Source organism: Sphingopyxis lindanitolerans, assembly GCF_002993885.1.
In the GTDB taxonomy this organism is placed as follows: Bacteria; Pseudomonadota; Alphaproteobacteria; order Sphingomonadales; family Sphingomonadaceae; genus Sphingopyxis; species Sphingopyxis lindanitolerans.
The window spans coordinates 313251-427558 of record NZ_CM009578.1 but is presented as its reverse complement, the minus strand read 5'-3'; the positions used below and the strand labels follow the sequence as shown (position 1 = coordinate 427558).

The 114308-nt window shown below is 65.3% G+C and carries 104 protein-coding genes and 1 tRNA gene (1 of these 105 only partly in view); 58 read left to right on the top strand and 47 right to left on the bottom strand.

What is annotated here, in order from left to right:
- The 8 genes from cyoB to CVO77_RS02055 all read left to right on the top strand — a co-directional run.
- On the top strand, nt 1-659 hold the 3' end of the coding sequence (gene cyoB, locus CVO77_RS02090; protein WP_105997674.1) for a cytochrome o ubiquinol oxidase subunit I. It extends 1348 nt beyond the left edge of the window; only the last 659 of its 2007 coding nucleotides appear in the window; its start codon lies beyond the left edge, outside the window; its stop codon occupies nt 657-659.
- A 4-nt stretch (nt 660-663) separates the two neighbouring features.
- Entirely contained in the window at nt 664-1290 is a 627-nt protein-coding gene (cyoC, locus tag CVO77_RS02085; RefSeq protein WP_105997673.1) for a cytochrome o ubiquinol oxidase subunit III, read from the top strand.
- Nucleotides 1287-1649: a cytochrome o ubiquinol oxidase subunit IV gene (gene cyoD / locus CVO77_RS02080; RefSeq protein WP_105997672.1), complete on the top strand. Its 363-nt coding sequence runs from the start codon at nt 1287-1289 to the stop codon at nt 1647-1649. Before cyoC ends, cyoD begins: the two co-directional genes overlap by 4 nt.
- Complete coding sequence (locus CVO77_RS02075; RefSeq protein ID WP_105997671.1) at nt 1646-2338, top strand: SURF1 family protein; 693 nt, start codon at nt 1646-1648, stop codon at nt 2336-2338. The genes cyoD and CVO77_RS02075 overlap by 4 nt, the downstream gene beginning before the upstream one ends.
- Nucleotides 2338-3654: an ATP-binding protein gene (locus CVO77_RS02070; RefSeq protein ID WP_105997670.1), complete on the top strand. Its 1317-nt coding sequence runs from the start codon at nt 2338-2340 to the stop codon at nt 3652-3654. The genes CVO77_RS02075 and CVO77_RS02070 overlap by 1 nt, the downstream gene beginning before the upstream one ends.
- Complete coding sequence (locus tag CVO77_RS02065) at nt 3651-4184, top strand: response regulator transcription factor (RefSeq protein ID WP_105997669.1); 534 nt, start codon at nt 3651-3653, stop codon at nt 4182-4184. The genes CVO77_RS02070 and CVO77_RS02065 overlap by 4 nt, the downstream gene beginning before the upstream one ends.
- Nucleotides 4181-5095 carry a LysR family transcriptional regulator gene (locus CVO77_RS02060; RefSeq protein WP_105997668.1) on the top strand — a complete coding sequence of 305 codons (915 nt, stop codon included), beginning with the start codon at nt 4181-4183 and terminating at the stop codon, nt 5093-5095. Before CVO77_RS02065 ends, CVO77_RS02060 begins: the two co-directional genes overlap by 4 nt.
- A 190-nt stretch (nt 5096-5285) precedes the next feature.
- A complete protein-coding gene (locus CVO77_RS02055; protein WP_105997667.1) occupies nt 5286-6530 on the top strand; it encodes an acyl-CoA dehydrogenase family protein in 1245 nt (414 codons plus the stop codon).
- Between the two features lie 101 nt (nt 6531-6631).
- Here the strand turns inward: CVO77_RS02055 and CVO77_RS02050 are convergent, their stop codons facing one another.
- Together CVO77_RS02050 and CVO77_RS02045 are read right to left on the bottom strand one after the other, a co-directional pair.
- Nucleotides 6632-7807, bottom strand: a complete 1176-nt coding sequence (locus tag CVO77_RS02050) for an acyl-CoA dehydrogenase family protein (RefSeq protein WP_105997666.1) — start codon at nt 7805-7807, stop codon at nt 6632-6634.
- Nucleotides 7808-7912: 105 nt separating this feature from the next.
- Nucleotides 7913-10627: a protein kinase domain-containing protein gene (locus CVO77_RS02045; protein ID WP_158257970.1), complete on the bottom strand. Its 2715-nt coding sequence runs from the start codon at nt 10625-10627 to the stop codon at nt 7913-7915.
- A gap of 150 nt (nt 10628-10777) precedes the next feature.
- On the opposite strand from CVO77_RS02045, the gene CVO77_RS02040 reads away from it, so the two are divergent.
- A complete protein-coding gene (locus tag CVO77_RS02040) occupies nt 10778-12118 on the top strand; it encodes a hypothetical protein (RefSeq protein ID WP_146130803.1) in 1341 nt (446 codons plus the stop codon).
- Between the two features lie 131 nt (nt 12119-12249).
- Complete coding sequence (locus CVO77_RS02035) at nt 12250-12423, top strand: DUF1328 domain-containing protein (RefSeq protein WP_105997663.1); 174 nt, start codon at nt 12250-12252, stop codon at nt 12421-12423.
- Nucleotides 12424-12747: 324 nt separating this feature from the next.
- Here CVO77_RS02035 and CVO77_RS02030 read toward each other — a convergent pair whose 3' ends face one another.
- The 8 genes from CVO77_RS02030 to CVO77_RS01995 form a co-directional block, all read right to left on the bottom strand.
- A complete protein-coding gene (locus tag CVO77_RS02030) occupies nt 12748-13518 on the bottom strand; it encodes a hypothetical protein (protein WP_105997662.1) in 771 nt (256 codons plus the stop codon).
- Between the two features lie 59 nt (nt 13519-13577).
- A complete protein-coding gene (gene phoB, locus CVO77_RS02025) occupies nt 13578-14276 on the bottom strand; it encodes a phosphate regulon transcriptional regulator PhoB (RefSeq protein WP_105997661.1) in 699 nt (232 codons plus the stop codon).
- On the bottom strand, nt 14276-14995 hold the full coding sequence (gene phoU / locus CVO77_RS02020; RefSeq protein ID WP_105997660.1) for a phosphate signaling complex protein PhoU: 720 nt from the start codon (nt 14993-14995) through the stop codon (nt 14276-14278). The genes phoB and phoU overlap by 1 nt, the downstream gene beginning before the upstream one ends.
- Before the next feature lie 116 nt (nt 14996-15111).
- A complete protein-coding gene (pstB, locus tag CVO77_RS02015; RefSeq protein WP_420822538.1) occupies nt 15112-15858 on the bottom strand; it encodes a phosphate ABC transporter ATP-binding protein PstB in 747 nt (248 codons plus the stop codon).
- Nucleotides 15859-15911: 53 nt separating this feature from the next.
- On the bottom strand, nt 15912-17168 hold the full coding sequence (pstA, locus tag CVO77_RS02010; protein ID WP_105997658.1) for a phosphate ABC transporter permease PstA: 1257 nt from the start codon (nt 17166-17168) through the stop codon (nt 15912-15914).
- A complete protein-coding gene (pstC, locus tag CVO77_RS02005) occupies nt 17161-18537 on the bottom strand; it encodes a phosphate ABC transporter permease subunit PstC (protein WP_106000573.1) in 1377 nt (458 codons plus the stop codon). Before pstC ends, pstA begins: the two co-directional genes overlap by 8 nt.
- Before the next feature lie 191 nt (nt 18538-18728).
- Nucleotides 18729-19778, bottom strand: a complete 1050-nt coding sequence (locus tag CVO77_RS02000; RefSeq protein ID WP_105997657.1) for a substrate-binding domain-containing protein — start codon at nt 19776-19778, stop codon at nt 18729-18731.
- Nucleotides 19779-20173: 395 nt separating this feature from the next.
- Entirely contained in the window at nt 20174-21031 is an 858-nt protein-coding gene (locus CVO77_RS01995; RefSeq protein WP_105997656.1) for a carbon-nitrogen hydrolase family protein, read from the bottom strand.
- A 103-nt stretch (nt 21032-21134) separates the two neighbouring features.
- Here CVO77_RS01995 and CVO77_RS01990 point away from each other — a divergent pair, with 103 nt between their 5' ends.
- Nucleotides 21135-24071 (top strand): M16 family metallopeptidase, encoded by a 2937-nt coding sequence (locus CVO77_RS01990; protein WP_105997655.1) that lies wholly within the window; start codon nt 21135-21137, stop codon nt 24069-24071.
- Here the strand turns inward: CVO77_RS01990 and CVO77_RS01985 are convergent.
- Nucleotides 24068-25840 carry a cation:proton antiporter domain-containing protein gene (locus CVO77_RS01985; protein ID WP_105997654.1) on the bottom strand — a complete coding sequence of 591 codons (1773 nt, stop codon included), beginning with the start codon at nt 25838-25840 and terminating at the stop codon, nt 24068-24070. The two genes, CVO77_RS01990 and CVO77_RS01985, sit on opposite strands and share 4 nt — an antisense overlap.
- 191 nt (nt 25841-26031) lie before the next feature.
- A complete protein-coding gene (locus CVO77_RS01980) occupies nt 26032-27246 on the bottom strand; it encodes an NADP-dependent isocitrate dehydrogenase (protein ID WP_105997653.1) in 1215 nt (404 codons plus the stop codon).
- A 140-nt stretch (nt 27247-27386) separates the two neighbouring features.
- Between CVO77_RS01980 and CVO77_RS01975 the strand changes: the two genes are divergently transcribed.
- Nucleotides 27387-28121 carry a phosphatidylserine decarboxylase gene (locus CVO77_RS01975; protein ID WP_105997652.1) on the top strand — a complete coding sequence of 245 codons (735 nt, stop codon included), beginning with the start codon at nt 27387-27389 and terminating at the stop codon, nt 28119-28121.
- Nucleotides 28122-28164: 43 nt separating this feature from the next.
- Nucleotides 28165-28908, top strand: coding sequence for a CDP-alcohol phosphatidyltransferase family protein (locus CVO77_RS01970; RefSeq protein WP_106000571.1), 744 nt, complete (start codon nt 28165-28167; stop codon nt 28906-28908).
- Here the strand turns inward: CVO77_RS01970 and CVO77_RS01965 are convergent.
- Nucleotides 28892-29152: a hypothetical protein gene (locus CVO77_RS01965; RefSeq protein WP_106000572.1), complete on the bottom strand. Its 261-nt coding sequence runs from the start codon at nt 29150-29152 to the stop codon at nt 28892-28894. The two genes, CVO77_RS01970 and CVO77_RS01965, sit on opposite strands and share 17 nt — an antisense overlap.
- A gap of 793 nt (nt 29153-29945) precedes the next feature.
- Here CVO77_RS01965 and rpsB point away from each other — a divergent pair.
- The 12 genes from rpsB (at nt 29946) to rpmE (ending at nt 41771) form a co-directional block, all read left to right on the top strand.
- Nucleotides 29946-30851 (top strand): 30S ribosomal protein S2, encoded by a 906-nt coding sequence (gene rpsB, locus CVO77_RS01960; RefSeq protein WP_105997651.1) that lies wholly within the window; start codon nt 29946-29948, stop codon nt 30849-30851.
- 136 nt (nt 30852-30987) lie between these two features.
- The gene (gene tsf, locus CVO77_RS01955; protein ID WP_105997650.1) at nt 30988-31914 is read left to right on the top strand and encodes a translation elongation factor Ts; all 927 of its coding nucleotides are present in this window, start codon (nt 30988-30990) and stop codon (nt 31912-31914) included.
- Between the two features lie 251 nt (nt 31915-32165).
- Nucleotides 32166-32888 (top strand): UMP kinase, encoded by a 723-nt coding sequence (gene pyrH, locus CVO77_RS01950; protein WP_105997649.1) that lies wholly within the window; start codon nt 32166-32168, stop codon nt 32886-32888.
- 47 nt (nt 32889-32935) lie between these two features.
- A complete protein-coding gene (gene frr, locus CVO77_RS01945; protein WP_105997648.1) occupies nt 32936-33490 on the top strand; it encodes a ribosome recycling factor in 555 nt (184 codons plus the stop codon).
- 164 nt (nt 33491-33654) lie between these two features.
- Entirely contained in the window at nt 33655-34341 is a 687-nt protein-coding gene (uppS, locus tag CVO77_RS01940) for a polyprenyl diphosphate synthase (protein ID WP_105997647.1), read from the top strand.
- Between the two features lie 92 nt (nt 34342-34433).
- Nucleotides 34434-35114, top strand: coding sequence for a phosphatidate cytidylyltransferase (locus tag CVO77_RS01935; protein ID WP_105997646.1), 681 nt, complete (start codon nt 34434-34436; stop codon nt 35112-35114).
- Nucleotides 35115-35116: 2 nt separating this feature from the next.
- Nucleotides 35117-36277, top strand: coding sequence for a 1-deoxy-D-xylulose-5-phosphate reductoisomerase (locus tag CVO77_RS01930; protein WP_105997645.1), 1161 nt, complete (start codon nt 35117-35119; stop codon nt 36275-36277).
- An 8-nt stretch (nt 36278-36285) separates the two neighbouring features.
- Nucleotides 36286-37416 (top strand): RIP metalloprotease RseP, encoded by a 1131-nt coding sequence (gene rseP / locus CVO77_RS01925; RefSeq protein WP_106000570.1) that lies wholly within the window; start codon nt 36286-36288, stop codon nt 37414-37416.
- A gap of 71 nt (nt 37417-37487) precedes the next feature.
- Nucleotides 37488-40187 carry an outer membrane protein assembly factor BamA gene (gene bamA / locus CVO77_RS01920; RefSeq protein ID WP_105997644.1) on the top strand — a complete coding sequence of 900 codons (2700 nt, stop codon included), beginning with the start codon at nt 37488-37490 and terminating at the stop codon, nt 40185-40187.
- The gene (locus CVO77_RS01915) at nt 40187-40855 is read left to right on the top strand and encodes an OmpH family outer membrane protein (RefSeq protein ID WP_105997643.1); all 669 of its coding nucleotides are present in this window, start codon (nt 40187-40189) and stop codon (nt 40853-40855) included. Before bamA ends, CVO77_RS01915 begins: the two co-directional genes overlap by 1 nt.
- Nucleotides 40856-40860: 5 nt before the next feature.
- On the top strand, nt 40861-41337 hold the full coding sequence (gene fabZ, locus CVO77_RS01910) for a 3-hydroxyacyl-ACP dehydratase FabZ (protein WP_105997642.1): 477 nt from the start codon (nt 40861-40863) through the stop codon (nt 41335-41337).
- 206 nt (nt 41338-41543) lie between these two features.
- Nucleotides 41544-41771: a 50S ribosomal protein L31 gene (gene rpmE / locus CVO77_RS01900; RefSeq protein WP_105997641.1), complete on the top strand. Its 228-nt coding sequence runs from the start codon at nt 41544-41546 to the stop codon at nt 41769-41771.
- A gap of 32 nt (nt 41772-41803) precedes the next feature.
- On the opposite strand, the gene CVO77_RS01895 is transcribed toward rpmE, so the two are convergent.
- The gene (locus CVO77_RS01895; protein WP_105997640.1) at nt 41804-43276 is read right to left on the bottom strand and encodes a glycerol kinase; all 1473 of its coding nucleotides are present in this window, start codon (nt 43274-43276) and stop codon (nt 41804-41806) included.
- A 421-nt stretch (nt 43277-43697) separates the two neighbouring features.
- Between CVO77_RS01895 and CVO77_RS01890 the strand changes: the two genes are divergently transcribed.
- Both CVO77_RS01890 and CVO77_RS01885 read left to right on the top strand, forming a co-directional pair.
- Nucleotides 43698-45068, top strand: coding sequence for a DEAD/DEAH box helicase (locus tag CVO77_RS01890; protein ID WP_105997639.1), 1371 nt, complete (start codon nt 43698-43700; stop codon nt 45066-45068).
- 77 nt (nt 45069-45145) lie between these two features.
- Nucleotides 45146-46189: an alpha/beta fold hydrolase gene (locus CVO77_RS01885; protein ID WP_105997638.1), complete on the top strand. Its 1044-nt coding sequence runs from the start codon at nt 45146-45148 to the stop codon at nt 46187-46189.
- On the opposite strand, the gene CVO77_RS01880 is transcribed toward CVO77_RS01885, so the two are convergent.
- From CVO77_RS01880 to ectA, 10 genes are all read right to left on the bottom strand, one after another.
- The gene (locus CVO77_RS01880; RefSeq protein WP_105997637.1) at nt 46140-46895 is read right to left on the bottom strand and encodes an alpha/beta fold hydrolase; all 756 of its coding nucleotides are present in this window, start codon (nt 46893-46895) and stop codon (nt 46140-46142) included. The genes CVO77_RS01885 and CVO77_RS01880 overlap by 50 nt on opposite strands.
- Before the next feature lie 58 nt (nt 46896-46953).
- Complete coding sequence (locus CVO77_RS01875; RefSeq protein ID WP_192878854.1) at nt 46954-47196, bottom strand: hypothetical protein; 243 nt, start codon at nt 47194-47196, stop codon at nt 46954-46956.
- A gap of 381 nt (nt 47197-47577) precedes the next feature.
- Nucleotides 47578-48729 carry a mechanosensitive ion channel family protein gene (locus tag CVO77_RS01870; protein ID WP_105997635.1) on the bottom strand — a complete coding sequence of 384 codons (1152 nt, stop codon included), beginning with the start codon at nt 48727-48729 and terminating at the stop codon, nt 47578-47580.
- Nucleotides 48730-48794: 65 nt separating this feature from the next.
- A complete protein-coding gene (locus CVO77_RS01865; protein WP_420822524.1) occupies nt 48795-50138 on the bottom strand; it encodes an MFS transporter in 1344 nt (447 codons plus the stop codon).
- Complete coding sequence (locus tag CVO77_RS21190; protein ID WP_158257969.1) at nt 50135-50311, bottom strand: hypothetical protein; 177 nt, start codon at nt 50309-50311, stop codon at nt 50135-50137. Before CVO77_RS21190 ends, CVO77_RS01865 begins: the two co-directional genes overlap by 4 nt.
- A gap of 21 nt (nt 50312-50332) precedes the next feature.
- Nucleotides 50333-51775, bottom strand: a complete 1443-nt coding sequence (locus tag CVO77_RS01860) for an aspartate kinase (protein ID WP_105997633.1) — start codon at nt 51773-51775, stop codon at nt 50333-50335.
- Nucleotides 51772-52692: an ectoine hydroxylase gene (gene thpD, locus CVO77_RS01855; protein WP_105997632.1), complete on the bottom strand. Its 921-nt coding sequence runs from the start codon at nt 52690-52692 to the stop codon at nt 51772-51774. The genes CVO77_RS01860 and thpD overlap by 4 nt, the downstream gene beginning before the upstream one ends.
- 29 nt (nt 52693-52721) lie before the next feature.
- On the bottom strand, nt 52722-53135 hold the full coding sequence (locus tag CVO77_RS01850; protein ID WP_105997631.1) for an ectoine synthase: 414 nt from the start codon (nt 53133-53135) through the stop codon (nt 52722-52724).
- A gap of 16 nt (nt 53136-53151) precedes the next feature.
- Nucleotides 53152-54456: a diaminobutyrate--2-oxoglutarate transaminase gene (gene ectB, locus CVO77_RS01845; RefSeq protein ID WP_105997630.1), complete on the bottom strand. Its 1305-nt coding sequence runs from the start codon at nt 54454-54456 to the stop codon at nt 53152-53154.
- Between the two features lie 4 nt (nt 54457-54460).
- Entirely contained in the window at nt 54461-55045 is a 585-nt protein-coding gene (gene ectA / locus CVO77_RS01840) for a diaminobutyrate acetyltransferase (protein ID WP_105997629.1), read from the bottom strand.
- 198 nt (nt 55046-55243) lie between these two features.
- On the opposite strand from ectA, the gene CVO77_RS01835 reads away from it, so the two are divergent.
- Nucleotides 55244-55741, top strand: a complete 498-nt coding sequence (locus CVO77_RS01835; RefSeq protein WP_105997628.1) for a MarR family winged helix-turn-helix transcriptional regulator — start codon at nt 55244-55246, stop codon at nt 55739-55741.
- An 817-nt stretch (nt 55742-56558) separates the two neighbouring features.
- Here the strand turns inward: CVO77_RS01835 and CVO77_RS01830 are convergent.
- Nucleotides 56559-57893: an IS5 family transposase gene (locus tag CVO77_RS01830; RefSeq protein ID WP_105997627.1), complete on the bottom strand. Its 1335-nt coding sequence runs from the start codon at nt 57891-57893 to the stop codon at nt 56559-56561.
- A 216-nt stretch (nt 57894-58109) separates the two neighbouring features.
- Here CVO77_RS01830 and CVO77_RS01825 point away from each other — a divergent pair, with 216 nt between their 5' ends.
- The 3 genes from CVO77_RS01825 (at nt 58110) to CVO77_RS01815 (ending at nt 60373) form a co-directional block, all read left to right on the top strand.
- Complete coding sequence (locus CVO77_RS01825) at nt 58110-58316, top strand: hypothetical protein (RefSeq protein ID WP_105997626.1); 207 nt, start codon at nt 58110-58112, stop codon at nt 58314-58316.
- A gap of 100 nt (nt 58317-58416) precedes the next feature.
- Nucleotides 58417-58638 (top strand): hypothetical protein, encoded by a 222-nt coding sequence (locus CVO77_RS01820; RefSeq protein WP_146130802.1) that lies wholly within the window; start codon nt 58417-58419, stop codon nt 58636-58638.
- A 136-nt stretch (nt 58639-58774) separates the two neighbouring features.
- The gene (locus CVO77_RS01815) at nt 58775-60373 is read left to right on the top strand and encodes an FMN-binding glutamate synthase family protein (protein ID WP_242446067.1); all 1599 of its coding nucleotides are present in this window, start codon (nt 58775-58777) and stop codon (nt 60371-60373) included.
- Between the two features lie 243 nt (nt 60374-60616).
- Here the strand turns inward: CVO77_RS01815 and CVO77_RS01810 are convergent.
- Together CVO77_RS01810 and folK are read right to left on the bottom strand one after the other, a co-directional pair.
- A tRNA-Lys gene (locus CVO77_RS01810) sits at nt 60617-60692 on the bottom strand.
- Between the two features lie 42 nt (nt 60693-60734).
- Nucleotides 60735-61256, bottom strand: coding sequence for a 2-amino-4-hydroxy-6-hydroxymethyldihydropteridine diphosphokinase (gene folK / locus CVO77_RS01805; protein WP_105997624.1), 522 nt, complete (start codon nt 61254-61256; stop codon nt 60735-60737).
- A gap of 23 nt (nt 61257-61279) precedes the next feature.
- Between folK and CVO77_RS01800 the strand changes: the two genes are divergently transcribed.
- The gene (locus CVO77_RS01800; RefSeq protein WP_106000568.1) at nt 61280-61969 is read left to right on the top strand and encodes a uracil-DNA glycosylase; all 690 of its coding nucleotides are present in this window, start codon (nt 61280-61282) and stop codon (nt 61967-61969) included.
- Here the strand turns inward: CVO77_RS01800 and CVO77_RS01795 are convergent.
- The gene (locus tag CVO77_RS01795; protein ID WP_105997623.1) at nt 61930-62403 is read right to left on the bottom strand and encodes an RNA pyrophosphohydrolase; all 474 of its coding nucleotides are present in this window, start codon (nt 62401-62403) and stop codon (nt 61930-61932) included. The genes CVO77_RS01800 and CVO77_RS01795 overlap by 40 nt on opposite strands.
- Nucleotides 62400-63341, bottom strand: a complete 942-nt coding sequence (locus CVO77_RS01790) for an alpha/beta hydrolase (protein WP_106000567.1) — start codon at nt 63339-63341, stop codon at nt 62400-62402. Before CVO77_RS01790 ends, CVO77_RS01795 begins: the two co-directional genes overlap by 4 nt.
- Nucleotides 63342-63527: 186 nt before the next feature.
- Between CVO77_RS01790 and CVO77_RS01785 the strand changes: the two genes are divergently transcribed.
- From CVO77_RS01785 to CVO77_RS01770, 4 genes are all read left to right on the top strand, one after another.
- Entirely contained in the window at nt 63528-65390 is a 1863-nt protein-coding gene (locus CVO77_RS01785) for a 2-oxoacid:acceptor oxidoreductase subunit alpha (RefSeq protein WP_105997622.1), read from the top strand.
- A gap of 33 nt (nt 65391-65423) precedes the next feature.
- The gene (locus CVO77_RS01780; protein ID WP_105997621.1) at nt 65424-66461 is read left to right on the top strand and encodes a 2-oxoacid:ferredoxin oxidoreductase subunit beta; all 1038 of its coding nucleotides are present in this window, start codon (nt 65424-65426) and stop codon (nt 66459-66461) included.
- 405 nt (nt 66462-66866) lie between these two features.
- The gene (locus CVO77_RS01775) at nt 66867-68147 is read left to right on the top strand and encodes an SAM-dependent methyltransferase (RefSeq protein WP_105997620.1); all 1281 of its coding nucleotides are present in this window, start codon (nt 66867-66869) and stop codon (nt 68145-68147) included.
- Between the two features lie 17 nt (nt 68148-68164).
- Complete coding sequence (locus CVO77_RS01770) at nt 68165-69349, top strand: serine hydrolase domain-containing protein (protein WP_106000566.1); 1185 nt, start codon at nt 68165-68167, stop codon at nt 69347-69349.
- Nucleotides 69350-69490: 141 nt separating this feature from the next.
- Here the strand turns inward: CVO77_RS01770 and CVO77_RS01765 are convergent, their stop codons facing one another.
- Genes CVO77_RS01765 through purF form a run of 3 tightly spaced genes read right to left on the bottom strand, consistent with a single transcriptional unit; the run spans nt 69491 to nt 72133 of the window.
- Nucleotides 69491-69877: a hypothetical protein gene (locus tag CVO77_RS01765; protein WP_105997619.1), complete on the bottom strand. Its 387-nt coding sequence runs from the start codon at nt 69875-69877 to the stop codon at nt 69491-69493.
- A gap of 59 nt (nt 69878-69936) precedes the next feature.
- Nucleotides 69937-70671, bottom strand: a complete 735-nt coding sequence (locus CVO77_RS01760) for an SDR family NAD(P)-dependent oxidoreductase (protein WP_105997618.1) — start codon at nt 70669-70671, stop codon at nt 69937-69939.
- Nucleotides 70672-70675: 4 nt separating this feature from the next.
- Nucleotides 70676-72133 carry an amidophosphoribosyltransferase gene (gene purF / locus CVO77_RS01755; RefSeq protein WP_105997617.1) on the bottom strand — a complete coding sequence of 486 codons (1458 nt, stop codon included), beginning with the start codon at nt 72131-72133 and terminating at the stop codon, nt 70676-70678.
- 142 nt (nt 72134-72275) lie between these two features.
- Here purF and hisI point away from each other — a divergent pair, with 142 nt between their 5' ends.
- The 5 genes from hisI to CVO77_RS01730 all read left to right on the top strand — a co-directional run bounded on the left by hisI (nt 72276) and on the right by CVO77_RS01730 (nt 77097).
- On the top strand, nt 72276-72650 hold the full coding sequence (hisI, locus tag CVO77_RS01750; RefSeq protein ID WP_105997616.1) for a phosphoribosyl-AMP cyclohydrolase: 375 nt from the start codon (nt 72276-72278) through the stop codon (nt 72648-72650).
- Nucleotides 72637-73182 carry a hypothetical protein gene (locus CVO77_RS01745; protein ID WP_242446066.1) on the top strand — a complete coding sequence of 182 codons (546 nt, stop codon included), beginning with the start codon at nt 72637-72639 and terminating at the stop codon, nt 73180-73182. The genes hisI and CVO77_RS01745 overlap by 14 nt, the downstream gene beginning before the upstream one ends.
- Before the next feature lie 66 nt (nt 73183-73248).
- Nucleotides 73249-73680, top strand: a complete 432-nt coding sequence (locus CVO77_RS01740; protein ID WP_105997614.1) for a MerR family transcriptional regulator — start codon at nt 73249-73251, stop codon at nt 73678-73680.
- Between the two features lie 65 nt (nt 73681-73745).
- Nucleotides 73746-75548, top strand: coding sequence for an acyl-CoA dehydrogenase C-terminal domain-containing protein (locus CVO77_RS01735; protein WP_105997613.1), 1803 nt, complete (start codon nt 73746-73748; stop codon nt 75546-75548).
- A gap of 37 nt (nt 75549-75585) precedes the next feature.
- Nucleotides 75586-77097 carry a phospholipase D-like domain-containing protein gene (locus tag CVO77_RS01730; RefSeq protein WP_242446065.1) on the top strand — a complete coding sequence of 504 codons (1512 nt, stop codon included), beginning with the start codon at nt 75586-75588 and terminating at the stop codon, nt 77095-77097.
- Here the strand turns inward: CVO77_RS01730 and CVO77_RS01725 are convergent.
- The 6 genes from CVO77_RS01725 to CVO77_RS01700 are packed head-to-tail and all read right to left on the bottom strand — an operon-like array spanning nt 77094 to nt 82831.
- Nucleotides 77094-77945, bottom strand: a complete 852-nt coding sequence (locus CVO77_RS01725; protein WP_105997612.1) for an HpcH/HpaI aldolase/citrate lyase family protein — start codon at nt 77943-77945, stop codon at nt 77094-77096. The two genes, CVO77_RS01730 and CVO77_RS01725, sit on opposite strands and share 4 nt — an antisense overlap.
- The gene (locus CVO77_RS01720) at nt 77945-78397 is read right to left on the bottom strand and encodes a MaoC family dehydratase (RefSeq protein WP_105997611.1); all 453 of its coding nucleotides are present in this window, start codon (nt 78395-78397) and stop codon (nt 77945-77947) included. Before CVO77_RS01720 ends, CVO77_RS01725 begins: the two co-directional genes overlap by 1 nt.
- Before the next feature lie 2 nt (nt 78398-78399).
- Nucleotides 78400-78858: a GNAT family N-acetyltransferase gene (locus CVO77_RS01715; protein ID WP_105997610.1), complete on the bottom strand. Its 459-nt coding sequence runs from the start codon at nt 78856-78858 to the stop codon at nt 78400-78402.
- Nucleotides 78855-80693, bottom strand: coding sequence for an acetyl/propionyl/methylcrotonyl-CoA carboxylase subunit alpha (locus CVO77_RS01710; RefSeq protein ID WP_105997609.1), 1839 nt, complete (start codon nt 80691-80693; stop codon nt 78855-78857). The genes CVO77_RS01715 and CVO77_RS01710 overlap by 4 nt, the downstream gene beginning before the upstream one ends.
- A complete protein-coding gene (locus CVO77_RS20955) occupies nt 80690-81214 on the bottom strand; it encodes a hypothetical protein (protein WP_146130801.1) in 525 nt (174 codons plus the stop codon). Before CVO77_RS20955 ends, CVO77_RS01710 begins: the two co-directional genes overlap by 4 nt.
- Before the next feature lie 3 nt (nt 81215-81217).
- Entirely contained in the window at nt 81218-82831 is a 1614-nt protein-coding gene (locus CVO77_RS01700; protein ID WP_105997607.1) for a carboxyl transferase domain-containing protein, read from the bottom strand.
- A 146-nt stretch (nt 82832-82977) separates the two neighbouring features.
- On the opposite strand from CVO77_RS01700, the gene CVO77_RS01695 reads away from it, so the two are divergent.
- Nucleotides 82978-85065 carry a M13 family metallopeptidase gene (locus tag CVO77_RS01695; RefSeq protein ID WP_106000564.1) on the top strand — a complete coding sequence of 696 codons (2088 nt, stop codon included), beginning with the start codon at nt 82978-82980 and terminating at the stop codon, nt 85063-85065.
- Nucleotides 85066-85156: 91 nt separating this feature from the next.
- Here the strand turns inward: CVO77_RS01695 and CVO77_RS01690 are convergent, their stop codons facing one another.
- Genes CVO77_RS01690 through CVO77_RS01680 form a run of 3 tightly spaced genes read right to left on the bottom strand, consistent with a single transcriptional unit; the run spans nt 85157 to nt 86948 of the window.
- A complete protein-coding gene (locus tag CVO77_RS01690; RefSeq protein WP_105997606.1) occupies nt 85157-85435 on the bottom strand; it encodes a hypothetical protein in 279 nt (92 codons plus the stop codon).
- The gene (locus CVO77_RS01685) at nt 85432-85782 is read right to left on the bottom strand and encodes a hypothetical protein (RefSeq protein WP_105997605.1); all 351 of its coding nucleotides are present in this window, start codon (nt 85780-85782) and stop codon (nt 85432-85434) included. The genes CVO77_RS01690 and CVO77_RS01685 overlap by 4 nt, the downstream gene beginning before the upstream one ends.
- Nucleotides 85779-86948: an isovaleryl-CoA dehydrogenase gene (locus tag CVO77_RS01680; RefSeq protein WP_105997604.1), complete on the bottom strand. Its 1170-nt coding sequence runs from the start codon at nt 86946-86948 to the stop codon at nt 85779-85781. Before CVO77_RS01680 ends, CVO77_RS01685 begins: the two co-directional genes overlap by 4 nt.
- A gap of 102 nt (nt 86949-87050) precedes the next feature.
- Between CVO77_RS01680 and CVO77_RS01675 the strand changes: the two genes are divergently transcribed.
- The 5 genes from CVO77_RS01675 to CVO77_RS01655 all read left to right on the top strand — a co-directional run bounded on the left by CVO77_RS01675 (nt 87051) and on the right by CVO77_RS01655 (nt 92834).
- Nucleotides 87051-87953 carry a LysR family transcriptional regulator gene (locus tag CVO77_RS01675; RefSeq protein WP_105997603.1) on the top strand — a complete coding sequence of 301 codons (903 nt, stop codon included), beginning with the start codon at nt 87051-87053 and terminating at the stop codon, nt 87951-87953.
- The gene (cysD, locus tag CVO77_RS01670; RefSeq protein WP_275541962.1) at nt 87940-88941 is read left to right on the top strand and encodes a sulfate adenylyltransferase subunit CysD; all 1002 of its coding nucleotides are present in this window, start codon (nt 87940-87942) and stop codon (nt 88939-88941) included. The genes CVO77_RS01675 and cysD overlap by 14 nt, the downstream gene beginning before the upstream one ends.
- Nucleotides 88941-90842 carry a sulfate adenylyltransferase subunit CysN gene (cysN, locus tag CVO77_RS01665; protein WP_105997601.1) on the top strand — a complete coding sequence of 634 codons (1902 nt, stop codon included), beginning with the start codon at nt 88941-88943 and terminating at the stop codon, nt 90840-90842. Before cysD ends, cysN begins: the two co-directional genes overlap by 1 nt.
- Nucleotide 90843: 1 nt before the next feature.
- Complete coding sequence (locus CVO77_RS01660) at nt 90844-91587, top strand: 3'(2'),5'-bisphosphate nucleotidase CysQ (RefSeq protein WP_105997600.1); 744 nt, start codon at nt 90844-90846, stop codon at nt 91585-91587.
- A 110-nt stretch (nt 91588-91697) separates the two neighbouring features.
- Nucleotides 91698-92834 carry a zinc-binding dehydrogenase gene (locus tag CVO77_RS01655; RefSeq protein ID WP_105997599.1) on the top strand — a complete coding sequence of 379 codons (1137 nt, stop codon included), beginning with the start codon at nt 91698-91700 and terminating at the stop codon, nt 92832-92834.
- Between the two features lie 356 nt (nt 92835-93190).
- On the opposite strand, the gene CVO77_RS01650 is transcribed toward CVO77_RS01655, so the two are convergent.
- Together CVO77_RS01650 and CVO77_RS01645 are read right to left on the bottom strand one after the other, a co-directional pair.
- On the bottom strand, nt 93191-94069 hold the full coding sequence (locus CVO77_RS01650; RefSeq protein WP_242446064.1) for an alpha/beta hydrolase family protein: 879 nt from the start codon (nt 94067-94069) through the stop codon (nt 93191-93193).
- A 2-nt stretch (nt 94070-94071) separates the two neighbouring features.
- A complete protein-coding gene (locus CVO77_RS01645) occupies nt 94072-94839 on the bottom strand; it encodes a crotonase/enoyl-CoA hydratase family protein (protein ID WP_192878853.1) in 768 nt (255 codons plus the stop codon).
- A gap of 263 nt (nt 94840-95102) precedes the next feature.
- Here CVO77_RS01645 and CVO77_RS01640 point away from each other — a divergent pair, with 263 nt between their 5' ends.
- The gene (locus CVO77_RS01640; RefSeq protein ID WP_105997597.1) at nt 95103-95285 is read left to right on the top strand and encodes a DUF465 domain-containing protein; all 183 of its coding nucleotides are present in this window, start codon (nt 95103-95105) and stop codon (nt 95283-95285) included.
- Between the two features lie 37 nt (nt 95286-95322).
- Here the strand turns inward: CVO77_RS01640 and CVO77_RS01635 are convergent, their stop codons facing one another.
- Nucleotides 95323-95622: a WYL domain-containing protein gene (locus CVO77_RS01635; protein WP_105997596.1), complete on the bottom strand. Its 300-nt coding sequence runs from the start codon at nt 95620-95622 to the stop codon at nt 95323-95325.
- Between the two features lie 267 nt (nt 95623-95889).
- Entirely contained in the window at nt 95890-97482 is a 1593-nt protein-coding gene (locus CVO77_RS01630) for an isocitrate lyase (RefSeq protein WP_105997595.1), read from the bottom strand.
- Nucleotides 97483-97622: 140 nt separating this feature from the next.
- Here CVO77_RS01630 and CVO77_RS01625 point away from each other — a divergent pair, with 140 nt between their 5' ends.
- The 6 genes from CVO77_RS01625 (at nt 97623) to CVO77_RS01600 (ending at nt 107507) form a co-directional block, all read left to right on the top strand.
- Nucleotides 97623-99011, top strand: a complete 1389-nt coding sequence (locus tag CVO77_RS01625) for a helix-turn-helix domain-containing protein (RefSeq protein ID WP_105997594.1) — start codon at nt 97623-97625, stop codon at nt 99009-99011.
- A gap of 227 nt (nt 99012-99238) precedes the next feature.
- On the top strand, nt 99239-100057 hold the full coding sequence (locus CVO77_RS01620; RefSeq protein WP_105997593.1) for a hypothetical protein: 819 nt from the start codon (nt 99239-99241) through the stop codon (nt 100055-100057).
- 712 nt (nt 100058-100769) lie between these two features.
- Nucleotides 100770-102158, top strand: a complete 1389-nt coding sequence (locus CVO77_RS01615) for a TIGR03013 family XrtA/PEP-CTERM system glycosyltransferase (protein ID WP_105997592.1) — start codon at nt 100770-100772, stop codon at nt 102156-102158.
- A 2-nt stretch (nt 102159-102160) separates the two neighbouring features.
- The gene (gene prsK, locus CVO77_RS01610; protein WP_242446063.1) at nt 102161-104281 is read left to right on the top strand and encodes an XrtA/PEP-CTERM system histidine kinase PrsK; all 2121 of its coding nucleotides are present in this window, start codon (nt 102161-102163) and stop codon (nt 104279-104281) included.
- A 1-nt stretch (nt 104282) separates the two neighbouring features.
- Entirely contained in the window at nt 104283-105659 is a 1377-nt protein-coding gene (gene prsR, locus CVO77_RS01605; protein ID WP_105997590.1) for a PEP-CTERM-box response regulator transcription factor, read from the top strand.
- Nucleotides 105660-107507 (top strand): tetratricopeptide repeat protein, encoded by a 1848-nt coding sequence (locus CVO77_RS01600; protein WP_105997589.1) that lies wholly within the window; start codon nt 105660-105662, stop codon nt 107505-107507. It abuts the gene before it with no gap.
- Between the two features lie 209 nt (nt 107508-107716).
- Here CVO77_RS01600 and CVO77_RS01595 read toward each other — a convergent pair whose 3' ends face one another.
- Together CVO77_RS01595 and CVO77_RS01590 are read right to left on the bottom strand one after the other, a co-directional pair.
- Nucleotides 107717-108064 carry a GntR family transcriptional regulator gene (locus CVO77_RS01595; RefSeq protein WP_105997588.1) on the bottom strand — a complete coding sequence of 116 codons (348 nt, stop codon included), beginning with the start codon at nt 108062-108064 and terminating at the stop codon, nt 107717-107719.
- 70 nt (nt 108065-108134) lie between these two features.
- Nucleotides 108135-108728, bottom strand: coding sequence for a nitroreductase family protein (locus CVO77_RS01590; RefSeq protein ID WP_105997587.1), 594 nt, complete (start codon nt 108726-108728; stop codon nt 108135-108137).
- 217 nt (nt 108729-108945) lie between these two features.
- On the opposite strand from CVO77_RS01590, the gene CVO77_RS01585 reads away from it, so the two are divergent.
- The 4 genes from CVO77_RS01585 to CVO77_RS01570 are packed head-to-tail and all read left to right on the top strand — an operon-like array spanning nt 108946 to nt 114043.
- Nucleotides 108946-110592 carry a peptide MFS transporter gene (locus tag CVO77_RS01585; protein ID WP_105997586.1) on the top strand — a complete coding sequence of 549 codons (1647 nt, stop codon included), beginning with the start codon at nt 108946-108948 and terminating at the stop codon, nt 110590-110592.
- Nucleotides 110593-110595: 3 nt separating this feature from the next.
- On the top strand, nt 110596-112014 hold the full coding sequence (locus CVO77_RS01580) for an amidohydrolase (RefSeq protein WP_242446062.1): 1419 nt from the start codon (nt 110596-110598) through the stop codon (nt 112012-112014).
- Entirely contained in the window at nt 112011-113312 is a 1302-nt protein-coding gene (locus tag CVO77_RS01575; RefSeq protein ID WP_105997585.1) for an amidohydrolase family protein, read from the top strand. The genes CVO77_RS01580 and CVO77_RS01575 overlap by 4 nt, the downstream gene beginning before the upstream one ends.
- A 29-nt stretch (nt 113313-113341) precedes the next feature.
- Nucleotides 113342-114043 (top strand): NnrU family protein, encoded by a 702-nt coding sequence (locus tag CVO77_RS01570; RefSeq protein ID WP_105997584.1) that lies wholly within the window; start codon nt 113342-113344, stop codon nt 114041-114043.
- Nucleotides 114044-114308 lie beyond the last annotated feature (265 nt).

The window sequence follows — 114308 nt, the reverse complement described above, 5'->3', positions numbered from 1 at the left end:
GGTGGCCCAAGGCGTTCGGTTTCAAGCTCGACGTCTTCTGGGGCAAGATCAGCTTCTGGTGCTGGGTCGTCGGCTTCTGGATGGCTTTCATGCCACTCTATATCCTCGGCCTGATGGGGGTGACGCGGCGGATGCGCGTGTTCGACGACCCGAGCCTGCAAATCTGGTTCGTGATCGCCGCCGTCGGTGCCGCGGTGATCGCGGTGGGCATCGCGGCGATGCTGATCCAGTTCGGCGTCAGCATCTGGCGGCGCGAGGCATTGCGCGACGATAGCGGCGATCCGTGGGGCGGCCGCACGCTCGAATGGGCGACCAGCTCGCCGCCGCCCGACTATAATTTCGCCTTCACGCCCGTGGTCCATTCGCTCGACGCATGGCACGACATGAAGAAGCGCGGGCACGAACGCCCGGTCGGCGATTTTCGCGACATCCATATGCCGAGCAATACGGGCGCCGGTTTCATTCTCGCGGCTTTCTGCCTGGTGATGGGCTTTGCATTGGTCTGGCATATCTGGTGGCTCGTCGCGGTCAGCTTCGTCGCGACCATCGCTTATGCGATCTTCCACACCTTCAACTACAAGCGCGACTTCGACATTCCGGCGGCCAGTGTCGCGGCGGTCGAGGACGTGCGGACCCGCCAACTCGCGGCCGGAGCCTGATGCGATGAGCGCAAAAACCATCACCGCCGACGAGCCCGTCCAGTTCTATAACCTCGACGAGCATGCGCATCCCGAGGGGCACAGCACGATGCTGGGCTTCTGGATCTATCTGATGAGCGACTGCCTCATCTTCGCAATCCTGTTCGCCTGCTTCGCGGTGCTCGGCGGCAATTATGCCGCGGGGCCGGCGCCGAAGGATCTGTTCGAGCTGCCGCTCGTCGCGCTCAACACCGCGATGCTGCTATTCTCGTCGATCACTTATGGCTTCGCGGTGCTCCAGATGCAGCAGGGCAAGGTGAAGGGCACGCAGCTCTGGCTCGCGATCACCGGCCTGTTCGGGCTCGCCTTCCTGGGGATCGAGCTTTACGAGTTCCATCACCTGATCGAGATCGGCGCGACGCCGCAGCGCAGCGCCTTCCTGTCGAGCTTCTTCACGCTCGTCGGGACGCACGGGCTGCACGTCACCTTCGGCACCCTCTGGCTGGTCGTGCTGATGGTCCAACTCGGCAAGCATGGGCTGATCGCCGCCAACAAGCGCCGCGTCATGTGTCTGTCGATGTTCTGGCACTTCCTCGACGTCGTCTGGATCGGCGTCTTCACCATTGTCTATCTGATGGGAGTGCTGCGATGAGCGATCCCCACCAAGCCACCCACGAGATCGAGATGCCGCACGCCTCGATACGCGACTATGTCATCGGCTTCCTCCTGTCGGTGATCCTGACCGCGATCCCCTTTTGGCTGGTGATGGAGCGGCCGCTGTCGGACGGCGCCACCGTCGCGATCATCATGGTCTTCGCCGCGGTGCAGATCGTCGTCCACATGGTCTTCTTCCTCCATATGTCGCCAAAGGCCGAGGGCGGCTGGTCGATCACCGCGCTGACCTTCACGATCATCATCGTCGTGATCATGCTCGCCGGTTCGCTGTGGGTGATGCACCACCTCAACACCAATATGATGCCGATGCCGCATGATGTGAGCCAGCTTCCTTGAGACGCGGTGTCGCCGTCGCGGCGCTGATCGCCGTGGCGGCCGGCTTTGCGGCGCTCGGCGTCTGGCAACTCGAACGGCGCGTCTGGAAGCATGAACTGATCGCCGCGGTCGATGCGCGCATCCATGCCGTGCCGGTCGCGGCGCCGGGGCCGGACGCGTGGTCGCGGATCGATGCGAAGGACGATGCCTATCGCCGCGTCACCGCGCGCGGGCATTTCCGACACGATCGCGAGACGCTGGTGCAGGCGGTGACGGCAGGCGGCCCGGGTTATTGGGTGCTGACCCCGCTTGAAACCCCGCGCTTTACCCTACTCGTCAATCGCGGCTTCGTACCGAAGGATCGGCGCGATCCGGGCACGCGGGCCGCAGGCAATGGCGCGGATGAGGTGGCGGTCACCGGCCTGCTGCGCGTCACCGAGCCGGGAGGTGCCTTCCTGCGCGCGAACGATCCGGCGGCGAACCGCTGGTATTCGCGCGACGTCGCGGCGATCGCGAAGGCGAGGGAGCTCGGCCGGACGGCGCCCTATTTCGTCGATGCCGACGCCGCGCCCAACCCCGGCGGCTATCCGGTTGGCGGGCTGACCGTCGTGCGTTTCCCCGACACGCATATGGTCTATGCGCTGACCTGGTTTGCGCTTTGCGCATTGAGCCTCTTTTTCGCGGGACGGCTGTGGCGTATCCGGGGTTGATGAGCGAACCCGCAATCCTGCCCACCACGCCGGCCGAGGCCCCCGCAGAGGCGAACGCCGGACGCCGCAACATGGCGCTGCTGATCCAACTCCGCTGGCTCGCGGTCGGCGGGCAGCTTGCGACGATCGGAATCGTCAGCGGTCCGATGGGCATTGCAATTTCCCGCGCTCCGCTGCTCGCGGCGATCGCGGTACTGATCGCGATCAATGTCGCAAGCCTCGCGCTGCTGCGGCGTGGGCGCGCGGTGACCAATGCCGAACTGACCGCGGTGCTGCTGTTCGACGTCGCCGCGCTCGGCTGGCAGCTTCATCATAGCGGCGGGCTTGCCAATCCCTTTGCGTCGCTGTTCCTGCTCCAGGTCGTGATCGGCGCGATCCTGCTGACCCCGGCTTCGTCATGGGCGATCGTCGTCGCGGCGCTGGCGGCGGTCGGCGTGCTTGCGGTCGAGCCGACCCCGCTGATCCTGCCGCCGCCCTATGCAGCCGATCCGATGGGGCTGTATCTCAAGGGCAGCCTCGTTTGTTTCCTGCTGATCGCGGTGCTGCTCGTCGCCTTCGTGACGCGGATCAGCCGCAATCTGCGCGATCGCGACGCCGCGCTCGCGGCGAGCCGCCAGCGCGCGGCGGAGGAGGATCATATCGTGCGCATGGGCCTGCTCGCCTCGGGGGCGGCGCATGAGTTGGGGACGCCGCTTTCGACGCTGTCGGTGCTGATCGGCGACTGGCAGGGCGCGCCCGAACTTGCGCGGACAAAGGAGCTTCAGGACGATCTGGCCGACATGGATGCCGCGGTGCGGCGCTGCAAGACGATCGTCAGCGGTATCTTGATGTCGGCGGGCGAGGCGCGCGGCGAGGCGCCGCAGCTCACGACGATGCGCGCCTTCCTGACCGCGCTGGTCGAGGAGTCGCGGGGCGGGCGGACGCCGGGGACGGTCGAATTCAACGACCTGTTCGGCGCCGACGTCGCGATCGTTTCCGACCCGGCGTTGCGGCAGGTGATCGGCAATGTCATGGACAATGCCTCCGAAGTTTCGCCCGACTGGATCGGCGTCACGGCGACGCGCGACGGCGCGATGGCGGTGATCGAAATCTCCGATCGCGGGCCGGGGTTCAGCGCCGAGATGATCACCCGCTTCGGCCAACCCTATAGCTCGACCAAGGGGCGGCCCGGTGGCGGGCTGGGGCTGTTCCTGCTCGTCAACGTCCTTCGCAAATTCGGCGGCAGTGCGAGCGTCGCCAATCGCGATGCGGGCGGCGCGGTGGTGCGGATCATGCTGCCGCTGTCGGCGGTCGTTGCCGAAGGAGAAAAAGCGTGAGCGGGCCGCGTGAGCTTTTGATCGTCGAGGATGACGACGCGTTCGCGCGGACGCTGAAGCGCTCGTTCGAGCGGCGCGATTATGCGGTGCGTGTCGCATCGAGCCCCGACGAGGTTGAAGCGTTGCTCGGCGATTGGCGTCCGGATTATGCGGTGGTCGACCTCAAGCTCGGCAACGCATCGGGGCTCGCGTGCGTCCAGACGCTGCGCGCCGCCGATCCGGCGATGCCGATCGTCGTGCTGACGGGCTTTGCCAGCATCGCGACCGCGGTCGAGGCGATCAAGCTGGGGGCGTCCTATTATCTCGCCAAGCCGTCGAACACCGACGATATCGAAGCGGCGTTCGAGCGCTCCGAAGGCAATGTCGATGCCCCGCTCGACGCGCGGCCGTCGTCGATCAAGACGGTCGAGTGGGAGCATATCCACCAGACGCTGGTCGAGGCCAATTTCAATATTTCGGAGGCCGCGCGGCGGCTGGGCATGCACCGCCGGACGCTGGCACGGAAACTCGAGAAACGGCAGGTGAAATGATGCGGCGGCTCGCGCGCTTCGACCTCAACCTGCTCCAGGTCTTCGACGCGATCCATGCAAAGGGCGGCGTGTCGGCAGCGGCGCGCCACCTCAACCTGTCGCAGCCGGCGATCAGCCATGCGCTCGCCAAGCTGCGCGATGCGCTCGGCGATCCGTTGTTCGTGCGGCAGGGCAACCGGTTGGTGCCGACCTCGGCCGCGCGCGCGATCGCCGGGCCGGTGCGCGAAGCGCTGCGGGGGCTCGACGCCGCGCTCGATGCCGCGACTGCCTTCGACCCGGCCGAGACCGCGCGCGAGTTTCGCATCGGCGTGCGCCTGTCGGGCGAAATGCCGCGCTTCTCCGCGCTCGCGCTCCGCGTGCGGAGCGAGGCGCCGCGGGCGATGCTGGCGAGTGTGACCTTTCGCCGCCGCGATCTGGTGGTGGCGCTCGCGAACGGCGACCTCGATCTCGCGCTCGACGTCGCCTTGCCCGCCGACGATCGCCTCCGCCGCCATTTTCTGGGGACCGAACCGCCCGTCGTCGTGGCGCGCAAGGGGCATCCGCGTGTCGATGGCGCGATCGACCTCGATACCTATCTCGCGCTCGACCATATCGTCGCCACCGCGCGGCCGCACGGGCCGGGGATGGAGGATATGGCGCTCGACCGCCTGGGGCTCGCCCGCCGCGTCGCGGTGCGGTGCCAGCATGCGATCACCGCGTGGCAGATCGTCGCCGCGTCCGACATGCTCTTTTCGCTGCCGCGCTCGCATGCCGAAGTGCTGGATGCGATGTGGCCGATGCAGCTTGTCGACATGCCGCTGCCGGTCGAGCAGGGGGGGAGCTATCTCTATTGGCACCAGGCGGCGGACGCCGACCCCGGCCTGCGCTGGTTGCGGGCGATCATCGCCGACGAGTTGGGGAAGTCCGAATAGGTCCGCTTACATCGTCATCCCGGCGAAGGCCGGGATCTCGCCCTTGCTTTGCAACACCCCGATGAGATCCCGGCCTTCGCCGGGATGATGGAAAGATATTATTAGAACGAATATTGCTTATTCAAACCTATCATTTCTATTGATGGATGATTGTCGCTAGCGTCGCCGCAAATCACAGCGGAGACCTCCTATGACCGAGATCGAACTCGAAGCCGAACTCAACGACCTGCGCATGTCGAAGGCTGCGCAGCCGCTCTTCGACGCGGTGAAGCGCCATATCGCCGAGAATGTCGATCCGATCACCGAGGAATTCTTTCGGCTCGGCGAAGGCCGCGCCGATCGCTGGAGCTGGGCGCCGGGGCAGCTCGACCTGCTCGAAGGCGCGAAGAACAAGGCGAAGGCCGCGGGCCTGTGGAATTTCTTCCTGCCGCACGGCGACACCGGGACGCCGCTCAGCAACCTCGATTACGCCTATATTGCCGCCGAACTGGGCAAATCGCCGCTCGCGTCGGAATCGCTCAATTGCTCGGCGCCCGATACCGGCAATATGGAAGTGCTCGAAATGGTCGGCACGCCTGCGCAGAAGGAGCAATGGCTAAAGCCGCTGCTGAACGGCGAAATCCGCTCGGCCTATGTGATGACTGAACCCGGCGTCGCCTCGTCGGACGCGAGCAATCTGGAAACCAGCGCGGTGCTTGACGGCGACGAATGGGTCATCAACGGCGAGAAATATTTCATTAGCGGCGCGGGCGACCCGCGCTGCAAGATATTGATCTGCATGCTCAAGACCAACCCCAAAGCCGCACGCAAGAGCCAGCATTCGCAGATATTGGTGCCGATGGACACGCCCGGCGTCGAGGTGCTGGGGCCGATGCGGGTGTTCGGCGCCGACCATGCGCCGCAGGGTCATATGCACATGCGTTTCGACAATGTGCGGGTGCCCAAGGAAAATATCCTGCTCGGCGAGGGACGCGGCTTCGAGATTTCGCAGCTGCGCCTCGGGCCGGGGCGCATTCATCACTGCATGCGGACGATCGGCAAGGCCGAACTTGCGCTCGACCTGATGGTCAAGCGCGGCAATTCGCGTACCGCCTTCGGGCGGCCGCTGTCGCAGCTCGGCAAGAATCTGGAAGTGATCGCGCGGGCGCGCTGCGACATCGAGGCGCTGCGGCTGATCGTGCTCAAGGCGGCGAAGGCAATGGACCTGCTCGGCAATCGCCAAGCGCGCGTCTGGGTCAGCATGGCGAAGGCGATGGTGCCCGAGCGCGTCTGCCAGATCATCGACCAGGCGATCCAGATTCACGGCGCGACGGGCATCTCGCACTGGACTCCGCTGGCGGATCTTTATGCCGACGTGCGTCACCTGCGCTTCGCCGACGGTCCCGACGAGGTGCATTATATGGTCGTCGGCCGCGACGAATTGGGGCGGCATTAGTTTAAGAACACCGTGTCCCGCGAAGGCGGGGACCCATCTCCTGCCGTTCAAGATGGCACAGGCAGGAGATGGACCCCCGCCTTCGCGGGGGAGCAGCGTTGTCAGAAACTCTTCGGCAGCTTCAGCACATGCGTCGCGACATGGCTCAATATCAGGTTCGTGCTGATCGGCGCGACCTGATAGAGCCGCGTCTCGCGGAACTTGCGTTCGATGTCATATTCCTCGGCGAAGCCGAAGCCACCGTGGGTCTGGATGCACATATCGGCGGCATACCAACTCGCTTCCGACGCGAGCATTTTCGCCATATTGGCTTCGGTGCCGCACGGCTCGCCCGCCTCGAACAGCGCCGCCGCCTGATCGACCATCGCCGCCGCCGCCGATAGCTGGACATGCGCGCGGGCGATCGGGAACTGAATGCCTTGATTTTCGCCGATCGGCCGCCCGAACACTTCGCGTCCCGAAGCATAGGCGCTGGCGCGATCGATGAAGAAGCGTCCGTCGCCGATACATTCGCTCGCAATCAGGATGCGTTCGGCGTTCATGCCGTCGAGGATATATTTGAAACCCTTGCCTTCCTCGCCGATCAGGTTCGCGGCGGGGACGCGTAAATCGTCGAAGAACAGCTCGGTCGTCGCATGGTTGAGCATCGTGCGCACCGGCCGGATGGTCAGGCCGTTGCCCGCCGCCTCGCGCATGTCGACGAGCAGGACGCTCATGCCGTCGGATGATTTGGCGACCTGGTCGCGCGGGGTGGTGCGGACGAGCAGGACCATCAGGTCGCTATGTTCGGCGCGACTGATCCAGATTTTCTGTCCATTGACGACATAATCGTCGCCCCCCGCCTTCGCGAGGGCAGGCGCGCGGCGCGCGAAGGTCTTGATCCGCGTCGTGTCGGTTCCGCTCGTTGGCTCGGTGACGCCAAAGGCCTGGAGGCGCAGTTCGCCGCTGGCGATGCCGGGCAGATAGCGCTGCTTCTGCTCGGGCGACCCATGCTTCAGGATCGTGCCCATCGTGTACATCTGTGCGTGGCACGCGCCGCCGTTGCAGCCCGAGCGGTGAATCTCCTCGAGGATCGCGGTTGCCGCCGACAGGCCGAGCCCGGCCCCGCCATACTCTTCGGGGACGAGGACCGAGAGGAAGCCCGAGCTGGTCAGCGTGCGGACAAACTCGGTCGGATAGATGCGGTCGCGGTCGAGCGCCTGCCAATAGGAGCCGGGAAAATCGGCGCAGAGGCGGCGGACCGATTCACGGATCTCGGGATGGGAGGGCTCGGGCATTGCGGTGTTTCCTCGCTGGGAATGGAGCCCATGCCCATAACGGTGCTGCGGCAGGCTGCAATCGGCAAAGCGCCGGTCAAATATGACGGGAGCGGCGAGAGACCCTCAAGACGCGAGCGATTGATCGAGCTTTTGAGCGCGTGCGCGCAATATCTCGTCCTTCGTCTTCTCTAGTGCGGGTCGGACCTTGTCGAGCAGCCGCCGCGCCGCGGCCTTGTCGTGGTTGCCGATCGCAATTTCGGCCAGCGCGACGTCGACGGTGGCATCGAGGTCGGGATTGCCGATCAGCTGCGTGACCTTTTCGCGGTCGACGCCGCTCAGCATCTGACCGGCTTCGGCGAAGCGCCGATTGGCGATCAGGCATTCGGCGGTGAAATAGCGGATTGCGTGGGTGAGCGGATAATCGGCGCCGAGCCCCGCGCGGCTGGCGACGAGCGCGTCGCGCGCGATGCCGAGCGCCTTCGCCCGCTGGGACGTCTGGCAGAGCGCGGAAGCGTAGTCGATCTGCCCGACCAGCGCCTGGTGCGAATGCGGTCCGGCCTGCGCGGCGGCGCCCTTCCAGACCCGTTCGGCTTCCGCGGCCGCCTCGGCATAGCGGCCAAGCGCAGCGAAGCTTTCGAAGCGGGTCGAATGGAGCCCAAGGGTAAAGCGATGGTCGGGACCGAAGCGCTTGTTCATCGCGGCGAGCAGCGGCGTGCTGCCCTTCAGCGCCTCTTCATAGCGCCCCGTCATCGACAGGCTGGTGAGCCAGTGCTGGCGGGTGACGAGCGTGTCGGGGTGATCGGCGCCGCGGATGCGCGTCGAATCGGCGATGATCGCCCGCGCGATCGGTTCGGCCTTGTCGGCCTGGCCGAGGCGCATCAGCGTCAGCGCGAGCGACGAGCGCGCCTTGAGGAGTTGCCCTGGCGGAACCTCGCTCGCGCTCGCGGTGCCGATCGCCACCGCGCGGCGAAAGGCGCGCTCGGCCTGCTCGATGTCGGCGAAATAATCATAGGAGCCTTCGGCACGCGCGAAAGCGAAGCCCATGCGGCCGGTCTCGCCGCGCTTGCCGAGCCGCGCGCGTTCCTTTTCGAGCAGGCGTCCCGCCTCCTCCAGCCGGTCGGGCTGGCCCGAGGTCGCTTCCATATTGACGCGGTCGAGGCGGCCGATGATGGCGTCGTCGCTCTGCGCTTCGCTCGCTTTCGTAAACAGCGCGTCGGCGCGCGCATATTCGCCGCGCGCGGTGTCGGGGTCGGAGCGCTGGTGAAAGGCGCGCGCGATGGCGAGGTGCAGCCGCGCGGCGATCCCCGGCTTTCCCGCAAAGCGCTGGTCGATCTGTCCGCTCGCGCGCTTGATCGCGTCGACGACGGTTTCGTCGGCGCTCGATTTCGCGGGGTCGGGGCTGCCGAGCACATCCTCGGCGATGAAGGCATAGCTGGTCTCGGCAAGCTCGCGCGCGGCGAGCGCGGCGTTGCGCTGGTGCCACGCATAGAGGGCGAGCGCGGAGGCCGCGAGCAGGCCGGCGGTCAGGCTGGCGAAGGCAGCGCGGACCCACGGGCGGCGGGCGGCGCGGCGTTCCTCGATCCGCTTTTGCTCGGCGAGCCAGGCGGCGCGTTCGGCGGCGCGCGCGGCGTCGGCACGGCGGGTGTCGAGCTGCTCGATCCGTTCGGCGAGGTCGGCGGCGCTGTCCAGGCGGTCGCCCGGCGCGAGCGCGGCGGCGCGCGCGATGTCGCTCTGTAGCAGCGGATCGGCGACCCGCGCTTCCCAGCCCGGCGCGAGCGCCGCGGTGAAGTCGCCGACGACGAGCTGATAGAGGATCAGCCCGAGCGCATAGATATCGCTCTTCACCGTCGGCATCGCGTCGCCGGTCAATTCGGGCGCGCGATAGGCGAGGGTGCCCGATCGCGGCTCATCCTTGCCGAGATCGGTATCGAGCGAACCCGGATTGGTGATCTGAAAGCTGGCGAGCAGCGCATCGTCGATCAACCGCCCGCTGCCGAAGTCGACGAGGCGCAGCACCCGGCCGCTCTCGCCGTCGTCGATCAGCATGTTGGCGGGCTTCAGATCCTTGTGGAGGACGCCGACGCTGTGGATGCCCGCGACCGCGCGCGCCGCCATCGCCGCTACCGCGAGCCGCTCGCCAAGCGGGATTGCGGACAGGCCGCCCTCGGCCCAGGCGAGCAGATCGCGCCCGCCCCAGGCATATTCGAGGAAGAAGGGCGCGGCGTCGAAATTCCATTCGTGCAGCGCGGGAAGCGGCGATGTCTTTCCGAGCCCGGCGGACACCAGGCGGGACAACGCGGCCTCGCGCTTCAGGGCGCGAAGGCGATCGGGGGCGTCGGCGAATTTGAAGACGCGCTGCTCGCCGGTCTTGGCCTGCCGCGCCAGCCAGACATCCTCGGCGCCGGTATCGCCCAGCGGCCGGTCGAGCTGCCATGCCTTACGCCCCGGAACGCTGTCCCCGGCGGTGAAGGCGAAACGCGGCGCGAGCGGCGTGTCGATGCTCTCGACCTCGACCGGCGCGGTCAGGCGATAGCCGACGCGCGGCACGGTGGCGATAATGCCGTTGCCGGTCTCGCCGAGCGCCTTGCGCAATTTCGAGATGGCGGTGGCGAGCGACCCTTCGACGACGGTCACGCCGGGCCAGACCGCGTCGAGGATTTCATCCTTGGTGACGACCTCACCCGCGCGCAGCAGCAGTTCGTGGAGAAGCTCAAGCGGCTTTCCTTCGAGCGCGACGGGCGCGCCGGCGACGCGCAGCGTCCAGCTCGCTTCGTCGAATTCGGCCCCGGCAAAGCGCCAGATTCGCCTGCGTCGCCGTGACGAATGGGTTCCCGACATGCTTTCCGCCCCCTCTGCATCATCGGCTTTAGAAATTCTTGAGAATGGCATCAAGACTTTGCAGCGCCAAAGAAATTAGTCCTCGTGCCGAGGAAAATGCCAAAATCGAAGGGAGCTTCGATCGCCGGGCATGGTTTGGGAGGTCATGATATGCGCTTTGCCTTTGTCCTGATGTCGCTTGTCGCCTGCTCGACGCAGGCCACCGTCCATGCCCAGACCGCGCCGAAGCCCTGGCCGCGCGAAGTGCAGGCGGTCTATGACCAGCTCAAGCAGGATTGCCGTGCCGAGGGCGGCAAGTTCGTGCCCGACCGCGCGGGCTTCGCGACCCAGGTCGAGGTGACGAACGACGGCAAGCCTGACTGGGTGATCGAATATGCCGCGACCCGCTGCACGACGTCGGGCTATTCGGCGTGGTGCGGGACCGCGGGCTGCGTGATCGGCATTCTGGGATCGACCAAGAACGGCCTGCGCGAGATATACAATGACAATGTCCGCGGCTGGGACGTCATATCCGTCGATGCGAAGCGCAAGGGGTTGATGCTGCTGACCCACGGCAGCGTCTGCGGCGGATATGGCGCGGAAGTTTGCGGACAAACCCTTGTCTGGAATGGCCGGAAATGGGTGCAGACCGGCATGCAGCGCAACGTCGATCCGTCGAAGATGAAGGGCGGCGATGGCCCGATCGAGGACGCGGATGCCGCGCCTCCGCCGCAGCATACGGCACGCTGGCAGTTCGCAGGGACGGGATCGGGCGCCATTGCGGCCGTGACCGGCCACCCCGAGTTCGCGGCGATTGGTATCCGCTGTCAGCCCGGCGGCGGCCTCTATATGACGGCGGTGCCGAAAGCCGGTGTCCCGCTGCCCGCCCCCGGGCAGCCGCTGCTGCTCTCGTTTCGAAGTTCGATGGAGGATCGCGAAGGGACGCAGACGCTTGTGCAGGAACCGGGGAAGAATGATTTCAGCGGGACGATCGATCCGGTCGTCGAAAGCCTGCTCAGCGGCCGCGACACTGACCTGTCGCTGATCGCGAGCAGCGACGGTGGCAAGGAATGGAAGGATTTGAGCTATGTATCGCTCGGCGGCTCGACTGCTGCGATCCGCTCGCTCGTTCCGCAATGCGCCTTGGCCGCGGGGGCGGCGTCGGGCGCGCAGGCCGCAGGGCAAACGCCGGTCGCACCGCTCGGCATCGTCGCGGGCTATTATGTGAACGAGAGCGAGTTCTGCGCGAGCCCCGAATTCGAGGCGCTCTATTATGATGGCAAGCGGCTCGGCCTGATGCGCGGTGGCGGCGCGCCGGGCAGTCTTGAGGAGAATTTCGTCGGGCCGCTCGGCAAGGTCGAAAAATCGCGCGGCACCTTTTTCCTTCCCGATTGGTCGATGGAGATGAAGATCCTGTCGCCGACACGTATCCAGCTCACCATTCAGGACACCGGTCCGCCGATGCGCTGGTGCCCCGCGGAGCAACTCGGCGCGAAGTGGCGGATGCGCTGACCGGCTGCCGGGACACCGGAACTTCCGGCACCGGCGCGCGTTTCTCGATCATCTAAACAGGATGATGTGATGATCCTTTCGCCCGACGCGCGGGCGAGGATGAGGTCGCGCGCCAAATAGGGAGAATAGGCATGTTCAGATGGGCCATCATTTTCGCAGTTGTGGCGCTCATTGCCGCGCTGCTCGGCTTCGGCGGCATCGCGGGCATTTCGGCTGAATTCGCGAAAATTCTGTTGGTGATCGGCGTGGTGCTGTTCGTGGTCGCGTTTCTGTTCGGGCGCGGCGGCCGGACCACGTTGCCCTGACGGGGCGCCCCAAGGCGTATTGATCGGCCCGGTCGCTTGTTGAGCGGCCGGGCTTTTCATTTGGCGATTATGTCGTTTGCAAACACATCGGCTGTCGGCCGATCTCATTCATTCTCCGTCACCCTGAGCCTGTCGAAGGGTTCAGCATGACGAGGGTGGCGAGGGTGTGTTTGCAAGCGCCATAATCGCCTTTCATTTTGCTCAACTGGGCGAAGCGCAGGTGTGTCGCTGGGAAGGCGCGGACTCATCTCCGGCCGGTTAAAATGGTTCCGGCGGGAGATGGGTTCCCGCCTTCGCGGGAACACGCGGCTTTGTTATTCAAGATCAGCGTGCGGGCAGGGGACGGAGCTTGGCGGAGGTGATGTGCCAGCGAAGCTGGTCGGCGCTCGCTCCGTCGACATTATTGACGCGGCGCAGGACATATTCGCCGCCGAAGCGCTGGGCCGTCCCTGAATCGAGCGTCGCATCGACCGCGACGGGAAGCGTCAGATAGATCGAACCGGCGGCACCCTCGGCATCTCCCGGCGTGCCGATGGTCACGCGCGTCGATCGGGTGTGCGCAAAGCCGGCGCGGAACTGTTCCGGGGTCTGCTTCGGAGGCCCTGCTTCGCCCCATTGCAGCCATGCGGTGTCATAATCCCCGGCATCGAGCGCCGAATAGTAAAGCTTCACGACATCGATTGCCGCCGCCTTGCTGTCGGGGTCGGGTCGGCAGGCCGAGGGCAGGGCGCCGCTCTTGCCGAGCAGCGCGCAGCTTCGTGCAATCTCATTCTCGATCATCGCGCAGCTATTGGCGGCATTGCAGGGCGGGTGCGTCGCGGGCGAGACGGTGCGGCATATCGCGGCGCGGCGGTCGGCCGCCTGCTGGCCGATCTCGGCCGCGCAGGATCGCGGTCCAGCGGGCGCGATGTCGGCGCCCGCGGTCGCCGTCGCGGCCGGCGCACTGGATGCCGGGGCTTCAGTTTTCGGAAGTGTCGCGCCGGTGCCTGGCGGTTCGGATGGCGCCGCCTGCTCGTCGCTCGTGCCATTGCAGGCTGCGAGCAGCAGCATCAAGGGCGACAGCAGGGTCGCGCAAATCCGGTTTCGCTTTTTCATGACGCCCTAACGCGCGCGCGATTTACGCGGTTCCCCCGCATCGGGATATCGGCGCCCGCCTAGAGGCTCTTGCCTGCGTCGAGCGCATAGCCCGCCGAGCGGACGGTGCGGATGATATCGACGGTGCCGGGCAGGTTGATGGCCTTGCGCAGGCGGCGGATATGGACGTCGACGGTGCGCAGTTCGATGTCGCTGTCCTGGCCCCAGACGCTGTCGAGCAATTGCCCGCGCGAAAAGACGCGGCCCGGATGCTCCATGAAATGGCGCAGCAGGCGGAATTCGGTCGGCCCCATCGCGACGATCTGGCCGTTGCGGACGACCTTGTGTGCGACCGAATCGAGCTCGATGTCGGCATAGGCGAGCAACTCGCCGGCGAGCGCGGGGCGCAGGCGGCGGAGGACCGCCGAGACGCGCGCGACGAGTTCGCGCGGGCTGAACGGCTTGGTCACATAATCGTCGGCGCCGGTCTCCAAGCCGCGGATGCGGTCCTCCTCCTCGCCGCGCGCGGTGAGCATGATGATCGGGACGTTAGCCGACTTGGGATTGCGGCGCAGGCGGCGGCACACCTCGATGCCGGGCAGGCTCTCGATCATCCAGTCGAGCAGGACGATGTCGGGCACACGTTCCTCGACGAGGATCAACGCCTGTTCGCCGTCGGGCGTCTGGCGGACCGAAAAGCCTTCGCGTGCGAAATGCCAGACGATCAGTTCGGCGATCGCCTCGTCATCCTCGATCAGCAGCAGGTCGGGTTGCGGCATCAGCGCGGCTCCTGCTCCGCGGCGCCATCTTCCGGCTGTTCGCCGCGCTCGCGTTCCTCCATCCGCTCGCCGGTCACGACATAATAGACCATCTCGGCGATGTTGGTCGCATGGTCGCCCATGCGCTCGAGATTCTTGGCGACGAACAGCAGATGCGCGCTTTCGGTGATGTGCTTGGGATTTTCCATCATGAAGGTCACGAGAGTGCGAAAGATGCTGTTGTAGAAATCGTCGACATTCTTGTCGCGGACGGTGACCCGCACCGCAAGGTCGGTATCGCGCGCGGCGAAGCTGTCGAGTGCGTCGTGGATCAGTTCGGCGACGAGCGACGACATCGACGTCAGCACCGGGATCGCCTCGATCGAGCGTGTCTGATCCATCAGCGCGACGCGCTTGGCGATATTTTTCGCATAGTCGCCGATACGCTCGACGACCGAGACGATCTTGAGCGCCGCGATCATTTCGCGCAGGTCATCGGCCATCGGCGCGCGCAGCGCGATCGTCTGCACCGCGAGCTGCTCGACCTCGGTTTCGAGCGCGTCGATCTTCTTGTCACCCTCGACGACCTGCGCCGCCAGCGCGAGGTCGCCGTTGCCGAGCGCGGCCATCGCCTGGAGCAACGCCTGCTCGGCGCGCCCCCCCATCTCGCTGATCAGCCCGCGCAGGCGGTTGAGGTCTTCGTCGAAAGCCTTGACGGTATGATCGTTGACTACTGCCATCACTGTTGTCCTTTAAAGTCCATTCCTACCCCGTTCGCGTCGAGCGAAGTCGAGACGCCGTGCAGGACCGAGGGGCGTCTCGACTTCGCTCGACGCGAACGGAGAAGGGAGGATGATCACCCATAACGCCCGGTGATATAATCCTTGGTGCGGTCCTGCCGCGGATTGGTGAAGATGTCGGTGGTCTTGCCATATTCGACCAGCGTTCCGAGGTGGAAAAAGGCGGTGCGCTGCGACACGCGGGCCGCCTGCTGCATATTGTGGGTGACGATCACGATCGCATATTTACCGCGTAGTTCGTGGATCAGTTCCTCGATCTTCGCGGTCGCGATCGGGTCGAGCGCCGAGCAGGGCTCGTCCATCAGGATGACTTCGGGGTCGACCGCGATCGCGCGCGCGATGCACAGCCGCTGCTGCTGGCCGCCCGACAGTGCGGTGCCGCTTTCGGCGAGCCGGTCCTTGACCTCGTCCCACAGGCCGGCGCGGACGAGCGCGCGCTCGACGATGGCGTCGAGGTCGGCCTTGTTCGCCGCAAGCCCGTGGATGCGCGGGCCATAGCCGACATTGTCGTAGATCGACTTGGGGAAGGGGTTCGGCTTCTGAAACACCATGCCGACGCGCGCACGGAGTTGGACGACGTCCATCGACGGCGCGTAGATATCCTCGCCGTCGAGCGTGATGCGGCCGGTCACCCTCGCGCTCGCGACCGTATCGTTCATCCGGTTGAGCGAGCGCAGGAAGGTCGACTTGCCGCAGCCCGAGGGGCCGATGAAGGCGGTGACCAGATCGGTGCCGACGTCGATCGACACGTCGTTGATCGCCTGCTTCTCGCCATAGAAGACGTCGACGCCTTCGGCCTTCATCTTGGGGTCGGCGAGTGTGAGATCGTCGTGGGTTGTGGTCAGGGGGGTCATGATCACCAGCGTTTTTCGAACTTGTTGCGGAAATAGATGGCGAGCGCGTTCATCGACAGCAGGACGATGAGCAGTACGATGATCGCCGCGGAGGTCTTTTCGACGAAGCCGCGATCGACCTCGTCCGACCACAGGAAGATCTGCATCGGCAGCACGGTCGAGGGCGAACAAACGCCGCCCGGCACGTCGCCGATGAAGGCGCGCATCCCGATCAACAGCAAGGGCGCGGTCTCGCCCAGCGCACGCGCCATGCCGATAATCGTGCCGGTCAATATGCCGGGCAGCGCGAGCGGCAGGACGTGGTGGAACACCACTTGCACCGGGCTGGCGCCGACGCCCAAAGCCGCGTCGCGGATCGACGGCGGCACCGCCTTGATCGCGTTGCGGCTGGCGATGACGATCACCGGCATCGTCATCAGCGCCAGCGTCAGCCCGCCGACGAGCGCGCTCGCCTGGCAAAGACCGAACCAGTTGATGAACACCGCGAGCGCAAGCAGGCCGAAGATGATCGACGGCACCGCGGCCAGATTGTTGATCGACACCTCGATCAGGTCGGTCCAGCGGTTCTTCGGCGCATATTCCTCCAGATAGAGCGCCGCGAGCACGCCGGTCGGAAAGGCGATCAGGAAGGCGATGAAGATCGTCAGCACCGACCCCTTGAGCGCGCCCCAGATGCCGGCGACCGCGGGATCGGTCGCGTCGGCGTTCTTGAAGAAGGACCAGTGGATGCCGGTCGACAGCTTGCCGTCCGTTTCGAGCGCATCGACCCTCGCGCCGAGCGCGCCTTTCGCGCCTTGCTTGGCGGCGATGTCGACTTCGGAGGCGGCGGGCAGGTGAAAGACGGTCTTGTCCTTCAGCAGCGCTGGATCATCCTTGATCGCGGTCCGCACTTCCTTCCACGCATTTTCGCTGATCAGCTTCGACCCGTCGGCGCCCAGCGCTTCGTCGGCGGCGAAGGCGACGATGTCGGCCAGTCCCGCGTTCGCGATCGCCCGATCGGCGTCGGCATCGCCGAGCCGCGAGGCGTCGACCGTCAGCGGCATCGCCGCGAAATCGATCGGCACTTCGACATTGGTGTAGGTAAAGCCGCGCAGGCCATTGCCGACCATCACGAACAGCAGGAAGGCCAGGAACGCGCCCGAGAGCAGCACCGCGCCCAGCCCGATGGCCTTGAAGCGGCGCTCGGCGGCGTAGCGGCCCGCGATGCGTTTCTGCATCGCGGCGCCTTTCCAGTCGGTGGGGGCAGTCTGCCTATTCATAAGCTTCGCGATACTTTTTGACGATGCGCAGCGCGACGATGTTGAGCAGCAAGGTCACGATGAACAGCACGAGGCCGAGCGCGAAGGCGGCGAGCGTCTTGGCGCTGTCGAATTCCTGGTCGCCGGTAAGCAGCTTGACGATCTGCGCCGTCACCGTGGTGACGCTGGCAAAGGGGTTGGCGGTCATATTGGCCGACAGGCCCGCCGCCATCACGACGATCATCGTCTCGCCGATCGCGCGGCTGACCGCGAGCAAAATGCCGCCCATCACGCCGGGCAGCGCGGCGGGGATCAGTACCTCGCGGATCGTCTCGTTCGGCGTCGCGCCGAGCGCCAGCGACCCGTCGCGCATCGCCTGCGGCACCGCATTGATGCTGTCGTCGGCCATCGACGAGACGAAGGGGATGATCATCACCCCCATCACGATGCCCGCGGCGAGCGCGCTTTCGGTGCTTGCGTTGGGAATGCCGAGCATCACCGCGAAATTGCGCAGCGCCGGCGCCACGGTCAGCGCGGCGAAATAGCCATAGACGACCGTCGGCACGCCCGCGAGAATCTCGAGGCAGGGCTTCACCCATTTGCGCACTGTGGGCGCGGCATATTGGGTGAGGTAGACCGCGGTCATCATGCCGATGGGAATGGCGACGATCATCGCGATGATCGCGCCGATCAGCACCGTGCCCCAGAACAGCGGGATGCCGCCGAAGGTGCCCGGCTGCGCCGCGCCGCTCTGCGGGTTCCAATAGGTGCCGAAGAGCAGCTCGGTCGCGGGGACGAGGCGGAAGAAGCGGATCGATTCGAACAGGAGCGACATCACGATGCCGAACGTCGTCAGGATCGCGACGAGCGACGCGAGCAGCAATATCGCCATGACGATGCGCTCGACCCGCGTGCGCGCGCGGAAATCGGGCTTGATCCGCGTGAAGGCATAAAGCCCGCCCGCCAGAGCGAGCGCCAGCATCGCGGCGATGCCGATCCAGGCGTAGCTTTGGGTCGCGTCCGCATAGGGCTTGACCAGCGGTGCCGCGGCGGGCAGGCGCACCGCGGCCTGCGCGCCTTGCGCGACGCTGCGCGCGTCGGACAGGATCGCGCCGCGCTCGAAACCGAAGGCGGGCAGGTTCTGCGCGGCGTCGCTGGCCAGCACCGAATTGGTGATCAGCGCGGGCGAGACGCTCGCCCACACAGCGAGGAAGATCGCGGCGGGCGCGAACAGCCACAGCGCGACATACCAGCCATGATATTGCGGGCGCGAATGCAGCTTGGCCCCGCTCGCCCCCGCAAGCATCATCGAGCGCGCGCGGCCGGCAAGCCAGCCGATCAGGGCAAGGCCCGCGATGAGCAAGAGCAAGGCGGCGGCGTTGAAGGTCACGCTGTCCTCATCGGTCAAACAAATCCATCGCCGTCATTGCGAGCGAAGCGAAGCAATCTCCAGCCAGCGGATCAGCCGGACGATAGCTGGAGATTGCTTCGTCGCTTCGCTCCTCGCAATGACGATTCGAAAAATCGGCGGCCGGGGAGGGGGCATATGATCCCCCGGCTCCAGCCACCAAGGGGAGAAATTTATTTCAATTCCGCGCCGTCGAGCGGGGTCATGCTCTTCGCCGCAGCGGCGGCCTTTGCCGACACGTCGGGGGGCGAGATGACCAGGCCCTTGGCGGCGAGATAGCCGTCCTTCGCGGCGCCCTTCAGGAATTCGGCGACATAGTCGGCGAGACCGGGGATCACCCCGACATGCGCCTTCTTCACATAGAGGAAGAGCGGACGCGACCCCGGATAGCTGCCGCCGGCGATCGTGTCATAGGTCGGCGACACGCCCTGCACCGGCACCGCCTTGATCTTGTCCTTATTGGCGTCGAGGTAAGAAAAGCCGAAGATGCCGAGGCTGTCGGGATTCTTGTCGAGCTTTGAGATGATGAGGTTATCATTCTCGCCCTGCTCGACATAGAAGGGCGCGCCGCGCAGGCCGGTGCATACCGCCTCATGCCTGTCCTTGTCGCTGTCCTTCAGCGCCTTCATCGCCGGATCGGCGTCGCAGCCCTTGCCGAGGATCAGCTCCTTGAACGCATCGTAAGTGCCGCTGGTCGACGGCGGGCCGAAGACCGAGATGCCGACCGCGGGCAGCGCCGGGTTGACGTCCTTCCACGTCTTCGCGGAGTTGGGCTTGCCATAGGGGTTCGCGGCGAGCGCCTTATAGACATCTTCCTCGGTTAGCTTGAAGCCGGGGCCGCGCGAAGCCTCGCCAAGGGCGATGCCGTCGATGCCGATCTGGATTTCGACGATGTCGGTCACGCCATTTTTGGCGCAGGTGTCGAACTCTTTCTTCTTCATGCGGCGCGAGGCGTTCGCGATGTCGGGGGTGTCGCCGCCGACGCCCTGGCAAAAACGTTCGAAGCCGCCGCCGGTGCCGGTGCTGTCGATCTTCGGCGTCTTGTTGCCGGTCGCTTCGGCAAATTTCTCGCCGACCGCGGTGGCAAAGGGATAGACGGTCGAGGAACCGACCGCGCTGATATAAGCACGCGCGCCGCCGCCCGAGGAGGCCTGGTCCTGGCACGCGGACAGCGCCAGTGCGCAAGTGGCGACGCCGACGATCAGGGCGAATTTCGAAGCCATGGGAAAATCCTGTCGGGGGTCGTTACCGAACCAAGTCACCACCCCCGCGGCGACTCGCTGAGCCGCCAATGAGCGTTTTGTGTGACGTGTATGTGACAGGGGATGTCATATAAGTGTCATGGGCGGTCGCATCGCTGATTCCATCCCCGCTGCCAGGATCGGCCTTTTCGCTCCACCATCTCCTCAACGTCGGTCGGCGCTAGAGCCGCCAGCCTTATATCTGATTCACCCTCCCGTTCGTGTCGAGCGAAGTCGAGACACCCATCGGCCTTGGGCTGTGCCGATGGGTGTCTCGACTTCGGCCAAGGCCGAAGTTTATCCTGAGCGCCTGCCAAGGCAGTCGAAGGGCTCGACACGAACGGACTTGAGGTGATGCAGATTTAACGCACGGCGCGCTAAAGCCCGACGGAGCGAACCGCGCGCGATCGGGCGAGGGGGATGGCTTGGCGCGCCTTTGTGGCGGCGTCGGGGGCGATCGGGGCAAGGGCAAGGTCGTAGCCGCGATCGCCATCGGGGTTGCGCGCCGCCGCTTCGGCCAGGACTGCACCCCAGGGATCGATCGCGAGACTATGGCCGTAGGTTGCCCGCCCGTCGGCGTGCGCGCCGCGCTGTGCGGCGGCGATGATATGGCATCCCGTTTCGATCGCGCGCGCGCGGAGCAGGAGGTGCCAATGCGCTTCGCCGGTCGATACGGTGAAGGCGGCGGGCACCGCGATCAGTTCGGCGCCGCGATCGACCAGCGCGCGATACAATTCGGGAAAGCGCAGGTCATAGCAGATGGTAAGGCCGAGCCGGCCGAGCGGGGTTTCGACGACTTCGATCGCGCTGCCTCCCGCATAGGCGGTGGACTCGGTCCAATTCTCGCCCGAGGGAAGGGTAACGTCGAACATGTGGATCTTGTCATAGCGCGCGCGGATGCTGCCGTCGGCGGCGATGACATGGGCGCGGTTGACGCGCCGCGTGCCGTCGCCCGACAGCAGCGGCATCGATCCGCTATGGAGCCACAGGCCGTGATGCTGCGCCATTTGCTGGAGCGCCGCGGGCCAGGGGCTGTCCTCCTCGCGGACGATATGCGCGGCCGAGCGTTGGCGGTCGCGGTCGAGCAGCAGCGACATTTCGGGAAGGAACGCCATCGCCGCGCCCGCCGCCGCCGCTTCGGCCAGGGCGCGGTCGATCGTCGCCAGATTGACGGCAGGGTCGATGCCGCTCGTCATCTGGACGAGCGCGGCGAGCGGGGCGGGGTTGGTTTCCATTCCATCTGGCTAAGCCGAAGCCGCGCCCGCGACAAGACGGATGCGAAGGGCGGAGCGGCGAAGTTCAGTGGCCAGCAAGGTTCGATGGGGATAAGAGGGCGCGATGTTCTATTCTCCCCCGCCGACGCCCCGTTCTTTCCTGCGATCTTTCCTTCCGGCCAGCGTCATCGCCGCCGCGATGCTGCTCGCGCCGTCGGCCGCCGCGCAGCCTGCGCCCGCGCAACCGACGGCGGTCGATGCCGGGTTGGGGGCCGACTGGCTTTATGCCGGCAGCGACATTCCCCGCGATACCGCGTGGCAGTTCGGCATCCTGCCCAATGGCGTCCGCTATGCCGTCCGCAACAATGGCGTCCCCCCAGGCCAGGTTTCGATCCGCGTTCGAATGGACGTCGGCTCGATGTTCGAGACCGACGCGCAGCGCGGCTTTGCCCATCTGCTCGAACATCTGACCTTTCGCGGGTCGGAGCATATTCCCGACGGCGAAACGAAGCGCATCTGGCAGCGGTTCGGCGTGACATTCGGTAGCGATTCCAATGCCCAGACCACGCCGACGCAGACGGTCTATCAACTCGACCTGCCGAGCGTGACCCCCGCCAATCTGGATGAGAGCATGAAATTGCTGGCCGGCATGGTGCGCGAGCCGCGGATTTCGGAGGCGGCGGTGGCCGCCGAGCGCGGGGTGGTGCTGGCCGAGCTGCGCGAATCCGACGGGCCGCAAAAGCGGATCGCCGATCTCACCACCGCGCATCTTTTTGCCGGGCAATTGCTCGGCGACCGCTCGCCGATCGGCACCACGGCATCGCTCGCGGCGGCGCGCGCCGGCGCGGTTCAGGCGTTCCACGACCGCTGGTATCGGCCCGATCGCGCCGTGATCGTCATCTCCGGCGATGGCGACCCGGCCGAGTTCGCGCGGTTGATCGCCAAATATTATGGCGACTGGCGCAGCGACGGCCCGGCGCCGACGCCGCCCGATTTCGGCAAGCCCGATCCCAAGGCGCCGGTCGCCAAGGCGATCGTCGAGGCCAACCAGCCGCTCGCGCTGACTCTCGCGATGATTCGGCCGTGGAAAAAGCGGATCGACACGGTCGAGAATACACGGCGACTCTATCTCGAATTTCTCGCGCAGGCGCTGGTCAACCGGCGGCTCGAAAACCGCGCGCGGGCGGGCGGCAGCTTTCTGGTCGCGACGGTCGAGCAGCAATATGTCAGCCGCAGCGCCGACGTCACCATGGCGCAGATCGTGCCGCTCAGCGATTGGAAGGCGGCGCTGGCCGACGTGCGCGGCGTGATCGCCGATGCGGTGACGACGCCGCCTTCGCAGGCCGACATCGACCGCGAAGCGAACGAGATTCAGGCGTTCCTGGTCAAGGAACTCGACAATGCCCGCAACGAGCCCGGCGCGCGGCTCGCCGACGATATGGTGCGCGCGGTCGACATCGGCGAAACCGTCGCCAGCCCGCAGGGGCAGGTCGATATGTTCAAGGCGATCCGGGCTTCGGCGACGCCGCAGGCGATGCTGGCGATCAGCAAGGCGATCTTCAGCGCGCCGGTGACGCGCGTCGTGCTGACGACCCCGACCGCGATTCCTGGCGGCGACGGCGCGCTGATCGCGGCGCTGGCGGCTCCGCCGAAGATACAGGGCGACCGGCTCTCCGCCGCGAATGTCGATTTCAAGCAATTGCCCGCGATCGGCAAGCCGGGGACGATCGTGTCGACCGCGCCGATCCCGGGGCTACGCGCCGAACGCGTCGAATTCGCCAATGGCGTGATCGCGCTGGTGTCGAACAATCAGGTCGAACCCGGCAAGGTGCGGGTGAAAATTCGCTTCGGCACCGGTAATCGCAGCGTCGCCGCCGACGCGCCGAACCTGTTGTGGACCGGCGATTATGCGCTGGTCGCGAGCGGTATCGGGCCGTGGGGTCAGAATGAGATCGACCAGTTGACCAATGGCCGCCAGATTCAGATGAATTTTTCGGTCGAGGATGATGCGTTCGAGCTGTCGGCCGAAAGCAAGCCCGCCGACCTGGCCGACCAGATGAAGCTGATGGCGGCAAAGCTCGCGATGCCGCGCTGGGACGCGGCGCCGGTCGAGCGGCTCCGCGTCGGCTATCTGACCGGTTACGACCTCAACGACGCGACGCCGAACGCGGTGCTCGACCGCAATCTGCAAGGCTGGCTGACCGACGACGATGCGCGCTGGTCGGCGCCCGACAAGGCGGCAATCTCGGCGCTGACCCCGGCCGCTTTCCGCGCCTTTTGGGAGCCGCGGCTGGCGAGCGGGCCGATCGAGGTACAGATTTTCGGCGACCTGTCGACGGTCGATTACAGGCAGATATTGGCGGACACGCTGGGCGCCCTGCCCCCGCGCACGCTATTGGCGCCGCCGAGCGGGCAAAAGGTTGCGTTCGCGAAACATAACAGAACGCCGATGATCGCCTATCACAAGGGCGAACAGGGGCAGGCGGCGGCGATGACCGCCTGGCCGACGAGCGGCGGGCTGGGCAATCCGCGCGATGCGCACGGGCTGGAGATATTGGCGGCGATCTTCAACGACCGCCTGTTCGACCGGCTCCGCGCCGAGCAGGGGGCAAGCTATGGCCCGGTCGCCGACAGCCATTGGCCGACGGGGTTCGACGGCAGCGGCGGTTATCTGGTGGTCGGCAGCCTGTTGGCGCCGAAGGATGTCGGCCGCTTCTATGGCATCGCCAGCGACATCGCCGCCGATCTGGTCGTCCATCCGGTCGGCGCCGACGAGCTGGCGCGCAATGCCGGGCCGATCCGCGAGCAGGTCGAGCGCGCTTCGACCGGCAACGTCTATTGGATGTTCCTGCTCGAAGGTGCGACCCGTGATCCGCGCGTCGCCGCGGCGGCGCTGTCGATCGGTCGCGATATTTCCTCGATCACGCCGGCCGATATCCAGCGGCTCGCGCAGGAATATCTGGTGCCCGCGCACCAATGGTCGGTGGCGATCCTGCCAAAGGGAATGACGCTCGCCGACGCGGCGGCGCTCGACAAGGCGGCGGCGCAGGGCGGGCGCTAACGCTCCGGCGTTCGCAGCTTGGGCATGCGCGGTTCGCGTTCAAGGTGGCCCTTGGTCATGATGTCGTGGCGCATCTTCGCGCGGATGTCATGGATCGACGCGATCACCGGGCCCATCGCGACGCCGAGGTCGATCAGCACCGCCTCGGCGAGTTGCAGCGAGCTTTCGAGCGTTTCGGGCACCGCGTCGGTCGCCCCGGCCTGATAGAGCGCGGCGGCATGGTCGGCGCCGCGCGCGCGCGAGATGATCGGCAGGTCGGGATATTTTCCGCGCAGCCGCCGCGTCATGCGCAATTGCTGGACCGGATCATCCATCGTCAGCACGACGGCGTCGGCATTCTCGATCCCCAACTTGCTCAGACTTCCGGGCCGGCCGACGTCGATATAGCGCGCGATGAAGCCGTCGCGCCGCGCCGCCGCCACCGTGTCGATGTCGGCATCGACGGCGATATAAGGCCGGTCATGCTCGCGTAGCAATTCGGCGACGATCCGCCCGACGCGGCCGAAACCGACGATGACGGTGCGTCGCGGCGGCGTCTCCTCCTCATTCTCGACGTCGCTGTTGCCCATCTCGATGCGCCGCGCGACGTCATGACCGATGCGCGCCAGCAGCGGTGTGATCGTCAGGCCGATCGCGGTGACGAGTTGCCAGAATTCGGCGGTGGCGCGGCTGATAAGCTGCGCCTGGAATGCGGTAGCGAGCACGATCAACGTCGTTTCCGACGGGCTCGACATCAGCAGGCCGACCTCGGCCGCGGTGCTGCGCCGCGCCGAGCCCGAAAAGCGCAGCAGCGCCGCGGTCACGACCGCCTTCACCACGACGACGCCGACCACCGCGACGACCAGCGCCGGCCAGTTGCGCGCGATGGTCGCGAGGTTCAGCCCCATGCCGACGCTGATCAGGAAGACCCCGAGCGCTAGCCCCTTGAACGGCGCGGTGATCGCTTCGACTTCGCCATGATATTCGGTCTCGGCGATCATCAGCCCGGCGAGCAGCGCGCCGACGATCGGCGACAGGCCGACCGCCGCGGTCGCCAGCGCGGCGACGATGACGACCAGCAGGCTCGCCGCCAGGAACAGTTCGGGGTCTTTCGCGCGCGCCGCCTGGGCGAAGATGCGCGGCAGCAGGAACCAGCCGCCGATGGCGAGCGCCGCGACGACGAGCGCGCCCTGCCACAGCGTCGTCAGCAGCAGTTCGGCATGGTGGCCGCCGGTGCTCGGCGCGAGGGCACCGAGCACGAAGATGATCGGCACGATCGCCAGATCCTCGAACAACAGCATGGCGAAGGAGGCCTGGCCGACCGCCGACTTGGTCCCGGCGATCGGCAGCACCAGCGCGGTCGATGACAGGGCGAGCGCGAGGCCGAGACCCAGCGCGGCGGGCCCCGACAGCGTCCCGATCATATAGAGGACTCCGCCCAGAATTGCCCCGCTCAGCAGCAATTCGGCGGCGCCGGCGCCGAAGACCAGCTTGCGCAATTGCCACAGGCGGCGGAACGACAGTTCGAGCCCGATCGAGAAGAGCAGCAGGATGATACCGAATTCCCCGAACAGCGCGATATCCTCGGCCGACCGGATCGTGACATGCTTGAGCCAGGGATATTGGCCCGCGAGCGCGCCAAGCCCCGACGGCCCGACGAGCAGGCCGACGAGGATGAAGCCGATCACCGGCGTGATGCGGAACCGGGCAAAAGCGGGAATCACGATCCCCGCCGCTCCCAGCACGACCAGAGCGTTGCCGAGGCTGGATGCTTCCGTTTCGATGGACATGAGGCGGTCTTAGGGAGGCGGGAGGGGCTTGGCTACCGCCTTTGTCAATCGAAATGCTTGCGTGAGGGGTGAGGGGGAGGGCGAACCGCGTTGCGCGATTGCCCGCCCCGCTGCGGCTAGGCAGCAAGCTGCCAAGCCTCGCTGCCCCTCCCGCTTGCGGTAGGGGAGTCGGTGCTTTTAAGCCGCTGAGTTCAGGCGCCCATCTTCGTTTCGAGATTCTCGACGATCGCCTCGAAGAAGCCTTCGGTGGTCAGCCAGTTCTGGTCGGGACCGATCAACAGCGCGAGATCCTTGGTCATCTTGCCGCTCTCGACCGTCGCGACGCAGATTTTTTCGAGGTCGTCGGCGAATTTCGTCACCTCGGGCGTGCCGTCGAGCTTGCCGCGGTGCTTGAGCCCGCCGGTCCAGGCAAAGATCGACGCGATCGGGTTGGTCGAGGTCGCCTTGCCCTGCTGGTGCATGCGGTAGTGGCGGGTGACGGTGCCGTGCGCGGCCTCCGATTCGACGGTCTGGCCGTCGGGAGTCATCAGCACGCTGGTCATCAGGCCAAGCGAGCCGAAGCCCTGCGCGACGGTGTCCGACTGGACGTCGCCGTCGTAATTCTTGCAGGCCCAGACGAATTTGCCGCTCCACTTGAGCGCGGACGCGACCATATCGTCGATCAGGCGATGCTCATAGGTGATGCCGAGTTCGTCGAACTTCGCCTTGAATTCGGCCTGATAGACTTCCTCGAACAGATCCTTGAAGCGGCCGTCATAGGCCTTGAGGATCGTATTCTTGGTCGACAGATACACCGGCCACTGGCGCGCGATGCCATAGTTGAGGCTGGCGCGCGCGAAATCGCGGATCGAATCGTCGAGGTTATACATCCCCATCGCGACCCCTGCCGACGGGAATTGGAACACTTCCTCGTCGATCAGCGTGCCGTCTTCGCCCTCGAACACCATGCGCAGCTTGCCGGGACCGGGGACGAGGAAATCGGTGGCCTTATACTGGTCGCCAAAGGCGTGGCGGCCGACGACGATCGGGTCGGTCCAGCCGGGGACGAGCCGGGGAACATTCTTCATCACGATCGGTTCGCGGAAGACGACGCCGCCCAGGATGTTGCGGATCGTGCCGTTCGGCGATTTCCACATCTTCTTGAGCCCGAATTCCTCGACGCGGGCTTCGTCGGGGGTGATGGTGGCGCATTTGACGCCGACGCCGTGCCGCTTGATCGCGTTCGCGGCTTCGACGGTGATCTTGTCGTCGGTGCGGTCGCGTTCCTCGATGCCGAGGTCGTAATATTCAAGGTCGATGTCGAGATAGGGCAGGATCAGCCGCTCGCGGATCCATTGCCAGATGATCCGGGTCATTTCGTCGCCGTCGAGTTCGACGACCGGGTTGGCTACCTTGATCTTGCCCATGCTTACAGCCTTTTTCCTTGGGGAGTCGGAGTTGCACGGCGCCTTAGGGAATGCGGCGTCATTGATCAACTGCCGTGGTGGAACCAGCGGGACGGCTTATTCGATTGTCAGTATCGGACCTCCTCCCTAGAAAGACCGGCATGTCCTCTACCATCTCTTCCAATCGCCCCGGCGGCGGCATCAAATGGCGCTGGCCTTCGGTCCACCCCGAAGGCCGCAAATTCCTGCTGATCGCCGGGATCGTCACGCTTTGCTTCTGGCTGCTCGGCTGGGAAATCGTCGGCTGGCTGGCCTTCGGCATCACCATCTGGGTCGCAGCCTTCTTTCGCGATCCGGTGCGCGTCACCCCGACGGGCAGCGATCTGGTGATCGCACCCGCCGACGGACTGGTGACGCAGATCGCCGAAGTGCCGCCGCCGCCCGAGATCGCGGGCGCCGACGGGCTGGGCGATGCGGCGATGCTGCGCGTCTCGATCTTCATGAGCGTCTTCGACGTCCACATCAACCGCACCCCCGTCGCGGGAATTTTGCGCAAGCTCGTCTATATTCCCGGCAAGTTCGTGAACGCCGACCTCGACAAGGCGAGCGAGGAGAATGAGCGCCAGCATTTCGTCGTCGAGCGCGCCGACGGGACGCGCATCGGCTTCACCCAGATCGCCGGCCTCGTCGCGCGGCGCATCATGCCGTTCGTCAGCATGGGGACCGAGCTTCAGACCGGCCAGCGCGTCGGGCTGATCCGCTTCGGCAGCCGCGTCGATGTCTATCTGCCCGCGGGCACGACGCCGCAGGTGCTGCTCGGCCAACGAACGCTCGCCGGCGAGACGATCGTCGCACGGATCGGCACCTCCGGAATTCTCGACGGCATCGGTCAATAGCGTGGCGAACGACGCGCAGACGACCGAGGGCGCCGACCCCGGAATCGACAGGCGCCGCGTCGGCGGGATACCGCTGCGCGCCTTCGCGCCCAATGCGATCACCGCGCTTGCGCTCTGTTTCGGGCTGACCGGGGTGCGCTTCGCGATCGGCGAGGAATGGGAAAAGGCGCTCGCGGCGGTAATCTTTGCCGGGGTACTCGACGGCATGGACGGGCGCATCGCTCGCCTGCTGCGCGCGCAAAGCAAGTTCGGCGCCGAGCTTGATTCGCTGTCCGACGTCATCGCCTTTGGCGTTGCGCCGGCGATGATCCTGTTTCTCTGGTCGCTGGCCGAGGCGCCTAAGTTCGGCTGGACCGCGGCGCTGGCGCTCGCGGTGTGCTGCGCGCTGCGCCTCGCGCGCTTCAATTCGCGGATGGATGCCGACAGCCAGCCGCACAAGGCGGCGGGCTTCATGACCGGCATTCCGGCCCCGGCCGGGGCGGGGCTGTCCTTCGTCCCCGTCTATCTGTGGCTGAGCACCGGCAACGACCTGTTCCGCGAATGGTATGTCGTCATGCCCTGGGCGCTCGGCGTCGCGATGCTGATGATTTCGGCTATCCCGACCTATGGTTGGTCGTCGATCCGCCTGCGCCGATCGTGGCGGTTGTTCGCGCTCGCGGGCGTCGGTCTGCTCGGCGCGGCGCTCGTCACCGCGCCGTGGCAGACCTTGCTCGCGGTCTGCGCCGTCTATGTGACTCTGCTGCCCTTCGGCATTGCAAGCTATGCCAGGGTCAGGCGGCGCGGCTGAACTGCGGCTGCGTGCGGACGGCGGCGCGAACCGGGCGCGGCGCGTCGCGGCGCTCGGGCGAACGGTGCAGCGTGACGACGGTCGATGCCGGGCCGGGTTGCGGCGCCGCTCCGGCTGGGAAGGCGCCTTCGCCCATCAAGGCCGAGAGAATTGCGGTCTCATTATTCTTCAGCATCGCAAGGATGACGGTCAGGCCGAGCCCGGCGGCGACGGCGAAGAGGAGAGCGGTGGCGACCTGAACCATGATCTTGTCCTTCCGGCTTCTGTGTGCGAAACCCGTGTCCATTGACGGTTTCCTTGCGCTCCTCGTTTCATGTTCATGTTTTGTTCTCAATGAGATTGCGATGAAAAGAGTGGTTTCGTCGATGAATCGAATGCGCGCGGGGCAGGGGGATGATCGAAGGTGCGTCGGCATTGGGGTGGAAATCTGCCCTGTCTTCATTCGTCATCGCGGCTTGGATCGGGGGGCTGGTCGGCGCAAGGAGCGCTTGGTCGTTTCCAAAGTTCAGGAAAGTTCAGCCTCTTGCAGCCCCGATCTGGGCTTTGAGGCGTGCTGAACGCGCCCAACGTGCCTCGCCGTGGCCGCGCCCGCAAGCCGGACCGCCATCGCCTTTATCCACCGAATGAAAGAGCCAGATAAAAGCTGGCATAGCCGGATAATGTAGGAAAGGCCTAATTTCTGCTTTGAGGTGGGAAGCGGCCTTTTAATGTCGTCATGCTGAACTTGTTTCAGCATCCATGGCCTGCGCTCGCGTCCTGCGCTGCGCCGAAGGAGACGGCGGGCCATGGACCCTGAAACAAGTTCAGGGTGACGATGAAAGAGATGGTGCCTTCCAGTCGACGTTAGCCATGTCATATCGCCCGCATCGAAGCCCGACCAGGCCAGCCCCGTTCCTCCTTCCCGCTTGCTTTTCCTCGCCAGCCCCGCTAACGGCCCGCCCATTCCACATGGAAGGCGCACATACCGGTGCCGGGTCCATCCCCCGCGGATGCCTCGGTTCTTGCCTTTCAGAGGACTAACCGGAAGGAGAAAGACTATGGCGGCCCCTGTCGTCACGATGCAGAATCTTATCGAAGCTGGCGCCCACTTCGGCCACCAGACCCACCGTTGGAACCCGCGCATGAAGCCGTATATTTTCGGCGCGCGCAACGGCATCCACATTCTCGACCTGTCGCAGACCGTGCCGCTTTTCGCGCGCGCGCTCGACTTCATCGCGTCGTCGTCGGCCGCCGGTGGCAAGGTGCTGTTCGTCGGCACCAAGCGCCAGGCGCAGGGTCCGATCGCCGATGCGGCCCGCGCCTCGGGCCAGCATTTCGTCAACCATCGCTGGCTGGGCGGCATGCTCACCAATTGGAAGACGATTTCGAACTCGATCAAGCGTTTGAAGACGCTTGAGGAACAGCTTTCGGGCGACACTTCGGGTCTCACCAAGAAGGAAGTGCTCAACCGCACCCGCGAACGCGACAAGCTTGAAATGTCGCTCGGCGGCATCCGCGACATGGGCGGCATTCCCGACGTGATGTTCGTGATCGACGCGAACAAGGAAGAGCTGGCGATCAAGGAAGCCAATGTCCTTGGCATCCCCGTCGTCGCGATCCTCGATTCGAACGTCTCGCCCGACGGCATCGCCTTCCCGGTTCCGGCGAACGATGACGCCGCGCGCGCCATCCGCCTCTATTGCGACGCGGTGGCCCAGGCGGCGACCCGTGGCGGCCAGCAGGCCCGCGCCGATCGCGGCGAAGACCTGGGCGCGGCGGTCGAACCCGTTGCCGAGCCGGTCCTGGTCGAAGAAACGGTCGCTCCGGTCGCTGAAGTGGCCCCGGTTGCCGATGAGGCCCCGGCGGTCGAAGCGGCTCCGGCTGCCGACGCTGCTCCGGTGACCGAGGACGAACAGGTTCCGGGCGAAGCCGCGGCCGAAACCGAACGTCAGAGCGACGCTTAATCCGCTCTCGTGGATGACGGGACGGCGCGGCAACAGCTTCGCGCCGTCCCTGTCATCGCATTGACTTGTCGCCCCGCCATGCGCGCGGGCGGACCGCGGGCCGAAACCGGCCTGCCCCTTTGGAAAGGATACTCCCATGGCTGAGATTACAGCCGCTCTCGTCAAGGAACTGCGCGACCGCACCGGCGCCGGCATGATGGACTGCAAAAGGGCGCTCGCCGAAAATGGCGGCGACATCGAAGCGTCGATCGACTGGCTGCGCACCAAGGGCCTTGCCGCCGCCGCCAAGAAGGCCGGCCGCATCGCCGCCGAAGGCCTTGTCGGCTTCGCGACCGACAGCACCAAGGGCGCGCTCGTCGAAGTGAACAGCGAAACCGATTTCGTCGGCAAGAACGAGCAGTTCCAGGCGTTCGTGCGCGACGTGACGCAGGTCGCGCTGGCCGGCAACATCACCGACATCGACGTGCTGAACGCCGCGACCTATCCGACCGGCGGCACCGTCGCCGAAAAGCTGACGAGCAATATCGCGACGATCGGTGAGAACCAGTCGCTGCGCCGCGCCGCGATCCTGTCGGTCGGCTCGGGTGTCGTCACCGGCTATGTCCACAACGCCACCGCCCCCGGCATGGGCAAGATCGGCGTGCTCGTCGCGCTCGAATCGACCGTCGGCGCCGACCTTCTCGAACCGCTGGGCAAGCAGCTCGCGATGCACGTCGCGGCCGCGAACCCGCTGGCGCTGAACGGCGACGACCTCGACGCCGATCTGGTCGCGCGCGAGCGCGCGATCGCCGAGGAAAAGGCCGCGCAGTCGGGCAAGCCCGCCGAGATCGTCGCCAAGATGGTCGACGGCTCGATCGCCAAGTTCCGCAAGGAAAACGCGCTGCTGTCGCAGCTCTTCGTGATGGACGGCAAGACCCCGGTCGCCGAAGTCGTCGCCGCCGCCGGCAAGGATGTCGGCGCCGCGATCACGCTCAAGGGCTTCGTCCGCTTCCAGCTCGGTGAAGGCATCGAGAAGGAAGAAAGCGATTTCGCGGCCGAAGTCGCGGCCGCTGCCGGCGTCTAAAAAACGGGCTGCCCTCCCTTCATCGTCACCCTGAACCCTTCGACAGGCTCAGGACAGGCTTGTTTCAGGGTCCATGGCCGATCCTCCCGGTCTTGCGCAGGTCCGGAAGGCGAAAGCCGGACCATGGATGCTGAAACAAGTTCGGCATGACGAAGTAAAGGGAAGCATGGCAGTCCGCTTGGCAATGGCGCGTGCCCGCTCTAGGGTGCGCGCCATTCGCATTTATCGAGTTTGCAAGAGGTTCCCCCGACATGGCTTTGCCCGGCATGAAACGCATATTGCTCAAACTGTCGGGCGAGGCGTTGATGGGCTCCACCCCCTTTGGCATCGACCCCGAAACGGTCGCGAGCATGGCGGCGGAGGTCAAGGAAGCACAGGATGGCGGGCTCGAAATCTGCCTCGTCATCGGCGGCGGCAACATCTTTCGCGGCATGGCGGGCGCCGCCAAGGGCATGGACCGCGCCCAGGCCGACTATATGGGGATGCTCGCGACGGTGATGAACGCGCTCGCGATGCAGAATGCGCTCGAACAGCTTGGCGTCCAGACGCGCGTCCAGTCGGCGATCGAGATGGACAAGGTGTGCGAGCCGGTGATCCGCCGCCGCGCCGAACGCCACCTCGAAAAAGGGCGCGTGGTGATTTTCGCGGCGGGCGTCGGTGCGCCTTATTTCACCACCGACAGCGGCGCCGCGCTGCGCGCCGCCGAGATGAAGTGCGACGCGCTGCTGAAAGGCACCAGCGTCGACGGCGTCTATAATGCCGACCCCAAGAAGGATTCGGGCGCGGTGCGCTATGACAGGTTGAGCTATGACCGCGTGCTCGCCGACAATCTGAAAGTGATGGATGCGAGCGCGGTGGCGCTGTGCCGCGACAATCATATCCCGATCGTCGTATTCAACATTCGCGAGGCCGGAAATCTGGCGCGGGTGCTGGCGGGCGAGGGTGTCGCCACCGTCGTCGGCGACGCCGACTAACGAATGACGCTCGGCGACATCGACTGAGATCAAGAGAGGAAAGACAGATGGCGAAATATGACAAGGCCGATCTCGAACGCCGGATGCACGGCGCGGTCGAATCGCTGAAGCACGACCTGGCGGGCCTGCGCACCGGCCGCGCCAACACGGCGCTGCTCGATCCGGTGACGGTCGAGGTCTATGGCAGCCAGATGCCGCTCAACCAACTCGCTTCGGTCAGCGTCCCCGAACCGCGCATGCTGACGGTGCAGGTGTGGGACAAGTCGAACGTCGGCCCGGTCGACAAGGCGATCCGTTCGGCGGGGCTTGGCCTCAACCCGATCGTCGATGGCCAGCTTCTGCGCCTGCCGATCCCCGAAATGACGCAGGAGCGCCGCAAGGATTTGTCGAAGCTCGCCGGTCAATATGCCGAAAAGGCGCGCGTCGCCGTCCGCAACGTCCGCCGCGACGGCATGGACAATCTGAAGACCGACGAGAATAAGAAGGAAATCAGCGAGGACGAGCGCAAGCGCTCCGAAACCGACGTCCAGAAGCTGACCGACGCGACGATCGCCGACATCGACGCGGCGGCAAGCGCGAAGGAAAAGGAAATTTTGGGCTAGTGCCTGTTCGCGATCTGCTTTTCCCAAAGAGGTCCGTATCCCCGAGCGAAGACGAGGGGCCATGCCGAGCGAAGTCGAGGCGCGGACTAGGCGCGGGTTCTCGCTTCGCTCGAACGAGCCCCTCGTCTTCGCTCGGGGATACGGCTTGTTGATAGGGTCGGTCTGTGTCTGAAAGCCATCACGGCGCGCGCCATGTCGCCATCATCATGGACGGCAACGGCCGCTGGGCCAAGAAGCGCTTTCTGCCGCGCGTCGCCGGGCACAAGGCGGGGGTCGAGGCGGTGCGCACGATCGTCCGCGCGGCGGGCGACCTCGGCATCGAGGCGATGACGCTTTACGCCTTTTCGTCCGAAAACTGGAAACGGCCCGAGGAAGAGGTCAGCGACCTGATGGGGCTGATGAAGCGCTTCATCCTGTCCGACCTCGACGAATTCGCCGCAAATGACGTGCGGCTGAAAGTGATCGGCAATTGGCGCGCGCTCGCGCCCGATGTCGTCGCTCTGATCGAAAATGCGCTCGACCGCACCGCCGCGAACCGCCGCACGACGCTGGCGGTCGCGCTCAACTATGGCGCGCAGGACGAACTGGTGCGCGCGGCCACCGCGGCGGCGGCGGCGGGGGCGATCACGGCCGAGGCGATCGAGGCGCATCTCGATACCGCCGACCTGCCGCCGCTCGACCTGCTCATCCGCACCTCGGGCGAAGTGCGATTGTCGAACTTTCTGCTCTGGCAGTCGGCCTATGCCGAGCTGTATTTCACCGACACGCTGTGGCCCGATTTCGCGCCCGCCGACCTGAAGGCGGCGCTCGATCATTTTGCGCGGCGCGAGCGCCGTTATGGGGGGCTATGAAGCGTGTCGAGCGACGCTTGGTCTCAAATCATCTATTATTCCCCCGCCTTCGCGGGGGCACGCGGCTCATTGAAGTGGAGAGTTTCTAGACCATGACGGCAGCGTCAACAAAATCCGACCTTTGGACCCGTGTGGGATCGGCGATCGTCCTGTTCGCGATCGCGGGCACGGCGCTGTGGTTCGGGGGCATCGCCTTTGGGCTGTTGCTGCTCGTCGGCGGCGCATTGGTCGTGGTCGAATGGCTCAGCCTCGTCCGGGCCATGCGGCTGGGCGGCGGCGCGAAGGCCGCGCTGACGCTGCTGGGACCGGTCGCGATCCTCGGCGCGATGGCGGGGCTGTGGTTCATTCGCGACCATCTGGGCATGACCGCGGCGCTGTGGGTGTTCGGCATGGTGTGGGCGACCGATATCGGCGCCTATTTCGCCGGCCGCGCCTTTGGCGGCGCGCGCCTCGCGCCCGCGATCAGCCCGTCGAAAACCTGGTCGGGGCTGATCGGCGGCATGGTCGCGGCGCTGATCGCCAGCGCGACGATCGGCGACCGCGCGGGCATCGTCGGCGTGCCGCTGTGGATCGGCCTGTTCATGGGGTTGCTCGCGCAGCTTGGCGACCTGGGTGAAAGCTGGATGAAGCGCCGCGCCGGGGTCAAGGATTCGGGCAGGCTGATCCCCGGTCACGGCGGGCTGTTCGACCGCGTCGACGGGCTGCTGCCGGTTGCGCTGCTGCTCGGCGCGCTTGCCTTTGCCGGCGCCATCGCCGTGCGGGCGGTCGGCTGACCATGCGCCGCCTCTCGCTGTTCGGTGCGACGGGATCGGTCGGGCAATCGACCCTCGACCTCGTGCGCCGCGACGGCGAAGCCTGGCGGGTCGGCGTGCTGACCGCGAACAGCGACGTCGGCGAGCTGGCGAAGCTGGCTCTGGAGTTTCACCCCGAACTCGTCGTGATCGCCGACGAGGCGCGCCATGCCGCGCTCAGCGACGCGCTGGCGGGCACGCAGATCGAGGTGGCGGCGGGCGCGGAAGCGCTGGTCGCGGCGGCGCAGCATCCGACCGACCTCGTCATGGCGGCGATCGTCGGCACCGCCGGGCTTGCGCCGACGATGGCAGCGCTCGAGGCGGGCACCGACGTCGCGCTCGCCAACAAGGAAGCGCTGGTTTCGGCGGGCGAACTGATGACCGCGGCGGCGCGCCGGTCGGGCGCGACGATCCTGCCGGTCGACAGCGAGCATAATGCGATCTTTCAGTGCCTTGCGGGCGGGCGCATCGATCAGGTGCGGCGGATCATCCTGACCGCCAGCGGCGGGCCGTTCCGCACGATGAGCGCCGCCGACATGGCGCGCGTCACCCCCGCGCAGGCGGTCGCGCATCCCAACTGGTCGATGGGCGCGAAAATCAGCGTCGATTCGGCGACGATGATGAACAAGGGGCTCGAACTGATCGAGGCGCATCATCTGTTCCCCGTCGGGCTCGACCGCATCGAGATATTGGTCCACCCGCAGTCGGTGATCCACAGCCTGGTCGAATATATCGACTGCTCGACCCTCGCGCAGCTCGGCTCGCCCGACATGCGGATTCCGATCAGCAGCGCGCTCGCCTGGCCGCAGCGGATGGCGACGCCGTGCGCGCCGCTCGACCTGGCATCGATCGCGCGGCTCGACTTCGAGGCGCCCGACGAGGCGCGCTTTCCCGCCACCGCGCTCTGCCGCGCCGCGATCGCCGAGGGCGGCGCGCGCCCGGCGCAGCTCAACGCCGCCAACGAGGTGGCGGTCGCCGCTTTCCTGGCGGGGCGCATCAGTTTTCCGGCGATCGTCGACACGGTGCGCCGCGTGATCGATGCCGCAGCGCCCGCCGCGCCCGCATCGCTTCACGACATATTCAGCGTCGATGCCGCATCGCGCGCGGCCGCGCAGCATTTTGTGGACCAATATGAACATGCCTGACTATGAACATGCTTGACGTACCGCTTTGGCTCTATCCGATCGCGTTTCTCGCGGTGCTGGGGCCGCTCGTGTTTGTGCACGAATATGGGCATTACATCGTCGGCCGCTGGTGCGGGGTGAAGGCCGATACCTTCTCGATCGGTTTCGGCCGCAAGATCCTCGGCTGGACCGACAAGCGCGGCACCGAATGGAAGATCGGCTGGCTGCCGCTCGGCGGCTATGTCCAGTTCGCGGGCGACCGCGATGCGGTGAGCCAGCCCGATGCCAATTGGCAGGCGCTGCCTTCTGCCGAAAAATCGCACACTTTTCCCGCGCAGCCGGTGTGGAAACGCGCGCTGATCGTCGTCGCGGGACCGGCGACCAATTTCCTGTTCGCGATTTTGATCCTTGCCGGTTTTGCGTGGATCGGCGGGCAGGCGGTGACGCCGCCCGTGGTCGGAGGGGTCGAAGCCGGATCGTCGGCTGCCACCGCGGGCCTCAGGGCCGGCGACCGGATCGTGTCGATCAACGGGCGGGAGATCGAGGTGTTTGGCGACCTCCGCATGGCGGTCGAACATCGTCCCGGCGAGAGGCTCGAGGTCCGCGTTGCGCACGACGGGCAGGATCGATTGGTCGAACTGACTCCGCGCCTGGTGCGCGAGAAGGACCCCTTCGGCAAGGAATATACCCGCGCCATCGTCGGCATCGCGCCGCCGCCGCCGCAAGTGCAATCGGTGCCGCTATGGGAAGCTCCGCTGGTCGGAATCAACCAGACGTGGCAGATTATCCGCCAGACGGGCGAAGTTCTGAGCCAGTTCGTCACCGGACGCCGGTCGATCAAGGACATGAACGGCCCGGTCAAGATCGCGGAATTCTCCGGCAAGGCGGCGACAATGGGCTTGGCGACGCTGATTGGCTTCGTCGCGCTCATTTCCATCAATCTGGGGTTCATCAACCTCTTGCCATTGCCGATGCTCGATGGCGGTCATCTGGCCTTTTACGCCTATGAAGCGATCCGGCGCCGTCCTGCCCCCGCCGAGGCGCAGGAATGGGCGTTCCGATTCGGTTTTTTGGCGATCGTGACGCTGATGCTGGTCGTGACTTTCAACGATTTGGGCTCAATCGGGGTCTGGGACCGGATCGCGCGCTTGATTGGATAAGCGGACTGGGGCAGGAGTGCGCGCGGACCCGTGGGCAAGCGGATTCGTCGCTTTTGAGTTATTTTTGCGGGATGAACAGCGTGGCTTCACAGAAAATCCGGGCGCGGACCCAGCTATCGGCGCTCCTTATGGCGGGAACCATGCTCGCATGGCCGGCAGCGGCGCTCCAGGCACAGGAAGCCGCAGCGCCCCCAACTCCCGCGCCGAACGTTCCTGCGCCCAACGTGCCCGCACCCCCGAAGGAGGCCGTCCCGACCGCCTCGACGGTGAAGTCGATCACCGTCACCGGCAACCAGCGGCTCGAGGCGCAGACGATCCTGTCCTATCTGCGCCTGCGCGTCGGCCAATCCTATACCCGCGCGACGCTGGACCAGGCGCTCAAGGATCTTGCGGCGACCGAATTGTTCAAGGATTATCAGATCAGCGACGACGATGGCGCGCTGACGATTCAGGTCGCCGAAAATCCGGTGATCAACCGCGTGATCCTGGAGGGCAACAAGCGCCTGAAGGAAGACAAGATCCGGCCCGAGATCAAGCTCGCGCCGCGCCAGATCTTCACCCGTTCGAAAGTGCGCGCCGACGTCGCGCGCATCATCGAGCTTTACAAGCGGCAGGGCCGGTTCGCCGCGACCGTCGATCCCAAGATGGTCTCGCTCGACCAGAACCGCGTCGATGTGGTGTTCGAGATCAACGAAGGGCCGAAATCGAAGGTCCGCCAGATCAACATCATCGGCAACGACAAGTTCAGCGATGGCGACCTCAAGGACGAGATGGCGACCAAGGAGTCGGGCCTGCTGACCATCCTGTCGTCGAATACCAGCTACGATCCCGACCGCTTGGCCTATGACCAGCAGAAGCTGCGCCTGTTCTATTTGCAGAACGGCTATGCCGATTTCCGCGTCATTTCCGCGGTTGCCGAGCTGACGAGCAACAAGCAGGACTTTATCATCACCTATGTCGTCGAGGAGGGCGAGCGCTACAAGTTCGGCGACGTCAGCGTGAAGAGCGAGCTGCGCGACTTCAAGCCCGAGATGCTGCAAAAGCTGCTGCCGATGAAGACCGGCGACTGGTATAATGCCAAGCAGGTCGAGGATACGGTTGAAAGCCTGAGCGAAACCGCCGGCCTGTTCGGCTACGCCTTTGCCGACATCAATCCCGAATTCCACCGCAATGCCGAAACGCGGACGATGGACATCTCGTTCGACGTCGGCGAAAGCCCGCGTACTTATGTGGAGCGCATCGACGTCAACGGCAACACGCTGACCCACGACAAGGTGGTGCGCCGCGAATTCCGCCTGAACGAAGGCGATGCCTTCAACAGCTTCGGCGTCAAGCGCACCGAAAACCGCCTCAACAGCCTTGGCTATTTCCAGGAAAATATGGAAATCGACCGCAAGGAAGGCTCGACCCCCGATCGCATCATCCTGGAGACCAATGTCGAGGAAAAGCCGACGGGCGAGTTGTCGCTGTCGGCCGGTTTCTCGTCGATCGAGAATTTCCTGCTCCAGGGTTCGATCCGCCAGCGCAACTTCCGCGGCCTTGGCCAGCAGCTTCAGGCGTCGGTCAATTATTCGAGCTATTCCAAATCGGTAGAGCTCGGCTTTACCGAACCCTATTTGTTCGATCGCAATATCTCGATCGGCGGCAGCGTCTATCGCCGCGACCTCAATTCGTTCAACTTCATCAACAACGACCGCCGGACCACGTTCCAGCAGACGACGACCGGCGCCCAGATCAACGTCGGTGTCCCGCTGACCGAATTCATGTCCTTTTTCGGTCGCTACACGATCAATTTCGACGATGTGTCGCTCGACAAGAATCTCTATTATTTCGGCGGCCAGTGCGACCCGCTCGTCGCCGGCCGCTATCTGTGCGACGCGATCGGCAAGCGCACGACTTCGCTGCTTGGTTATACGCTCGCCTATGACGACCGCGACAACCGCCTGCGCCCGACGCGCGGCCAGTCGCTCTCGCTCAGTCAGGATTTCGCCGGGCTGGGCGGCAGCGTGAAATATGCCCGCACCCGCCTCCAGGGCAGCAAGCATTTCAACCTCGGCAACCGGTTCATCCTCAATGTCTCGGCCGAGGGCGGCTATATCTATCCGTTCGGCGGGCGCCCGACCCCGACGAGCGACAAGGTGCGGCTGGTCGACCGCTTCCAGCTCGGCGAACCGCAGATGCGCGGATTCGACATTCGCGGCATCGGCCCGCGCGTCATCCGCTTCACCGACGTCAACCTCGACGATCCGACGAATCCGGTGCTCAACGCCGATCTCAAGAACCGCAACAATCTGATCGACGATGCGCTCGGCGGGCGCGCTTATTATCAGGGCCGGCTCGAGATGGACATTCCGCTCGGCACCGGCGCCAAGGAACTCGGCCTGCGCCCGTCGATCTTCGTCGATGTCGGTTCGGTGTGGAGCGTGAAGCGCCCGACGCTGACCACGCTCGGCGATTTCAAGGATCCGCTGGACGGCCTGACCAAATATAAGTGCCGCAACGCGACGACCGGCGATACGAAATTCGCGACGCTGACCACCGGCAGCACGACGCTCTATTCGACCTGCGACACCGCCGGCGGCTATTCCTCGCTCGCCCCGTTCGAGGAACGCTTCTATGGCGATAGCTGGATGCCGCGCGTCGCGATCGGCGCGGGCGTCAACTGGAACTCTCCCTTCGGCCCCTTCCGGATCGATTTCGCTTATGCCCTCCGCAAAGAAGAGGGTGACGATACCAAACGCTTCTCATTCAACGTAGGAACCCAATTCTGATGAAGAAAATCCTCACCGCTTCGGCGCTTGCCATCGCCGCGCTGTCGGTTTCGCCCATGTTCGCTGCGCCCGCCGCCGCGCAGGCCCGCGCGATCGCGGTCGCCGACGTCCGCGCCGCGGCCAGCAAGTCGACCGCGTTCACGACGGCTTCGCAGCAGATCCAGACGACCTACAAGGCGCAGCTCGACCAGCAGGAAACCCGCGGCCAGACGCTGCAGGCCGAAATGAACGTCCTGATCGCCAAATATAATGAAGAGGCGAAGAAGACTCCGCAGAACCAGACCGCGTTGCAGGCGGCGGCCAAGGCCGTGCAGGACAAGCGCCAGGCCGCTCAGGAAGAGCTCGGGCGGATCGGCGCGCCGGTCGAACTCGCGCTCGCCTATGTCGAGGACCAGATCAGCGTTCGCATGAACGAAGCGGTCAAGGCCGCGATGACCGCGCGCAAGATCGATCTGTTGCTTCAGCCCGACGCGGTGCTGGCGCGCGAGAATAATGTCGACATCACCGACGCGGTGGTCGCCGAACTCAACAAGATCCTGCCGAACGTGACGATCACGCCGCCGGCCGGCTACAAGCCCGGCCAGCTCGTCCAGCAGCACAACCAGCAGCTGATGGACGCGGCCCGCGCCGCACAGCCGGCCGCCGGCACTCCGCCGACGACGCGCTAAGCCGCATGGCCGACGGGGAAAAGGGTGAAGCTCTGGGTCCGGTGGATATCCGCCGGATTCTCAGCCTGTTGCCGCATCGTTATCCGATGCTGCTCGTCGACCGGGTGGAATCGATGGTCAAGGACACCTCGATCCACGCGGTCAAGGCGGTGACGATGAACGAGCCTTTTTTTCAGGGCCATTTCCCCGGCCGGCCGATCATGCCCGGCGTCCTCATCGTCGAGGCGCTGGCGCAGGCGGGCGGCATCCTGGCGATCGAATCGCTCGGCCTCGCGGGTTCGGGCAAGCTCGTCTATTTCATGGGCATCGACGGAGTGAAGTTCCGCAAGCCCGTGGAACCCGGCCATCTGCTCGACCTGCACGTCACCATCCTTCAGGCGAAGCGGACCATCTGCAAGTTCGAGGGACGGGCGATGCTGGGCGATCAATTGGCGACCGAATGCCAGTTCACCGCGATGATCGCCGATCCGCCGAGCGACTGAGGCTCCCTTTCTTTCGTCATCCCGGCGAAGGCCGGGATCTCGCCCTCGCATTCTTACGCACCGGCGAGATCCCGGCCTTCGCCGGGATGACGATGTTGGAGCAGGTGTTGCATTTCCCCCCATTGCCCCCTAAAGGCGCGGGCTTCGCGCCCCCGGGCGCATCGTCTCACGCGGCTGGTCGGAAACCAGCGGCACAGGAGCTGAACATGAAAAAAGACATTCATCCCGCCTACCACATGATCACGGTCAAGATGACCGATGGCACCGAATATCAGACGCGCTCGACCTGGGGCAAAGAGGGCGACGTGATGACGCTCGAAATCGACCCGACCGCGCATCCGGCCTGGACCGGCGGCCATGGACGCATGCTCGACGCAGCGGGTCAGGTTGCCAAGTTCAACAAGCGTTTCGGTGGGCTGACCCTCAAGCGCTAAGATGCGGCGCCCCGCCTTCGCGGGGGCGACGGTTATGCCAAGACCTTTGCAAGCGCGCTTTGCCACCCGGCGAGGCGCGTTTTGCGTTTGTCGGCGCCGAGCGCGGGCGTGAAGCGCGTCGCAGTGCCGCGCATCGCGGCGGCGGCGCTCGCGAGGTCGGGGTAGAGGCCGGCGCCGGTCGCGGCGAGCATCGCGGCGCCGAGCGCGGTGCTTTCGACGAAGTCGGGGCGCTCGACCGTAATGTCCAGCATGTCGGCAAGATCCTGCGCCATCCAGTCGTTCGCGGCCATGCCGCCGTCGATGCGGACCTCTGCCCAGTCGACTCCGTCGGCGGCAAAAGCCGATTTCAGGTCGTGCGCCTGATAGGCCTGCGCCTCGAGCGCGGCGCGCGCGACATGCGCCTTGGTGCTGGCGAAGCTCAGTCCCGACAGCGCCGCGCGCGCGTCGGGTCGCCAGTGCGGCGCGCCGAGACCGGCGAGGGCAGGGACCAGATAAACCCCGCCATTGTCGGCGACCGACCGCGCGAGCCCTTCGCTCTCGCCCGCGCTCGCAAGCAGGCCGAGCCCGTCGCGCAGCCATTGGATCAGGCTGCCCGCGACGAACACCGACCCTTCGAGCGCAAAGGAGCGGACGTCGCCTTCCTGGACGAGGATCGTCGCGAGCAGGCGGTTCGTCGAATGCGGCCGCGTCGTGCCGCTGGCCGACAGGATGAAGGCGCCGGTGCCGAAGGTCGCCTTGGTTTGCCCCGGCGTCAGGCAGGCTTGGCCGATCGTCGCCGCCTGCTGGTCGCCCGCCATGCCGGTTATCGGGATCGCGCCGCCGAACAGCGCAGGATCGGTGGTCCCGACGGTGGTGGTGCAGCCGGTGATTTCGGGCAGTAACGTCCCCGGCACGCCGAGCAGGTCGCACAATTCCTCGTCCCAGCCGCGCCGATCGTCCAAATTCATCAACAGGGTGCGTGAGGCGTTGCTGGCGTCGGTGACGTGCACCCCACCGGTCAGCCGATAGACGAGATAGGATTCGATCGTCCCGACTGCGAGTCGGTCGCCCGCTTCCTTGAGCTGCGGCCAATGGGCGAGCGCCCAGCCGATCTTGGTACCGGAGAAATAGGGGTCGAGCAGCAGGCCGCTTTTCGCCTGCACCATTGGTTCGTGACCCGCTTCCTTGAGCGCGGCGCAGTCGGCGGCCGAGCGCCGGTCCTGCCAGACGATCGCGGGGGCGAGCGGTTCGCCGGTCGCGCGGTCCCAGAAAACCACGGTCTCACGCTGGTTGGTGATCCCGATCGCGGCGACCGCGCTGGCGCCGCCCGCCCGCGCGACCATCTCGCGCGTGCAGGCCAGAGTCGCCTCCCAGATTTCGGCGGCGTCATGCTCGACGAGACCAGGACCGGGATAATGCTGGTGAAACTCGCGCTGCGCGCTGCCGAGAGGGGTGCCGCCCGCGTCGAACAGCATCGTGCGGGTCGAGGTGGTGCCTTCGTCGATGACGATGATCTTTTCGGCCAATGCACGTCCCCCAAATCTTTGATGTCGAGCGTGCCAAAGACTGTGAGGCAGGACAAGATGTTCACGCGGAGACGCGGAGAAAAGGGAGAAGACATATTGGCGGCTTCGCTGCCCCTTTCTCGCTTCCTCTGCATTCTCTGCGCCTCTGCGCGAATCCCTTTTTCCTCTCTTGAAACGGCCACGCAATTATCTTGCAAAACCGCGCAACCCGTGCCATATATGGTGCAGCGCAGCATGGCGGGCCAATCCGCCGTAACCACCGGCAGCGTGATTTTCCCGCCCAAGACAGGCGCGGGCGAGCCGGACCGGCGCTTTGTCCCCAGAGGCACCCTTTCACGCGGGTCGTTTCGAACCCGCGGCTCGTGCGCCGTCCGTTCGATGCGAACGGATGCGCTTGCGCGTCGCCCTATGTGAGTATTTTATGACGACTTTCAACGACTTTGGCCTGCACGCCGACATCAATCGCGCGCTGGCCGCCAAGGATTATACCGTCCCGACCCCGATTCAGGTGCAGGCGATCCCGCCGCTGATGAAGGGCCGCGACCTGTGCGGCATCGCGCAGACCGGCACCGGCAAGACCGCGGGTTTTGCGCTGCCTTCGATCCACCATCTTTTGACCTATCCGCATCGCGCGACGCCGCGCGGTTGCCGGATGCTCGTGCTGGCGCCGACCCGCGAGCTCGCCGCGCAGATCGCGCAGAGCTGCCGCGACTATGGTCGCTTTACCAAGCTCAGCGTCTCGACCGTTTTTGGCGGCGTGCCGATCAACAAGCAGATCCGCGAGCTTTCGCAGGGCGTCGACATTCTCGTCGCCACGCCCGGCCGCCTGCTCGACCTGATCGACCAGCGCGCGCTGCGCCTCGACGACGTCGAAATCTTCGTTCTCGACGAAGCCGACCAGATGATGGACATGGGCTTCATCCACTCGCTGCGCCGCGTCGCCAAGCTGCTGCCCTCGCGCCGCCAGAATCTGTTCTTCTCGGCGACGATGCCCAAGGAAATCGCCGGGCTGGCCGACCAGTTCCTCAACGATCCGGTCACCGTGTCGGTCGCGCCGCAGGCGACGACCGCCGAAAAGGTCCGCCAGCAGGTGACCTTCGTCGAGCAGAAGGAAAAGCAGGCGCTGCTCCACCATGTGCTGAAGGGCGAGGAGATCGACCGCGCGCTCATCTTCACGCGCACCAAGCATGGCGCCGACCGCGTCGTCCGCCATCTGGCGGGCGCGGGCATCCAGGCCTTCGCGATCCACGGCAACAAGAGCCAGGCACAGCGCACGACCGCGCTTCAGGCCTTTCGCTCGGGGCAGGTGCGCCTGCTCGTCGCGACCGACATCGCGGCGCGCGGGATCGACGTCAGCGGCGTCAGCCATGTGATCAACTTCGAGATCCCGAACGTCCCCGAACAATATGTCCACCGCATCGGCCGCACCGCGCGCGCGGGGGCGGAAGGCATCGCGATCAGCTTCGTCGCTCCCGACGAGAAGACCTATTTGCGCGATATCGAACGGGTGACGCGCACGAAGGCCGAGCCGGTCAAGCTGCCCGACGATTTCAACGAGATGGTGCGCAGCCTGCCCAAGCCGGTGCAGGCGCCGCGCAACACCGGCGGCAAGGGCCGTGACCCGCAGCGCCAGCGCGAGGATGCGCAGCGCCGCAAGGGCGAGAATCCGAACCGTGGCCCGCGCCGCGAAGCGCCCGCGGGCGATGGCGCGCAGCCGCAGAGCAAGCGCCGCTTTCGCCCGCGTCGCAGCGGCGTCGGCGCGCACAAGGGGGCGGTGACCCGCGTCGGTTGATGGATCGCGCACCGGTGCGCGTCGGTTGACGCCGCGCGCCGGTGCGCTAGGGTCTCCCTCGCTCTGAGGGGGGCGTGATGCCGACGATCGACGAAGATGATTTCGAACCGCTGCCGCCGCGGCGGCCACTGATCCGGCGCAAGCGGGTGCTGATCCCGCTGGCGCTGCTGCTCGCGATCGTCGCGATCTTTTTTGCGCTGCGCACGCCCGACACCGACCGCGACGCGATGATCGCCAAATATGGTGGCCCGAACGCGGCCTTTGCGGCGGGGCCGGCGGGCCAGCACATCCATTACCGCGATCGGGGACGCCGCGACGGGCCGGTGATCGTGCTGCTGCACGGCGCGAACGCCAGCCTCCAGACGTGGGAGCCGCTCGAAAAGCGGCTCGGCGCCACCTATCGCATCGTAACGCTCGATCTGCCGGGCCACGGTCTCACCGGCGGCACCCCCGACAGCGATTACAGCGCCGACGGGATGATCGACGCGGTCGATGTCGTCGCCGCCAAGCTGGGGCTCGACCATTTCATCCTCGGCGGCAATTCGATGGGCGGCTGGGTCGCGTGGCGCTATGCGCTCGATCGGCCCGATCGGATTGACGCGCTGCTGCTGCTCGACGCGGCGGGTATGCCGCTGCGTCCGGGGGAAAAGGCGGCGCCGTCGAATGTCGGCTTTCGCATCCTCCAATATCCCTTGGGCCGCTGGCTGGCGACGCAGATCACGCCGCGCTCGCTGGTCGAGGAGTCGCTGCGCGGTTCGGTCGCGCGGCAGAGCATCGTCGATGACGCGATGATCGACCGCTATTGGGAATTGCTCCGTTTTCCGGGCAATCGCGAGGCCACCGTGCTGCGCGCGCGCATGGACCGCGAGCCGATGATGGCGAGCCGGATTGACGAGATCAAGGCGCCGACGCTGATCCTGTTCGGCAAGCAGGACCGGATCATCAATCCGACCGCGGCCCAGACGTTCCACGAACGGATCGCGGGATCGGAAGTCGTGCTGCTGGGCGGTATCGGTCATCTGCCGATGGAAGAAGCCCCCGACGCGACCGCGGCGGCGATTGCCGATTTCCTTACGCGGCGGCTTGCGCCGGCGGCGGCGCCTGCTCCAGAAAATCGCTGATCCGCGCGGCGATGGCCGCCGCGTGGGTGAAGGGGAAGAGGTGCGATCCCGGCACGACCTCCAGCACCGCGCCGTCGATCAGTTCGGCGATCGCCTGTCCGTGGCACGCGGGGACCACGCCATCGCGCTCGCCCATCAGGATCAATGTCGGAATGTTGCCGAGATGCGGCAGCATCGCGGCGCTCGTCCAGCCCGCCATCGCCATCGTCTGCCAGGCCAGGCCGAGCGGGGTTGCGGTCGGCAGCCTGAGGCCGCTTGCCAGCATGTCGTCGTCGAGCATCGCCGCCCAGCCGATGCCCGGCGCGCCGACCGACGGGGTGGTCGCCATCAGCACCAGTCGGCGCACGCGCCCCGGAAACTGGACCGCGACCTGTTGCGCCAGCGCGCCGCCCCAACTGAACCCGGCGACGTCGAGCGCGGCATGGCCGAAGCGGTCGGCGATTTCCATCACCGTCGCCGCCATCGTCGGCGCGCTATAGGGTAGCAGCGCGTCGGGCGAGCCGCCGACGCCGGGCATATCGAGCGTCCACACCTCGCGGTCCTGGATCTGCGCGAGCAGCGGCGCCGCGGCGGCGATGTCGGCGCCGATGCCGTTGAGGAAAAGCAGCGGGGTTCCGCGCCTGCCTTCATGCCAGCGCGCGACGCGCAGGCTGAGGCCATAGACATGTTCGGTGCTGACGGCGGGCTGGCCGCTGATCCTGCTCATGGCCCCCGTTTGGCACAGCTTGGGGACGGACGAAAGGCCGCGTGTCGCTATCCCGTCGCTATCCCTGCGGTTCGGCCGCCGCCCTGGCCGCTTGTTCGTAGCGCAGGCAGTCGAAAATCTTCGCGCCGGCGAGAAAGACCGAACCGCTGCACGCCACCATCAGCAGGTGACCGCCGAAACCCGGAAATTGATGCAGATAGGCCGTTCCGCGCGCCATCGCCCCCATCGCAAGCGCGTAGACGATCAGACACGCCTCGAAGCGGGTCTTGATGACGAACAGGCGTCCGATCTTTTTCAGCATTACCACCATCCAAGCAAGCGCCGTGCCAGTGGCGCAAATCGGGGATTCGGCGCAACCGGCTCATGGTAAACTGTAAATTAACCCGACAGCGGAGGAAAGAGCCGACGCGCATCGGGGAAGGGGTTTGGGATAGCGCGAGGGTGCCTCACCTTCAGGCCAGGCTATTGGCGCAGCTGATGACGACCGTCAGCGTCACCCTCGATCCACGCGCCTGACAATCGCTTCCCCGCATGATCGATTTTGCGAGCGTGGAGTAGAAAACGGGAGTTGCTTCTAATGGGCCTACGCGGGGTGGCCTGAACGGATTGTTAGCGCCTTCTTTCGAAGCGGCCGAGTTGGGCAAGCCATTGCGTGCGCCTGCGTCGCCCGCCCGGTCGGAGCCTATCTCTTGCCAGCATCCTTCATTCCAACTTTCCCCTGGCGCTGCAATGTCGATCCTTCGGGCAGGTATACGGTCGAAACGGGAACAGCCAGCCTGGCGCCATTTTGCGCTATGATCGCCGCGATCTTGAGGAGCAGGTCTTCCTTGACGCGCATATATTCGGTGTAGGCGGTGATCGTGCTGGATGTATAGGCGTATAGATACAGCTTCAAAGCATAGTCGCCGTAGCTGTCGAACCGGAACACCAGATAATCCCCCATGTCAGGGTGGTTTTCCAGCATATGGTTGGTGTCCGCGACGATGGCGGAAACCTTGCCGATATCCTCCAGCCGCACATACACATATTCCGAAACCTGGCGGAAGGACATGCGCGAGTGGTTGACGATCGTCTCGGTGTTGAATTTGGCATTGGGAACGTAAAACGGCTTGCCGTTCCAATCGAGGATCCGGGTCGCGCGCCAGCCGATATGCTCGACCTCGCCCGCTTGCCACCCGATATATCCGCCCGTCGAGGGGATGCCGGGGAATATGATATGATCGCCGACCTTGAAAGGGCGACTGGCGTAAATCGTCGCTCCGCCGAGCAGATTGGCGACCAGGCCTTGCGCGGCAAAGCCCAGGGCGATGCCCGCCACGCCGCCGAAAGCGAGCAGGCTTGCGATCGAAAAGCCGAGCGTTTGCATGGTCACCAGCGCCGCGACGACAATGATCGCGGCCGTGATGGATTTTCCAATCGCATCGGCCGCCGTTTCGTCGAAATCCGAGCCTTCGGCTCTCGCGCGGCTGTGGAGATTTTCCGAAACCTGTCGCGCCAGGCGGATCAGAAACCAGGCAGCGACGCCGATGACCACCACATCGCGCGTCGGCGCGAACAATTCGGCGAGAAGCGGCATCCGGTCGCCGGTGGTCAACACGGCCGCCGCAATGCTCAGGCCGATGATCCACACGGCGCATTGGAGCGGCGCATTGAGCGCCGATAATATGGCGTCGCGCCACGCATGTTCGCTCTTGTGAGAGCGGCCCGAACGCTTGCGCAGCATAAGATGAATGAAAAGGGTCACGATCAGCGCGCCGAACAGGGCGAAGCCTATGTTCGCCAGACTCCGCCAGTGATCATAGAATTCGAGGACCGGGTTGTTCAGAAAATCCAAGTCTTCCGTCTCCTTGTGTCAAGCGGTCGTGCCAACCTGTCTGGCGAAAGCTCGGCCATGCGCTTTCAGCTGTTGGTGACGGGCGGCGGCGTGGGTGCGAAAGGGTCCTCGCGTAGCGATCGTCGAGCGGTTTCGGGCATATAATGCAGCGCGACGAGCCCGACGACGCAGGCGAGCATCATATAATAGGCCGGCATGAGCGGATCGCCGGTCAGGCTGATCAGCCCGCTGCCGATCATCGGTGCGGTGCCGCCGAAGATCGATGTCGATATATTATAGGCGATCGCAAAGCCCGTGAAACGCACGGCGGTCGGGAACATGGCGGGAAAGGTCGCCGAAATGGTGGCGAGTTGCGGGACATAAAGCAGACCGAGCGCCACGAATCCGATCATGGCTCCCGTGAAGCCAGTGCCGATCAGCAGGTAGAGCGGCACCACGAACAGCAGCAGCCCGAGCAGCGACCATCGCCACATCGGTCGCCTGCCGACCCGGTCGGAGAGCGCACCGGCGAAAGGCAGGAACAGCATCATGAAGAGCATGCCGATGATCGGCACGAGCAGCGCCTCTTCGTGCGAAAGGCCGATGCGACGCTGAAGATAGGTCGGCATATAGCTGAGCAGCGTATAGTTGACGACATTGAGCGCGACGACCAGTCCGCCGACGACGAGCAGCGGGCGCCAGTGATCGCGCGTCAGCCGGGCGAGACCGATCGGCGAGCGCCGGCCCGCCGATGCCATTTCCTCGCGAAAAACCGGCGTATCCTCCATCTTCGAGCGCACATACATGCCGATGAGGCCGATCGGACCGGCGATCAGGAAGGGGATGCGCCAGCCCCATTCGTGCATCGCCGCATCGCCGAGATGCAGCGAATAGCCGAGCATGAGAGCGGCGCCGGAAGAGAAGCCCGCCAGCGTCCCGAATTCGAGGAAGCTGCCATAGAAACCGCGCCGTTCGTCGGGCGCATATTCGGCCATGAAGGTCGCCGCTCCGCCATATTCACCGCCGGTCGAAAAGCCCTGAACCATACGCAGGACGACGAGCAGGGCCGGCGCCCAGAGGCCGATCCTGTCATAGGACGGGATCAGCCCGACACAGAAGGTAGCGCCCGCCATCAGCAGGATCGTCATCGCGAGCACCGACTTGCGCCCGACGCGGTCGCCGAGCGGCCCCCAGAACAGGCCGCCGAGCGGGCGGATAAGGAAGGAAATGGCGAAGGTCGCGAGCGCGAACAGCACTGCTTCCTCGGTGTCGCCGGGAAAAAGCGCGGCGGAAATATAGGTCACGCCATAGGCATAGATTCCATAGTCGAACCATTCGACCGCATTGCCCAGCGCCGAAGCCCCGACCGCCCGGTGCAGGGGCGAAGGGTCGGGAAGCGGGGGTGGGTGCCCCAGGGCAGGAATCGTCACCGGCTTGTCCATTGGTCACCTGTTCGTGGGTTCGGGTCGGTCGGTGCCGCGAAATCTTCGGGGCCTGCGCGTTCGAGCCGGAGCCCCATCGGCGTCGATAGAAAGCCGCTTCCCGCCATCATCGCGAAGATGGCGATGAGCAGGCTTTGCACGGGAAGGAGCTTCGCGAACATCAGGCACCTTCGGCGGCGGCATCAGGCGGCGCGCCTGTCCTCCGCCGCATGGTCTTCGTCCTCGACCAGCGCGCGGTGGAGGACGCGCACCGCTTCGTCGAAGTCGCGGCATTCGACGATGAACTGGACGTCGACGTTGCGGATCTGATGCTGCATCGCGATCATCGCGATACCGGCATCGCCCAGCGCACGCAGTGCGTCGGGGACGAGGCCGGGGCGCGAAATGTCGCTGCCGATCGCCGCGACCATCGCCACCGGCTGCGCCGAGATGGCGGCGTCGGGATAGGATTTTTGCAGGTCGGCGATCACCTTTTTCACCGCGTCGGCACTGGCCGAGAGATAATGGGTGATCGTGTTGGCGTTCGACGATTTGCTGACGATCCACAACCTGTGCCGCGTCAGCGCGTCGAGGATCGCGGTGTCATATCCCTTCACGCCAACCATATCCTGTTCGAAAAACATCAGCGCCTGCATCTGACGGATGCCGGTGACGATCTCGACCCGCGGGACATCGGAGACATAGTCGCCGGTCACCAGCGTCCCCCCATCCTCGCGGTCGAAGCTGTTGCGGACGCGCAGCGGAATGTCGGTCTGGCGAAGGCCGCGCCCGGCGCCTGGGTGGATCGCCTCCATCCCCAAATTCGCGAGTTGATCGGCGACATCATAGTTGGTGCGGCCGATCTTGCGCGCCTTGTCCACGCCGACCAATTTGGGGTCGGCGCTCGACAGGTGGAACTCCTTGTGGATGATCGCCTCGCGCGCGCCGGTCAGGACCGCGAGCCGCGAGAAGGTCATTTCGGTGTAGCCGCGCGCATAGCGCCGCACCATGCCGCCCTCGCAGCCGGCATAGCCGGTGACGATGGGGAGGGTGGTCGTCAGGTCGATCGCGGAGAAGGCGGTGTTGATCCGCGCGTCGAGGCTGGCAAGGTCGTCCTGCTTCCACAGCGTCAGGTCGATGAAGCGGGCGTTCACGTCGCGATCGCGGAGCAGCAGGCTGGTGCTGTGCGCGCTATGCGCTTCGCCGACGCCGGCAAGCAGTTCGCGCACCGTCATCAACTGCTCCTTGACGCAGAAGCGGCCATGGCTGCGTAGTCGGGCCAGATCGTCGAGGCAGGCCGCAATCGCCGCGATCCGTTGATCGACGAAGGCATCGGCTTCGGCGCGGCTTTCGGAACGTGCGAACATCGCGGCATTGCGGGCGTGCATCGCGCGGCGGACATCGTCCATCGCATCGCGCCAACCGTCCGCATCGTCGTCGGCGACGAAGCGGCCATAGACGCCGGGAGCGCCGGTCTTCTTGTTCTCGAGCAACAGGTCGGTCATCCCGCCATAAGCCGACACGACGAAGATGCGGTTGTAGAGATCGGCACCCGATCGGCCGGCGATCAGCACATTATCGAACAGGGTCGCGGTCGCGGCCATCGAGGTGCCGCCGATCTTCTCGACGCTATGAAGCCCTGTCATGCCGACACCGTGCCGGTCAGCGATCCATGCTCGACCGTCAGCGGCTCGGGATCGCCGCGATGCGCGAGGAACCAGGGGCGGGGCTTGCGGGCGCCGAACGGCTCTTCGAGCCAGTTGCTCACCGCATTATAGACGAGAAAGGCGTTCGCGCGGGGGAAGGGCGTGATATTGCAGTTCGACCCGTGCATCAGGTTGCAGTCGAACAGGATCACCGTGCCGGGCTTGCCGGTCGGCGCGACGATGCCGTGCCGGTGCGCCAGCTCGGCGAGACTGTCCTCGTCGGGAACACCATATTCCTGTTTCTTGAGCGAGCTCAGATAATGATCGTCGGGGGTTTCGCCGACACAGGTCAGATAGATATGGTGCGACCCCGGAATGACCATCAGCGGGCCATTGTGCGGGGTGTTTTCGGCGAGCAGGATCGACATCGACAGCGCGCGCATCCGGGGCATGCCGTCCTCGACATGCCAGGTTTCGAAATCGCTGTGCCAGTAGAACTCCTTGCCCTTGAAGCCGGGTTTATAATTGAGCCGCGACTGGTGGATATAAACCTCGTCGCCGAGCAGGAAACGCGCGACGTCGGCGAGCCGGGCATCGGCGGCGAGGCGTGCCATGCAATGGTTCTGACGATGAATCTCGAAAATCGACCGGACTTCGTTGCTTTGCGGTTCGGTCACGATCGTCTCGTCATCGAGCGCGGCGGGATCGGCGAGCAGCTTGCCCGTGGCACGCTGCAGAAAGGCGACCTCCTCGTCCGAGAAAATATCCTCCAATATCATATAGCCGTCGCGATCGAACTGCGCGGCCTGCGCCGGGCTGATCGGCGCGTCGTTGTTCCATTCTCCATGGACGACGGGGTCCTGCCGCGGCCGCATCTCGGGCTCGGCGGCGCGGCGCGATGGGTAGATGTCTGTCATGGGACTTCCCCCTTTCCTGTTGATGTCTGTCAGTCGGCGGGGGCGGGCTCGCGGACTAGCTCGGCATCGGCGGGATAAGCGCCGCTCGCGTCGTGCACTTCCTTGCCGGTGACCGGCGGGTTGAAGGCGCAGGCGGTCAATATATCGGTTTCGGGGCGGACGATGTGGCGGTCGTGCTCGTTGAGCGCGTAGAGGACGCCGGGTTCCAGCTTGTGAACCTTGCCCGTCGCCAGGTCTTCGATCGTACCCGTGCCTTTCAGGACGAACACCGCCTCGAGGTGGTTCTGGTAGTGCATCTTGAGCTCGCTGCCCGCGAACATGGTGGTGATATGGAAGGAAAAGCCCATGCCATCGTCCTTGAGCAGCATGCGCGCGCTGGCCCAGCCGTCCGAGCGGACGTTGCGGTCGGTCTTGCGGATCGCGTTGAGATTGCGAACGATCATATTGTGTCTCCTATGTCTATTCGGCGGCGACGGCGTAATCGTCGGCCATCGCCTCGCGGATCTTGGTTTCAAGAATGTCGAGACCGACGGCGAGCGTCGCGTCGTCGATCGTCAGCGGGGCAAGGACTTTGATCACCTCGTCATGCGCGCCGCTGGTTTCGATGATCAGCCCGGCGTCGAAGCAGGCGGTGGTCACCGCCCCGGCGAGGTCGCCCGAACCGGTGTTGACGCCGCGCATCATGCCGCGGCCGCGCACCTCGAAGCCATACTCCGCCGCGATCCCGGCCAGCCGCGCTTCCAGCATGTCGCCACGGCGGCGCACGTCGCGCTGAAAGGCTTCGCTGCTCCAGAAATGGCGGAGCGCCGCGGTCGCGGTGACGAACGCATGATTGTTGCCGCGGAAGGTGCCGTTGTGTTCGCCGGGCGACCATTGGTCGAACTCGGGGCGCAGCAGGGTCAGGGCAAAGGGCAGACCCAGGCCCGACAGCGATTTCGCCAGCGTGACGATGTCGGGGGTGAAGCCCATCTCCTCGAAGCTGAAGAAGCCGCCGGTGCGGCCGCAGCCCGCCTGGATATCATCGACGATCAGCAGCGCGCCGTGCGCCTTCGCGATGTCCGCGATCCGGCGCAGCCAGTCGGGCGACGCCGCGTTGAGCCCGCCTTCGCCCTGCACCGTTTCGACGAGGATCGCGGCGGGGGCGTCGAGGCCGCTCGACGGATCGGATAGCCGCTGTTCCAGCAGGTCGGCGGTGTCGACGTCGGGGCCATAATAGCCATCATAGGGCTCGTGCGCGACATGGCTCAGCGGCACGCCCGCGCCGCCACGCTTGGCGGCATTGCCGGTGCAGGCGAGGGCGCCCAGCGTCATGCCGTGAAAGCCGTTGGTGAAGGCGATCACCATCTCGCGCCCCGTGACCTTGCGCGCGAGCTTGATCGCCGCTTCGACCGCGTTGGTGCCGGTGGGGCCGGTAAACATGACGCGATAGTCGAGCGCTCGCGGCTGCAGGATCAGCGCCTCGAACGCATCGAGGAAATCCTTTTTTGCGTTGGTGTGGAGATCGAGCCCGTGGGCGATGCCGTCGCCGCCGATATAATCGAGCAACGCCTGCTTCAATATCGGGTGGTTATGTCCATAGTTGAGCGTCGAGCAACCCGAAAGGAAATCGAGATAACGCCCGCCCTGGTCGTCGTGCATCCACACACCCTCGGCCCGGCCGAATTGACGCGGCATCGAGCGGGCGTAGCTGCGCACCGCGGATTCGCGGCGCTCATAGATGCTCCGGTCCGGAATCCTGCCGGACGGTTTAGGCCTCGTAATCATGATATTATCCCTGTTCTGCCTGGAACTTGCCATGGTCGAAAGGCCCGATGCGGGCCTGATATTCGGTCGCGTGCGCCCCCGCGAAATGCGCGCTGCTTTCAAAAAGCGGGCTTCTTTCAAGCGGCACGTCCCAGTCGCGGGCCAGTCCGTGAAAAAGCGCCCAGGATGCCTGATTGTCGTCGGTCACCGTCGTGATCAGATGGGTTGCGCCGCGTTGTGCCGGACGCGCGAGCAGCGCCTTGATCATGCTGCTTGCGAGCCTCTTGCTGCGCCCTTCGCGGGCCACGGCGACCTGCCAGACGAAAAAATCCTGCGGATCGGAGGGCGGGCGATGCCCCGACACCCATCCGACGATCGCGCCGTCGCGCTCCGCGACGATGCACGAGTCGGCGAAATGGGTGCATTGAAGCAGATTGCAGTAAGCAGAGTTGCGATCGAGCGGTGCGCAGCGCGCGACCAGCGCGGTGATGGCAGGACCATCCGTCGCGACGGGCCTGCGGAGTTGCAAATCGGCTGTTGAAACTATCGCGTCATCCAAACGCTTCCCTGGTGGCAATGTCTCCGTGTCTTTTTGCCAATCGGATATCATTCATCTCCTGAAACATATTATGCGCCATGATGGGGCGACTCAAAAATTTATCAAAGGAAATATAAGGTATTTCAAAGATTGCTCAACCCCGGCATTGAAAATTATTTCAAAATACAAAATATAATCAAATTGATTGGGAAGCCATAACGCGAGCAATAACGCGTTGGCGACAGCGGCCAGTGCGGCTACTCAGGGGGTATGGAAACCGAGATTGCGAACGCGACTTTGAAGGCCCTGCGGCGCATTTTGCGCGCGACCGACCGGGGTAGCCGCAAGCTTGCGGCGGCAACCGGGCTGACGCCGTCGCAACTGCTTGTCCTGCGAGAGGTCGAAGCCCAGGACGAGGTAACGCCGGGGGCGATCGCGCAGCGATTGCAGTTCAGTCATGCCACGATCACGGCGATTACAGACCGGCTCGTCGCCCTGGGCCTGATCACGCGAACGCGCAGCGATCGGGACAAGCGGCAGATGCTTTTGGACGCGACCGACGAGGGGCGACAGCGGCTTAGCGATGCCCCCGATATGCTCCAGGAGGTTTTTGCGGATCGCTTTGCCGCGCTTCCGGCCTGGGAACAGGCAATGATCCTGGCCGGTGCCGAGCGACTGGCCGGCATATTGGGCGCGGAGGATATCGATGCCGCGCCGCTGCTCGATGCCGGATTGATCGATCGTGCCGGAACGCGCGATGCACAATAGCCGCGCCGCTTCTCCGTGGGCCGCACCGGTCTGAGAATCTGCGTGCACCGGACCTTGCTCCGACCGGGACAGGACAGCCTCAACCGACAGCTTTAGACGCGCGCGGCGCTCGCCGTTCCGGCACGGATTGTCGGCCGTGATGACTTCGTCGAAGCGCGTGGACGTCGTGAACAGCCGGACGCCCACGTCGATGAGGCGATCGTCGCCGTCTTTCATCTCTCGCGCCGGATATAATATTATTATAATAATAGAGAAAGAAAGATTTTTTATGGAAGTAAAATAGATATTTTTGTAAAAAAGGAAGCTTTTCGTGCCTTCTGTGAAGTTGAATATTTTTCACAAAGCGAATATCGGGTTGAGAATAATTTAATTTCTACAAGATAACTTGAAAATACGAGCGGGATCGCTATCTTATCCTCACAGCTATGATTATATTTTTTCCATTTCGAAGTTCAGAGCGCCTGACGATCCGTGTCTAGCCGGACGTGCGCCCACCCAGGCGGCGTCCGGTGCAAGGCATCCGAGTCATGATGCGCGTCGGCTGACGGCCGCAAGCCATCCATTCTCCGATGCAGGGCGAAATCCCTCTTTCACGCCGCACAGGCCGCAAGCCTGCGTGGGCGTCGTTGCTGCGCAAAGGAGCTCCGAAAATGGCAACCCGAGTTTATTCCCGTTTGCGGAACAGGTCGCAAATGACGTTCGATGTCGAAATGCTGCTGGCCCGCTAGTCGTCCGTGAACAATGCGATTTCAAATAGGCGGTTGCGTTGAGCGATCCGGCTTGGATGGGTGAGACTTTGATAGCGAAGTTTGCGCGCTCAGGCGGCGGCCAGTTCTGGCTGCCTCGGTTGGAGGAGCGCCATGAACAGGGCACGCAAAAGCGCGGTCAGCCATGCGACGAGCAACCGCATATTGTGTCCGGCGGCGACCAGGATGGCGTTGATGGCATCGCCGGTAGCACCGGCAAGGTGATTGCGCTCGAGCAAGCCATCGCTCTTGGCGTGACCGATAATCGGTTCGATGGCGTTGCGGCGGCGGAGCTCGCGTTTGATCGTCGGTGACGTGATACCGCGGGTGTGGGCGATATAGACCTTGGCTTTGCCGCTGTGCTTGTGGCCCTTGTAGCCGCGGTCGACATAGGCCCGCTCGACGGTGATGCCGGTCAAGCGCTCGACCTGCTCGATCTGCCCGGTCAGCGTATGGCCATCATAGGGGCTGCCGGGCAGAGCCTGCATGCCAACGATGAACTGGCCGCCGGCGGTGCGGGCGTTGGTGACCGCGATCGAGGTCTTCACCCCGAACTCATAGCGCGTCCTGGCCTTGCCCTTGGCGATGCATTCGACCTCGGGTGCGTGCAGGGCGTAGAGCTTGTCGGCATCACCAGACTTCTGGGCGAGGATGCGCGCCACGCGCTCGCGGGCGACGGCAAAGGCGGCCTCGAGCGCTTCATTCCCGGCAATCTTGCGGCCGATGTCGCGGTCGAGCCGGCCCAGCCAGGTGCGCAGTTTTCGCACCCAGCGCAGCGCCTGTTTGTGACCGCGGCCATGGATCAGCCGCGACACCTCGCGGCGCGCCCGGCGGCCCACACGCAGGAACGACTGGCGCAGCGTGATGCCGTGCTGTTTCGCCAGCCGGTTCAGCCACTCGATGCCGCGCAGGAGCAGATGGCTGTCGGTGGGATGGGCAATCGCCTTGGTCTGCACCGTTGTATCCAGCGTCACCCGTTCGCAGGCCTGGGGCGTCACAGCATCGGTTCGCATCGCCACGCTGAGCGTTTCGGCCAGCAGCAGCTCGAGCTTGTCAGGACCGATCCGCCCCCGCCAGCGCGTCATCGACGACCGGTCGAGCGGGAGCTTGTGCCGGAAATGCTGCTCGCCGCAAAAGTACTGGAAATAGGGGTTCTCCACCCAGCGGGCGCAGACAGCCTCGTCCGACAGGCCCTCCATGTGCTTGAGAAGGTGCAATCCCGCCATCAACCGCGTCGGCAAGCCCCGCCGGCCCTTCTCCGTGTAAAAGCGACCATAGGCCTCATCGAACCGCGACCAGTCAATCAGCCCAGCGAGCTTCACCAGCGGATGCTTGGGATCGAGCATGTTGTCCAAACGGCTCTGGAACAGTTCGAACTCGCTCAGCTGGGGCTTCTTCGGCGGCATCGGCGAACCTCATCGTCTCGGCCAGCGCACTGAATCACAGCCCAATTTCCAGGGGAAGCCCCCACGCGCACGGGCGCGCAAAATTGCAAGCTTTTTGCACCAATCGCCCGAACCCTTGCGATTTCTAATACTTGGTTATCACGAAAAACCCCGCATCTCTGCGGGATCCAGCGTTTTTCACGGGCGACCCGCTATCCTCGGCTCGACGAGCAGGAGTTGGCGCGTCTTATCGAGACCTTTCCCTTGCTGCCGCTGATCGACAGGGCCGTGATCACCGCCGACGAGCAATTGTCGGGTAAGCTCGCGGCTTTCTATCGCGATCATCGCTGCGAACTCGAAGTGCCGATCGCCTTTTTGTTCGTGTCGCTCATCCTTCCGATCATCACGGCTAGTGCCGCGCTCTGGTGGTTTCTCGGCCGTTAGCCCGAAAGCACGCTCGCCCTGCTCTCCGTGCCGCGAGGGCGGAGGCAGCTTGTCCATGACTTTGTCCCCGGCAGCACCTGCGCCTTGAAAGAAAGAGAATATGTCTACGCAAAACATGCTCGCCCATCATGATGGGGTTTTCGTCAACCACCCCCGCGTCCGCAGTGCGGCCGAAGCTGCCATCATCGCGGCGCCCGTGGCGCTGCCGCCGAAGCGGACGGGCTTTGCGATGACGGGCGAGGATATTTCGTCGCTTGTGACGATCGTTCCGGTGGGCATTTTGGCGCTCATCACTTTTGGTTCGATGTTCAGCCCGCTCTGATCGCCTTTCCTGCGCGCGCCGGATCGCCGCGACCGCGGTCCGGCGCGCGGAAGGGAGGCGCGCCCCCTAATCTGCTGCGGACGGAAAACGTCGGATGCCTATATCTTTCCGCCATCCATACGCCCAGGAGCCACTCTTGCGCTTCACCCGTTTCATTCCGCTCGCCGCGAGTATCGCTCTGATGCTGGCCGCGGGCTTTGCTTTGCCAGGAATCTGGGCGTTTCTGCTGTTCCTGCTCGGGGCAAGCCTGGCCGTGATCGGCCTGTATGACCTATGTCAGCCGCTCCATTCGGTTCGGCGCAACTATCCTGTCATCGGCCGCATTCGCTGGCTGTTCGAAGATATCCGCCCCGCGATCCGCCAATATCTGATCGAAAGCGATCACGAACGGACGCCCTTTTCGCGAAGCCAGCGATCGCTCGTCTATGCGCGCGCCAAAAATGAGATCAGCGACCGGGCTTTCGGGACCTTGGTCGATGTCTATGCCAATGGATATGAATTCATCGCCCATTCGACGCAGCCCGTTCCGGTTGCAGACCCGGCGGATTTTCGCGTTCGCATCGGCGGCGACGATTGCAGCCAGCCCTATCTGGCTTCGATCTTCAACATTTCGGCGATGAGCTTTGGGGCGCTGAGCGCGAACGCGATCCGGGCGCTGAACAAGGGCGCCAGAATGGGCGGCTTCGCCCATGACACCGGCGAGGGTTCGATCAGCCCCTATCACCGCGAATTTGGCGGCGACCTGATCTGGGAAATCGGCAGCGGCTATTTCGGTTGCCGGACCCCCGACGGCGGGTTCGATCCCGTCCGCTTTGCCGAACAGGCCGTCGACCCGCAGATCAGGATGATCGAGATCAAGATCAGCCAGGGCGCCAAGCCGGGTAAGGGCGGCATCCTGCCGGCCGAGAAGATCACGGCGGAAATTGCGGCGACGCGGGGCATCCCGATGGGTGAGGATTGCATCTCTCCGGCACGGCACCGGGCGTTTTCGACCCCGATCGAACTGGTCCATTTCATTGCCGAACTGCGCCGTCTTTCCGGCGGCAAGCCCGTCGGGTTCAAATTGTGCGTCGGTCAGCCCTGGGAATTCATGGGGATCGTCAAGGCGATGCTCCAGACGGGTATTCTTCCCGATTATATCGTCGTCGACGGCGGCGAAGGGGGGACGGGCGCCGCGCCGCTGGAGTTCACCGATCATCTCGGCATGCCGATGCGCGAAAGCCTGCTTTTCGTCCACAACACGCTGGTGGGGGCGGGGCTTCGCCACAAGATCAAGCTGGGCGCCGCCGGCAAGATCGTCAGCGCGTTCGACATCGCGACCGCGATGGCGCTGGGGGCGGACTGGACCAATGCCGGACGCGGCTTCATGTTCGCGATCGGCTGCATCCAGTCGCTGTCGTGCCACAGTAATCGCTGCCCGGTGGGCGTCGCCACCCAGGATCCGACGCGGCAGCGCGCGCTGGTCGTTCCCGACAAGGCGACGCGTGTTTTCAACTATCATCGCAACACGCTCAAGGCCTTGTCGGAAATGATCGCAGCGGCGGGGCTCGATCATCCGGGCCGTCTTGGTCCGCACCACCTCGTCCGCCGCGTCAGCCTCACCGAGATCCGGCTTTTCTCCCAGCTTCATATCTTCCTTGACGAGGGAGAATTGCTCGCCGGGGCGTCCAATCGCGATTTTTATGGCAGCGCCTGGCAATTGGCGCGCGCCGAAAGCTTCGAACTCGCGCCCTAAGAAAGGAGCCTGGCATCCGGGCCTCGCCACAGCTCTGCGACGGATCGGCTTGAACGGATGGGGATTTCCGTGATCGCGCATCACGGGCCAAAGCGAAAGCCGCGCAAATGGCGAGGAATCACTGTCTTGCTCAGGTCGCGGCGGCCGATGGACGGACATTCGCCGCCCGTCTGTCGGAAATGGGTAAACCGAATCGAGCCGGAATGAAATGGCAAGATCGGCCGCTAACGCATTGAAACCTGATGGTGAGCCCTGCTGGGTTCGAACCAGCGACCTACTGATTAAAAGTCAGTTGCTCTACCGACTGAGCTAAGGGCCCATCGTGGCGCCGGTGGGCGGCGCCAGAAAAGGAGGGGCCGCCCTAGTGCGCTGCGGCGGCCTGGTCAACCGGCTTCGCGCGGATAAGGCGCGCGGCGAGTTGGCGGATCGTGTGGCGGTTCAGCGGATGGCGCCAGTCGGGCGCGATGGCGCGGAGTGGCCCGAGCACGAAAGCCCGCTCGGTCATCGCCGGATGCGGGATATCGAGCGCGCCATCGCTCCACGCACCGCCCGACCACAGCAATATGTCGAGATCGAGCGTCCGCGCGCTCCAGCGCTGGCCCGTGCGGCGTCCGAATTCGGCCTCGACCCGTTGCAGCCGCGCCAGCATGTCGCGTGGGCTGAGCGGTGAGGCGACGAGAGCGACCGCATTGGCATAGCGTCGGAGCGAGGGGCCGAGCGGCTCGCTGGTGATGATCGGGCTGACATCGACCGGTTCGATATCATCGGCTTCGAGCGCAGCCAGCGCCGCGAGCAGCACGCGCCGCGGATCGCCGTGACGCGCGTGGCGGCGGTTCGAGCCGAGGCCGATCGCATAAAGAGGCAAGGGCGTTGCGCTGGTCATCGCCGAGCGCCTATCGCAGGCGCGTGGAGATTGACAGCCCCTTGCCCGCAACCGAACCGCCGCGCGACTGTCCGCGCTGTCCGCGACTGGTGGCGCTGCGGCGCGAATGCCAGACCGAATATCCCGATTGGTGGAACGCGCCCGTCCCGGCCTTCGGCGATCCCGATGCGTGGCTGGCGTTTGCGGGGCTCGCGCCGGGCAAGCATGGCGCGAACCGCACCGGGCGCCCCTTCACCGGCGACTATGCGGGCGATCTGCTGTTCGCGACGCTCGCCGAATTCGGGCTGAGCAAGGGGCGTTATGACGCGCGCATCGACGATGGATTAACCCTCGACGGCGCGATCATCGTCAACAGCGTCAAATGCCTGCCGCCGCAGAACAAGCCGAATCCCAGCGAAATCGCCAACTGCCGCCCTTATTTCGAGGCCCAGATGGCGGCATTGCCCAAGGTGCAAGTGATCATCGCGCTCGGGCGAATTGCGCATGACGCGGCGCTGCGCGCGGAAGGCGTCCGGCTCGCGGCCTGCCCGTTCGCGCACGGCGCGGTGCACGTGCTGCCGAGCGGCAGGCGACTGGTCGATAGCTATCATTGCTCGCGCCACAACACGAACACCGGACGGCTGACGCCCGCGATGTTCGCCGATGTTTTTCGCACCGCTTGCGCGCTCCGCGATCAGACGAGCGGACGAAATTCCTCGACCACGGCACGGTAGAGCTGCCGCTTGAACGGCACGATCAGCCGTTCGAGCTCGTCGAGCTCGGCCCAGCGCCACGAACGAAACTCCTGATCCTTCGTCGCGATATTGACGTCGCTGTCCTCGCCCATGAAGCGCATCAGGAACCAGTGCTGGCGCTGGCCGCGATATTTACCGCCCCACATTTTACCCCGCAGATGATCGGGCAGGTCATAAAAATGTTCGATCTTGCTGCGCGCGATGATTTCGACGAGGCCGCCATGGATTCCCGTTTCCTCGCCCAGTTCGCGGATCGCCGCTTCCTCGGCCTCTTCGCCCGGATCGATCCCGCCCTGCGGCATCTGCCAGGCGTCGGCCGACGAATCGAGTCGCTGGCCGACGAAGATCCGGCCTTCGCGGTTTGCCAGCATCACGCCGGCGCAGGGGCGGTAGGGGAGAGAGTTGTCGGTCATACGGTCGCTTCGGTGACGATCGCCTTCAACATAGTCAAGGCGCCGCGTATGTCGTCCTTCGCGCTGGGGATGCCCTGCGCCAGGCAGATATAGCCGTGGATATTGCCCTTCGCCTCGCGGTAGGTGGTCGGCACGCCCGCTTCGATCAGCTTTGCGGCATAAGCGCGCCCCTGGTCACGCAAGGGATCGAGACCCGCGGTGATCAGCAGCGTCGGCGGCAGGCCTTCGGCGGGAAAATCGATCGGCGCGGCACGGCGGTCGGCGGGATCGGCGGCATATTGATCGCCGAACCAGGTCATGCTGCCCTCGGTCAGCAAATGGCCTTCGCCGAAATCGCGATAGCTCTGCCAGTCATTGTGGGTCGTGACGGCGGGATAGATTGGGTGGATCGCGACCACCGGTTTCGACGCGGGCGCATCGCGCAGCGCAAGCGCGGTGACGATGGTGAGGTTGCCGCCCGCGCTGTCGCCCGACAGGACGAGGCCGGTGCACGGGATATGGTCGGCGACCCAGCGCGTCGCGGCCTCGCAGTCAATCGGCGCGGCGGGGAAGGGATGTTCGGGGGCGAGGCGGTAATCGACCGCGATCACCGGCATGTCGAGAATACGCGCCGCCTCGGCGCAATAGGGATCATGGGTGTCGAGATCGCCGATCACCCAGCCGCCGCCGTGATAGAAGACCATCACCGGACCCGGCTCGCGGGCAGGGCGATTGTCGTAGAGGCGGATCGCAATGTCGCCGGCCGGGCCGGGAATCGCTCTATCCTCGACCTTTGCGATCTCACCGCGCGGGACGTCGGCCATCTGGCCCATCACGCGCATCATCTCGCGGGCCGCCGCGGGCGGCATCTCCTCCATCTTCGGGCCTTCCTGCGCGTTCAGGAAAGCGAGAAAGGCGGCCACGTCGGGCCGCGTATCGTGGGTCTTGCCGTCGGTCATCCTGTTCATCCCCAGACTGTTTTTCGGCCCCAGCTATTCGGCATCGCTCGCCGTTATTCAATCGCAAAATGAAACCCGTCACACGGCCAGCCTTTGCGGCGCACAATTTTTTCTGAATTGCGGCTTGCGGCGCGCGGGCCTAGGCCCATGTCAGAGGTTCGCAAGATTCAAAGGCAGATACACAAAATGGCGACAGCGGTAGCGGACGAAGCCAGCCAAAGGCAGTCCCCTCTTTCCGACGCAGTGGTGGTTCGATTTGCAGGCGATAGCGGCGACGGGATGCAGTTGACCGGCGGTCAATTCACGCTGTCGTCGGCGCTCGCGGGCAATGATTTCGCGACGTTCCCCGATTTTCCGGCGGAAATCCGGGCGCCGCAGGGAACATTGTTCGGCGTTTCGGCCTTTCAGATCAACTTCGGCTCGTCGGCGATCGATACCGCAGGCGACGCGCCCGACGTGCTCGTCGCGATGAACCCCGCAGCGCTCAAGACCAACGTCGACACGCTGAAAATCGGCGGGCTGATCATCGCCGACGAGGGCGAGTTCAACGACCGCAACCTCGCCAAGGCGAAATATGCCGCGAACCCGCTCGACGACGGCAGCCTCGCCAAATGGCAACTCCTCAAGCTTAACATCAGCCAGCTGACGATGGACGCGGTGAAGCCCTTCGGGCTCGGCAACAAGGAAGCGCTGCGCTGCAAGAATATGTGGACGTTGGGGTTGGCGCTTTGGATGTTCGACCGCGACCGTGCGCCCCTGATCGAGTGGCTCAAGGCGAAATTCGCCAAGGCGCCCGAGCTTGCCGAGGCCAATATCGCGGCGCTCAACGCGGGGCACGCCTATGGCGAGACCGCCGAGCTGTCGGGGCCGCTCAAGCAGCACCATGTCGATCCCGCGCCGGTCGCGCCGGGCCTCTATCGCACGCTCACCGGCGCCGAGGGGATCGCGCTCGGCCTTGTCGCGGGGGCGCAACTGGCGAAGCTGCCGATGTTTTTCGGCGGCTATCCGATCACCCCGGCGTCGGCGATCCTGCACCATCTGTCGCGGCTCAAGGAATATGACGTCACGACCTTTCAGGCCGAGGACGAAATCGCCGCCATCTGTTCGGCGATCGGCGCCAGCTATGGCGGCTCGCTGGGCGTGACCAGTTCATCCGGCCCCGGCATCGCGCTCAAGGGCGAGGCGATGGGGCTCGCGATCATGACCGAGCTGCCGCTCGTCATCGTCAATTCGCAGCGCGGCGGCCCCTCGACCGGCCTGCCGACCAAGACCGAGCAATCGGACCTGTATCAGGCGGTCTATGGCCGCAACGGCGATGCGCCGATGCCGGTGATCGCGGCGCGCTCGCCCGGCGACGCCTTCGAATGCGCGATCGAGGCCTGCCGCATCGCGACCCAATATATGACCCCGGTCATGCTGCTCACCGACGGCTATATCGCCAACGCCGCCGAACCCTGGGCGGTGCCCGATCTGACGGCCTATGAACCCTTCCCGGTCGAGTTCCTGACCGAGGTGCCCGAGGACGGCTTCAAACCCTATAGCCGCGACGAAAAGCTCGCGCGGCGGTGGGTCAAGCCGGGCACGCCGGGGTTGCTCCACCGCATCGGCGGTATCGAGAAAGAGGTCGATACCGGCCACCTCAACTATAATCCCGACAATCATCAGGCGATGACCGACATCCGCAAGGCGAAGGTCGACGGCATCCGCATCCCCGATCAGATCGTCGAGCTTGGCGCGGCGGGCGACAAACTCGCGGTCGTCGGCTGGGGTTCGACCTTTGGCCCGATCCACCAGGCGGTGCGGCGGAAACGCGCCGAGGGTGTGGAGGTCAGCCATATCCACATCCGCCACATCTGGCCGATGCCCGCGAACCTGGGCGAATTGCTCAAAAGCTATGACAAAGTGATCGTTCCCGAGATGAACACCGGGCAACTCAAGACAGTGCTGCGCGACCAGTATCTGGTCGACGCGAAACCCGTGAACAAAGTGTCGGGCCAGCCCTTCACCATCGCCGAAATCGAAGCGGCTATCGAGGAGGCCTTGGGCTGACGCGGAAGCGTTGTTGCCCCGAGAGGAAACGCAATGAACGAAATGACCACCATCGCGCGGACGACGACGCTCAAGGATTGGGAGACCGATCAGGAGGTTCGCTGGTGCCCCGGCTGCGGCGACTATGCGATATTGAAGGCGGTGCAGCGCACCTTGCCCGACATTGGCGCGGTGCCGGAGAATACGGTGTTCGTCAGCGGCATCGGCTGCTCGTCGCGCTTTCCCTATTATATGGAAAGCTATGGTTTCCATACGATCCACGGCCGCGCGCCGGCGTTCGCGACCGGGCTGAAGCTCGCCAATCCCGAACTCGACGTGTGGATCGTCACCGGCGACGGCGATGGCCTGTCGATCGGCGGCAACCACACGATGCACCTGATCCGCCGCAATCTCGATTGCCAGATCATGCTGTTCAACAACGAGATCTATGGCCTGACCAAGGGGCAATATTCGCCGACCAGCCGCGTCGGCACGACCAGCCCCTCGACCCCCTATGGCTCGGTCGACCGCCCCGCGCAGCCCGCGGCCTTCGCGCTCGGCGCCGGCGCGCGCTTCGTCGCGCGCGGGTTCGACGTCTCGAAAGAACTGCCGAACGTGCTGAAGGCAGCGCACGCGCACAAGGGCGCGGCCTTTATCGAGATTTTCCAGAACTGTATCGTCTATAATAAAGACGTGTTCGAGGATTTCGCCGCGCCCAAGGGCGCGGAGGACCGCCAGCTTTGGCTCAAGCAGGGCGAGCCGATGCTGTTCGCCAAGGGCGCGAAGGGCATCGCGCTCGACAATCAGGCGCTGACGCTGAAGGTCGTCGATGTCGTCGATGGCGACTGGCAGGCGGCGGGGGTGATCGTCCACGACGCGACCAACCGCAGCGTCGCGCACATGCTGGTCGAGATGCGCTTCGGCGAATTCCCGATGGCGCTCGGCGTCCTCTACGACGACCCGCGCCCGACTTTCGAAGCCGATGTGTGGCGCCAGAACAAGCTCGCGAGCGACGGCAAGACCGCCGACCTGCAAAGCCTGCTCAAAAAGGGGCAGACCTGGACGGTGACCGAGGGCGGGCCGGAACTTTAAGAAATCTCGCACGAAGGCACGAAGGGGGCGGCTGGGGCATCGTGCGTTCCATCTGCCCCGTTTTTCCCGAGCGAAGACGAGGGGCTCTGCCGAGCGGCGTCGAGGCCGGAACGCTGGACTTCTCGCTTCCCCGGAACGGGCCGCTCGTCTTCGCTCGGGAAACGGGGCGAGTCAGATGTCGTGCCGTTTGCTCTGGCGCGAAGGCACGACGCGGGCGGGCGCCCGCCACCGTCTCCATCCCGAACGATCGCGCCTTCGCGGATCGCGCGCAACGCGGAAACAGGCCCGCGCGTTACCCGTCCAGCGCGGCCGCATGCCCCCGCTTTGCGGGCTTGTGGTGGGTGACGTCATGACGGCGCGCGCGGCCGATTGTCAGGATGCTGCTTTTGCGGCAGGAAGGCGATAATGAACACGCATGTCAGCCCCCGCCGCGGCAAGAAGCTGCTCCGCGCCGACCGGGCGTTTCGCTCGGGGGGCGCACTGGCGCGGCTGATGGCGCTGGCGCCGGCACGCTTCTTTCATCGCCAGCTCGACCGGATCGACACCGGGCTCGCGCAGGGAACGCTCGAAGGCCATCTGCCCGACGGCAGCGTGCGCATCCTCGGCGGGCGCGGCAAGGGGCCGACGGCGGTCGTCCACCTCAAGAGCTGGGCGGCGCTGGTCCGGCTCGCGCTGTCGGGATCGGTGGGCTGGTATCGCGCCTGGGACATGGATGAATGGGATTCGCCCGATCCGGTGCCGCTGTTCGACCTGTTCATGCGCAACGGCGAGGCGCTCGGCGATGCCGGGCGGTCGCGCGGGCCGCTGCGCTGGTTCCACCGCGCCGCGCATTTCCTCAACCGCAACAGCCGGGCGGGCGCGCGCCGCAACATCCACGCGCACTACGACCTCGGCAATGATTTCTATCGACTGTGGCTCGACACCGGGATGAGCTATTCGAGCGCGCTCTTCGCCGACCCCGATCAATCGCTGGAAGAGGCGCAGGAGGCGAAGATCGACGCGATCCTCGACCGGCTCGATCTGCGATCGGGCGGGCGGTTGCTCGAAATCGGCTGTGGCTGGGGCGCGCTCGCCGAACGCGCGGTCGAACGGCACGATGTCCTCTATGTCGGGATCACCCTGTCGCCGTCGCAGGCCGAGATCGCCGACCAGCGCCTGCACGCGGTCGATTTGTCGGGCCGGTCGCGGGTCGAGCTTTGCGATTATCGCGACGCCGAAGGCCCCTATGACGCGATCGCCAGCGTCGAGATGGTCGAGGCGGTGGGGCAGGCCTATTGGCCCGCCTATCTCGACGCGATCGCGCGGCTTTTGCGGCCCGGCGGGCGCGCCGCGATCCAATATATCCTGATTAGCGATGCCTTGTTCGAACGCTATGCGGCGAGCATCGATTTCATCCAGGCCTATATTTTTCCGGGCGGCTGCCTGATGTCCGAAAGCCGCTTTCGCGCACTGGCCGAGGAGCGGGGGCTCGCGTGGCGCGACGTGCGCCGCTTCGGCGCCGACTATGCCGAGACGCTGCGCCAGTGGCGCGAGCGCTTCGACGCGGCGGTGGCGGGCGGGACACTGCCCGCGGGCTTCGACGAGCGTTTCGTGCGGCTCTGGCGCTATTATCTGCAATATTGCGAGGGGGGCTTTCGTGCCGGCGGCATCGACGTCGCGCAGGTGACCCTGGAAAAGACGATCTGAAAACAGGGGAGAGGATGATGCAAAGATTTTGGGCGGCCGTGCTGCTGTGCACGGCGACGGCGGGGCTTGCCGGTCCCGCGACGGCGCAGACCGCCGACACCATTTCCCAGAAGCTGCCGGAGGATTTGAACGTGCTGTTTTGGACCCAAGACCAGCGTGACGCCGCCTTTCGCACGATGGAGAACGTCCCCAAGGTCGTCGTCCACACGGTCAAGGCGGGCGACCCGGTCTATCCGCTGCCCGAGGGCCAGCCGATCGATCTTGGCCTCGACGTCGATGCCTATATGGCGGAACAGCGCAACGCGGGGCTGATCATCGTTCAGGACGGCAAGGTCCGGCTCGAAAAATATGCGCTCGGCTATGGCGCGGCGGGTCGCTGGACGAGTTTCTCGGTCGCCAAGAGTTTCACCTCGACGCTCGTCGGCGCGGCGGTGAAGGATGGTTCTATCAAGAGCCTCGACGACAAGGTGACCGTCTATATCCCCGGCCTGCGCGGCTCGGCCTATGACGATGTCAGCGTGCGGCAGCTGCTGACGATGACGTCGGGGATCAAGTGGAACGAGGATTATACCGATCCCAAGTCCGACGTCGCGCAGTTCAATCTGCAAAAGCCGGTCGCCGGCGAGGATATCACCGTCAGCTATATGAAGACGTTGCCGCGCGAGGCGCCCGCGGGGTCGAAATGGGTCTACAAGACCGGCGAGACCAATTTGATCGGCGTGCTGGTGTCGAGCGCGACGGGCAAGACGCTGTCCGACTATCTGTCCGAAAAGGTCTGGAAACCGTTCGGCATGGAGCAGGATGCGGTATGGATGCTCGGGCCGACGGGGCATGAGATCAGCGGTTGTTGCCTGTCGGCCAGTCTCAAGGATTATGCGCGGTTCGGCGAGTTCATCCTGAACGGCGGCGTCGCGGGCGGGCAGAAAGTGGTGCCCGACGACTGGCTGCCGGCGGCGACGACGAAGCAGGCCGATATCGACCTTCCGGGGCGTGGCTATGGCTATCAATGGTGGACCAATGACGACGGCAGCTTCGCCGCGCAGGGCATTTTCGGGCAGGGCATCTTCATCGATCCCGCGCGCAAGCTGGTGATCGCGTCGAACGGCAACTGGCCGACCGCGACCGATCCCGAAGGCGTCGGCAAGGCGCGCGAGGCCTTTTACAAGGCGGTGCAAGCGGCGGTGGACCGGGAAGCGAAATAAGACGGCTAGAGCATCGCGCCCATAAATATACACCGTTTGCCCTGAGCTTGTCGAAGGGCCGTTCTTCCTTCTGCGTCGCAGGAAGAAGAACGGTGCTTCGACAAGCTCAGCACGAACGGATGTAGGTGATGCTATTCTCTACTAGGCCTCGACGGCGCCCGCCGCGCGCTGAGCGATCCACGCCGCGGCGAGCGGGACCAGGACGCCCAGTGCCATGATCCACCAGCTATCCGAAAAATCGGCCGCGCTATAGAGCGCCGCGCCGACGACCGCGCCGGCGACGACCCAGCCGGGGCCGCTGCCGCCCGCAACGCGCATCGCAAGCCATGCGCCGCCGAAGGTTCCGACGAACCAGCCGACGATCAGCGCGATCGTCGAACCCAGCGGAATCAGGATTTCACCCGTGTCGACATCATATTCGGCGGGAGCGATCTCGCTGCCGGCATATTGCGCCAGCCAGAGCAGAGCGAAGGCGACGATGATGCCGATCGCAGCCGCCATCGCCCAGCGCAGGATGTTGCTTTTCATTTCGATGCCTTTGCCAACCCGGATATGCCCGCAATTGGCACAGAGTTGCAAAGATCGCGTTAAGCGTCCAGCATCACTTTGGGCAGGGCGTGGAACGCGGTGCTGTCGAAACCCTCGACCATCATCCCGGCCACGAATTCGCCGACCGCTTCGGGCCCCTTGATGCTGTGCGGATCCTCGCCGGGATAGGCGCGCGCGCGCATCTGGGTGCGGGTGCCGCCGGGGTCGAGGATCGCGGTGCGGACGCCCGAGATATTGCGCATTTCGGCGCCATAGCTGGTCACCAGGGTTTCGAAGGCCGCCTTCGATGCGGCGTAGGCGCCCCAATAAGCCCGCGGATTCCGCGCGACGCCGCTCGACAGCGCGAGCAGGCGGCCGCTCGTCGCGCGGCGCAGCAGCGGGTCGAAATTGGCGATCAGCGCCTGCTGCGCGATCAGGTTCAGGGTCAGCAGGCGGTTGAATTCCTTGCCGTCGATCGCCGCGACCGGAGTCAGCGTGCCGAGCATCGCGGCATTGAGGACGAGCATGTCGAGCTTTTTCCAGCGCTCGGCCATGGCGCTGGCAAGGCGCGCGATGCTGTCGCCGTCGGTGAGGTCGAGCGGCGCGATCGTCGCGCTGCCGCCCGCTGCGTGAATCCGATCCTCGAGCGCCTCGAGCCCGCCCGCGGTGCGCGCGGTGATCACGACATGCGCGCCGCGCGCCGCGAGCGATTCGGCAACCGCTTCGCCGATGCCACGGCTCGCCCCGGTGACGAGCGCGACCTGGCCCGCCAATTCTTCAGATCTCATGGTCATGTGGTCAGACAACTCGTTCGGCAAGCAGCGAAAACTGGTCGTCGATGCTGTTCTCGTCGAAATCGGTCAGCGTCGTCGGATAATCGCCGGTGAAGCAGGCGTCGCAATATTGCGGGCTGTCGTCGGCGCGCTTCGCTTCGCCGAGCGCGCGATAGAGGCCGTCGATGGTGAGGAAGGACAGGCTGTCGGCGTTGATGAAATTCGCCATCTGTCCGACCGTCATCTGCGCGGCGAGCAGCTTTGCGCGTTCGGGCGTATCGACGCCATAAAAGCAGCTATGCTGGGTCGGCGGGCTCGCGATCCGCATGTGGATCTCGGCGGCACCGGCGTCGCGCATCATCTGCACGATCTTGAGGCTGGTCGTGCCGCGCACGATCGAATCGTCGATCAGCACGACGCGCTTGCCCGCGATCAGCGCGCGGTTGGCATTGTGTTTCAGCTTGACGCCAAGATGGCGGACCTTGTCGCCCGGCTGGATGAAGGTGCGGCCGACATAATGCGAGCGGATGATGCCAAGTTCGAACGGAATGCCCGATTCCTGCGCATAGCCGATCGCCGCCGGGGTTCCCGAATCGGGGACCGGGATGACGAGGTCGGCGTCGACCGGATCTTCGCGCGCGAGTTCGGCGCCGATCGCCTTGCGCACCGAATAGACGCTCGTCCCGTCGACGATCGAATCGGGGCGCGAGAAATAGACATATTCAAAGATGCACGGGCGCGCGGCGCGCTCGGCGAAGGGGTGATGCGAGGTCAGTTCGCCGTCGCGGATGATCACCAGCTCGCCGGGCTCGACCGACCGGACGAATTCGGCCCCGACGACGTCGAACGCCACGGTTTCGGAGGCCAATATATAGGCGTCGCCCAGCTTGCCGAGGACGAGCGGGCGAATGCCGAGCGGGTCGCGGCACCCGATCATGCCCTCGGCGGTCAGGCAGATCAGCGAATAGGCGCCCTCGACCTGTTTCAGCGCATCGATGAAGCGGTCGAGCAGGGTGCGATAATTGGACGTCGCGACCAGATGAATGATCACCTCGGTATCGCTGGTCGACTGGAAGATCGATCCGCGGCGGACGAGAATCTTGCGAAGCGCGGTCGCGTTCGAGATATTGCCGTTGTGGGCGATCGCGAAACCGCCGGTCGCCAGGTCGGCGAACAGCGGCTGGACGTTGCGCAGCGCGGTTTCGCCCGTCGTCGAATAGCGGACATGGCCGATCGACGAGGTGCCGGCGAGCTGACGCATGATGTCGTCGCGGTCGAAATTCCCCGCGACATGGCCCATCGCGCGGTGGGTGTGGAATTCCTTGCCGTCGAAGCCGGTGATCCCCGATGCTTCCTGTCCGCGGTGCTGGAGCGCGTGCAGCCCGAGCGCAACCACTGCGGCGGCGCTTTCGGCGCCGTGGATGCCAAAGACGCCGCACTCCTCGTGGAGCTTGTCGTCATCGAAAGGATGCGTCGTCAGCATGTCGATCCAGGAGCAGGGGGGAACCTGCCGCGCATATAGGGAGGCTTGTTCCAAATGTCGCCCCCCATCTTCATACTATTGTCACGAAGCCGCGTCGCGGGTGGGGTGACAGCGGCCCCGGTCCTGCTCTAAAGCGTGGCACATGGACAGGGCCAGCGACGAAACCGACCGCTTTTTACCGCGCTTCGATGCCGCGGGCCTCGTCACCGCGATCGTCACCGACGCCGACTCCGGCGGGCTGTTGATGGTCGCGCATATGAACGCCGATGCGATCCGGCTGACGCAGCAGACGGGAGCGGCGCATTTCTGGTCGCGCTCGCGCCGGTCGCTGTGGCGCAAGGGCGAGACGTCGGGCAACGGCCTGACGCTCGTCGAGATGCGCGTCGATTGCGACCAGGATGCGCTGCTGCTGCGGGTCCGGCCCGCAGGACCTGCCTGCCACACCGGGCGCCGTTCCTGCTTCTATCGCCGGGTCGAGACGGATGGGTCGCTGACTTTCCCCGATGACGATGCCTGATCGCCGCGCCGCCTGGCTGATCCTGCCGCTTTTGCTTGCCGGTTGCGACCGGCCGGCGGCTGACCGCGCGAACAGCGATATCGATGCGAGCAATCCGCTCGAGATCGCGGCGCGCGAGCGCGGCGTCGTTCGCCCCGATACGGCGACGCCCACCGGGGTGTTCGAGCGGACTCACGAATTGGGGCGCGATGCGATGTGCGCGGTGCCCGACGGGGCGGGCCGCTGGCGCTTTGCGGTCACCGCGGCCTTTGGTCCCGGCCTGCGCTGCACCGCGCGCGGCACGATGACGAGCGAGAGCGAAGGCTGGCGCCTGCACTTTGCCGGTGTCGAGGGCTGCGAGATGCTGGTGCGCGAGGAAGAGGACGAGCTTCGCCTGCCCGGAAAGCTGCCGCCGCAATGCGCGAGCCTGTGTCCCGCGCGCGCCTCGCTCGCCGGGCTCGACCTGCCGCGCGCGAGTTGGTCCGGGGAGGATGCGAAACGCTTGCGTATCCTTGATGGGGACGGCAATAATATCGCGCTCTGCGAGGGCTGAGTGCCGCCGATTCTCCGTCGCTCCACCAGCCTTGACGTTCACGTCAACGGAAACTATCCTCGCCCCATGACCGAAGAATACGGCCACGCCCATATCGACACGCCCGATCACCTCGGTCGCGACCAGTTCAGCATCACCGATCTGTCGACCGAATTCGGGGTCACGGCGCGCGCGCTGCGTTTCTATGAGGACGAGGGGCTGATCAGCCCCTCGCGCCGCGGCTTGTCGCGCATCTATTCCAAGCGCGACCGCGCGCGGCTGGCCTGGATATTGCGCGCGAAGCGCACCGGTTTCAGCCTTGCCGACATTCGCGAGATGATCGACCTTTACGACGTTGGCGACGGGCGCAAGACCCAGCGCCAGGTGACGATCGAAAAGTGCGAGCAGCGCATAGCGCTGTTGCAGCGCCAGCGCGACGACATCGATAGCGCCGTCGACGAACTGACACGGTTCATCGATATGGTGAAAAAGGTTGAGACGGCCCGCAAAGCACGCTGAGCTTTCGGTCCTGGCCTCCCCGGGCGAGATGTTTGCCAACCCTTTGATTTTCGGAAAGACGAGTCATGCCCGCTTATCGCGCCCCCGTCCAAGATACGCTGTTCCTGCTCAACGATGTGCTCGGGATCGAACGCTATGCGGCGCTTCCGGGGTTCGCCAATGCCTCGCCCGACATGGTCGAGGCGGTGCTGACCGAAGCGGCCAAATTCTGCGAGGAAGTGCTGTTCCCGATCAACTATTCGGGCGATCAGCAAGGTTGCACGCGCCATGACGACGGGTCGGTGACGACCCCGGAGGGGTTCAAGCAGGCCTATCAGGCCTATTGCGAGGCCGGTTGGACGCTGTTGACCCAGCCCGAGGAATTCGGCGGACAGGGCCTGCCGCACGTCGTCGGCTTTCCGGTCGAGGAATATCGCATGGCGGCGAACCAGGCCTTCGCCATGTATCCGGGGCTGACCCAGGCGGCGGTCGCGGCGATCCTCGTCAAGGGATCGGACGAGCAGAAGGCCATCTATGCGCCGCGGATGATCTCGGGCGAATGGGGCGGGACGATGAACCTGACCGAGCCGCATTGCGGCACCGACCTTGGCCTGATCCGCACCCGCGCGGCGCCGAACGGTGACGGCAGTCATGCAATCACCGGAACCAAAATCTTCATCTCGTCGGGCGAGCATGACCTGACCGACAATATCATCCACCTCGTCCTCGCCAAAACCCCCGACGCGCCCGACAGCGTCAAGGGCATCTCGCTGTTCATCGTGCCCAAGTTCCTGGTGAACGCCGACGGTTCGCTGGGGGAACGCAACACGCTGTCGTGCGGATCGATCGAGCACAAGATGGGCATCCATGCCAATGCGACCTGCGTCATGAATTATGACGGTGCGAAGGGCTGGATGGTCGGCGAGGAGAATAAGGGCCTCGCCGCGATGTTCGTGATGATGAACGCCGCGCGTTTGGGGGTCGGCATCCAGGGGCTGGGGCAGGCCGATATCGCCTTCCAGAACGCGGTCCAATATGCGCAGGACCGCCGCCAGGGCCGTGCGCTGACCGGGCCGCAGGATCCGCAGGAAAAGGCGGACCCTCTGTTCGTCCATCCCGACGTGCGCCGCATGCTGATGGACGGCAAAGCGGTGGTCGAGGGGCTGCGCGCGCTCTGCCTGTGGGGCGCGCTTCAGGTCGACCTCGCGCATGTCGCCGAGAGCGAGGAGGAACGCCAGCGCGCCGACGACCTTGTCAGCCTGCTCACTCCGGTGATCAAGGGCTATGGCACCGACAAGGGGTTCGAGGTCGCGGTGAACGCGCAGCAGGTCTTCGGCGGCCACGGCTACATCGAGGAACAGGGCATGAGCCAATATGTCCGCGATGCCCGCATCACGATGATCTATGAAGGCGCGAACGGCGTACAGGCGATGGACCTCGTCGGCCGCAAACTCGCGCAGAACGGCGGCCGCGCGATCCAGACCCTCTTCGCGATCGTCGATGAGGAATGCGCCGCCGCCAAGTCCAGGCCCGCCTTCGCCGATTTCGCGGGCCGCCTCGAAAAGGCGAATGGCGAACTCAAGGCGGCGACGATGTGGTTCATGCAGAATGGCATGACCAACCCGAACAATGTCGGCGCCGGCGCGCATCATTATATGCATATCGCCGGCATCGTCGCGCTGGGCCTGATGTGGCTGCGCATGGCCGAGGCAGCGCAGACGGCGCTCGACGAAAAGCGCGGCCGCCAGGATTTTCTGGAGGCGAAGATCGTCACCGCGCGCCACTTCGGCGAACGCTTCCTCCCCGACGCGGGGGCGCTGCGCCGCAAGATCGAGGCGGGCAGCGAGGCGATGATGGCGCTGACGCCCGAACAATTTTTCGCCGCTTGATCCCGGCGCGCAACCATTGCCGCCGCCATGCGTGGGGATGGCGATGGGGAGCGACCTGAAACCGATCGTCATAGCGGGCCGCAATTGCTGGCGGATCGAGCGCGCCGACAAGGCACGGATGATTGTCGATGCCGCCGATTATTATGCGCTGCTCGAGCGGTTGATGGCCGATGCGAAGGAACGCATTCTGCTGATCGGCTGGGATTTCGATCCGCGCATCGCGTTGAAGCCCGACGAACAGGGAAGGGGCCAGCCGCTCGGCGCCTATCTGCTTGGCCTCGCAAAGGCTCGCCCCGATCGCGACATCGACATCCTCCGCTGGAATTTCGGCGGGCTCAAGCAATTTGCGATGCCGCGGATCGTCACGATGATCCTGCGCTGGAAGATCACGCGCTCGATCCGTTTCCGGCTCGACAGCGCGCATCCGGTCGGGTGCAGCCATCATCAAAAGGTCGCGGTGTTCGACGATCATCTGGCGGTTTGCGGCGGCATCGATGTCGGCGCGTGCCGCTGGGACACGCGCGACCACCTCGACGGCGACCCGCGCCGCACCGCGCCCGGCGGCAAGGCCTATATGCCATGGCACGACAGCACGATGATCGTGGCGGGCCCGGTGGGCGGCGCGCTCGCCGAACTCGGCAACGAGCGGTGGCAGCGCGCGACGAAGAAGGGGCTGCGCGAATTGCACGGCAAGGGGGAGAATTGGCCCGACGACCTCGAGCCCGATTTCGAAGGCGTCGATGTCGCCATTTCGCGCACCCGTGCAGCCTATGCGGAATGGGACGAAATTCGCGAGATCGAGCAACTCTATCTCGACATGATCGCGGGCGCCAAAGGCTTCATCTATTTTGAAAATCAGTATTTTTCCTGCGGCAAGATCGCGGCGGCGATCGCCGAACGGCTGGAGGAGGATGACCCGCCCGAATTTGTCGTGGTCATGCCCGAAACCGCCGACGGCTGGCTGGAACAAAAGGCGATGGACGGCGCCCGGGTCAAGCTGGTGCGCGCGATCGCCAAGGCGCGGCATGGCGATCGGCTGCGTATCTATGTTCCGCGGACCGCGGCGGGCGAAGCGATCTATGTCCATGCCAAGACGGCGGTGGTCGATGACCGGCTGATCCGTGTCGGGTCGTCGAACATGAACAATCGGTCGATGGGGCTCGACAGCGAATGCGATGTGACGATCGACGCCGCATTGCCCGCCAACCGCGATGCCGGACCGGCGATCGCGCGGCTGCGCGAATCGCTGATTGCCGAACATCTGGGGGTCGAGGCCGCCGATGTGGCGCGCGAATTTGCGCGCACCGGATCGCTGATCGCGACGATCGAGGCGTTGCAGGGCAACGGGCGCACGCTCGAATTGCTCGATCTCGTCAGCCCCGGCCCGCTCGACGACTTCATCGCCGACAATGAATTGCTCGACCCCGCAAGCCCTGACGCGATGTTCGAGGGTTTCGCCCAGCGCGGGCTGAAAAAAAGCTGGAATCGCGGCAAAGGCTGGATGAAGCGGCACCGGCCGTTCGGGCGGAAGAAGCGAAGCGCGCCTTAATCCGCCAGCGACAAGATGTGCTGCGCCTGCTTGAGATGCGGCGCATCGACCATCTTGCCGTCGATCTGCAACACCCCGACGCCCGGATTGGCGGCGAAGGCATCGACGATCGCCTGCGCGCGCACGACCTCTTCGGCGGCGGGGGTGAAGGCCGCGTTGATCGGCGCGACCTGCGACGGATGGATCGCCATCATGCCGGTGAACCCGTCGCGGCGCGCGCGCGCGGCATAGGCGGCGAGCCCCGCCGCGTCCTTGATCGCCGGAAACACCGTATCGATCGCCGCGACCCCCGCGCCATGCGCCGCGAACAGCGTGAGCGCGCGCGCGACCTCATAGGGCGATGTATAGCTGCCGTCTTCGTGCCGGCTCGCTGTTGCACCGATCGCGGCGGGCAGGTCTTCGGCGCCCCAGGTGAGCCCGAGCAGGCGATCCTTCGCCTCGCGATAGCTGCCGAGCGTGAAGATCGCCGCCGGGGTTTCGGTCGCGATCGGCAGGATCGGCGGCAGCGACGCATCGCGCGCGGTTTCGCTGCGCAATATGGTATCCAGTTGCGCGACGCTCGATGCGCCCTCGGCCTTGGGGAGCATGATCGCATCGGGCCGCGCCGCCGCGATGGCAGCGACGTCGGCGGCGGTCATATGCCCGTCGAGCGGGTTGACCCGCACCAGCGTCACGACCTCGCGGTCGCCCAGCAGATATTCGGCCACCGCGGCGCGCGCGGCGTCCTTGTTCGCAAGCGCCACCGAATCCTCCAGGTCGAGGATGATCGCATCGGCGCCCGACGCGGCGGCCTTGGCGAAGCGTTCGGGGCGGTCGCCGGGGACGAAGAGCAATGAACGGAGGCGCATCAGACGTCCTTCTTCTTGATCAGCGCCGAGCGTTCGCACTGGCAGACGATCTCGGCCCGCTGGTTGATGCAGCGGTGCAGGAAAGTGACGATACCCGCATTGGGCCGCGACCTGGACTCTTTCAGGCCGATGATCTCGGTCTCGGCGCGCAGCGTATCGCCGATGAACACCGGCTTCGGCATGACGAGCTTGTCATACCCCAGGTTCGCGACGAGCGTGCCGAGCGTCGTGTCGCCGACCGACAGCCCGACCATCAGGCTGAAAGTGAAGGTCCCGTTGACGAGAATCCGCCCGAATTCCGATGCCTTCGCCGCCTCGACATCGAGGTGCAAGGGCTGCGGATTGTGCGTCATCACCGTGAACAGCAGATTGTCGGTCTCGGTCACCGTGCGGCGGATGTCGTGGGCCAGCGTCTCGCCGATCTGCCACTCGTCGAAAAACTTGCCTGCCATCTTCAATCCCTCAAATGCAATTTCATGCCGACATGACTCTGCACAAAGCCGAGCCGGGCGTAAAAGCGATGCGCGTCGGTGCGTGTAGCCGACGAAGTGAGCTGGACAAGCTTGCAATCGCGCGCACGGCATTGCTCAACCGCCCACAGGATCATCTGCTCGCCGAGTCTTTGCCCGCGCAGATCGGCGGCGATGCGCACCGCCTCGATCAGTCCGCGCCAGCTTCCGATGAAGGAAAGCCCCGGTAGGAAGCTCAGTTGCATGGTCCCGACGATGCGGCCGTCCAGCTCGGCCGCGATCAGGCGCTGGTTCGGGTCGGCGTCGATCGCCTCGAACGCCGCCAGATAGCGCGGGTCCGACGGGTCGGCCTCGCGTCCGGGCGGGATCACATCCCCGGCGAGCATCGCGAGGATCGCCGGAAGGTCCGCTGCCATTGCGTCGCGCAGGATGAGGCCGCTCATTCGGCCGCCTCGATCTTCGCGAGCAGCGCTTCGACCTGCACCTGCGCGCCCGCGATGGCATTGAGCTGCGCGACGACGCCGTCGAACGGCGCGGTCAGACTATGCTCCATCTTCATCGCTTCGAGCGTCAGCAGCTTCTGACCCTTGATCACCTTATCGCCCGCCGCCACCTCGACGGCAATGACCTTGCCCGGCATCGGCGACAGGATCGCGCCGTCGCTGGCGCCGCCGCCGGTCCCGCCAGCGGCGCGCCAGGGCGTGAGCTGCCAGACCGCGCCGCTTTCGGCGACCAGCATCGCCGGGGCGGGCTCCTCGGCGCCGGGACCGTGCAGCGTCACATCGACGCGCTTTCCGTCAAGCAGGAAGGGGGCGATGCGCACATCGGGCGCGTTGAGACGAAAGCCCGCTTGCAGCGACCGCGGAACCAGCGCCATCGCGGCATCGGTCAGCGCATGGTCGGACGGCATCGGCGCGGCGGTCATCGCCTCGCCGTCGCGGCCGATCAGCCCGGTGTCCACGGTGCCGGCAACGAAGTCAGGATGGTCGAGCGCGGCGATCAGGAAGGCCGAATTGCTCTTCACCGGCCAGATCGCGCTGTCCTCCAGCATCTCCGACAGCATTTCGCGCGCTTCTTCGCGGTCCTCGCCATAGGCGATGACCTTCGCGATCATCGGGTCATAAAAGGGCGATACCTCGGCCCCTTCATAGACGCCGGTGTCGATGCGGCCGAGATGCTCGGGAAACTGGAACAGCTCGAGCGTGCCGATGCTCGGGAGGAAGCCCTTGGCGGGATCTTCGGCATACAGCCGCGCTTCCATCGCCCAGCCGTTGATCGCGAGTTGGTCCTGCGTCAGCGGGATCGGTTCACCCGATGCGACGCGAAGCTGCCATTCGACCAGATCGACGCCGGTGATCTCCTCGGTCACCGGATGCTCGACTTGCAGGCGCGTGTTCATTTCCATGAACCAGATGCGGTCGGCGCGCAGGCCCTCGCTGGCGTCGGCGATGAACTCGATCGTCCCGGCGCCGACATAGTCGACCGCCTGCGCCGCGCGCACCGCGGCGGCGCAAAGCGCTTCGCGCGTCGCTTCGTCCATGCCGGGGGCAGGGGCTTCCTCGATCACCTTCTGGTGGCGGCGCTGCAGCGAGCAGTCGCGTTCGAACAGGTGGACGACATGGCCGTGGGTGTCGCCGAACACCTGCACTTCGATATGGCGCGGGGTCAGGATATATTTCTCGATCAGCATATGATCGTTGCCGAAGGACGCCGCGGCCTCGCGCTGGCACGAGGCGAGCGCGTCGATGAAATCGCCCGCCGCATCGACCTTGCGCATCCCCTTGCCGCCGCCGCCGGCGACTGCCTTGATGAGGACGGGGTAGCCGATTTTAGCCGCCTGTTCGGCGAGGAAGGCGGGGTCCTGATTTTCGCCCATATAGCCGGGGGTCACGGGGACGCCCGCGTCGGTCATCAGCTTCTTAGCTGCGTCCTTCAGCCCCATCGCGGTGATCGAGGAAGGCTTGGGTCCGACCCACACGAGCCCGGCGTCAGTGACGGCCTGCGCGAACTCGGCATTTTCGGAGAGGAAGCCGTAGCCGGGATGGATCGCTTGGGCGCCGGTCGTCTTGGCGGCGGCAATGATTTTCTCGCCCACCAGATAGGATTCACGCGCCGGCGACGGCCCGATATGCACCGCCTCGTCGGCTTCCCGCACATGCAGCGCCTTGGCGTCGGCGTCCGAATAGACCGCAATGGTGCGGATGCCCATCTCGCGCGCGGTGCGGATGATGCGGCAAGCGATTTCGCCACGATTGGCGATGAGGAGCGAGGTGATCATTGCTTCTTTCTTTCGATTTCTTGTCGCTTCACATCTTGCGCTTTCTTCCATTCCACATCCGATCCGAAATGCCGGCTGGACAATGTTTCGCGGATAAGCACACGCCATTGGCCGTTCCGCCTTTCGCAAACATATCGAAACTCGTTGACGCTATAAGGGCCAGCATTTTCGTAACCGCCATCGAATCCAAGATATTGAGCTTTCGATTTCTCGAAGGTGACAATAATCGCCCGGTTTCTGGACACTTCGGTGCTACGGAAAATCAGCGTCGAGTCATATTGTATACCCAAACCTGCGGTGGGCACTTCTTTGAAAGATCTTGTTTCTTTCCCTCTGCCGTCGGGTTTATCTCCGACGATCGTGCCATCAGGCCACCATGTTCGGATGATTGCGTCCCAGTTTTTGGCGTCATAGGCATCACGCAAATAACTAATCACTGCCTTAGGACTGTTTTGAGCAACCCTCGCCTCGGCGACGGCAGGCAGGCAAATTAAAGTTCCGAGAAGGACCAGCACCTTCATCTCTCACATCCTGAACACGCCGAACCCGCGGTCCTCGACCGGGGCGTTCAGCGTTGCGGTGAAGGCCAGGCCGAGCACATCGCGGGTCTGCGCGGGGTCGATGATGCCATCGTCCCATAGGCGCGCGGTCGCGTGATAGGGGTTGCCTTCATCCTCATATTTCTGGCGGATCGGGGCCTTGAACGCCTCGGCTTCCTCGGGCGTCCATTTGTCGGCGTCGCGGTGGACCGTCGCCAGCACCGACGCCGCCTGTTCGCCGCCCATCACGCTGATCCGCGCATTGGGCCAGGTGAAGAGGAAGCGCGGTGAATAAGCGCGCCCGCACATGCCGTAATTGCCCGCGCCGAAGCTGCCGCCGATCAGCACGGTGATCTTCGGCACCGTCGCGGTCGCGACCGCGGTGACCAGCTTCGCGCCATGCTTGGCGATGCCCTCGGCCTCATATTTGCCGCCGACCATGAACCCCGAAATATTCTGGAGGAAGAGCAGGGGGATGCGTCGCTGCTGCGCGAGTTCGATGAAATGCGCGCCCTTGACCGCGCTCTCGCTGAACAGCACGCCATTGTTGGCGAGGATCGCGACCGGGATGCCCCAGATATGCGCGAAGCCGCAGACGAGGGTGCTGCCGTACTGCGCCTTGAACTCGTGAAACTCGCTGGCGTCGACGAGGCGCGCAATGACTTCGTGCACGTCGTAGGGCGCGCGGACGTCCTGTGGGATGATGCCGTAGAGGTCTTCCGCGTCATATTTGGGTGGGCGCGGTTCCCTCATGCCGATGGGTGTCTCGACTTCGCTCGACACGAACGGACCGGAGAGGTGGCTCATGATGTCCCTGACGATCGTCAGCGCATGTTCGTCATTCTCGGCGAGATGATCGACGACCCCCGACTTCTTCGCGTGCAGGTCGCCGCCGCCCAGATCCTCGGCGCTGATCTCTTCGCCGGTCGCCGCTTTGACCAGCGGCGGCCCGGCGAGGAAGATCGTGCCCTGCCCCCGCACGATCACCGTCTCGTCGCTCATCGCGGGCACATAGGCGCCGCCGGCGGTGCAGCTTCCCATCACGCAGGCGATTTGCGGGATGCGCTTTGCCGACATATTCGCCTGGTTGAAGAAGATACGCCCGAAATGGTCGCGATCGGGAAACACCTGATCCTGGTGCGGCAGGTTCGCGCCGCCGCTGTCGACGAGATAGATGCAGGGCAGGCGGTTCGCCTCGGCGATTTCCTGCGCGCGCAGATGCTTCTTGACCGTCAGCGGATAGTAAGTGCCGCCCTTCACCGTCGCATCGTTGCAGACGATCATCGCCTGCCGCCCCGACACGCGGCCGATACCGGCAATCATCCCGGCGCCGGGAATTTCGCCTTCATAGAGGCCACCCGCCGCGAGTTGCCCGATCTCGAGGAACGGAGACCCCGCGTCGAGCAATCGTTCGACGCGCTCGCGTGGGAGCAGCTTGCCGCGGCTGGTGTGCCGCTCGCGCGACTTCGCGTTGCCGCCGAGCGCCGCTTCGGCGACCCGCGCGTAAAGCTCGTCGCGAAGGCCGCGATTGTGCGCGGCATTGGCGCGGAACGCATCGCTGTCGCTATTCATCATCGTGCCCAGAACAGGTGCGCTCACGTCTCAAACTCTCCCGCTGATATGTGCGGGACTAGCCCGCCGCTCGTCGATTGCATAGGACCGCACGCCGAAAATGGTTGGCATTGAAACCAGATCGTCACAGGCCTATGCCCCTCGCATATCCCCACGAAAGCAAGGTTTGCCTCATGAAAAAGACCGTCTTCGCCATCCTGCTGTCCACCGCCGCGATCGTCGCGGGGCCTGTCGCCTGCTCGAAGGGCGGCGACAAGGCCGCAGCGACCTACACCGTCGGCACCGAACTCGGCATCAGCAAGGACGCGATGGATACGAGCGTGAAGCCCGGCGACGATTTCTATGCCTATGCCAATGGCAATTGGCAAAAGACGACCGCCATTCCGGCGGATCGCTCGTCGATCGGCGCTTTCTATATCGCTTTCCTCGAGACCGAGAAGCGCACGCGCGAACTGGTTGACGCGATCGTCAAGAGCGGCGGCGATCCCAAGACCGACGACGGCCGCATCGCCGCTTTCTACAACGCCTATATGAACACCAAGGCGATCGACACCGCGGGGATGAAACCGGTCGCGGCCGACCTCGCGCGCTTCGCGGCGATCACCGACAAGGCCTCGCTGTCGAAGGTGCTGGGCGAGCAGACCCGCGCCGACGTCGATCCGCTCAACGCGACCGATTTCAACACCGAAAATCTGTTCGGCATCTTCGTGACCCAGGGTCTCGCGACCCCCGGCGATGTCATTCCCTATATGCTGCAGGGCGGCCTCGGTCTGTCCGAGCGCGAATATTATCTGTCCGCCGACCCCAAGATGGCGACGATCCGCACCCAATATCAGGCCTATATCGCCAAGCTGCTGACCGCCGCCGGACAGCCCGATGCCGAGGCCAAGGCGAAGCGGATCTATGACCTTGAGGTCAAGATCGCGAAGGCGCACGCGAGCCGCGAGGAGAGCGAGGATTTCGCCAAGTCGGCGGGGGTCTGGACGAAGGATGACTTCGCGAAGAAGGCGCCCGGCATCGACTGGGACGCCTATCTGGCCGCCGCCGGGCTCGACAAGGCGGCGAAGTTCGGCGCCTATCACGCCAAGGCGATTACCGGCCTGTCGGCGCTTGTGGCGTCGGAGCCGCTCGATACGTGGAAGGACTGGCTGGCGTTCCACCAGATCAACAGCCACACCGACGTGCTGCCGACCGCGCTCGATAATGCGCATTTCGCTTTTTACGGCACGACGCTTTCGGGCACACCGCAGCAGCGCAGCCGTGACAAGCGTGCGCTCGACGCGCTGAACACCGACCTCGGCGACGCGGTCGGCCGCGTCTATGCCGAGAAATATTTCCCGGCGTCGGCAAAGGCTGAGGTCGGCGACATGGTGACCGGCATCAAGGCGGCGTTCGCCAAGCGCGTCAACGCGATCGACTGGATGGCCCCCGAAACCAAGAAGGAAGCGATCAAGAAGGTCGAGACGATCGTCGTCGGCGTCGGCTATCCCGAGACGTGGCGCGATTATGGCAGCTACACCGTCAGCGCCGACAACGCCTACGCCAACGAAATCGCCGGCGACAAGGCCGAATATGCCCATCAACTCGCCAAGATCGGTAAGCCGATGGACAAGGCCGAATGGTGGATGACGCCGCAGACGGTCAACGCCGTCAACCTGCCGGTGCAGAATGCGCTGAACTTCCCCGCCGCGATCCTCCAGCCGCCCTTCTTCAACGCCGCCGCCGACCCGGCTTATAATTATGGCGCGATCGGCGCCGTCATTGGGCATGAGATCAGCCACAGCTTCGACAATAATGGTGCGGCCTTCGATTCGACCGGCGCGCTGCGCAATTGGTGGACCGCGGCGGACCTCAAGAAGTTCGAGGAAGCCGGCACGGCGCTGGCCGCGCAGTTCGATACCTACAAGCCGTTCCCCGATCTCGCGGTGAACGGCAAGCTGACGCTGGGCGAGAATATCGCCGACGTTGCGGGGCTGCAGGCCGCTTACGATGCGTACCACGCCTCGCTCGGCGGCAAGGATGCGCCGGTGATCGACGGTTTCACCGGCGACCAGCGCTTCTTCATCGCCTATGCGCAGACCTGGGCGACCAAGATGCGCGACGAAGCGCTGCGCGCGCGCATCGCGACCGACGGTCACGCGCCGGGCATGTACCGCGCGCTCACCGTCCGCAATCTCGACGCCTGGTACAAGGCGTTCGACGTCAAGCAGGGCGACAAACTCTACCTCGCGCCCGACAAGCGCGTGCGGGTGTGGGGGTAATCTAAACCCGACATTGCGAGCGGCGAAGCGACGCGGCAATTCAGAGCGGGCGGTCGCCGCTCTGGATTGCTTCGCTTCGCTCGCAATGACATCAATCATGGGAGGCTTGTCGGGCTGTCGGCTTCTTCCGGATCAAATGGCTGTAGACGCCGACGCAGTTGATGCAGAGCAGCGCGACATTCTGCCAGCCGATGCCTTCGCTGTCGGGTTGCAGGAATCCCCAGACGATCAGCGCGAGGCTGCTCGTCACGAAGATCACGAACGCCCAGCCGTTCCACCGCTCGCCAAGATTGAGCGAGACGAGCAGCGCCGCGAGCGTCGCGGCAGCGGCGCCATAATATTGCAGCGCGTCGAGCAGAGCGTCGCTCACGACAGGCCGCCGATCAGCGCGAACAGGCCCGCCGCGCTCAGCACCGGCCAGGCGATGTGGCGGCCCTTCGTGTAAATCGCGTTGAACGATCCTGTCGCGAGCCAGGCCGCGCCGATGACGGCCAGCAGCCCCTTTGGCGCGCCGGGCCAACTCACCGCCGCTGCCGAAACGAGCATCAACACCGCGGTCGCATGCCAGGCGAAGCGAAGAATCCGGCGGGTCAGCGCATCGGCCAACAGGCCGTCGCCGCTCCGCAGTAACGGCACGATCAGGCGCCGATAGCCAAGCACCGAATGCACCAGCGCTGCCGCCACCATGCAGGCGGACGACAGGCCGAGCCAGATCACGCGCCGGCGCCGATCAGTTCGCGGCCGATCAGCATGCGGCGAATCTCGTTCGTCCCCGCGCCGATGTCGAGCAGCTTGGCGTCGCGCCAATAGCGTTCGACCGGCCAGTCCCTGGTATAGCCCGCACCGCCCAGCGCCTGGATCGCCTCACCCGCGACCTTCACCGCATTCTCGCTCGCCAACAATATACAGCCCGCGGCGTCGAAGCGCGTCGTCTGACCAGCGTCGCACGCCTTGGCGACGTTATAGACATAGGAACGCGCCGACTGGAGCATCACATACATGTCGGCGACCTTCGCCTGCATGAGCTGGAACGATCCGATCGGCTTGCCGAACTGCCGACGCTCGCGGACATAGGGAATGACGGTGTCGAGGCACGCCTGCATGATGCCGAGCTGGAGCCCGGCAAGCACGACGCGCTCATAATCGAGTCCCGACATCAGCACGCCGACGCCGCCATTTTCGGGGCCCATGACCTGGTCTTCGGATATTTCGCAATCGGTAAAGACAAGCTCGGCGGTCGGCGAGCCGCGCATGCCGACCTTGTCGATCTTTTGCCCGATGGCGAACCCCGGCATGTCCTTTTCGATCAGGAAGGCGGTGATGCCGCGCGATCCGGCTTCGGGGCTGGTCTTGGCGTAGACGACCAGTGTATCGGCGCAGGTCGCGTTGGTAATCCAGAATTTGGTGCCATTGAGAAGGAAGCGGTCGCCCTTTTTCTCGGCCTTCAGCTTCATCGAGACGACGTCGCTGCCCGCGCCCGCTTCGGACATGGCGAGGCTGCCGACATGCTCGCCGCTGATCAGCTTGGGCAGATATTTCGCCTTCTGTGCGGCATTGCCCCAGCGGCGGATCTGGTTGACGCACAGGTTCGAGTGCGCGCCATAGCTGAGCCCGATCGCGCCCGAAGCCCGCGACACTTCCTCGACCGCGATGACATGCTCGAGATAGCCGAGGCCAAGTCCCCCATATTCTTCCTCGACGGTGATGCCGTGCAGCCCGAGATCGCCCATCCGCGTCCATAGCTCGTCGCGCGGGAACCAGTCGTCGGCGTCGGCCCTGGCGGCGAGCGGGGCGATCTGTTCGTCGGCAAAGCGGGCGGTGGTCTCGCGGATCATGTCGGCGGTTTCGCCGAGCGCGAAATCGAAATCGGGGGTAGCGCGCATGGATGGACCTATCGATCGAGGGCAGGGCGGTGCCGCGATAGTGCATCAAATTTCCGACATATGGAAATTGAAATGAAAGTAGATTCATCATAAGAAAAATTGATGATAAAGCGCGCTCATATCCGTCAGTTTCTCGCCGTCGTCGATGCCGGCAGCTTCACCCAGGCGGCGCACCGCATCCGCGTCACCCAGCCGGCGCTCTCGACCGGGATCGCCGAGCTGGAACGGTTGGTCGGCACGCCGCTGTTCATCCGCAACCGCCGCCAGATCCGGCTGACCGAGGCGGGCGGCGGCTTCCTGCCCATCGCGCGCGATCTCGAGCGCGGCTTTCGCGCCGCCGACGGTTTCGGCCGCGACGACCAGCGGCAGGCGAGCGAGCTCAAATTCGGGGTCATCCGGTCGGCGCCGGGTGAATTGTTGCAGGCGATCGTCGCGGCGCTGCGACCGGGTTTTTCGATCGAGCTTGTCGAAAACAGCGATTCCGAACTGCGCGCCGCGCTCGGCAGCGGCCGCATCCACATGGCGCTGCTCGCGCTGCGGTCGGATGAGTGCGGCGACCATGTGCGACCGCTCTATGCCGAACCGCTGGCGATGTTCATCGCGTCGGATCATCCGCTCGCGGGACGGATCGAAGTCGACCCCGAGGAACTCGCCGCCGAAACGATGATCGCGCGGCGGTCGTGCGAATTTCTCGACGCGACGAGCCGTTTCTTCACGCGCCACGGGGTTCGCCCACGCTTTGCGCTGCGCAGCGAAAGCGACGAACGCTGCCTGCGCATGGTCGCGGCGGGAATCGGAATCACCACCGCGCCGGTGTCGCTCGCAATCGACGGCATCGTCCCGCTGAAGGTCGCGGGCTATGATTTCCACCGCGCGCTGGGGCTGGTCGTCGATCCTGCATGGAGCGGGCTGTCCGAGGTCGCGCCACGGCTGGCCCATGCATTCGAAACGATCGGCGCGATCGCGGCCGACTGGCAGCGGCTGAAGGTCGATGCCGCGGCATGAGCCTGCGCCTCACAAGTCTGGCTTGCAGCGCCAAAAGCCCATACAGCTTGCCCGCCGCGCGGCGCGGCGGCAAGGGCAGGACATGACCGATACGCTGACCCATCTCGACCGGCTGGAGGCCGAGAGCATTCATATCATGCGCGAAGTGATGGCCGACGCCGCGCGGCCTGTGATGCTGTACAGCGTCGGCAAGGACAGCGCGGTGATGCTGCATCTGGCGCGCAAGGCCTTTTATCCTTCGCCGCCGCCGTTTCCGCTGCTCCATGTCGATACGACGTGGAAATTCCGGGCGATGTACGAGTTGCGCGACCGCATGGCGCGCGAGAGCGGCATGGAATTGCTCGTCTATCAGAACCCCGAAGCCAAGGAGCGCGGGATCAATCCGTTCGATCACGGGCCCTTGCACACCGATATGTGGAAGACCGAGGGGTTGAAGCAGGCGCTCGACCTTCACGGTTTCGACGTCGCCTTCGGCGGTGCGCGGCGCGACGAGGAAAAGAGCCGCGCGAAGGAACGCATCTTCTCCTTCCGCACCGCCTCGCACGGCTGGGACCCGAAGCAGCAGCGGCCCGAACTGTGGAACCTCTACAACGCGCGCAAGGCGAAAGGCGAGAGCATCCGCGTTTTTCCGATCTCGAACTGGACCGAACTCGACATCTGGCAATATATCGCGCGCGAGAATATCCCGATCGTCCCGCTCTATTTCGCCGCGCGACGTCCGACGGTGGAGCGCGACGGATTGCTGCTGATGGTCGATGACGACCGCTTCCCGCTGCGACCCGGCGAGGTGCCGGTGGAGCGCTCGGTGCGCTTCCGCACGCTTGGCTGTTACCCGCTGACCGGCGCGGTCGAGAGCGAGGCGGCGACCTTGTCCGACGTCATCCAGGAAATGCTGCTGACGACGACGAGTGAGCGCCAGGGCCGGGCGATCGACAAGGACGCCGGCGACGGGTCGATGGAGAAGAAGAAGCAGGAGGGATACTTCTGATGACCGATCCCATCTATGTCACCGACGCGCTGATTGCCGAGGATATCGACGCCTATCTCGCGCAGCATGAGAAGAAATCGCTGTTGCGCTTCATCACCTGCGGATCGGTCGACGACGGCAAGTCGACGCTGATCGGGCGGCTGCTCTACGACAGCAAGATGATCTTCGAGGACCAGCTTGCCGCGCTCGAAGCCGACAGCAAGCGGGTGGGCACGCAAGGCGGCGAGATCGACTTTGCGCTGCTCGTCGACGGTCTCGCCGCCGAGCGCGAGCAGGGGATCACGATCGACGTCGCGTACCGCTTTTTCACCACCGAAAAGCGCAAGTTCATCGTCGCCGACACGCCGGGGCACGAACAATATACGCGCAACATGGTCACCGGCGCCTCAACCGCCGACCTGGCGGTGATCCTGGTCGACGCGCGCAAGGGCGTGCTGACCCAGACGCGCCGCCACAGCTTTCTCGCGCACCTGCTCGGCATCAAGCATATCGTGCTGGCGGTGAACAAGATGGACCTTGTCGATTACGACAAGGCGGTGTTCGAGCGTATCCTGCTCAGCTATCGCGCCTTTGCGAGCGAGATCGGGATCACCCATTTCACCGCGATTCCGATTTCGGGGTTCAAGGGCGACAATATCACCGGCCTTTCGGACAACACGGCCTGGTTTCAGGGGCCGACGCTGATCGCGCATCTGGAAGGTGTCGAAGTTGCCGCGCAGAGCGACATCGAAAAAGAATTTCGTATGCCGGTTCAATGGGTTAATCGTCCTGATCTTGATTTCAGGGGATTTTCCGGGCTGATCGCGGGCGGGCGTGTTGCGCCCGGCGACCCGGTTCGCATCCTGCCGGGCGGCAAGACGACGACCGTCGCGCGCATCGTCACGCTGGACGGCGACCTCGACCAGGCGGGCGCGGGTCAGTCGGTGACATTGACCCTGGCCGACGAGATCGACTGCTCGCGCGGCGACGTGATCGCGGCGGCCGACGCGCCTCCGCAAGCCGCCGACCAGTTCGAGGCGACGCTCGTCTGGATGGCCGACGAGGCGATGATTCCGGGCCGCGCCTATTGGTTGAAGCTCGCGACGCAGAGCGTTTCGGCGACGGTGCAGGCGCCGAAATATGAGATCAACGTCAACACGCTCGATCATCTCGCGGCGAAAACGCTCGACCTCAATGGCATCGGCGTCGTCGAACTGTCGACCGACAAGCCGATCGTGTTCGAATCCTATGCCGACAATCGCACGCTCGGTGGCTTCATCCTGATCGACAAGCTGACCAATGCGACGGTCGCGGCGGGGATGCTGCACTTCAGCCTCCGCCGCGCGCAGAATGTCCATTGGCAGGCGACCGACATCGACCGCGACATGCGCGCGGGGCTGAAGAATCAGCGGCCCGCGCTGCTCTGGTTCACCGGGCTGTCGGGGTCGGGCAAGTCGACGATCGCCAATCTGGTCGAGAAGAAGCTGCACCGGATGAACCGGCACAGCTTCCTGCTCGACGGCGACAATGTCCGGCACGAGCTCAACCGCGACCTGGGGTTCACCGAAGCCGACCGGATCGAGAATATCCGCCGCGTCGGCGAGGTCGCCAAGCTGATGACCGATGCCGGGCTGATCGTGATCACCGCCTTCATCTCGCCGTTCAAGGTCGAACGCGACATGGTGCGATCGATGCTGCCCGAGGGCGAGTTCGTCGAGATCTTCATCGACACCCCGCTCGCCGAAGCCGAGCGCCGCGACGTCAAGGGCCTCTATAAAAAGGCGCGCGCGGGCCAGCTCAAGAATTTCACCGGGATCGACAGCCCCTATGAGGCGCCGGAGAGTCCCGAAATCCGTATCGACACCACCGCGATGACGCCCGATCAGGCGGCGGATATGATCGTCGATCGCCTGCTGGGATAATATGACCGAAACCGACGATCATCTGGCCGAACGGCTCGCGACTGCGGCGGGTGCGATCCTGCTCGACCTGCGCGCCGGCGGTCTCGACGGAAAGGCGCTCGGCAAGGCGGGCGATGAGGCCGCGAACGCGCTGCTGTGCCGCGAACTTCGCGCCGCACGCCCCGATGACGCGCTCCTGTCCGAAGAGGAAAAGGACAATGTGTCGCGATGTGCTGAGCGCCGCGTGTGGATCGTCGATCCGCTCGACGGCACACGCGAATATGGCGAAGGCCGCGACGATTGGGCGGTGCATGTCGCGCTGGCGGTCGATGGCGCCGCGACGGTCGGCGCGGTCGCGCTGCCGGCGCTGGGCGTTACCCTGACCTCTGCCGACCCGGTCCCGCGTGGCCCCGCCAACGCACCGCTCCGCATGCTCGTCAGCCGCACCCGCCCCGCCGCCGAGGCGATCCATGTCGCCGAACGGCTCGGCGCCGACCTTGTCCCCATGGGCTCGGCAGGCGCGAAGGCGATGGCGGTGGTGCGCGGCGAGGCCGATATCTATCTTCACACCGGCGGCCAATATGAATGGGACAATTGCGCCCCCGTCGCGGTGGCGCAGGCGGCGGGCCTGCATGTCAGCCGCGTGGACGGTTCGCCGCTGCGGTATAATAACAGCAACCCCTATCTCCCCGATCTCCTCATCTGCCGGAAGGAGCTTGCTGGAGAGGTGCTGCGGTTTGCGGCGGAATATGCGCCCCTTCCATAATCGTCATCCCGGTCTTCGCCGGGATGACGAAGAGTATGAGAGGCCATTGCAACCGTCGCCGTCGCACCCTAATCCGTTGCATCGAAAAACCGAACAACGGGAGACGCGCGATGACCGACTTGCCTGAAACCAACACCGTCATGGTGACGCTGGTGAAGCCCGAAGGGCAGCTCGAAGTCTTTTTCGAGCGCCGCCCGATGCCCGAACCCAAGCCGCACGAAGTGGTGGCGAAGGTGCTGACGACACCGATCAACCCCTCCGATCTCGGCCTGTTGTTCGGCGGCGCCGACATGACCACCGCGCGCGCCGGGACGCGCGACGGCCTGCCGATGATCACCGCCGACGTGCCCCCCGCGGGGATGCGCGCGATGGGCGGGCGGATCGGCGATGCGCTCGCGATCGGCAACGAAGGCTGCGGCGTCGTCGTCAAGGCCGGGGACTCGCCCGAGGCGCAGGCGCTGCTCGGCAAGACCGTCGCGCTGCTCGGCGGCGAGATGTACGCCGAATATCGCTGCCTTCCCGTGCAGATGGTCATGCCGCTGCCCGACGGCACCGACCCGGTCGACGGCGCATCCTGCTTCGTCAATCCGCTCACCAGCCTCGCCTTTACCGAGACGATGCGGATGGAAAATCACAACGCGATCGTCCACACCGCCGCGGCATCGAACCTAGGCCAGATGCTCGTCAAGATTTGCGCAAAGGACGGCATTCCGCTCGTCAACATCGTGCGCAGCGACGCGCAGGTTGCGATATTGAAGAGCCTCGGCGCGCAGCATATCGTCAACAGCAGCGCGGATGATTTCATGGACCGGCTGATCGATGCGATCACGGAAACCGGCGCAACGCTGGGTTTCGATGCGATCGGCGGCGGCAAGCTGGCCGGGCAGATATTGGCGGCGATGGAGGTGGCGGCGGTGAAGCGCATGACCACCTACAGCCGCTATGGCTCGGACACGTTCAAGCAGGTCTATATTTATGGCGGGCTCGACGTTGGCCCGACGATCCTCAACCGCAGCTTTGGCCTGACCTGGTCGCTTTCGGGCTTCCTGCTCACGCCCTTCATGGCGAAGGCGGGGATGGAGACGGTCGGCCGCATGCGCCAGCGCGTCGTCGACGAGCTGACCACGACCTTCAAGAGCCACTACAGCCACGAAACCTCGCTGACCGGGGCGCTCGATGTCGCTACTGCGCAGGCCTATAATGCAAAGCGGACCGGCGAGAAATATCTGATCCGCCCGCATGGGTAGCCGCTACGTCTGCCAACGACCGTAAGGCGACATCTCCATTCTCGTCACCCTGAACTTGTTTCAGGGTCCATGGCCGGACGTCTCCTTCAGCGCGGCGCTGGACGAGAACTCAGGCCATGGATGCTGAAACAAGTTCAGCATGACGAGGTTTAAAGACTGCAATCGACTGATTGCGGACGGCTGCTCTCCCCTCCCGCAGGCGGGAGGGGTTGGGGATGGGCAGCGGCGTCGCAATGGCCCACCCCGCTGCGGCTAGCGAACAAGTTCGCAAGTCTCGCTGCCCCTCCCGCTTGCGGGAGGGGACATCAGCGCCATCCTTCAACGGCCGCTTTCCACCCCAAAACAGACATCCGGCTCTACGCAGCAGGCTTCAACCCCGCCAACCACCGCAGGATTTCGCTCTCCAGCCGGATGCGCGCATCGGACCAGCTATGGTCGGTCGCAACGTGCAGCGTCTTGAGCTTGGTGCCGCCCTCCGCCTTGATCGCTCCGCTCAGCGTATCGCTCATCGATGCGAAGCCGTCGTCGGAGGTCAGCACGAACAAATTGGTGTCGAGGAGTTGCGGCGCGGCCTTGACGAAGTCGAAGCGGTCCTTGTTGGCGATGATCTCGTCCGCCATGATTTCGGGACTGGTACCCGCGAGCGCTTCGAGGCCGTTGGCGCGAAGCAGCGCCGCCGCCGACGCGCGCGGCAGCCCGCCAAGCGCGCCCATATTGCCCGATGAGATCATCGCGGCGCCGAGCAGATGCTTGTCGTGCGCCGCGGTCAGCGCCGCGACCCAGCCGCCCATGCTGTGGCCGATGACAACTAGCCGCGCCGGGTCGATCCGCAGTTTGGCCGCGTTGGCGGGATCGCGCGCGAAGGCGAGCACCGCGTCGGCATCGTCGAGATTGCCCGCGAAGCGATAGTCGCCGGGGCTGCCCCACGAACCGCGATAGTTGAAGGTGATGACCGTCCACCCCGCGCGGCGGATCGCCTGCGCGAGGTCGAGATTCTTCTCAAGTCCCGGCAAGCCGTGGCACAGAACCACGGTCGGATGCGGCCCGGCGCCCGCCGCGACATAGACGACGCCGTTGATTTCCACCCCCTCGCTGGGAATATGGACGACCTCCATCGCCGCCGGATACACCTTGTCGGGCGCCGGATCGGTGTAGATGGCGGCCGGAATGTCGGATACTTGCGCATGGCCCACAGCGGGCAGGGCAAGCAGCGCCGCGGCGATCCATAGCTTCATCGTCATTCCCCCTTGAAGGCGGCGAAACTGCCGCCGCGTCCTGCACCATCGGTAAAGCGTCTGGCGCCCGCCGCCGCGCCTTCGCGGAGCGGCGCTACCCCGGCGTGCGCTTCGTGCACCAGCGCGCCCTCGATGTCGAAATCCCATTGGCGATAGGTGCTGAGGCGGTCGCTGTTCATGCAGATTTGCGGGAAGGCCGCGATCTGCTTTGCCAGGTCGATCGCGGCCGCCAGCGCGCCGCCATCGGCGACGACCCGGTCGGCGAGGCCGATGCGCAGCGCCTCGTCGGCGGCGACGGGACGGCCGGTCAGGATCATGTCCATCGCGCGGCCCTGTCCGACGATGCGCGGCAGACGCACCGTCCCGCCGTCGATCAGCGGCACGCCCCAGCGGCGGCAATAGACGCCGAACACCGCGCTTGTCGCTGCGACGCGCAGGTCGCACCATAATGCGAGTTCGAGCCCGCCCGCGACTGCATGCCCTTCCACCGCCGCGATCACCGGTTTGCCCAGCAGCATCCGCGTCGGCCCCATCGGGCCGGGGCCGTCGGGGTCGTAGCGCGACGCGCCGACCGCGCCGAGATCGAAGCCTGCGCAGAAATGCCCCGCGCTGCCGGTCAGGATCGCGACGCGCGCATCGGCGTCGTTCGCGAAGGCGGTGAACGCATTGCGCAGCGCAGCGGCGGTGGCGGGGTCGACCGCGCCCCGCTTTTCGGGCCGGTCGATGGTGACGATCGTCACTGGGCCGTCGCGGTCGATCAATATTGTCATGCGCACTCTCCCCGCTTCGGCCATCCGATGGCTTTCCGGGCTAGCACGACGCACGGGCCGGGGGCAAAGGGTTGAAACGCTCCGCACCCGATCCTAGATCATGGATATGCGGGCCGGGCCCCTCTGGCGTCGGCGGAAGAAATTCCGCCACGTGATGTCGGACCGCATCGGGTGACACCGATGCTTGCGGCCTACCTCCCCCCTCAATCGCGGGTCGTGGCGTCGGCGTCACCTGCTTGATTCTTCAATCAGGAGGCCCTTTTATGACACTCAATCCCCGATTTTACCGACTGACCGAATGGCATCGCCGGATCGACGATGCGCTGCGTCGCGAGAGGCGCCGCCGCAGTAGCGATCCGTTCCGGCTGCTGCGATTGAAGTCGCTGAAACTCGCGATCCGGAAACGGCTGGCAAGCCTGTCGCGCCAGCCCGCGCTCGCGCTCTGAGGCAACAAGGCGAGGGGCGGGCGGCGACGCCCGCCTCTTACACCGCCATCAGCAGGATATCGTCGTCGCGCGGCGCGGCCGCTTCGAACGAGGGAAGCGGTTCGAACTCCTCGTCTTCGAGTTCAGGGGCGCTCAGGCCATCGAGCTTGAAATGACCGAGTCGGCGCTCATTGTCGGAGCGCCAGTTCTTGCCGAGATTCAATGCGCTGACGAACAGTGCGCCGTGGCGCTCGAACAGTTGGTGGGGGGCAAGCGTCATGCGCGTCCCGTTGTACTGCGCGGTAATCCGGCGACGGCGAGCGATCGCTTCCATCAGTTTCAGCCGGTTGTCACTCATCTTGAAATCGCCTTGGGGAGGTTTTGTGCGTTGCAACATAATGCACCGGCACGGGCAGCGGGGCAAGGGAAAAACTAGTCATGCGTCCAACTTTTCCTTTCCGCCGCCTCGATAAAAATGTCCGCCGGAGGCCTTGCGGCTTCCGACGGACAGGCTTTCCTCCCCAGGAAAGCTCGGGAGGCGCGGGGGTTCGTGCAAGGCACCCCACGCCAAACTGGGTGGCGCGAGGGGGTGCAACGGGCCCCTCGCGCCGAACTTGTCCGGCCCTTAGGCCGCGAACTGGTTCATGGTGTTGTCCTTGCCCGCGGCCTTGAGGGCCGCTTCGCCGGCGAAATATTCCTTGTGGTCGTCGCCGATGTCGCTGCCCGACATATTCTGGTGCTTCACGCAGGCGATGCCCTGGCGGATTTCGGCGCGCTGGACGCCCTTGACGTAACCCAGCATCGCCTCTTCGCCGAAATATTCCTTGGCGAGATTGTCGGTCGACAGCGCCGCGGTGTGATAGGTCGGCAGAGTGATGAGGTGGTGGAAAATCCCCGCCCGCTTCGCCGCGTCGCGCTGGAAGCTGCGGATGCGGTCGTCGGCCTCGTCACCGAGTTCGGTGCCGTCATAATCGACGTTCATCAGCCGGTCGCGATCATAGGCGCTGACGTCCTTGCCGTCCTTCACCCACGCATCATACACCTGCTGACGGAAGTTCAGCGTCCAGTTGAAGCTCGGTGAATTATTATAGGCGAGCTTCGCGTTGGGGACGACTTCGCGGATGCGGTCGACCATGCCGGCGATCTGGTCGATATGCGGCTTTTCGGTTTCGATCCAGAGCAGGTCGGCGCCGTTCTGAAGGCTCGCGATGCAGTCCATGACGCAGCGATCCTCGCCCGTTCCGGCGCGGAACTGATAGAGGTTCGAGGGCAGCCGCTTCGGGCGCACCAGCTTGCCGTCGCGGTTGATCAGGACGTCGCCGGGGTTGCCCGCGCCGTCGACCTCTTCGCAATCGAGGAAGCTGTTATACTGGTCGCCGAGGTCGCCGGGTTCCTTCGAAACGGCGATCTGCTTGGTCAGGCCCGCGCCGAGGCTGTCGGTGCGGGTGACGATGATGCCGTCCTCGACGCCGAGTTCCATGAAGGCGTAGCGGCAGGCGCGGATTTTCGCGATGAAATCCTCGTGCGGCACGGTGACCTTGCCGTCCTGGTGGCCGCACTGCTTTTCGTCCGACACCTGGTTTTCGATCTGGAGCGCGCAGGCGCCGGCCTCGATCATCTTTTTGGCGAGCAGATAGGTCGCCTCGGCGTTGCCGAAGCCCGCGTCGATGTCGGCGATGATCGGCACGACATGGGTTTCGTGATTGTCGATCGCGGCCTGCACCTGCTTGGCCTTGAGTTCGTCGCCATCGGCGCGCGCGGCGTCGAGGTCGCGGAACAGTCCGCCGAGTTCGCGGGCGTCGGCCTGGCGCAGGAAGGTATAGATTTCCTCGATCAGCGCCGGAACGCTGGTCTTTTCGTGCATCGACTGGTCGGGAAGCGGCCCGAATTCGCTGCGCAGCGCGGCGACCATCCAGCCCGAGAGATAGATGTAGCGGCCCTTGACGGTCCCGAAATGCTTTTTGATCGAGATCATCTTCTGCTGCGCGATGAAGCCGTGCCAGCAGCCGAGCGACTGGGTGTAGTTCGCGGGGTCGGCGTCATAGGCGGCCATGTCGGCGCGCATGATGCGTGCGGTGTAGCGGGCGATGTCGAGGCCGGTGCGGAATTTGTTCTGGGCGCGCATGCGGGCGATGCTTTCGCCGCTGATGCCGTCCCAGGTGCCGTCATAGTCGCGGATGAGGCGGCCTGCCTGTGCCATGTCTTCCTGGTAGCCCATCGTTCGGTTCCTTGTGGAATGAGGTGATGGACGGAAGTTGGCGAAAGTGCCGCGCAAAGGGAAAGGCTTTGTCAATAATATTTGTGAAATATGCCGATAAGGTGTAAATTGACATGTAAATCAGTAAAGAAAGTTACAACATGGTGGAGCGGCGAGTGTTTGCGGGGCCGGCGGTGCGCAAGGCGCGGCGCGAGGCGGGGATGACGCAGGCGGCGATGGCCGAGGCGCTCGATATTTCGCCGAGCTATCTCAACCTGATCGAGCATGGGCAGCGGCCGCTCTCCGCGACGGTGATCGTGCGGCTGGCCGAGCGCTTCGGCTTCGACGCCGCGAAGCTGGGTGCCGACGAATTGCCCGGCGGGCTCGCGGGGCTGCGGCGGCGGCTTGCCGATCCGCGCTTCGCCGACCTTGGCATCGGCGCGCACGAGGTCGAGGAGTGGGTGCAGACCGCGCCCGCGACCGCGGCGGCCTTTGCGCGGCTGTTCGATGCGGCGCCCGAAGGACGCGCGGAAGTGGCAGGCGACGCGCCCGAAGTTGCCGCCGTGCGCCGCGCGATCGAGAAATGGCGCAACCATTTCCCCGACCTCGACGCGCGCGCCGAGGAACTCGCCGACGAACTGCGCCTCGCGGGCGGCGATCTTTATGGCACGATTTCAGAGCGTTTGCGCACGCGGCACCAGCTTGGCATCCGCATATTGCCGAGCGACGTGATGCCCGACCGGCTGCGCTGGCTCGACTGGCACGCGCGGCAACTTATGCTGAGCGAACTGCTCCGTCCCGCCTCGCGCACCTTCCAGGCGGCAGCCACCCTCGCGCAGATCGAGGCGAAGGGCGAGATCGACGCGCTCGTCGCCGGGGCCGAATTTGCCGAGAGCGCCGCCGCGCGATTGTTCGAGCGCCATTTGATCCAATATTTCGCCGCCGCGCTGATGATGCCCTACAGCCGCTTCCTGCGCGCCTGCGATGCGACGGGCTATGATTTGCTGCTGCTCCAGCGCCGTTTCGGCGCGGGCTATGAACAGGTCGCGCACCGGCTGACGACGCTCCAGCGCGTCGGCGCGCGCGGGCTGCCCTTTTTCATGTTGCGGATCGACCGCGCGGGGCAGGGGTCGAAGCGCTATGCCGGGGCGAGCCAGTCGCCGCTGGTCGACGGCGACGCGCGCTGCCCCTTGTGGGGCGTGCACGAGGCGTTCGCGCGTCCGGGCGAAGTCGTCGCCGACCTCGTCGAGCTGGAGGACGGGTCGCGCTGGTTCAGCCAGGCGCGATCGGTCGCGGCGCCCGGCGCGACGGGAAGCGGCACGCCCGCCCGCTTCGTGGTCTGCATCGGGGTCGATGCGAAAGTCGCGGCGCCGTTGATCGCGGCGCGCGGGATCGACCTGATGCGCTCCTTCGCGACGCCGGTCGGGCTCGGCTGTCGGCGCTGCACCCGCACCGGCTGCATCCAGCGCTCGATGCCCCCGCTGGGCCGTCCGCTGCGCTTTCGGGAGGGTGAGCGCGGGGTCAGCGCATTCGACTTCGCGGGGGATTAGGGCTGTTCCATGACGGGTGGAATGGGCCCTGGGGTTGCTGGAAGGGCGGTTTTGGGGTGGGAAGCGGCCGTTGGATTCTTCCGACTGGAGCAAAAGGAACAGCGCGAAGCGCTTACGTAGGAGGGTCACACCCGCACGGTCGCTGTCACCCAATTCGCTGATCTGTAGGTTGTCTTATAGATATCAAGACCCGATAGCGGGCTCCTTGGCGCCGAGGAGGAAAAACCATGCTGACTTTCATCGTCTTGTTGGCAGCGGCAACCGAACCAGTTTCAGATGATCCCGGAATGAATGCTATCCCAATCGATTATACCACAGTGGGGCCAGCGGACATTCAGATACCCGTCAGCGCTTCAGTCCGCGCGGAAACATGGGACCATTTCATCATAAAACCTTCCGAACCGCACCGCGTACGGGTCGCCTGCATCGTACTTACCGAAGTCGGAGTGCCGGGCGCCTGCGTTCCAGAGTCGTTTATCGCGCCGGGGAAGAAGACGATCGATTGGGTGGCGGCTCGCAGCGCTTATGAAAAGGCCTTTCCGTCGGATGACCCGGCCGAGGCCGCCCTTTATTTCGCTGCATCGCAGCGAATGAATGCGGTGCGGGTCACACCTCGTCCCGACAGCAAAAGCATGTTCGCTATCCGTATTTTCGAGGAGACAATATCGCCGACTGATGCGCGCCCGCCATTTACGCCCGGGGAATCACTGGGCACGCTGCAGGTAACGATTACGCGGCCGCCGGACGGTCGCCTGATGGGGATGCTTTATCCGACTCTCGCCCTGCGCAATTCCGTTGAGGCGGAGATACGCATGACCTGTCGGATCGAGGCGGATTTCAGCCTGCTTTGCCGCGACCCGGGCCAAATTGCGCTCCGACCCGCCGATGCCGGCGATCAGACGGCTGACTTGATCGAGGATTTCCGCTTTTCGACCTACCAACTCGCCTCGACGATGCGCTTAGGTCCCAAGACAATAGATGGGCGTGACGCCGTAGGTCGTGATCTCAGGATCCGGATCGCCTGGAAATTGCCGAGCGCCGACTGAACCGGTTCGGACCCGTCGCCCCTAACTGCGTCTCCATAGATCTGTCTCCTTGGCGAGTCCGGCACAAGTTCTTCGTTGCTCACCATCGCCTTATCTGTGCCGGCCCTGCTCTTGAAATCAGCCAAAGCCGACGCGGCAGCGTCCGCAATCGGTCGAAACCTGGCATATCGAGAAATTCGCGCAGAGGCGCAGAGATCGCGGAGGAAAGACATTTGTTCACGCGGAGACGCGGAGGCGCGGAGAGGATGGGGCCGAAAGGCCCTTTTCTGTTGCACCGTCCGCTGCAACGCGAGGTCGCAGGGAAGGCCGCTTCGCGGCAAATAGCTTCTCTCCGCGTCTCCGCGTCTCCGCGTGAACCTGGTCCCTCTGCGATCTCTGCGCCTCTGCGCGAATCTGGATCAAAGCCGCTTTGCGGCCACGGCAGCAATCGGTCGAAACCGGCCCTCCGACCTTTGTCATCGCGGCCTCCCTTCGTCATCCCGGGCTTGACCCGGGATTCCGCTTTTTCGACGCATCGACCGCTTTATCCCCGATAGCGGGACCCCCGATCAAGTCCGGGGTGACGAGGGAGAGTAGGCCGCCTTTCGCTATCGCACCCCCTTCCGCCGCTTGACCGCCGGGCGTTGCCCGATAGGGAGAAGGCGAGTGTAAAATTAACCGACAGTTGACGCCTCGGCGCTAGAATCGGCGCTCGAAAGGGCCAAGCTTTTCGATGTTCCGTCTGTTCAAACATTATGTGCCGCATGCCGTGGTCTGGCTGGCGCTCGTCGAATTCATCGCGCTGCTCGGTTCGGCCGAGGCGGCCTGGCATATCTATGCGCATTTCGCGGGCTTCGACGCCGGCCCGCTTGCGGCGCGCTGGACGCGGCTCGCGACCTTTGCGCTGTCCAATTCACTGGCGATGATGGCGACCGGAATGTACGGCAGCGAGGCCCTGCGATCGATGAAGTTCGCGACCGCGCGGCTGCTGGCCGCGATCTCGCTCGGCGTGATCTTCCTCTCGGTCGTCGGCTTCCTCCTCCCCAATGCGACGCTGTGGCGCGTCAACAGCCTTTACGCGATGGGGCTGGCGATCGCGGCGCTGTTCGTGATCCGACTGGCGCTGACCCAGGCGGCGGGCGCCGAAGCGTTCAAGCGGCGTATCCTGGTGCTTGGCGCCGGCAAGCGCGCCGCGCGGCTGCGGGCGCTCGCCGAAGCGCCGGGCAGCAGCCTCGCCATCGCGGGGTTCGTCGCCATGTCGGGCAGCGAGCGCGCGGTTCAGGACGCGATCCCGCGCGAGGCGCTCGCCAATCTGTCGGACCATGTCGTCGCGCTCGGCGTCGGCGAGGTGGTGCTGGCGATGGAGGAACGCCGCGGCGCGCTGCCGCTGGCCGACCTGCTTCGCGTCAAGACGACCGGGGTGCATGTCAATGATATCGCGAGCTTTATCGAGCGCGAGACGGGGCGCGTCGACCTGGCGACGACCAATCCCAGCGCGCTGATCTTTTCGGACGGCTTTTCGGCGGGGCAGCGCATCTCGCGCGTCGCCAAGCGCTTGTTCGACATCGTCGCGAGCCTGCTGGTGCTCGTCGTCGGATTGCCGCTGATCCTGATCGGCGGGCTGGCGGTGCTGTGCGACAGCCGGGGGCCAATCTTTTATCGCCAGTCGCGCGTCGGCCTGTATGGCGAACCCTATGACATAGTGAAGATCCGATCGATGCGCCCCGACGCCGAAGCGGCGGGCAAGGCGGTGTGGGCGAGCGAGAACGACCCGCGCGTCACCCGCGTCGGTCATGTCATCCGCAAGCTGAGGATCGACGAACTGCCGCAGCTCTGGTGCGTGCTCAAGGGCGAGATGAGCATCGTCGGTCCGCGCCCCGAGCGGCCGAGCTTCGTCGAGGAATTGACGCGCGAGCTGCCCTATTATGCCGAGCGGCACATGGTGAAGCCGGGGCTGACCGGCTGGGCGCAGATCAATTACCCCTATGGCGCGTCGATCGAGGATGCGCGGGTGAAGCTGGAATATGATCTTTATTATGCCAAGAATTATTCGCCCTTCCTCGACCTGCTGATCCTGCTCCAGACGGTGCGCGTCGTGCTGTGGCCCGAGGGCGCGCGCTGACGGTGGCGACGCTGGGCGCCCTGTCGCAACTGTTGTCGGCGCTGGCGCTGGCCGGTTTCGGCGGTGTTGCCTTGTGGCTGCTGACGCGGCCGCGCGCGCGCATGGCGGCGCTGATGCCCGCGCCGCACTGGCTGATCATCGCCGCGCTCGCGGGCACCATCTGGTGCGCGGCGCTCTATCGCTTCGCGCCCGGATCGTCGCAGGCGATGGTGGCGCGGTCGCTGCGCGACGTCGCGATGCTCGGCTGGCTCGCCGCGACCTTCTGGCCGGTGCATGCGCCGATGCCGGGGCCGCTGCGCCTGATCCTGCGCCTGCTCGTCACCCTCTGTGCGATCGCGCTGATCGGCGGGATCGCGGCGCATTGGCGCAGCGCGGCGGCGGGCGCGTGGCTGGGCCCGACGCTCGGCGTGTCGGGGATGATCGTCGCGACCGGCGGCTTGCTGGTCGTCGATGGCGCGGCGCGCCGGGCCGGCGTCGGCCTGCGGATGCCGTTGATGGCGGTCGCGGGCGGCTTTGCGATGCTCTGGGCCTATGAACTCAATGTCCAGTTGATCGGGGCGCTGACCGGCAAGCCTGCATCGACGCTGATCCTCCTGCTGCCCGCGGTCGCGCTGATGACGGTGCCGACCTTCGTGCTCGCGGCGATGGATGTCGGGCGCGAGCGCATCCGCCTGTCGCGCACGGTCGCGACGCGCACGCTGATCCTGATCGCCGCCGCTGCCTATCTGATCCTGATCGGGCTGGCCGGCGCGGTCGCGCGGCTGGTCGGCGGCGATTATGGCGAACTGGCGCAGGGCCTCTTTCTGATCGTCGCGCTCGGCGCGGGTGGGGTGCTGCTGCTGTCGGCGCGGACGCGCGCGTGGCTCGCGGTGATGATCTCGAAGCATTTCTTCGAGCATCGCTATGACTATCGCGCCGAATGGATGCGCTTCACCGCGACGCTGGCGCAGGGCGCCAAGGAAGATGGGGGCGAGGACGACCGCAACCTGCACCGCCGCGTCGCCAAGGCGCTCGCCGAACTGACCGGCAGTCCCGGCGCGCTGCTGATGCTGCCCGACGCGCGGGGGGCGTTCCGCGTCGCCGAACAATGGCGCTGGCCCGCCGGCGTCGAGGAAGGCGCGGCGCTGCCGCTGCGGTCGAGCTTCATGTTGCAGGAAAGCCGACATATCGTCGATCTCGACGTCGAGCGTCGCGGGGCCGCGCCCGACGGGAGCGGGCACGAGGGGGTGGATCTGGCGATTCCCGACTGGCTGCGCGCCGACATGCGCGCGTGGGTCGTGGTGCCGGTGCTGCATTTCCAGCGGATGATCGCGGTCGCGGTGCTGCACCGCCCGCCGGTGTCGCGTCCGCTCGACTGGGAGGACCTCGACGTCCTGCGCATCGCGGGGCAGCAGGCGGCAAGCTATCTCGCCGAATCGCAGAGCCTGGAGGCCCTGTCGGAGGCGAAGCGCTTCGACGAATTCAACCGCCGCTTTGCCTTCATCATGCACGACATCAAGAATCTGGCGAGCCAGCTCTCGCTGCTCGCGCGCAATGCCGAGCGACACGCCGACAAGCCCGAGTTTCGCGCCGACATGATCGGGACGCTGAAGGTGTCGGCGGGGCGATTGTCCGACCTGCTCGTCCGCCTGTCGCCGCGCGAACGGCGCGCGGCGGAGGCGGGGCGGACGCTCGTCGAGCCGCTGCTGCGCGATGTCGCGGCCGAAGTGCGGCCGCGGCGCACGATCTTCGTCGGCTGCCAGGCCGGGCTCGCGGCGTGGGGCGATGGGGCGTCGATCCGCCAGATCGTCCAGCATCTCGTCGCCAATGCGATCGATGCTTCGCCCGCCGACACGCCGGTTCAGGTCATCGCGGTCGCCGAGCACGACCGCGCGCGGATCGATGTGATCGACCAGGGCGGCGGGATGACGCGCGCCTTCATCCGCGACGAATTGTTCAAGCCGTTCGTGTCGACCAAGGAAGGCGGCTTCGGGCTCGGCGCGTTCGAGGCGCTGGGGCTGGCGCAAGCGATGGGCGGATCGATCGACGTCGCGAGCGAGCCGGAGCAGGGCAGCGCCTTCACGCTGCGCCTGCCGCTCGCCGACACGTGCGAGAACGGGCAGCGGATGGGGAAAGCGGGATAGGATGAACGAGGTGGGGACCGAAGCGCGGGCGTTGCTGGTCGTCGAGGACGATCCGGGGCTGCAGGCGCAGCTCAAATGGGCCTATGACGATTATCGCGTGCTGATCGCGGGCGACCATGACAGCGCGATCGAACTGCTGCGCGCCGAGGAGCCGGCGGTGGTGACGCTCGACCTTGGCCTGCCGCCCGACCCCGACGGGACGCGCGAAGGCTTTCGCGTGCTGAAAGCGATCCTGGCGAACAAACCCGACACCAAGGTCATCGTCGTGTCGGGCCACGGCGAACGCGCGAGCGCGCTGGCGGCGATCGCCAGCGGGGCGTGGGATTTCTATCAGAAGCCGATCGATATCGAGGAACTGGGGCTGATCGTCGCCCGCGCCTTTCACGTCCGCGACCTCGAGGTCGAGAATGCGCGGCTGGCCGAACAGGGCGCGGGCGACCATCGCGTGCTCGGCGGGATGATCACCGGCGCGCCCGAAATGGTGAAGGTCGCGCGCACGATCGAGCGCGTCGCCAACCTCGACGTCAGTGTGATGCTGCTCGGCGCGAGCGGCACCGGCAAGGAATTGCTGGCGCGCGGGCTGCACGAAACCAGCGGGCGGCGCGACGGCGCCTTTGTCGCGATCAACTGCGCCGCGATCCCCGAAAATCTGCTCGAAAGCGAATTGTTCGGGCATGAAAAGGGGGCGTTCACCGGCGCGGTCAAGATGACCGAGGGCAAGATCGAACTCGCGCATGGCGGCACGCTGTTCCTCGACGAGGTCGGCGACATTCCGTTGCCGCTCCAGGTCAAGCTGCTGCGGTTCCTACAGGAGCGGACGATCGAGCGGATCGGCGGGCGCAAGGCGATCGCGGTCGACACGCGCATCGTCTGCGCGACGCACCGCGACCTCGACGCGATGATCGCCGACGGCAGTTTCCGCGACGATCTTTATTACCGGCTGGCCGAGATGGTCGTGAAGATCCCGGCGCTTGCCGAGCGGCCGGGCGACGCGGTGCTGCTCGCCCGCCATTTCCTGCATCAATATGCGCCCGACATGAACCCCGGCGTGCGCGGTTTCGCGCCCGATGCGTTGCAGGCGATCGACGAGGGGCGCTGGCCGGGCAATGTCCGCGAACTGGAAAACCGCATCAAGCGCGCGGTGATCATGGCCGACGGCCGACTGGTGATGCGCGAGGATCTCGACCTGTCGGGGGCGGACGGCGAGGGGGACGCGAACTGGATCAACCTGCGCGCCGCGCGCGAGGCGGCCGACCGCGTCGCGATCCGCCGCGCGATGATGCAGAGCGAAGGCAATATCTCGTCGGCGGCGAAGCTGCTCGGGATCAGCCGCCCGACGCTTTACGACCTGCTCAAGCAATATCGGATGCAGGCCTGAATGACGCTGGCCCGGCCTCTGCTCGTCGCGCTGATCGCGGCGGTGGCGCTGGCCGGCTGCGGCGACGGTGCCGGCCCGCCGGGGCCGCGCCAGCAGTGGCTGGACCGCCGCGCCGACCTGCAGGCCGCGATCGCCGACGATCCGAATGCGGTGCGGCCGCGCGTCGAGCTGGCGCGCGCGCAATTGTGGCTGGGCGACGGGCTCGGCGCCGAGGCGTCGGTCAAGGCGGCGCTCGCGGCTGGCGCGAACGCCGCCTATCTGCGCCCGCTGCTTGCGCGCGCTTATGCTTTGCAAGGTGACAGTAAGCGCGCGCTCGCCGCGCTCGATGCCGGGCCGATCGCGCCCGAGATGGTCGGCGAAGCGGCGTGGGTCGCGGGCGACGTCCATCTGGCCGACGGCGACCTGGACGCGGCGCGCGCCGCCTATGACCGGGCGGTGCGCGAACGGCCGCGCGATTCGGCGCTGTGGGTCGATATCGCGCGCTTTCGCGATGCCAATGCCGACACGCTGGGCGCGCGCGATGCGGTCGATTATGCGATCGAACTCGACGGGAAGAACAGCGCGGCGCTGGCTTACAAGGCCAATCTGGTCCGCACCCAGGGCGGGCTGAACGCTTCGCTCGGCTGGTATGAAAAGGCGCTTGCCGCCGATCCCGACGACGCCGATGCGCTGATCGACCAGGCGGCGACGCTCGGCGATCTGGGCCGCTACAAGGATATGCTCGCCGCGCTGCGCCATGCCGCGACGCTCGTCCCGCGCGACCCCCGGCTCTATTATCTACAGGCGGTGCTGGCCGCGCGCGCGGGCAATTACCGGCTCGCGCGCAGCCTGCTCCAGCGCACGCGCGGCGAACTCGACGACCAGCCGGGCGTCATGCTGCTCAGCGCGATCGTCGAACTCGAACTGGGCGGCCAGGCGGTGGCGGTGAACTGGGCCGAGCGGCTGATCGCCGAGCAGCCGTATAATTTTACCGCCCGCCGCATCCTCGCGGCGGCCAATTGGGCCGACGGCGATGCCGATGCCGCAGCCGAGGTGCTGGCGCCGCTCGTCGATCGGCAGGACGCCGACAGTTGGTCGCTGCTGCTGGCGGCGCGCGCCGCGTCGGAACTGGGGCACAAGGGCGAAGCGGCCGATTATATGGCGCGCGCGGCGGCGCTGGCGCCGGGCGAGGCGGGGCCGTTCGCGGTCGACGACGACTATGGATCGCTCGCGGCGGACGCCAATGCCGCGCCGCTCGACCCGGCCAAGGCGATCCCGGCGATTTCGGCCGACATGGCGGCGGGGCATTATGACAGCGCGATCGCGCGCGCGACCCGGTTGCGCGATGCGAACCGCGGGGTCGCCGACGCGCACATCCTGCTCGGCGACGCGGCGCTCGCGGGCGGGCGCTTTGGACTGGCGGTCGAATCCTATCGCGCCGCGCGCGCGCTCGACGCGGGCGAGCGCACCACGCTGCGGCTCGCCAATGCGCTGTTCCGCGCCGGTGATCCCGCCGGGTCGGGCGCCGCGATCCTCGCCTTGCGCGACAGCCAGCCGTCGAGCATCGCCGCCGACCGGCTGGCGGGGCATCTGGCGATGGATATCGAGCATTGGGACCAGGCCGCCGCGCATTTCGAGCGGGTGCGCCGCCGCATCGGTGACCGCGACGCGGTGATCCTGCGCGATCTGGCGCGGGCCTATGCCGCAAAGGGCGACCGCGATCGCGCCTTGCCGTTGATCGCCACCGCCTATCGGTTGCAGCCGCTGAACGGTGAGATCATGCGGTTCTACGCCGATCTTCTCGATCAGCGGGGCAACCGGCAGGCGGCGCAGGATTTGCGCGACAAGGCGGAGCAGATCGGCCGGTAGGTGGGGAGGCTGGCCGCTTTGGGGAGGGCCGCCCTCTAAAATTCGTCATGCTGCACCCTTCGACAGGCTCAGGACAGGCTTGTTTCAGCATCCATGGCCTGAGCTTTCGTCCAACGCCGCGCCGAAGGAAACGGCAGGCCATGGACCCTGAAACAAGTTCAGGGTGACGAGAAAGGAAATGTCGCTCTTTGTTCGAGCCTCTGTCTCGTTCAAGCCTCGTTGAGATCGAGCAGGGTGCGTGCGTCGAGGCCGATGCGGCGCATCTGCTGGGCGACCGGGGGCCAGATGTTGGTCAGGAAATCCTCGCGCATCAGATCGCGCAGTCGCTCGGTCGCCCCCTCGGCGACGAACATGCCGACCCCGCGCTTCACCGTGACCAGCGCTTCGTCCTGAAAGGTCTGATAGGCCTTGGCGACGGTCAGCGGATTGGCGCCCTCTTCGGCGGCGAGCGAACGCACCGACGGCAGCATGTCGCCGTCGCGAAACGTGCCGTCGAGAATCGCGTTGGCGATGGTGTCGCGCAGACGCTGATACACCGGTTTGGACTGATCGAGCATGCCGCCTTAATGCCATAAGACAGCAGCACAGTCAAATCAGGATATTATGTGATCGGGCCGATGTTTGTTATTATATGTCCCAGGCGCTGACGACATCTTCATACTCCGGGCGCGGCCGTTCGGAGAGGTCGGCGCCCGCGGTGCCGATGAAGAAATAGCCGACGATTCCGTCCGTGGCTCCGTCCGCGGCGCGCACGCCGAACGCCTCGGCAACCGCCGGGCTATAGGCGGCCCAGCCGGTCAGCCAACTGCCGACGAAGCCATGCGCGTGCGCGGCGTGGAGCAGGTTCATGCCGACCGCGCCGGCCGACATCTGCTGTTCGCGCAGCGGAATTTTGCTGTCCGCGACCGGGGTCGAGATCAGCACGAGCAGGGTCGGGGCCTGATGCGCGAACTGGTCGAGCGCCGACAGGTCCATCCCCGCGGCGCCGGGGTTTTCGGCGACCCAGGCCTGCTTGAGCAATCGGGCGAAGGCGTCCCGCTGGTCGTCGGCGATCGTCACGATCCGCCACGGCGCCAGCTTGCCATGGTCGGGCGAGCGTAGCGCGAGCGCGATGATGTCGTGCAGGGTCGCGGCGTCGGGGCCGGGCGCGACCATGTCGCGTGCCTTGCCCGAGCGGCGGGTGGCGAGGTGCGAGCGGAGCGAGGAGATGTCGTTGAACATGGCGGCGCATGTGGGCGTCTTTGCACCGCGGCGCAAGTGTTGCGAGCCATTCGCAATAATTTTCGGCGGGGCGGACGTTTTTCGCGCGGCAGACAGGGCGGCCGACATGGTTTCACGCGCAATTAGATTCTTCCCTTGCGCAATTTTCGCGCTAGGTTGCCCCACATGCGCGGCGGAAAGCCGCGGTCAGAACAATCCGGGTAAGGGACGCAATCGAATGAAAGACATGGCTTTATGGGATGAAGGGGATTGGATCGCGGTCATCGCGCTCGTCGTCCTCGGGGTATTTCTCAGCATCGGCGCGCTGATCGCCGGCAGCAAGAAGCCCGAATTCGCCGGCCATCCCAAGGGCCTTTACATGCTCTTTTTCGCCGAGATGTGGGAGCGTTTCTCCTATTACGGCATGCGGGCACTGCTGATTTTCTACCTCACGCAGCATTGGCTGTTTTCGGATTCCAAATCGAACCTGATCTATGGCGCCTATACCGCGCTGGTCTATATCACCCCGGTCCTCGGCGGCTATCTGGCCGATCGGTATCTGGGGCAGCGCAAGGCGGTGCTGTTCGGCGGCGTGCTGCTCGCGCTCGGCCATTTGTTCATGGCGATCGAGGGCGACCATGGGATCACCGACGCCGCGACCAAGCAGGCCGACGGCGCGATCAACATCTTCTGGCTCGCGCTCGCGCTGATCATCGTCGGTTCGGGCTTCCTGAAGGCCAATATTTCGGTGATGGTCGGCCAGCTTTATCGCCTGACCGACCTGCGCCGCGACGCCGCTTATACGATCTTCTATATGGGGATTAACGTCGGCGCCGCGCTCGGCACCATCCTCGTCGGCTATCTGGGGCAGAAGGTCGGCTGGTCCTATGGCTTTGGCCTGGCCGGCATCGGCATGATCGCGGGCCTGATCGTCTTCGTGCTCGGCAAGAATGTCCTGCTCGGCGCCGGCGAAGCGCCCGCGCCGCTGGCGCGGCAAAAGGAGTTCGCGATCTATGGCGTCGGCCTGGCCGCAGTCGCGGTGATGTGGGCGCTCGTGCAATATCAGGGCGTCATCCAGAATTTGCTCATCATCTCGGGCCTGGGCTTGCTCGGCTATGTTCTCTACGAAAGTCTCAAGCTCGATAAGGAACCGCGCGAGCGCATGTTCGCGATCCTGTTCCTGATCGCGCTGAACCCGCTGTTCTGGGGCCTGTTCGAGCAGGCGGGCGGCAGCTTCAACCTCTATACCGACCGCTATGTCGACACCGGCGGCGTGCCCGCGTCGGTGTTCCAGTCGATCAACCCCATCTATATCATCCTGTTCGCGCCCGTCTTTGCCGCCTTGTGGCAGTGGCTGGGCAAGAAGGGGCTCGAGCCTTCGGCGCCCGCGAAATTCGCGCTGGCGCTGGCGCAGGTCGGGCTTGGTTTCCTCGTCTTTGTCTGGGGCGCGAACAGTGTCGGGCCCGAAGTCGCGACGCCGGTGCTGTTCGTCTTCCTGCTTTATATGCTCCACACGACCGGCGAGCTTTGCCTGTCGCCGGTCGGGCTGAGCGCGATGAACCGGCTGGCGCCGAGTTTCCTTGCGTCGCTGATCATGGGCGCCTGGTTCTATATGACCGCGGTCGGCAATTTCGTCGCGGGCAAGATCGGCGAGGCGACCGGCGGCGAAAGCGGCAACATGACCAAGGAAGCGACGCTCGCCATCTATTGGGAGATCGGCCTGATCACGATCGGCGTCAGCGTCGTCGTGCTGGCGCTGTCGCCGATCGTCAAGAAGTGGATGCACCTCGACACGCTGCGCGACCGCGAGGATGCGGTCGCGGGAGCGGGCGAGATCGGCGAAGCGCAGGCCGCGGGCGTCCATCCCGAAACCAGGGGAGCATAAGTCATGATCAGGGGCATGAAGAGCGGCCTGCTCGCCGCGGTATCGCTGGCGTTTGCCGGTTGTGCGGCGACGGGCGGCGAGCCGAAGGCGGCGAGCGACAAGCCCGCGACCACGGCCTCGGCCGACCAGCCGGCACGGTTCAGCAAGGATCCCTATCCCTCGACCTACAAGGGCTATCCGTCGCGGCTGACCGTGGTGAAGAACGTCACCATCTTTGACGGCGAGGGCGGGCGGATCGACAATGGGACGATCATCCTGTCGAGCGGCAAGATCCTGTCGATCGGCGGCGCCGACGTCGCGGTCCCGACCGACGCCGACGTTTATGACGGCACGGGCAAATATCTGACCCCCGGGGTGATCGACATCCACAGCCACCTCGGCGTCTATCCGAGCCCGAGTGTCGAGGGCCTTTCGGACGGCAATGAAGCGACGAGCCCGGTGACGCCGGAAGTCTGGGCAGAACATAGCGTCTGGCCGCAGGATCCGGGCTTTACCCGCGCGCTCGCCAATGGCGGCGTGACGACGCTCGAAATCCTGCCGGGCAGCGCGAACCTGATGGGCGGCCGCTCGGTCGTGCTCAAGAATGTTCCCGCGCGCACGGTGCAGGGAATGAAATTCCCCGGCGCGCCCTATGGCCTCAAGATGGCGTGCGGCGAAAATCCGAAGCGCGTCTATGGCGCCAAGGGCCGGATGCCCTCGACCCGCATGGGCAATATGGCGGTCGACCGGCAGACCTGGGCGAAGGCGGTCGCCTATAAGAAGAAGCTCGACGAGGGCAAGGCGGTCGACCGCGACCTGGCGATGGAAACGCTTGCCGGCGTGCTGGCGGGCGAGATTCGCGTCCAGAACCATTGCTATCGCGCCGACGAAATGGCGCAGGTCATCGATATGAGCCACGAATTCGGATACAAGATCGCGGCCTTTCATCACGCGGTCGAGGCCTATAAGATCGCCGACCTGCTCAAGAAGGAAGATATTTGCGTCGCGATGTGGGCCGACTGGTGGGGTTTCAAGATGGAAGCCTATGATTCGGTGCCCGAAAATATCGCGCTGGTTTACAAGGCGGGCGCCTGCACGATCGTCCATTCGGACGACGCGAACCAGATCCAGCGCCTGAACCAGGAAGCCGCCAAGGCGCTCGCCGCCGGGCGCCGGATGGGGATGGAGATCAGCGACGAGCAGGCATGGACCTGGCTCGGCATCAACCCCGCGAAGGCGATCGGCCTGGCCGACAAGATCGGCAGCCTGAAACCCGGCAAGATGGCCGATGTCGTGCTGTGGAACGGCAATCCGTTCAGCGTCTATACCCGCCCCGAAAAGGTCTGGATCGACGGCGCGCTGATGTTCGACGCGAATGATCCGAAACGGCGGCCGGTGACCGACTTCGAGCTGGGCCAGCCGGGCGAGGGAGATGTGAAATGATCCGCACGCTTCTTCTTTCCGCCGCCGCGCTGGTCGCGCTTCCCGCCGCCGCGCAGGATATCGCGATCATCAACGCGAAACTCGTCATCGGTGACGGAAGCGCGCCGATCGAGGGCGGCACCGTTATTGTGCGCGGGGGTAAGGTCGTGGCCGCCGGGCGCGGCGTCGCGGTGCCATCGAGCATCGAAAGCATCGACGCGCAGGGACATTATGTGACCCCCGGCATCGTCGCGGCGTTCAGCCGCGTCGGGCTGGTCGAGGTCGATGCGGTGGCGGGCTCCAACGATCGCTCGGCGGCCCGGTCGCGCTTTTCGGCGGGGCTCGATATCGCACCCGCGCTCAATCCGATGGGCTCGCCGGTCGCGGTGAACCGCGCCGCGGGAGTCACCCGCGCGATCGTCGCGCCGGGGGCGAGCAGCAATTTGTTCGCCGGGCAGGGCGCGGTCGTCGACCTTGCCGACGACATGGATATGGTGACCAAGCCGCGCGCGCTGCAGTTCGTCGCCTTCGGCGAGGCCGGGGCGGCGAAGGCGGGCGGCAGTCGCGCCGCGACCTTCCTGTTGTTTCGCGAACAATTGCTCGCGGCGCGCAGCTATGCCCGCAACCCCGCGACGCTCGCCGAATGGGGCAATGACGCGATGATCCAGCGCGCCGACGCCGAGGCGCTGGTGCGGGTGATCAACGGCACGACGCCGCTGTTCGTCCGCGTCGATCGCGCCGCCGACATATTGAACGTGCTCAAGCTGAAGGGCGAATTGCCGGCGCTGAAGCTCGTCCTCGTCGGCGCGACCGAAGGCTGGCTGGTCGCGCGCGAAATCGCCGCGGCGAAGGTGCCGGTGATCGTCTCGCCGCTCAGCGACCTGCCCGACAGCTTCGAGCGGCTGGGCGCGACCCAATCGAACGCCGGGCGGCTGGAGGCGGCGGGGATCGACGTATCGGTCGGCGTGTTCGACGATGATGACGCGCACAAGATGGGCTATACCACCCAATATGCGGGCAACCTCGTGGGTCTGTCGAAGCTGCCGGGCGCGAGCGGGCTGAGCTGGGACCAGGCCTTCGCCGCGATCACCAGTGCGCCGGCGCGCGCGGTCGGGATGGAGGGTAGCATCGGGTCGCTGAAACCGGGCCGTGCGGGCGACGTCGTGATCTGGGACCATGATCCGCTCGAACTTGGCAGCCGCCCGACGGCGATTTGGATCGACGGCAAAAGTCAGTCGCTGGTGACGCGGCAGGACCGCCTGCGCGACCGCTATCGGACGCCCGAAGAAGGCGCGTTGCCAAAGGCGTATGACAGGTAGAATGCCGGTTCGATAGGAGGGGTCCGTCGATGCAGCCGATTTCGCTTTTGGTCGTCACCGGCGCGCTGTTCGTCGGCACGCATTTCGCGCTGTCGCATCCGCTGCGCGACGGGCTTTCGCGCGGGCTTGGCGAGCGCGGGTTCCTGATCGTCTATTCGGTGGTCGCGATCGCGACCTTCATCCTGATGGTGCAGGCGTTTCGCGGCCTCCCGCCCGAACCGCCGCTGTGGTCGGTCGACGGCCCCTTGTGGGGTCTCGCCTCGCTCCTCGTGCTGTTCGCGAGCATCCTGTTCATGGGGTCGCTGATCGGCAACCCCGCCTTGCCCGCGCCGGGCGCGGCGGCGAGCGCGCAGGGCGCGCCGCGCGGGGTTTTCGCCATCACCCGCCACCCGATGATGTGGGGCTTCACGCTCTGGGCCTTCGCCCACGCGCTGGTGATGCCGACGCCGGGCCAGATCACGCTGTCCGCGATCATCGCCTTCCTCGCGCTCGTCGGATCAGCGGGGCAGGATGCCAAGAAGGCGCGCCTGATGGGCGACACATGGCGGCACTGGGCGGCGCGGACGAGCTTCGTGCCCTTTGCCCGGCAGATGCGCGGCACGACGCCATGGGGCGATACCATCCCGCGCGCGCACGCCTTGCTGGGCGGAATCCTGCTGTGGCTTGCCGCGACCTGGGCGCATGGGGCGCTGGGGTATATGGTCGCGGGAATCTGGCGCTGGGTGGGGTAAGAGGAACGGCACGAATAGCTCGACCAACTGCGGTTTCACGAGCTTTGCGATAAGTTCGAGCGGGCGACGGCTTTGGGGTGGGGAGTGGACGTGGGTCTCCTAGAGGAAGCCCAATAGACCGCATCCCCGAGCGAAGACGAGGGGCTCGTTCGAGCGGAGCGAGAACCGCGCGCCTCCGCTGCCTCGACTTCGCTCGGCAGAGCCCCTCGTCTTCGCTCGGGGATGCGGCTTCTATGACGGCTCGCCACGCTGATTGCGGCAACAA

What these genes read in the sequence shown, in the direction of transcription:
- cyoC (WP_105997673.1), top strand. Translation starts at nt 664, where the DNA reads ATGAGCGCAAAAACCATCACCGCCGACGAGCCCGTCCAGTTCTATAAC.
- cyoD (WP_105997672.1), top strand. Translation starts at nt 1,287, where the DNA reads ATGAGCGATCCCCACCAAGCCACCCACGAGATCGAGATGCCGCACGCC.
- CVO77_RS02070 (WP_105997670.1), top strand. Translation starts at nt 2,338, where the DNA reads ATGAGCGAACCCGCAATCCTGCCCACCACGCCGGCCGAGGCCCCCGCA.
- CVO77_RS02060 (WP_105997668.1), top strand. Translation starts at nt 4,181, where the DNA reads ATGATGCGGCGGCTCGCGCGCTTCGACCTCAACCTGCTCCAGGTCTTC.
- CVO77_RS02055 (WP_105997667.1), top strand. Translation starts at nt 5,286, where the DNA reads ATGACCGAGATCGAACTCGAAGCCGAACTCAACGACCTGCGCATGTCG.
- CVO77_RS02050 (WP_105997666.1), bottom strand. Translation starts at nt 7,807, where the DNA reads ATGCCCGAGCCCTCCCATCCCGAGATCCGTGAATCGGTCCGCCGCCTC.
- CVO77_RS02045 (WP_158257970.1), bottom strand. Translation starts at nt 10,627, where the DNA reads ATGTCGGGAACCCATTCGTCACGGCGACGCAGGCGAATCTGGCGCTTT.
- CVO77_RS02040 (WP_146130803.1), top strand. Translation starts at nt 10,778, where the DNA reads ATGCGCTTTGCCTTTGTCCTGATGTCGCTTGTCGCCTGCTCGACGCAG.
- CVO77_RS02035 (WP_105997663.1), top strand. Translation starts at nt 12,250, where the DNA reads ATGTTCAGATGGGCCATCATTTTCGCAGTTGTGGCGCTCATTGCCGCG.
- CVO77_RS02030 (WP_105997662.1), bottom strand. Translation starts at nt 13,518, where the DNA reads ATGAAAAAGCGAAACCGGATTTGCGCGACCCTGCTGTCGCCCTTGATG.
- phoB (WP_105997661.1), bottom strand. Translation starts at nt 14,276, where the DNA reads ATGCCGCAACCCGACCTGCTGCTGATCGAGGATGACGAGGCGATCGCC.
- phoU (WP_105997660.1), bottom strand. Translation starts at nt 14,995, where the DNA reads ATGGCAGTAGTCAACGATCATACCGTCAAGGCTTTCGACGAAGACCTC.
- pstB (WP_420822538.1), bottom strand. Translation starts at nt 15,858, where the DNA reads ATGAAGGCCGAAGGCGTCGACGTCTTCTATGGCGAGAAGCAGGCGATC.
- pstA (WP_105997658.1), bottom strand. Translation starts at nt 17,168, where the DNA reads ATGAATAGGCAGACTGCCCCCACCGACTGGAAAGGCGCCGCGATGCAG.
- CVO77_RS02000 (WP_105997657.1), bottom strand. Translation starts at nt 19,778, where the DNA reads ATGGCTTCGAAATTCGCCCTGATCGTCGGCGTCGCCACTTGCGCACTG.
- CVO77_RS01995 (WP_105997656.1), bottom strand. Translation starts at nt 21,031, where the DNA reads ATGGAAACCAACCCCGCCCCGCTCGCCGCGCTCGTCCAGATGACGAGC.
- CVO77_RS01990 (WP_105997655.1), top strand. Translation starts at nt 21,135, where the DNA reads ATGTTCTATTCTCCCCCGCCGACGCCCCGTTCTTTCCTGCGATCTTTC.
- CVO77_RS01985 (WP_105997654.1), bottom strand. Translation starts at nt 25,840, where the DNA reads ATGTCCATCGAAACGGAAGCATCCAGCCTCGGCAACGCTCTGGTCGTG.
- CVO77_RS01980 (WP_105997653.1), bottom strand. Translation starts at nt 27,246, where the DNA reads ATGGGCAAGATCAAGGTAGCCAACCCGGTCGTCGAACTCGACGGCGAC.
- CVO77_RS01975 (WP_105997652.1), top strand. Translation starts at nt 27,387, where the DNA reads ATGTCCTCTACCATCTCTTCCAATCGCCCCGGCGGCGGCATCAAATGG.
- CVO77_RS01965 (WP_106000572.1), bottom strand. Translation starts at nt 29,152, where the DNA reads ATGGTTCAGGTCGCCACCGCTCTCCTCTTCGCCGTCGCCGCCGGGCTC.
- rpsB (WP_105997651.1), top strand. Translation starts at nt 29,946, where the DNA reads ATGGCGGCCCCTGTCGTCACGATGCAGAATCTTATCGAAGCTGGCGCC.
- tsf (WP_105997650.1), top strand. Translation starts at nt 30,988, where the DNA reads ATGGCTGAGATTACAGCCGCTCTCGTCAAGGAACTGCGCGACCGCACC.
- pyrH (WP_105997649.1), top strand. Translation starts at nt 32,166, where the DNA reads ATGGCTTTGCCCGGCATGAAACGCATATTGCTCAAACTGTCGGGCGAG.
- frr (WP_105997648.1), top strand. Translation starts at nt 32,936, where the DNA reads ATGGCGAAATATGACAAGGCCGATCTCGAACGCCGGATGCACGGCGCG.
- CVO77_RS01935 (WP_105997646.1), top strand. Translation starts at nt 34,434, where the DNA reads ATGACGGCAGCGTCAACAAAATCCGACCTTTGGACCCGTGTGGGATCG.
- CVO77_RS01930 (WP_105997645.1), top strand. Translation starts at nt 35,117, where the DNA reads ATGCGCCGCCTCTCGCTGTTCGGTGCGACGGGATCGGTCGGGCAATCG.
- rseP (WP_106000570.1), top strand. Translation starts at nt 36,286, where the DNA reads ATGCTTGACGTACCGCTTTGGCTCTATCCGATCGCGTTTCTCGCGGTG.
- bamA (WP_105997644.1), top strand. Translation starts at nt 37,488, where the DNA reads ATGAACAGCGTGGCTTCACAGAAAATCCGGGCGCGGACCCAGCTATCG.
- CVO77_RS01915 (WP_105997643.1), top strand. Translation starts at nt 40,187, where the DNA reads ATGAAGAAAATCCTCACCGCTTCGGCGCTTGCCATCGCCGCGCTGTCG.
- fabZ (WP_105997642.1), top strand. Translation starts at nt 40,861, where the DNA reads ATGGCCGACGGGGAAAAGGGTGAAGCTCTGGGTCCGGTGGATATCCGC.
- rpmE (WP_105997641.1), top strand. Translation starts at nt 41,544, where the DNA reads ATGAAAAAAGACATTCATCCCGCCTACCACATGATCACGGTCAAGATG.
- CVO77_RS01890 (WP_105997639.1), top strand. Translation starts at nt 43,698, where the DNA reads ATGACGACTTTCAACGACTTTGGCCTGCACGCCGACATCAATCGCGCG.
- CVO77_RS01885 (WP_105997638.1), top strand. Translation starts at nt 45,146, where the DNA reads ATGCCGACGATCGACGAAGATGATTTCGAACCGCTGCCGCCGCGGCGG.
- CVO77_RS01880 (WP_105997637.1), bottom strand. Translation starts at nt 46,895, where the DNA reads ATGAGCAGGATCAGCGGCCAGCCCGCCGTCAGCACCGAACATGTCTAT.
- CVO77_RS01875 (WP_192878854.1), bottom strand. Translation starts at nt 47,196, where the DNA reads ATGCTGAAAAAGATCGGACGCCTGTTCGTCATCAAGACCCGCTTCGAG.
- CVO77_RS21190 (WP_158257969.1), bottom strand. Translation starts at nt 50,311, where the DNA reads ATGTTCGCGAAGCTCCTTCCCGTGCAAAGCCTGCTCATCGCCATCTTC.
- CVO77_RS01860 (WP_105997633.1), bottom strand. Translation starts at nt 51,775, where the DNA reads ATGACAGGGCTTCATAGCGTCGAGAAGATCGGCGGCACCTCGATGGCC.
- thpD (WP_105997632.1), bottom strand. Translation starts at nt 52,692, where the DNA reads ATGACAGACATCTACCCATCGCGCCGCGCCGCCGAGCCCGAGATGCGG.
- CVO77_RS01850 (WP_105997631.1), bottom strand. Translation starts at nt 53,135, where the DNA reads ATGATCGTTCGCAATCTCAACGCGATCCGCAAGACCGACCGCAACGTC.
- ectB (WP_105997630.1), bottom strand. Translation starts at nt 54,456, where the DNA reads ATGATTACGAGGCCTAAACCGTCCGGCAGGATTCCGGACCGGAGCATC.
- ectA (WP_105997629.1), bottom strand. Translation starts at nt 55,045, where the DNA reads ATGATATCCGATTGGCAAAAAGACACGGAGACATTGCCACCAGGGAAG.
- CVO77_RS01835 (WP_105997628.1), top strand. Translation starts at nt 55,244, where the DNA reads ATGGAAACCGAGATTGCGAACGCGACTTTGAAGGCCCTGCGGCGCATT.
- CVO77_RS01830 (WP_105997627.1), bottom strand. Translation starts at nt 57,893, where the DNA reads ATGCCGCCGAAGAAGCCCCAGCTGAGCGAGTTCGAACTGTTCCAGAGC.
- CVO77_RS01820 (WP_146130802.1), top strand. Translation starts at nt 58,417, where the DNA reads ATGTCTACGCAAAACATGCTCGCCCATCATGATGGGGTTTTCGTCAAC.
- folK (WP_105997624.1), bottom strand. Translation starts at nt 61,256, where the DNA reads ATGACCAGCGCAACGCCCTTGCCTCTTTATGCGATCGGCCTCGGCTCG.
- CVO77_RS01795 (WP_105997623.1), bottom strand. Translation starts at nt 62,403, where the DNA reads ATGACCGACAACTCTCTCCCCTACCGCCCCTGCGCCGGCGTGATGCTG.
- CVO77_RS01790 (WP_106000567.1), bottom strand. Translation starts at nt 63,341, where the DNA reads ATGACCGACGGCAAGACCCACGATACGCGGCCCGACGTGGCCGCCTTT.
- CVO77_RS01785 (WP_105997622.1), top strand. Translation starts at nt 63,528, where the DNA reads ATGGCGACAGCGGTAGCGGACGAAGCCAGCCAAAGGCAGTCCCCTCTT.
- CVO77_RS01780 (WP_105997621.1), top strand. Translation starts at nt 65,424, where the DNA reads ATGAACGAAATGACCACCATCGCGCGGACGACGACGCTCAAGGATTGG.
- CVO77_RS01775 (WP_105997620.1), top strand. Translation starts at nt 66,867, where the DNA reads ATGAACACGCATGTCAGCCCCCGCCGCGGCAAGAAGCTGCTCCGCGCC.
- CVO77_RS01770 (WP_106000566.1), top strand. Translation starts at nt 68,165, where the DNA reads ATGCAAAGATTTTGGGCGGCCGTGCTGCTGTGCACGGCGACGGCGGGG.
- CVO77_RS01765 (WP_105997619.1), bottom strand. Translation starts at nt 69,877, where the DNA reads ATGAAAAGCAACATCCTGCGCTGGGCGATGGCGGCTGCGATCGGCATC.
- CVO77_RS01760 (WP_105997618.1), bottom strand. Translation starts at nt 70,671, where the DNA reads ATGACCATGAGATCTGAAGAATTGGCGGGCCAGGTCGCGCTCGTCACC.
- purF (WP_105997617.1), bottom strand. Translation starts at nt 72,133, where the DNA reads ATGCTGACGACGCATCCTTTCGATGACGACAAGCTCCACGAGGAGTGC.
- hisI (WP_105997616.1), top strand. Translation starts at nt 72,276, where the DNA reads ATGGACAGGGCCAGCGACGAAACCGACCGCTTTTTACCGCGCTTCGAT.
- CVO77_RS01745 (WP_242446066.1), top strand. Translation starts at nt 72,637, where the DNA reads ATGACGATGCCTGATCGCCGCGCCGCCTGGCTGATCCTGCCGCTTTTG.
- CVO77_RS01740 (WP_105997614.1), top strand. Translation starts at nt 73,249, where the DNA reads ATGACCGAAGAATACGGCCACGCCCATATCGACACGCCCGATCACCTC.
- CVO77_RS01735 (WP_105997613.1), top strand. Translation starts at nt 73,746, where the DNA reads ATGCCCGCTTATCGCGCCCCCGTCCAAGATACGCTGTTCCTGCTCAAC.
- CVO77_RS01730 (WP_242446065.1), top strand. Translation starts at nt 75,586, where the DNA reads ATGGCGATGGGGAGCGACCTGAAACCGATCGTCATAGCGGGCCGCAAT.
- CVO77_RS01725 (WP_105997612.1), bottom strand. Translation starts at nt 77,945, where the DNA reads ATGCGCCTCCGTTCATTGCTCTTCGTCCCCGGCGACCGCCCCGAACGC.
- CVO77_RS01720 (WP_105997611.1), bottom strand. Translation starts at nt 78,397, where the DNA reads ATGGCAGGCAAGTTTTTCGACGAGTGGCAGATCGGCGAGACGCTGGCC.
- CVO77_RS01715 (WP_105997610.1), bottom strand. Translation starts at nt 78,858, where the DNA reads ATGAGCGGCCTCATCCTGCGCGACGCAATGGCAGCGGACCTTCCGGCG.
- CVO77_RS01710 (WP_105997609.1), bottom strand. Translation starts at nt 80,693, where the DNA reads ATGATCACCTCGCTCCTCATCGCCAATCGTGGCGAAATCGCTTGCCGC.
- CVO77_RS20955 (WP_146130801.1), bottom strand. Translation starts at nt 81,214, where the DNA reads ATGAAGGTGCTGGTCCTTCTCGGAACTTTAATTTGCCTGCCTGCCGTC.
- CVO77_RS01695 (WP_106000564.1), top strand. Translation starts at nt 82,978, where the DNA reads ATGAAAAAGACCGTCTTCGCCATCCTGCTGTCCACCGCCGCGATCGTC.
- CVO77_RS01680 (WP_105997604.1), bottom strand. Translation starts at nt 86,948, where the DNA reads ATGCGCGCTACCCCCGATTTCGATTTCGCGCTCGGCGAAACCGCCGAC.
- CVO77_RS01675 (WP_105997603.1), top strand. Translation starts at nt 87,051, where the DNA reads ATGATAAAGCGCGCTCATATCCGTCAGTTTCTCGCCGTCGTCGATGCC.
- cysD (WP_275541962.1), top strand. Translation starts at nt 87,940, where the DNA reads ATGCCGCGGCATGAGCCTGCGCCTCACAAGTCTGGCTTGCAGCGCCAA.
- cysN (WP_105997601.1), top strand. Translation starts at nt 88,941, where the DNA reads ATGACCGATCCCATCTATGTCACCGACGCGCTGATTGCCGAGGATATC.
- CVO77_RS01660 (WP_105997600.1), top strand. Translation starts at nt 90,844, where the DNA reads ATGACCGAAACCGACGATCATCTGGCCGAACGGCTCGCGACTGCGGCG.
- CVO77_RS01655 (WP_105997599.1), top strand. Translation starts at nt 91,698, where the DNA reads ATGACCGACTTGCCTGAAACCAACACCGTCATGGTGACGCTGGTGAAG.
- CVO77_RS01650 (WP_242446064.1), bottom strand. Translation starts at nt 94,069, where the DNA reads ATGAAGCTATGGATCGCCGCGGCGCTGCTTGCCCTGCCCGCTGTGGGC.
- CVO77_RS01645 (WP_192878853.1), bottom strand. Translation starts at nt 94,839, where the DNA reads ATGACAATATTGATCGACCGCGACGGCCCAGTGACGATCGTCACCATC.
- CVO77_RS01640 (WP_105997597.1), top strand. Translation starts at nt 95,103, where the DNA reads ATGACACTCAATCCCCGATTTTACCGACTGACCGAATGGCATCGCCGG.
- CVO77_RS01635 (WP_105997596.1), bottom strand. Translation starts at nt 95,622, where the DNA reads ATGAGTGACAACCGGCTGAAACTGATGGAAGCGATCGCTCGCCGTCGC.
- CVO77_RS01630 (WP_105997595.1), bottom strand. Translation starts at nt 97,482, where the DNA reads ATGGGCTACCAGGAAGACATGGCACAGGCAGGCCGCCTCATCCGCGAC.
- CVO77_RS01625 (WP_105997594.1), top strand. Translation starts at nt 97,623, where the DNA reads ATGGTGGAGCGGCGAGTGTTTGCGGGGCCGGCGGTGCGCAAGGCGCGG.
- CVO77_RS01620 (WP_105997593.1), top strand. Translation starts at nt 99,239, where the DNA reads ATGCTGACTTTCATCGTCTTGTTGGCAGCGGCAACCGAACCAGTTTCA.
- CVO77_RS01615 (WP_105997592.1), top strand. Translation starts at nt 100,770, where the DNA reads ATGTTCCGTCTGTTCAAACATTATGTGCCGCATGCCGTGGTCTGGCTG.
- prsR (WP_105997590.1), top strand. Translation starts at nt 104,283, where the DNA reads ATGAACGAGGTGGGGACCGAAGCGCGGGCGTTGCTGGTCGTCGAGGAC.
- CVO77_RS01600 (WP_105997589.1), top strand. Translation starts at nt 105,660, where the DNA reads ATGACGCTGGCCCGGCCTCTGCTCGTCGCGCTGATCGCGGCGGTGGCG.
- CVO77_RS01595 (WP_105997588.1), bottom strand. Translation starts at nt 108,064, where the DNA reads ATGCTCGATCAGTCCAAACCGGTGTATCAGCGTCTGCGCGACACCATC.
- CVO77_RS01590 (WP_105997587.1), bottom strand. Translation starts at nt 108,728, where the DNA reads ATGTTCAACGACATCTCCTCGCTCCGCTCGCACCTCGCCACCCGCCGC.
- CVO77_RS01585 (WP_105997586.1), top strand. Translation starts at nt 108,946, where the DNA reads ATGAAAGACATGGCTTTATGGGATGAAGGGGATTGGATCGCGGTCATC.
- CVO77_RS01580 (WP_242446062.1), top strand. Translation starts at nt 110,596, where the DNA reads ATGATCAGGGGCATGAAGAGCGGCCTGCTCGCCGCGGTATCGCTGGCG.
- CVO77_RS01575 (WP_105997585.1), top strand. Translation starts at nt 112,011, where the DNA reads ATGATCCGCACGCTTCTTCTTTCCGCCGCCGCGCTGGTCGCGCTTCCC.
- CVO77_RS01570 (WP_105997584.1), top strand. Translation starts at nt 113,342, where the DNA reads ATGCAGCCGATTTCGCTTTTGGTCGTCACCGGCGCGCTGTTCGTCGGC.